This window comes from Rhizobium sp. Pop5, from assembly GCF_024721175.1.
GTDB lineage: Bacteria > Pseudomonadota > Alphaproteobacteria > Rhizobiales > Rhizobiaceae > Rhizobium.
In genome coordinates this window covers 792,713-903,683 of the sequence record NZ_CP099399.1, presented here as the reverse complement: position 1 = coordinate 903,683, position 110,971 = coordinate 792,713, and the positions used below count along the sequence as shown (strand labels likewise).

Sequence of the window (110,971 nt, the reverse complement as noted above, 5' to 3'; positions counted from 1 at the left end):
ACGGAACTCGCGGGGCTGCAGCAGGATCTCCTTGCCGGCGCGGCGCACCTCGTGGGAAAGCCGGTCGAGTTCGAGATCGCCGACGCGGTAGACGACGTCCTGATCCGGCGTGCCCTTGCGGCGGCCGAGCACCTCGACACGCGCCAGCAATTCGCTGAACGCATACGGTTTCGGCAGGTAGTCGTCGCCGCCGGCGCGAAGACCGGTGACGCGGTCGTCAACCTGTCCCAAGGCGGAGAGGATGAGGACCGGCGTATGGATGGCCTTCCGGCGCAGCTCGCTGATGACGGAGAGCCCATCGCGTCGCGGCAGCATGCGGTCGATGACGATGACGTCGTAGGTATTTTCGGATCCCATGAACAAGCCGGCCTCGCCATCGCTGGCGTGATCGGCAACGATGCCTGCCTCGCGAAAGGCCTTCGTGAGGTAGACTGCTGCTTCGAGATCATCTTCGATGATGAGAATCTTCATGCGGCCGACATTACCCGCCGGCTGTGTTTCGGCAAGGCTCAAAGCGTGTTCCTGCGGGGCGGCGCTCATCACGATCATCCTTGAAAGGTCAGAAGAATCGAGCCGCGCGGAGTTTCCTCCGCACGGCTGCTGTTTTCTTAAGGATCAGCCCTGGCCGTTGATCGGAAGCGCTACGAAACGGCTTCCTTCGCTGGACTGGATCTGGAAGAGGGCGCGGGTGCGGCCGTCCTTCTTGGCCTGGTTCAGCACCTTGACGACATCAGCGGCGGTGGAGACCTGCTGATTGTTGACTGAGGTGATCTTTTCGCCTTCCTTGATGCCCTTGTCGGCAGCGTCTGAGTCAGGGTCGATACCGGTGATCGCCAGACCCTTGCCATCGTCAGAGGGACCAACTGTCAGGCCGAGATCGGCGAGAGCCTTCTCGGAAGCCGGCGCCTCCGGCTGCTGCGGCTGGTTGTTGTCGTCGGCGGACGCCTCCTTCTGGTCGGCCGGCAACGTGCCGAGTTCGACGGTGAGAGACTGCGCCTTGCCGGCGCGCCAGACCGAAAGCTCGGCCTTGCTGCCAGGCTGCATTGCGCCGATGCGACGGCTGAGGTCACGCGCATCCTTGATCGTCTCACCATTGAGAGCAGTGACGACGTCGCCTGCCTTCATGCCCGCCTTGTCACCCGGCGATCCGGCCTGCGGGGCGACGACGAGTGCGCCGCTCGGCTCGGAAAGGCCGATGGATTCGGCGATATCCTTGGTGACAGGCTGGATCTGGACACCCAGCCAGCCGCGCGACACCTGGCCGTCCTTCATCAGGTCGGCGACGACATCCTTGGCGGTCGAGGCCGGAATGGCGAAGGCGATACCGACGCTGCCTCCGGATGGTGAGAAGATCGCAGTGTTGATGCCGACGACTTCGCCGCTGAGGTTGAAGGTCGGGCCGCCGGAGTTGCCGCGGTTCACAGCGGCGTCCACCTGAAGGTAGTCATCATAAGGGCCGGAGCCGATGTCGCGGCCACGGGCCGAGACGATACCCGCCGTCACCGTGCCGCCGAGGCCGAAGGGGTTGCCGACGGCAACGACCCAGTCGCCGACGCGGACATTGTTGTCGTCGGCCCAGTTGACGTAGGTGAACTTCTTGCCCTTGCCATCGACCTTCAGAACGGCGAGGTCGGTGCGCGGATCCTTGCCAATCAGCTTGGCATCGAGTTCGGTGCCGTCATTCATGACCGCGACGAAGGCCTGGCCATCGGAAACGACATGGTTGTTGGTGACGATATAGCCGTCCTCGGAGATGAAGAAGCCGGACCCTTGAGCAACCGGGCGGAGGCGACCCTTGCCGCCCGGGCCGTTCGGACCGCCATTCGGGCCATTCTGGCCGAAGCGGCGCGGATGGCTCTGCTGGTCATTCGGGTCCTGGCCGAACTGCTTGAAGAAGCGCTTCAGCGGATGATCGTCGGGAAGATCGTCGAAGCCGCGGCCGTCGAGGGAAAAGCCGTCATTGTCGGCGACGGGATTGACGCGGTTTTCGACGCGGACGGAAACGACGGCCGGCGATACGGCGTCGACGACATTGGCGAAGCTCGGAACGGCAGGCGCCTGAACCTTGACGGCTTCAGCATAAGACCGGGTGATTTCGAGCGGAACGCCGGTTGCGAGCACAGCGGCTGCGATACCGGCGACGGTAGAAGCCTTGAGCACAGTGGCGAAGGACGGACGTCCGTTGAAATTCTTGAGCATTGGAGCACCTTCTCTTGTTCTTAGATCTTCAGACCGGCGACGCCGGATCAGTCGATGAATAGAGATATAGGATGCCCCACCTTACTGCGAACTGTCCGGCCAATGAAAAGTTCGTAATGTTTGCTTCCGGGTCCGTCACAACGGACGACCGCGGCTTCGGGCCTCACTTGTCGAGAAGCTCGCTCAGTCGCGCCTGCTCGTCCGTTGTCAGCTTGCTGCCCGTCGGCTTGCCGGTCCTCCTGCGCGCAAAGGCGATCAGAGAAAGCCCGCCGGTAAGCACCAGTAGAACCGGCGCGCCCCAGAGCAGCAGCGTCTTCGTGCTGAACCGCGGCTTCAGCAGCACGAACTCGCCGTAGCGCGAAACGATATAGTTCAGCACTGCCTCGTCGCTGTCGCCGTCGGTGATGCGCTCGCGCACCAAAAGGCGCAGATCCTTGGCGAGATCGGCATTGGAATCGTCGATCGACTGGTTCTGGCAGACCATGCAGCGCAATTCTGCCGAAAGGGTGCGCGCTCTTGCTTCCAATGCCGGATCGGCCAGCACTTCGTCGGGATTGACGGCGAAGGCGGGTGCGGCCACCAGCAGCAAAGCCAACGTGAGGAGGAGACGCCGCATCATTCCGCCGGCTCCATCGCAGGCGCTGCCGGTTTTGCTTTCCTGCGCGGGGCGCCGACCCTTAGCCGCCGGTCGGAGAGTGAGACGAGGCCGCCGAAAGCCATGATCAGCGCTCCGCCCCAGATGCAGAGGATGAAAGGCTTCCACCAGATGCGCACGACGATGCCGCCGTCCTTGGTGGCGTCGCCGAGCGAGACGTAGAGCTGGCTGAGCCCGAAGGTCAGGATGCCTGCCTCCGTCGTCGGCATCTGGCGGGCGGTGTAGAGGCGTTTGGCCGACCAGGTGTCGGCGACCGCGACGCCTGCGCGCCGGACGGTGAAGTGGCCGCGATCCTCTGTATAGTTCGGCCCTCTGCCCGGCTGGATGCCGTCGAAATTCAGGCTGTAGCCACCGGCGTCCGTCGTCTCGCCGGGTTTCATTTCGATGACGTGCTCGGTCTGAAAGGTCGTGACAGCGACGATGCCGAGCACGGTGACACCGAGGCCGGCATGGGCGAGCGCCGTTCCGAAGGCAGAGCGCGGCAGGCCGCTAAGCCGGCGCCAGGCAACACCGCCTGCAACCTTGCCGATGCCGGCGCGGTACCAGAGATCGGCGGCCGCACCAAGGATCAGAAACAGCCCTGCCGCAAGCCCGAGCACCGAAAGCACCGGCCCGCCATGTTCGATATAGAAGAAGATCACCGCCGCTGCGAAGGCCAGCCCCGCCACCACGTAGAGGCGCTGCAATGCGCCGAGCAGATCGCCGCGCTTCCAGGCGAGCAGCGGCCCGAAGGGCACGATGAAGATGAGCGGTGCCATCAGCAGGCCGAAGGTCATGTTGAAGAAGGGCGGCCCGACGGAGATCTTGTCGCCGGTGATCGTTTCCAGCAACAGCGGATAGAGTGTGCCCGTCAGCACCGTGCCGCAGGCGACCGTCAGGATCAGATTGTTGACAACAAGCGCGCCCTCGCGCGAGATCGGCGCGAACAACCCGCCGGCCGAAAGCCGCGGTGCGCGGAAGGCAAACAGGGACAGCGCGCCGCCGATGAAGATCAGCAGGATGCAGAGGATGAAAATGCCGCGGCTCGGATCGCTGGCAAAGGCATGGACCGAAGTCAGCACGCCGGAGCGCACCAGGAACGTGCCCATCAGCGACAGCGAGAAAGTGAGGATGGCCAGCAGCACCGTCCAGATCTTCAGCGCCTCACGCTTTTCCATGACGAGGGCCGAATGCAGAAGCGCGGTGCCGGCGAGCCACGGCATGAAGGAGGCGTTTTCCACCGGGTCCCAGAACCACCAGCCGCCCCAACCAAGTTCGTAATAGGCCCAGTAGGAGCCCATGGCGATGCCAAGCGTCAGGAAGGTCCAGGCAGCGAGCGTCCAGGGCCGCACCCAGCGCGCCCACGCGGCGTCAATCCGCCCTTCCATGAGGGCGGCGACGGCAAAGGAGAAACAAATGGAGAAACCGACATAGCCGAGATAGAGCAGTGGCGGGTGGATCGCCAGACCGACATCCTGCAGCACCGGATTGAGATCGCGGCCCTCGGCGGGTGCCGGGTCGAGCCGGAGGAAGGGATTGGAAGTCAGCAGGATGAAGAGCGTGAAGGCGACCGAAATCCAGGCCTGCACGGCCAGCACGTTGGCCTTCAGCGTTTCCGGCAGATTGCGCCCGAAGAGTGCGACCAGCGCGCTGAACAGCGTCAGGATCAACAGCCAGAGCATCATCGATCCCTCGTGATTGCCCCAGACGCCGGAATATTTGTAGATCAGCGGCACCAGCGAATGCGAATTCTCCCAGACGTTCTCCACCGAGAAGTCCGAAACGACATGGGCATAGGTCAAAACGCCGAAGGAGAAGGCGACAAGCGCAAACATCGCAAGCGAGCCGACGGTGGCCACATCCATCATCGCCCGATCGAGCCGGCGGGCGCCGATCACCGGCACGACCGAAAGGATGAGCGCCGTTGCCAGCGCCAGCACCAGCGCGTAATGGCCGATCTCGATGATCATGGCGTCGCCTTCGCTTCCTGCGCTTTGCCTTCTGCCCCTTGGCCCTCCTTCCACAGCCCCTGCTGCTTCAGCCTGTCGGCCACATCCTTCGGCATGTAGGTCTCATCATGCTTGGCAAGCACGGTGTCGGCGATGAAGATATTCGTCCCGGCGGCGAACATGCCCTCCGTGACGACGCCTTGACCCTCGCGGAAGAGATCAGGGAGGATGCCCGTATATTTGACCTTCACGGCATTGGTGCTGCCGTCGGTGACGGCAAATTCCACGGTCGAGCCGGTACCGCGCACGACGCTGCCCTCACCCACCAGCCCGCCGAGCCGGATGCGCGTTTCCGGCGCCACCGGCGTCTTTGCGAGATCCGCCGGCATGTAGAAATAGGCGACCGACTGGCTGAAGGCGAACATGACCAGCAGCACGGCCGCGATGATGAAGCTCACACCGCCCCCGATCACAGCAAGGCGCTTTTGCTTGCGGGTCATTCGGTCTGTCCCTCCGTGGCTATGTTGAGCTCCTTGGCGAGCGCCAGAAGCTGCTTGCCCTGTTCGCCGGCAGGCGGAAAGGCCGCGAGCCCACGCTTTAGGGCATCGGTGGCGCGATCCTTGTCGTTCAATACCGCATAAGAGCGGATAAGCCGCATCCAACCCTCGAAATTATTCGGATCCTGGCTGAGCTTGGCATCAAGGCTTTCGACCATTCCGCGGATCATCTGCTGCCGGTCGCCGGCGCTCATGTTCTCAGCCGCCGCCACATCTTGCTGCGTGGGGTTGCCGGGAGCAGCCTGCCCTGCACCGGGAGTGACAGGATTGGCGCCTGCCGGCGCGCCGCCATTCATGGCGATGTGTTCGTTGACAAGCGGCAGCCAGGGCGCATCGGCCGGCGATTGTTTCGCCAGCGCCTCGAAGGCCTGGCGCGCGTCGTCGGGCCGTCCCGCCTGCTCCATGCCAAGGGCGATGTAGAAGCGGGCACGGGGATTGTCCGGTTCCAGCTTCAGCGACTGTTCGAGCACCTGACGCGTCTCTTCCGTCACCACGCCATCGGAGAGCGCCATCAGCGTCTCGGCAAGGCCGTCGAGGCGGATCGGGCTCGGGCCGAGAAGGCGGATCGCATTGCGGTAGGCGGTCTGCGCGTCGTTCACCCGCATCGTGCGGATATAGATCGGCGCCAGCACATCCCAACCCCTGCCGTCATCGGGATTCTGCGCCAAATGTCGTTCCGCCTTGGCGATCAGCACGGCAACATCGTTGCCGGGGTTTTCCAGCCGCGCTTCCAGCGGTTGCGAGGGCAGGTCCGGCCGGCCCGTCGTCAAATAGAGACAGAGCCCAAGAACCGGCAGAAGCAAAAGGACAAAAGCCTCGGTGAAACGGTGATGTCGTGCCGCCTTCGGCGCCCCCCCCGGCTCATCGGCGGAGACGGCAATCAGCCGCCGGCCGATTTCAGCCCTGGCATAATCAGCCTCCTCCGGCGTGATAAGGCCGCCATTGAGATCCCGGTCGAGTTCGCGCAGTTGATCGCGATAGACGGCAGCCTCGCCTGCGCGGCTATTCTCCGCCGCCTTCGCTCCGCGCAGAAGGGGGTAGAGCAGGACAGCGGCGACGACTGCCGTCAGAACGGCAACGAGAATCCAGAACAGCATACCGGCCCAAATACTTGAAGCGCGACGTCATTCCAACTGCCAAAGCCGGAATGACGAAGATTTGAGGCTATTGGCCGCAATTGAGAGCCGAAACCACCCAGATATCAACCCAGTTTAGCCAAGCGGCGACCAGCTGCCGTCTTCGTTGCGGCAGGCGGCGCCACGCACCACGGTATCCTTGCCGTCGACGGTCAGAGTATGGGTATATTGGCGGCAATTCTGCGAGCCGACCTGATAGGGTGCTGCCGCAACAACCTTGCCGCTGATGTCCTTGCCGGTCCAGAGCATCGGTTGACCGACGGCGGCTCCCTCCAGAGCCCGATATTCCGCCTCGAGCGCTCTCTGCTTGTCGCTGTCGCTTAGCGTCACACCACTCCGGCCGACGAGGCCGCCCTGCAGCGCGGTGATGAAAGCGGCCGATGCGGAGGGCTTGCTGGAAAAAAGGCCGCGTGAACCGGCGCCTTTCGTCGTCACGCAGCCGGACAGCGCGACGGCGACGAGAAGGGCAGAAACGATCATGCCTTGCGAGCGTAAAATCATTGCGTCGAACCACGATCAGGGGTCAAATTCAGCCGATCGAAGTGCAGCGTCCCCGTGTCAGCATTAAGGCAAAGCATGCTATACATTTGCCACTATCTTTGTGACATCAAGTAGTTGCTCATGCAACATCCTTTGTGACGCCGGGCAGGATAAGCTTTGCCTTCAGCCCGCCCCACTCGCCGCGGGAAAGCTCGAGCCGACCTTGGTATTCGTTTGATATCTCGGTGACGATCGAAAGACCGAGGCCGGTTCCGGGCTTGCTTTCGTCGAGCCGGCGGCCGCGCTTCAGCGCCTCGCGGATCTGGTCAGGCTCCAGGCCCGGCCCGTCATCCTCGACGGCGAGTTCCACCCAGTGGCGGCGCGCGCTCGCTTCGGCCCCCTTCACATCCTCGCCGGCTTCGACGGCCGAAAGCCGCACCTTGCTCTTGGCAAAGCGCGCCGCATTTTCCAGGAGGTTGCCGACGGTCTCCTCGAGATCCTGCTGCTCCATCGCGACCGCGAGATGCGGCGGCGAAACCACGAGGTCGAATTCCGTATCGACGTTCAGCCGGCGCATGACACGCACCAGCCGCTCCAGCGCTGGTTCGGCGTCGGTGCGGGCCAGCACGGATTCGCGCTGCGCGGCGATGCGCGCCCGGTTCAGATAGGACTGCACCTGTCCCTGCATCGATTCCGCCTGGCTGCGCACCAGCTCACCATGGGATTTTTCCAGCACCCGCGCCTCGTTCAGGAGAACGGCGATCGGCGTCTTCAGCGAATGGGCAAGATTGCCGACCTGCATGCGCGCCCGCTCGACGATGCGGCGGTTGCTGTCGATCAGCGCGTTCACCTCGTTTGCAAGCGGCAGGATCTCGCGCGGGAAATCGCCCTTCAGCTGTTCACTCTCGCCGGCGCGGATGCGCTCCAGCGCGGCACGCGCCTTGTCAAGCGGCTTCAGGCCGTAGAGAATCGCCAGCGCGTTGACGATCAGGCTGCCGACGCCGAAGCCGGCGAGCGCCAGATAGAGGCTGTGGGAAAAGGTGCGCACGTCGTCTTCGACCACGTCGACATTGCCGGTGACGCGGAAGCGCGCCGCGCGCCCGTCGGTATCGAGCACCACTTCGGTTTCGGCCACCTGCACGCGGTTCCCGGAGGCGTCCGTCACCTGGTAGTAGCGCTCGTAATTCTTATCGAAAGGCGCCTCGACGACGGAGGGAACCGGAATGAGCGCCGAGCCGAGCGAGGGCGATACCAGAGGGGCGGTCGTATAGGTGCCGAGCGGCTCCACCACCCAGTACCAACCCGTCTTCGGCTGGGCAAACCGCAGGTCTCCGAGCTGCGGGCTGCCGCTCAAAGCCCCCTGGTCACCGATCGTTACCGAATTGATGACGTTATAGAGCTGCGCCCGCAACAGATCCTGGAAGCCGCGTTCGGCGCTCTTGCGGTAGAGCGTGGAAATCAGCAGGCCGATCACGACAAGCGCCACCGTCGACCACACCGTGGTCAGCAACAACACACGTGCGGTGAGCGACTTAATTCGCATGCTTCGGCGCTTGTATGCGGTAGCCGAGACCGCGCACCGTTTCGATCAGGTCGACGCCCATTTTCTTGCGCAGGCGGCCGACGAAGACCTCGATTGTATTGGAGTCGCGGTCGAAATCCTGGTCGTACATATGCTCGACCAATTCCGTGCGCGACACGACCTCGCCCATGTGATGCATGAGATAGGCAAGCAGGCGATATTCATGCGAAGTCAACTTCAGCGCGGTGCCGTTGACCGTCGCCTTCGAGGATTTGGTATCGAGACGCACCGGCCCGCATATGATCTCGGATGAAGCATGCCCCGCCGCGCGGCGGATCAGCGCCCGAATGCGCGCCAGCACTTCCTCGACATGGAAGGGCTTGGTGACGTAATCGTCGGCGCCCGCGTCGATGCCGGCGACCTTGTCGCTCCAGCGGTCGCGCGCCGTCAGAATCAGTACCGGCACGCCGCGGCCGGCGCCGCGCCATTTTTCGAGCACGGTGACGCCGTCCATCTCCGGCAGGCCGATATCCAGAATGATCGCGTCATAGGGTTCGGTGTCGCCGAGGAAATGACCTTCCTCGCCGTCGAACGCCTGGTCGACGACATAGCCGGCCTCCTTCAGCGTGTCGGCCAGCTGCCGGTTCAAATTAACGTCGTCTTCGACTACGAGGATGCGCATCGGTCCGCCTTCGTCCGCTTCAAATCGATCATGTCCTGAATAAGCCGATTCCGCTTACATCGGAACCTTTACCGTCACCTTGCGTGGACGCTGGCCATTGCCCGACACGAGAACCGTGATGATGCAGCTATCACCCACCGGTTGCACTGACAAGAGCTGGCCGCCCGTCTGCTCGACGACCTGGGCTGCGGCGGCGCTGCAATCGCCCGTCACGCGAACGACGAGAGTGCCCGCGGCGTCCGGTGAGGGCGCCGATGCCACCAGTCCGGCGGCCAATACTGCGACGCTCAGAGGAAAGGCCATGTCTTACGCTTTCAAGGTAATTCCAACTTGGCCCGAATATGTACTCACGCGACCTGAATGGCAAATGAATGCGCTGTAACACAGGGTGTTTAGAACCGTTCTCGACTGCCTTCGGAGGACCGATTTCCACCATGGGAAATCGCTCCAGCGGCAAGCATTCGTGGGGAAAATACGGGCTTAGCGAACTTGCCCCCGTCCCTAAAGACGAGAGCCCGACGAATGTCACCATGGCTGCCGCTCCCGAATCGTCCCGCCGTGTCAATGCTCCCGACACGCCTGCCATGGGCGACAGCCCCGAAATCGTGTCCATGTTTCATGTCCATCTTTGCTGCCTGCCAAGGAAAAACGTCGGCGGTCGAGTACCGTATCTTTCACCGCCTGATTGAAACTGTTACGCTCCGGCCGCTCCCACATTTCAAACCGTTCCAGCATCGATGCCAAAATCCTTCCGCTTCCGCTCGGCGCAGACGGTCATCGTCCTCGCCATCACCCAACTCATCGGCTGGGGCACGACATTCGACATGCTCGGCGTCATGGGCCGTGTCGTGGCGCCTGATCTCGGCCTGGCGAACGAGGTGGTGTTTGCCGGCCTGACGATCATGATGATGGTCAGCGCCATTGCCGGTCCCTTGACTGGCCGCTGGCTTGGCCGCTATGGCGCCGCCCGCGTACTCGCCGCCGCATCGCTGATCTTCTCTTCTGGCCTACTTCTGCTCGCTGCCGCAAACGGCATCGTGCTCTATGGAGCCGCCTGGATCGTTATCGGCGTCGGCGGCGCGCTTGGCCTTTCGGCGCCGGCCTATACCGCTGTCGTCGAGCGCGAAGGAGAGAACGGCAAACGCGTTATCGCGATCCTGATGCTGTTCACCGGGCTTTCGAGCACGATCTTCTGGCCGATCCTCAGCCTGCTCAATGAAGCGGTCGGCTGGCGTCTCACCTTCGTCGTCTGCGCGGGCCTGCAAATATTCGTCTGCCTGCCGCTGCATCTTTTTGCCCTGCCAAAGCCGATTGCAACCCATGCTGAAGGCGGCGCGGCGGAAATCGCCCCCGTGCCGCTATCGAGGGCGGCGCAGCGCAAGGCCTTCTTGCTGGTTGCAGCCGTGACGACGATATCGACTTTTGTCAGCTTTGGCATTGCCCCATCGATGCTCGAACTCTTCCGCCAGTCCGGCGCTTCGCCGGCCTTCGCGCTGCAGCTCGGCTCGGCGCGCGGCATCCTTGGTATCTCGGCGCGCTTCCTCGACATGCTGCTCGGTCGGCGGGGCAATCCCATCCTCAGCGCGGCCATGGGTATCGGCCTGATGGTCACCAGCTTTCTGATGATGCTGGTCGCCAGCCCGTCGACGCCGCTGCTCATCGGCTTCATCCTGCTCTATGGCTTCGGCTCCGGCGTCATGGCCGTCGCCCGCGCATTGCTGCCGCTGGCGCTGTTTTCGCCGCGCGAATTCGGCCTGCAATCGGCCCGGCTGTCGCTGCCGCAAAATCTTGCCAACGCCGTCGCCCCCGTTATCTTCACCGCCATCCTCGACCGGGCCGGCACCGGCCCGGCGCTCTTTGTCTGCGCCGCTCTCGCGGCATTGACGATGATCCTCGTGCTGATGTTAATGGGGTTGGTGCGCGGCGCTCGCGCGTCGGAGCCGAGCCCGGTCGTTTCGTGATGCACGGCACCGTCCGCGGATAGGATTTTTGCTTCCACTCACGCAGACGCCGCGCCCGAGTTCTCCGTGAGCGGGCAGCCCGCTTTAGCGAATCTTTCGAACCGCTTATCGCCGCTCTTTCGAGAATTGAGTCCGAAGGCTGAGAAGTTGATTCAATTTCGCAGCGCCTGATTCCGGAGAGCCGGCCATGCGTTTGAAGTTCCAGTGAAACATCAACCTGATGATTGCTGCCGCCGAATTCAGAGCGGCCGCGTTACCGCCGCATGGCTATCATAATCGGCGGCGATCCGCTTTTCCCTGAGCGGCCGCACACGCTCGATCGAGAGCTGGTAATCGGGATGCGCCTTGTAGGCGGCAAGGGCTGCTTCATCGTCGAATTCGCCATAGACCACGAGATCAATCTCGGTGCCCAACTGATCGGTCTTCACGTTGGTACCGATCTCCAGCAGCCGCGCATGCGGAATGCCGGTCAGGATTGATAGCCCTGCCCTCACCTCCTCCAGATGTTGCTCCTGCACGGTGAAGAAGACGATATGGCGGATCACGCGGGAGCTCCTGTCAGAATTCTAGGCAAGCCGCGCGATAACACGCGAACCCCAGGCCTTCAACCGGGCGATCACGCCATGCGCCGCCTCGGGACGTATCGCCGCATGGAAGATCTTCGCATAGTTTGCGAGCTTCTCCGCCCGGTCGGTGCCGTTGACGATGCGGCGCGCGTTCACCCAGTCCTCGGTCGTCGCATTCAGGTGATCTTGAAGCTTGTGGCCGGTGAAGCTGCCCTGCAGCATGCCCTCGATGAGGATGGTTACCGCCACGTCCATTTCCATCGCCCGGTCGGGACCGGCAACGAGGTCGATACCGGTTAGCGCGCTCATCGCCTCATAATTCCGCTTGTGGGTGAGCTGCACCAGGCCGCGCCCCAGCCAGCTGCGACCGTCCTCGTCCGGCCGCCAATAAGGCGTCCTCACCCAGGAGAGCCGGCCCGCGGCAAAGGCCGCCTCCAGGATCTCGACCGCGCGTACATCGCTTTCCGCTAGCGTCTCACGAACCGGCTGCATCGTATAGGCGGTCTCGTGGTAGGCGGTCGCGAAGATATAGGCGAGCCACCTCGGGTCGGCATGCGCAAACCGCTCTTCCCAGGCATCGAGAATTGCGGTGATACCCACTACCTGAGGATGAGTCAGATTTCCCTTGAAGAGTTCATCCCGCACCACATCGAAAAAGAATACCCGGTCCATGTGGACAACCATTCCGCGCCTCTCACAAATATCATGGTTAAAGCCGCCTTAATCGATTAAAATCTATTTAATCGTTTAAAGTGTTTAAGCCACTGATTTACACGCCTTTTGTCTTGTGCAATGCATCTTCTTGCCCTGAAGCCTTAACCCCGAAAGAGGAGACTTCCGATGCAGATGCCCGCCAACACGCAGACCACCATTCCCCAGCACGTCGTCGACCAGATGGAAAACGAGTGGCGCCAGATTCGCCTTGAACGGGAAAATCCGCGCCCGACCCAGCAGCCTCAGCAACAACGCTGAGAGATATATCCAAAGCGGCGGCGATGTAAGGGCAGTCCTTGATCAAGCCGCCTGTCACTCTCCTTCGCGGTTCGCCGCCTCTCCCACTCGAGCGTCGCCCAGCGCGACCAGTGTCCCGGCCAGCCGATCGCGGCCGGGCGAATTTCCGGCTGATCAGCCGGAGGCGCCAATCGCCGGCAACCCTCATTGCATCGCAGCCTCAAGCCGTTTCGCCAGGGCTTTCAGCGACCGGATGAAAAGTCGCTTGTCATCAAGTGCGCGCGACAGCACCAGCGCACCTTGAATGCCGGCCACGGCCTCCTCGGCGAATAGCTGCGCCTCCTCCCGAGGACAGCCAGCCCGCATCAGCGCAGAGCGCAACGCATCGATCCAGCGGAGGAAATAGTCGCCGATCGCGGCGGAAAACCGCGCGCGGGTCTCGTCAAGCGCGAAGGCGCCGACGAGGCAGATGCGGCCGCCGGAACGGAAGTACTCGTCCACGTTCACCCACATCGCGGCAATCGCCTCACGGGCATCACCCTTTCTCAGCGGCTGATAGATCGCATGCTCGAACCACGCATCGACATCGGCGAGCACGGCCGCCGCCATCTCTTCCTTGCCGCCGGGAAAGAAGTGATAGAGGCTGCCCTTGCCCATGCCGGTGCGTTCGGTGATGCGGCTGAGCGATGTGCCTTCATAGCCGAATTCGCGGAACACTTCGGCAAGCAGCGGCACGATGTCGGCGCGTTCGTAGACGGTCTTCACCCGTAGACTTTCCTGGCTTCAGAGGCCGAGTTCGCTCAGGCCGGGGTGGCCGTCCGGTCGCCGGCCAAGCGGCCAATGATACTTGCGTTCCGATTCCCGGATCGGCAGATCGTTGATCGAGGCGAAACGGCGCTGCATCAAGCCGGCGGCGTCGAATTCCCAATTCTCATTGCCGTAGGAGCGGAACCAATTGCCGCTGTCGTCGTGCCACTCATAGGCGAAGCGCACGGCGATGCGATTATCGGTGAAGGCCCAGACTTCCTTGATCAGCCGGTAATCCAATTCCTTCGCCCATTTGCGGGTAAGGAAGGTAACGATCTCGGCGCGGCCGGTGATGAATTCGGCGCGATTCCGCCAGCGGCTGTCCGGCGTATAGACGAGCGAAACGCGCTCTGGATCGCGGCTGTTCCAGCCGTCCTCGGCAAGGCGGACTTTCTGGGTGGCTGTTTCGAGGGTGAAGGGGGGGACGAGGCTGGACATCGGGTCTCCTGTACTAGTTCTCAGAGGTTGTACCGATCGGTACAATGATTGGCAAGCCGGCTCGAGACGGTATCTCATTTCAAGGGTTAAAACCCAAGCTCCAACGCAAGGGCAAAGCATCCGGTCGAAATACGATGTGTTCGGGCGTGAAACGCCACAGCCGTCCAGCCCGTTGAAAGGTTGCAAGCTCGGGCAGATCCAGCAGCACTTCGACCTTTCCGGTCATCTGCAGTAGGTCGCCGGTTTCAAAATCGACAAAGACCAGCCCGGCCTTCGGATTGGCCAGGAAATTGCCGAGCGTGTTGAAGAAGCGATTGCCGGGAAAATCCGGAACGGTCAGCACGCCATCGGGGCCGACATGCACGAAGCCCGCGGCGCCGCCTCGATGGGACACGTCCACCTGCCGCTCGCCATTGTCGCGATCGACATAGGACGCGACAAAAAACGTATCGGCGCCTTCGATCATCCACCGGGCCCGGTCGTCGAGCTGGCCGGAATGAAGCGGCGCAATCGTGGTCAAAGTACCGGGATCGCGGACAAAGGCGGAAGAGCGAGGCTGGATATATTGCGGGCAGTTGCCGAAGCTCTGGCCGACGCTGACCGAAAAACCTTCGGTACCCGTCCTGTGAACCGCTCCGTTCAGCCGGTTGCGCCGCCGGGTCTCCAACTGAATGCCGAGCATCGCGATAGCGTCGCCATCCTCCATGCCGGCGTCGGCGGGATCGGCCGGGTCGCGCGCTAGGCTGACGTCAAGGGCCTCCGGCTCCGGCGAGGCCAGGAAACCCGGATGCCCGGCCCGCACTGTCGCCCAGACGTCGCCCTTGGCATCCACCGCGCCGAGCACGACGAAAGGCAGCATTGGAAAGAAGGTACGGTGTTGCTCCGGCATGGCCTTGCGGACGAAATTCCGCCCCGGTCCGTCCATGCGCTCGACAACGCCGATACTGCGCTGCATAGCGAGTTCACCCTCATGCCAGGGTGACGGCACGTCCTGTTTTGTCTGTTCCGACATCACGGTCCTCCTTGCGGGATCATTTTGGCAAACCGGGGCGGCGATCCCGCCCCGAAGGCTTTAAGCGACAAGGCCGATCTTGGTCTTGCGAAAGCCGACGAAATCCGGCAGCGCCTCGATGCGCGCAAGCCAGGCGCGAACGTTTGGATAGGCCGAGATATCGACGTTGCCCTCCGGCGCATTGGCGATGTAGCTGTAGAGAGCGATATCGGCGATCACGGGATTATCGCCGAGCAGGAAGCCGCGACCGTCGAGTTCCGCCTCGATCAGCTTCAGAATGCGGTGCGCCCGAGCGATGACTTCGTCGGCGCGGAAATCGGCGCCGAAGATGGTAACCAGGCGCGCGGCGCCAGGCCCGTAGGCGATCTCGCCTGATGCAACCGAGAGCCATTTCTGTATCCGCGCGGCGGCCACCGCCTCTTCCGGAAGCCAGTCGGTACGGCCGTATTTGCGGGCGAGATAGACGAGGATAGCCGAGGAATCGGCAACGACCGTGCCATTGTCATCAAGCACCGGCACCTGGCCAAAGGGATTGAGCTTCAGAAATTCCGGCGTCTTGTGGGCGCCCGCCGCCATGTCGACCTCGACCAGCTCGTAGGGGATGCCAAGCAACGACAGGAACAGGTGAGCCCGGTGGGCATGGCCGGAAAGCGGGTGATGGTAGAGCTTCATGACAGGTTCCTCTGGTCTTCTGATCGATGAGATACGGTTGGCGATGGCGCTTCGAACCATCTGTGGGCGAATTTACTGCCTTCCACTTGAGCGCAGTAGAATGCTAATCTTGGAGGCATGCTACCAATTTATGGAAGGATAAAATGGACCGCCTCGACGCCATGACCGTGCTTCTAGCCGTCGTCGAACAGGGCAGCCTGTCGGCCGCCTCGCGGCATCTGCGCTCTCCGCTCGCAACCATCAGCCGCAAGGTTTCGGAACTGGAAGCACACCTCAACGCCCAACTGCTGCAAAGGACCAACCGGAAGGTCGCGCTGACGGAGGCCGGCCGGTCCTATGTGGAGGCGGCGCGGGAAATTCTCGATCGGGTGGAAGAGGCGGAACGGACGGCCGCCGGCGAATATAGCGCGCCGAAGGGCGAGCTGACGATGACCGCGCCGATCGTCTTCGGGCGATTGCATGTCCTGCCTGTCGTGGTGGATTTCCTGAAAGCCTATCCCGATATCAATCTGCGGCTGGTGCTCGGCGACCGGCTGTCGAATCTCGTCGAGGATCACATCGACGTGGCGCTGCGGATCGGCAATCTGCCGGACAGTAACCTGATTGCCACCAGGCTCGGCGCGATCCGCCGCACGGCCTACGCCAGCCCGGATTATCTCAGCCGGCACGCAGCACCCGGGCATCCCAGCGATCTCACCGCGCATGACTGCATCACCTTCGACAGCATGGCCTCGACGGTGAGTTGGACATTCACCGAGGGAAACCGCGATCTCACTGTACCGATCCGCCCACGGCTTGCGGTCACGACCGCCGAGGCCGCGGTGGACGCGACTGTCGCCGGCCTCGGCATCACCCGCATCCTCTCCTACCAGGCCGCAGGCGCCGAGACGGCCGGCCTACTGGTGCCGCTGCTCCAGGATTTCGAGCCCCCGCCGGCACCGGTGCATCTCGTCTATCCCACGCAGGGGCTGATACCGCTGAAACTGCGGGCGCTCATCGATTTCGCGACGCCGCGCCTGCGCGCGACGCTGAAATAGGCGTCAGGCAAGCTTGCCCTCTTCCGCTTTGTAGAAATACTGGCTGGCGACCAGCCAGCCCTTCAGCGGCCGCAGCGGCGGAATGCAGGTCGCGAGCATGAAGGGGCCGGTGACGAGGAGTTGCACCCAGATAGGCGCGGAGAACGCCACTTCCAGCCAGACACCGAGCAACACGCTCGGTATGCAGGCGAAGCAGATGACGAAGAAAGCCGGACCGTCGGCCGGATCGGCAAAGGAATAATCGAGGCCGCAAGCCTCGCATTCGGGCCGCAATGTCAGGAAGCCCTTGAACATGTGCCCCTGGCCGCAACGCGGGCAGCGCCCTCTGATGCCGGTCTGCATCGGAGGAAGCGGAGGATATTCAGTGTCCATAACGATCTCGCTTTCGTGCGTGAGACATTGATGCAATCAATGTCCATTAATGTATGCATTCAATATAACTAAACCATCAGCAAATTACCAATCAATTTGTCAGAATGACGCAGATCATCCGTCGACCGGCGACAAGCCGATCGCAGCTCTCAAGCGCAATTAAGCCGAGACAGGCCAGAAGGCGGCGCTGCGGTCGATCCGATCTTCGCCCGGCATTCGACCGCAGCGGCAAGCAGACCGGCTATCTGTCAGAAGAATGAAGCCGCCATCTCCGGCGGGCCTTCGAGCGCATGGGCCATGAATTCCAATGCGCCCTGCAGTTTCTCCCTGGTGACCGGGCCGCCGAGGCAGACCCGCACCGCCTCGGGCGCGGAGCCCTCGACGGTGAAGGCATCGCTTGCCAGTACGCCGATGCCGGAGGAATGCATATGACTGGCGAAGGTGGAGCGGGTCCAGCCGCTCAGCAGCGGCAGCCAGATGTTGAAGCTGATCGGATCGGCGCGGTAGCTGCCGGCAGACAGGACGGCCGCCACCATCTGCTGGCGGGCGGCGGCTTCAGTGCGGATGAAATGAAGCATCGCATCGGCCGTGCCGTCCTCGATCCAGCGGGTGAGGAGCGCCATGTTCAACGGCGAGGCCATGACATTGTTGGCGCGCATGGCGCTGACGAAGGGCCAGACGGCCTTGGTATCCGGCGCCACGACATAAGCAAGGCGCAGGCCCGCGCCAATGCATTTCGCCAGTCCGCCGATATGCCAGGTCAGATCGGGCGCTGTTGCCGCAAGCGGCGACGGGCCCTGCAGCGGAATGAAGCCGTAGGCGTCATCCTCGACGATCGGCACCTGATATTTGCGGGCAACGGCCGAGATTTCCTCGCGGCGCGTGGCGGGAATCGTCAGCGTCGTCGGGTTCTGCAGGGTCGGATTGAGATAGAGCGCCTTCGGTTTCAGCCTTTCGCAGGCGCTGGCGAAGGCATCGGGCAGGATACCGTCGCCATCCATCGGCAGGCCGGCAAGATTGAGCCGCAGCTGGGCGGCGATCGAGCGCATGCCGGGATAAGTGACAATCTCCGAAAGGACGGTCTCGCCCGGTTTTGCGAGCAGGCCGAAGATTGCCAGCAGCGCCGGATGAGCGCCAGGCGTGACGAATATCCGTTCCTGCGCCGGCTTGAGCCCGCGCCGGCCGAGCCAGACGGCGGCGGCTTCCTTGTCCATGCCGGAACCGCCGAAACCCTGATAACGCAGAAGCGGGACAAGGTTTGCCGCCACCGCCGCCATGCCCTCGCGCATGCGGGCAATCAGGTCCGGATCGTCAGGCTCCGGCGGCATGTTCATCGAGAGATCGACGACGGATGCGCGCCGGGAATCGGGCGCCAAGTCGAGCGTGAAGCCTTGACGCTCGCTACCCGCACCGCCGGTGACGAAAGTGCCGCGGCCGACATGCGAATCCACGAGTCCGCGTTTTTGCGCCTCCACATAGCCTCTGGCCACGGTGGTGAAATCGACATTTAGCCGCTTAGCGAGTTCGCGTTGCGGCGGCAGCCTGTCCCCGGCAGCAAGATGCCCGCTTCGCAGATCCATTTCGATCAAATCGGCAATCGCCATGTAACGGGGACTGCTGCTGCGACTGAGATCGGGGTGCCAGTCCTTCATTTTGTGATCCGTGCTGGTCCGTTTCCTGATAGGATTGACTGTATATTGTTGCACACTGCTCCTGTCATCAAAAATATAATACCGTGATGCGTCATGGAAATTCCGCTCGGCAAACCTTGCCTCCGCCCATCCATCTTCTTACCTATTCAAGTTGGGACGTACCGGCTTTCAGCCTTCGTGCCGGCGTCCATGGGATGAAAGCATGAATATTGATCCGATCTTACGGTCAGTCGTGGCCGTGCGCTCCTCAATTCCGGAAGATGCCTTCACAGCGGCGACGCTGGGCACCATCCGGGAGGGCAGTGGCGTGGTCATTCGCGACAATGGACTGGTGCTGACCATCGGCTATCTCATCACCGAAGCTGAAGAAGTCTGGCTGACGACCCAGGACGGCCGCGTGGTTCCTGCCCATCCCCTCGCCTATGATCAGGAAAGCGGCTTCGGCCTGGTACAGGCGCTCGGCGTCCTCGATGCGCCGGCAGTGGCTTTCGGCGACGCCACCGGGGCCAAGCCCGGTGATCCCGTGGTGCTTGCCGATGGGATCGGCGAATTCGTCGAGGCGAACATCGTCGCGAGGCAGGAGTTCGCGGGCTACTGGGAGTATTTGCTAGACGAGGCGATTTTCACCGCACCGGCCCACCCATCCTGGGGTGGCGCGGCCTTGATCGGCTCCGACGGCAAACTTCTCGGTATCGGTTCGCTTCGCCTGCAGATGAGCCAGGGCAGCGAGACCGCCGATATCAACATGGTGGTGCCGATCGACCTGCTCACGCCGATTCTGGATGACTTGCTGAACCGCGGGCAAGTCAATAGGCCGCCACGACCCTGGCTCGGCGCATTCTCCGCCGAGAGCAACGGCGGCGTGGTGGTCATGAGTGTGGCCGAAGGCGGCCCCGCCGCCCAGGCCGGCCTGCGCCAAGGCGATATCATCTCGGAAATCCGGGACGAAGAGATCGATGGCCTGGCCGATTTTTATCGCAAGGTGTGGAGCAGCGGCCCCGCCGGCGCCGAGATTCCGATGCGGATTCTGAGAAACGGCCGGGAAGCATGGCTGCGCATCAAATCCGCCGACCGCAACAGCTTTCTGAGAAAGCCGCAATTGCAGTAGGGTCCTGCTCAAAGATTTTCCGACGGGAAGGAGTTTGCCGTCCGCGTTCGATCGTGTCTCGATCGGCGCAAAAGATCTCGAAAGAGCCCGCCGCTTCGACGACAAATCGCTGCATACGGTGGCTGGAATTTACCTTAGGCCGCTGCTCTCGATATCGATGCGCTGCACCCGGAAGCTTGGAGAGCCTCGCTGGCGACGTCGATGAACAGACGGCGGAACCAGCGCGCACGCACATCTGCCTGGTCCACCCGGCGATAGAGCATCGTGATGGGATCTGCCGGCAAAGAAAGCGGCGGCGCGCAGATCGTCAGCCCATGCAATTGCGCCATGCAATGGCCGATCGATTCCGGAACGACGGCAATGGCGGGCATTGCCCTCAGCGCCGTCGGCAGAGCCGAGAAGCGCGGTACGGTCGCGACCACCCGGCGGCTACGGCCGGAATGGCCGAGCGCAATGTCGATGCTGGTCGCGGTATTGCCTTCGAACGAGACGGTGAGATGCGCGACATTGGCGAATTCCTCAAGGCTGAGCGGCGCCTTCAGCCCGAGTTGAGCGCTGTCGTAAATGCAGATCGAGGCCTGGTCGAACAGCGGCGCGCGAATGTGCCATGAGGCCGGCTCCTCGTGCACGGAGACGCTGAAATCGAAGATGCCCTCATCCAGCCGGCGGGCGGCATCGCGCTTTTCCGCCGCGATGCCAATAAGCCGGGCACCGGGCGAAAGCTGGAGAAGACGGGCCGCAAGCAGCCCGAAGAAGGCCGATTCCAGATTGTCGCACATGCCGATGCGAAACTCGCCCTGCCAGGTCGCCGGATCAAATTCGTCCTGTGGGCGGATGGCGCGCTCGATGCCCGACAGTGCATCCTCGATCGCCGGCGCGATGGAAAGGGCGCGCGGCGTCGGCTGCAGGCCGCGACCGACGCGCACGAACAATTCATCGTCCAGCGCCTCGCGCAGGCGCCGCAGAGCGGCCGACAGACCGGGCTGGCCGAGCAGCAGGCGTTCGGCGGCACGGCTGACGTTACGCTCCTGCATCAGCACCGAAAAGGCGAGCAGGAGGTTGAGGTCGATCTTCCGAAGAGTGGCATCATTCATCATCGCCAGTAATACCTGACATGGCTACTATCAATTTGCAATAGGAAAGGAAGCTGTACATTTTCTCGTTCCCTGCCGCCCGGCAACCTCCCCCGATGAGGCGGCAGTCAAAAAGGAACGATTTCGATGACTCTTTCCAAATCGCCAAATGGCGTATGGCTGGCATTGCTGCTGCTCCGCGCCGCAAATTTTCTCGACGCCATGGACGTCTCCACCATCGGCGTGGCGCTCCCCGCCATCCAGGCCGAACTCGGCATGAAGGCGACGTCGCTGCAATGGGCGGTCAGCGCCTATGTGCTCGGCTATGGCGGCTTCCTGCTGCTCGGCGGCCGTGTCGCCGACGTCTTCGGCCACCGCCGCGTCTTTCTCTGGTCGCTGGCGGTCTTTGCGGCGGCCAGCATCGCCGGCGGCTTCGTCGACAGCGGGCCGACGCTGATCGCCGCCCGATTGATCAAGGGCATTGCCGCGGCTTTCACGGCGCCTGCCGCCCTTGCGCTGTTGCTCTCCGTCTTCGGCGAGGGAACGGCGCGGGCGAAGGCGCTCGGGGTCTTCTCCTCCACCGGCGCGGCCGGCTTCGTGCTGGGCATGGTGCTCGGCGGCGCGGCGACGATCTTCAGCTGGCGGGCGACGCTTGTCATGGGCGCGCCTGTCGCCATCCTGACGCTCATTCTTGCGCCGCTGGTGCTGCCCGCCGACGCGAAAAGGACCGGGCCGCGACCGGCCTTCGACTGGGCCGGAGCATTGACGATCACGCCGGGCCTGCTGCTCTTCGTCTTCGGCATCACCAATGCTGCGGCGACCGGCTGGCAAGCCTTTCCAACCTGGGCTTCGCTGCTGGCATCGCTGGTGCTGATCCTGCTCTTCCTCGTGGTCGAAGCACGCCATGCCGATCCGATGGTGCCGCTCGGCATGTTCCGCCGGGCCAAGCTCCGGCACGCCAACGCGCTCGCCGCGCTCTTCCAGGGCGCCTATGTCGGCTTCCAGTTCCTGGCGACGCTCTACTACCAGAACGTCATCGGCTGGTCAGCCTTTGCGACCGGCTTCTGCTTTGCCCTTGGCGGCGTCTTCGTGATGTTCCTGGCGCCACGTTTTGCGGCGATCGCCCAGAATCGCGGCACGACCGGCCTGATGGCGGCGGGTGTCGGCCTGCAGGCGGCCAGCTATATCTTCTGGGTGGCCGCATTCGGCCATGTCGATCCGATCCTGCTCGTCGTTTTCTCGCAAATCCCGCTCGGCCTCGGCTACGCCATGACCTACCCCTCGGTGCAGGTCGCGGCCCTTTCGGATGTCGAGGACGACAAATCGGGGCTCGCCTCCGGACTGCTCTTCGCCGCCTTCCAGATCGGTGGCGGCATCGTGCTCGCGGCCGCCTCGGCGGTCTTCGCCGCTGCACCGAATTTCGGCTGGAATCCCTATGTCGCCGGCATCACCTTCGTTGCGCTGCTGGCGGTCGCAATCACCCTGCTTGCAGCCGCCGGGCCTCGGACATCGACCGCGCGGCCGGCGGCCTATCAGGCGGCAGAATGACCCTCACGGCCCGCACCCTGACCGGTGCGGGCTCCTCCTCATTCGGAGCGATATCTGCAGCAAGAATCCCGTTGCTTTGCCTCGGCGAAAGGCGCATGGTCGCACCCGCGGCAGCCATCGCGCGGGCGCTGCCGACTGAGGGTTTTCATGCCCCCGCCTCGACGAAAGGAGGACCGATGTCTTCCGCTTCCGAAAAGCCGTTTCTGACTTCATCCGATCTCGACATGCTTCAGGGCGTGCTCGACGATGCCGGCTACAACGCTCGAATCCCGACAGGCGACGAAATGGGATTGAACGCGGCGGCCATGCTGCTGATCAAGCTCTACCAGGAGGGCGTGACATCGCCGGTCATGCTCTCGAAGGCGCTCGAATACCATTTCGGCAAGCCGAAGACTGTGCCAAAACCGATCACCCCCGTCTGCAACCGGTATGCGATACAGGGATTGCCGCGCAAAGGCGCGCCGCCTGCCGATAAAGCCTACCGCATATCCCGGTTGGATATGTGACTCTAGGAGATCAAGCACCACTCCGCGTTTATCACCAGCGTCAATGTGGCTGAGCCGTCGGGGTGCCGAAATGTGGCTTTCTTGCGGCAAGGCCTTAGTGACAACTCAGTCGTGTGCCACTAGAATGGCGTTGATTGACCGATGCGAATTTGCAAATGGCCGGCTTTCCGGCACGGGTCTTCCCGTGTCCCCCCGTGTCACGTAGCGCCTCTCGGTCACCGTCTCCATTGCCTTCGGTCGCGACCGACAAGCAAGGTGAGAGCAGCGCAGATTGCAGCGTTCGATTTCGTCTGAACAGGAGGCCGACCCATGGCAAAGGGACAATTGAGAAGCAATCGCGAGACCCGGAAGCCGAAGAAGGACAAGCTGCCGGCGAAGCCTGCAAGCACGTTCGCCGGCCAGATGAAGACGGCGACGCAAACCGCTCCGCATGGCAGCAGCGCGCCCAAGAAGTAGCGGCCGGCCTCAGCGGTAGCCGGTCACATCCGCCGGTCTGCCCGGCTCCTGCACTTCCACCAGGTAGCGCCAGCAATCTGGTCGCGAACCGTCGATATCGTCAAAGCCGTATATCTTTGCCATTCCGCCGCTCGATAGCGACTTACCGTTCCAACGAGCGCGGTCGGGATCGGCGGCGATCGCCGCGACGGCACGCCCGACGAAGCGCGGGGTTTCGGAAATGGCGAAATGCGGCTGTATCTTTGTCGCGTCACGCCAGTTTTCTTCTCGCACGCCATAGGCCTCCAGCATCATTTCGGAGCGCAGCCAGCCGGGTGTGATCGAAACGGCGGTGGCCCCATGCTTTGCCAAATCCTGGGCATGTGCCCAAGCCATGCGGGTGACGCCTGTCTTGACGAGGTCGTAGAAGGGCGAAAGCCGGTAATGCGTGGCATTGTATTCGGCCGTGCCGTCGGTCACCTCCACCAACAACCCGCCGGGCCGCTCGATCATCAGCGGCAGGGCGTAGTGGGCGGTGATCAGATGAGTCTCGATACCGAGCTGCAACATGTGCAGGCCCTTGTCGAGTGAATGCTCCCAGACGGCCTTATCCCATTCGAAGAGCTTCTCGCAGCCCCAGATGTCATTGACGAGGATATCGAGCCGACCGGCCTCGCTGCGAATACGGGCGACCAGCCCCTCGACCTCCTGCTTGACGAGATGATCAACCCGCACGGCAATGCCCCTGCCGCCGGCAGCGGTTACCAGCTCGGCCGTCTCCTCGATCGTCTCCGGCCGGGCATATTCGGATTGCTGCGCCCGCGTCGTGCGCCCCGTCACGTAGACGGTAGCGCCGGCCGCGCCGAGTTCCACCGCGATACCGCGGCCTGCGCCACGCGTTGCGCCTGCCACTAAAGCCACCTTCTCCCGCAAGTCCGCTGTCATCTTTCCGTCCTCCTCGCTAGAACGCTTTATGCTGTAACGGGGTCTTGTATATAAACGAATGATCGTTTACATTCGAGGCAAATGCAAGAGGGATTTCATGCCGCGCCGCCGCACCCTTTCCGATGAGCAGCTTCTCGCCATGGTTCTGGCGCTAATCCAAGCCGAAGGGCCGGATGCGGCAACCTTTGCGGCAGTGGCGAAGGCAAGCGGTCTTTCCGGCTCGACGCTGGTGCAGCGCTTTACCACGAAGGCGGCGATGCTGCGCGCAGCACTGCTTTACGCCTGGGACAGGCTGGACGCGGAGACGGCGCGGCTTGCCGAGACGGCGCCGAAAACGCCGGAGGGCGCAGTCGCGCTGCTCGTCGGCCTGTCTCAGGACTACGGTGAGGATGCCGCCGCCTATGGCGAGGGATTGCTGGTACTTCGCGAGGACTTCCGCGATCCGGTGTTGCGTGCCCGGGGTGCGGCCTGGGGAGCGGCGCTGACCGCAGCGATCACGCAACGTTTCGGATCGGCGGTGGCGCCGGAGACCATCGCCCGGCTGATGCTGGCGCAATGGCAGGGTTCGCTCACCTGGTGGGGTTTTGGCGCAGACGGGCCGGTAGCGAATTATGTGGAAACCGAGCTGCGACGTTTCCTGGCAGCCGTGCAATCGTGAGCCCGCTTATTCTTCCTTCTCCTCACCCACGGTCAGCGGCCAATCGACGACGTAATCTTCGAGATCGTCGATATCGATCTCATTTTCGTTGATCGTGCGGCCTCGGGCCGAAATGCCCGCGGCGTGGACGGTTTCGGGATCGCCGGAGATGAGCGGATGCCACCAATAGAGGTCGCGGCCCTCGCTGACCAGCCGGTAGCCGCAGGTCGGCGGCAACCAGGCGATGTCGGGCACGTTCTCCTTCGTCAGCTGGACGCAGTCCGGCACGAAGTCCCAGCGGTTCTCATAGCTGGAGCAGCGACAGCTCTCGCCGTCGAGCAGCTTGCAGCAGACCGAGGTGAAATAGATATCGCCGCTGTCCCATTCCTCGATCTTGTTGAGACAACAGAGGCCGCAGCCGTCGCAGAGGCTTTCCCATTCGGCGGTGGTCATTTCGGCAAGCGTCTTGCTCTTCCAGAAGGGCAGATCGTGCATCGTTCGTTTCTTGCAACAGCGGCCCGCAAATTCACGTGACCGCCCTTGTATCTCTCTTGTTATCAGCCGCAAAATCAATCAATTCTTCAGCATGCGCCTGCTACCGGAGAACTCTCTCCTGGTATCGGAGAGCTTTTCGGCCCTTGCGGGCCTCGCGCTTTCGTCGCTTTCCGGCGGCCGGACATGAGCGAAGCGCGACCAGGCGGGAATACAGGACGTGCAGGATCCGGACAACCCAGAAAACGGGCCAGAAAAAGAGACGAATGACGCGGGCAAGCGGCCGGCGAAGAGCCGCCACATTCTGCTGCGCATCGATTCGTGGATCGATTCGACCGTCTGGAACGCCGGCTTCCGCGCTGCCGAGATCTGGGAAGACACCACCATCTTCTTCCGCCGCTTCCGCGTTCGCGGCTGGAAGCGCATGGTTTTCGAACTGGCGGGCGAAGGGCTGACGCTCGGCGCCGCAGGCATGGTGCTGATGCTGGCACTCGCCCAGCCGGCTTTCGAAGCCACCAAGGAAGACTGGCGCAACCGCGGCGACTTCGCCGTCACCTTCCTCGACCGCTACGGCAACGTCATCGGCCATCGCGGCGTCATCCACCAGAATTCCGTACCGATCGACGAGCTGCCGGATTCGCTGATCAAATCGGTCATCGCCACCGAGGACCGGCGTTTCTTCGACCATTTCGGCATCGACGCCATCGGCCTGTTCCGCGCCATGGTCACCAATGCCCAGGCCGGCGAAGTCGTGCAGGGCGGCTCGACGCTGACGCAGCAGCTCGCCAAGAACCTCTTCCTTTCAAACGAGCGCTCGATAGATCGCAAGATCACCGAGGCTTTCCTGGCACTGTGGCTGGAGGCGAACCTTTCCAAGAAGGAAATCCTCTCCACCTATCTCGACCGCGCCTATATGGGCGGCGGTACCTTTGGTGCTGCCGCGGCCGCGCAATTCTATTTCGGCAAGAACATCACCGACGTGAACCTTGCCGAATCCGCCATGCTTGCCGGCCTGTTCAAGGCGCCTGCGAAATATGCGCCGCATGTCAACCTGCCGGCCGCACGCGCGCGCGCCAATGAGGTACTCACCAATCTCGTACAGAGCGGGCTGATGACTGAAGGCCAGGTGATCGCCGCCAGGCGCAATCCCGCGACCGTCGTCGACCGCAACGAAGTGGAATCGCCGGATTTCTTCCTCGATTGGGCTTTCGACGAAGTACAGCGGCTTTCTCCGCGCTTCCACCAGCATTCTTTGATCGTGCGCACGACGATCGACATGGGCATCCAGAAAGCGGCGGAGGATTCGATCGAGACGTCGCTACGCGAATATGGCGAGGCCTATCACGCGAAACAGGGCGCCATGGTGATGATCGAAAATGGCGGCGCGGTGCGCGCCATGGTCGGCGGACGGGATTATGGCGAGAGCCAGTTCAACCGCGCCACCAAGGCGCTGCGCCAGCCGGGCTCCTCCTTCAAGGTCTATACCTATTCGGTGGCAATGGAGAGCGGAATGACGCCGCAGACGACCATCGTCGACGCGCCGATCTCCTGGGGGAACTGGAGCCCGCATAATTACGCCAATCACTATGCCGGCCGCATAACGCTCGAGACCGCGATCGCCCAGTCGATCAATACCGTTCCCGTACGGCTCGCGAAGGAGAAGCTCGGCATCCAGCCGATCCGGGCGATGGCGAAGAACCTCGGCGTCGAAACGCCGATCCGCGATGACGTTACCATTCCGATCGGCACGTCCGAGGTGACGGTGCTCGATCAGGCGACCGCCTATGCCACCTTCCCGGCCGGCGGCTTCCAGTCGCGCCGCCACGGCATCACCCAGATCCTCGATTACGGCGGCGACGTGCTCTACGATTTCGATCACGACGAGCCGGCGCCGAAGCGCGTGCTGTCCGAACAGGCCGACGCCTATATGAACCAGATGCTGTCGCGCGTTCCCTATGTCGGTACTGCGCGCAAGGCGGCACTCGACAACGGCATCTTGACTGCCGGCAAGACAGGCACGACCCAGGCCTATCGCGACGCCTGGTTCGTCGGCTTCACCGGCAATTACACCTGCGCCGTCTGGTTCGGCAACGACGACTACACCTCGACCAACAACATGACCGGCGGTTCGCTGCCGGCGATGACCTTCAAGCGCGCTATGGACTACGCCCATCAAGGCGTCACGCTGCGCGCCATCCCCGGCATCGAAAATCCCCTGTCCTCCGAGAAGGATCTCGCCAAGACCGCCGCCGCCAAGCCGCAGGACGGGTTGCCGCAGCTCATCCGGCCGCGCATGCTCTCGGTTCAATCGACCGACATCCTCAAGGCTCTCGGCGAGAAGCTGAAGAGCGCCGCCCCGCTTGCGCCGCAGAAGGTCGCGAGCGCCGAATAGCCTGCGTGTGCCTGTTGCCAGCATTCACGCGCGGGCGGTGACCGTGGATAGATCGGCGCCTATCTCCCGGCGTGGCATTCCACCCTGCCAGAATCAGTGGTAACCCTTTCTCCCGATGTGGTTACCAAGGTATTGACGTGTTTCGATTTCCCCTTTTCATCCTGGTCACCTTGATCGTCGCTTTCGGCGGCGGGATCATGATCACCCTCTACGCACTGGATGCGACACAGGGTTTTGGGGCGATCAAGCTCGGCGCCTGGGAAGCCTTTCCGGCATTGCAGACCGTCGATGCCGACCCTTATGCCAAGTCGCATCGCGCGCGCGCCGGCAAGTTGCTTTACGGCAGCGCCGAGGGACTGACCTTCACGGCGAGCGTCGATGACGAAGGCGCGCGGCTGAATGCGGACTGCCGCTACCGCATCAGCGGGCAGACGCCCCCCGCCCGCCTCTGGACCCTGTTCACCGCCGACAATGGCGGCAATCCGGCGGCAATGAAACCGGGGCTTCCCTCGGCCCTGAACTCGTGGACGGTGCTGCGCCAGCCCGACAGCAGCTTCTCGATCGAAATATCGGCCGGCGCGCAGCCGGGCAATTGGCTGGCGCTGCCGCGGGCCGGCACGTTCCGGCTGGTGTTGACGCTGTTCGATACGCCGACGGCCGGCAGTTCCGGCGTGATCGATCTCGCCATGCCGAAGCTCACCAAGACCGGATGCGGCAATGCTTAGAATATTCTTCGCCGTCCTCACCGGTCTTTTCGGCGCAGCGCTGCTGCATCTGGTCATCATTCTTTCGCTGCCCCATTTCACCGGCAAGGACGCGGCGACCCGCATAGAGGCAGAAGGCGACCTCAGCAATTTCTACCTGCTAGGTGACCAATATGACGATGCCGGCCTTGCCAACGGTGACCCGTTCGTGCGCACCGCCGTCTGTTCTTTCGATGTCGAGGATGCGCCGGTGCATTTCACGGCTAGGGGTAATGTACCCTTCTGGTCGATCGCGATCTACGACAGTGCCTCCAATGAGGTCTTCAGCATGAACGACCGGACATCGGTCGGCGGCGCGCTCGACGTACTGGCGGGCGGTCCGATCCAGCTGACAGACTTGCGCAAGAATCTGCCGCAGGAACTGCAGCAGACGATCCTGGTGGAAATGGCACGACCGGATGGCTATGCCGTGCTGCGGACGCTGGCGCCGCAGGCGAGTTTCGATGAAGCCGCACGGAACTTTCTCTCCGAAGCTGGCTGCGAACAATTCGCCACGCGCTAGGGTTGAACCGAATTACTTTTTATTGACGCGCGGCGCAGGCGCCGGGCGATGTTTCGGGTTCTCGGCCAGCCGCTCATAACGAACGCCGGTGAACCATAGGATCTTGCCTTCGCGAGGCTCTTTATCCGGGCGACGCGGCGTCCGTGGCTGCCGATCTGCCAATGCGACTATTATTGCCATTCTCGTCTCCATGCACTGCCCGAGACGGATGAACTTGCGATGGATTTCACCCTGCCCGCCAATCTGCGAGCCGGCGCGTCCTGCGATGCCGAATGAACCGGACCGAGGGCATCCGCGCCTTTCCCACGGCACCTGATCGAAATACCGTGATGCGGAGTTTCAACGATCCAAACACCCAAATCGCGTCGTTCCTATCCGAATTGAGACACATAACAGTTAACAGTTTACTAATGTTCGCTTGGTGCCAAACATAGTTCACCTTGTTCGTCTGTAACGCCTGGACAGTTGTTTTGGTTTCACGGCGCCCGCGCAAAAACGCTTCATGAATCGATGGCGTAAAATTAGAATAGATTCATACAGTTGGCGATAATGAGCTCGGTTTAGCCGCGTCGTGAGCGACAGTGTTGCAAATATACGCCACGAAATATTCGTATTTTCCCCTGCGTCGATCAAACATTTCCAGACATGGTTCCAACGGAGATTTTAGACACCCTTGCCGCAATTGCAGGGGACAGGCGATGTCTGTGCGGTGAACCATCGTCTCGGCCTGGGAGCAGGCGGGGCCGTCGCCACGCGCTGGATGCCGGCCAGCGCAGAAGGGCGCATCGACGCCAAAAGCGTGGAGGCCAAGTCTGCCGCATCTCCGGCACTCGAGCTTATCACGCCCCGGTCGTGACAATTGCCAAAGTAATGCAGCCGCTGCGCGACCTGCGGAACGCCTGGCTTTTGCATGCTAACACCGCCGATGCGCAATCGCCGCAACGACCTTTCAAAACAAGCGAATTTACATTTCCGGCTAATCATGCTGCAGCACGCGATGCGTGTGTACTTCTGTTGCATTTTAATAAAATCTTCAGCATGCATTAACCGTACCGGTGTAGGATTCGTTCATAACCGTATGGTCTGACATGCGTTCCGCCAGCGCATATTGGCCCGTGGTTCCCCTTGTTCTGCGTTTTCAGGGTGTGCTTGTGCGTGACCGGTTTAGAGACCTTGAAGGCCCCTTGGCCGTCAGGAAAAAGGACGTGGTGTTGATGGCGACTGTCAGCAGCTTCGAGAATCTGTCTCATCCGACACGATCCGAGCTGCGCCAGTTTGCCGAGCTTTTCATGCCCTTGTTCCAGGCCTCCTCCGACGAGGCCAGGCGCCAGGCGGTCGCCGCCCTGTCCCAATGCGAGCACATGCCCGCGGCCGTGGCGCTGTTCATCGGCAGCCAGTCGATCGAGATCGCGGCACCTTTCATTACCGCTTCACAGGCAATCAGTGACGATACGCTGATCACCATCGCCCGCACACAGGGCAAGGATCATGTGAAGGCGATTGTCAGCCGCGATTCGCTCTCGCCGAAGGTTATCGATGCCTTGGTGGCGTTGCGCCAGGCCGGCCCCAGGTCCGCCGCCCCGGTGGCTCCCATCACCGAAACGCCGGCGGTGCCGCTTTCGCCGATGCCGAGCGAAGCGAACGAGGCAGATGCGTTGGAGGAGCAGCGCGTTGCCAATGAAGCGGCATTGCGCGAACGCATCCTCGACCTTGCCGGTCACCTCGGCCGCAACGACGAGGACAGGCTCGGCCTGCGCACGCTCACCGACATTCAGGAAGCGCTGCTGGTACGCTTTGCCCGCTCCCGCGAAGCGACGCATTTCGCAACCGCGCTTGCCGACGCCCTTTCCGCCAGCCGCTGGCTTGCAGAGCGCATCATGCTCGACCTTTCCGGCCAGCAGCTCGCCACAACGCTGACAAGCCTCGGCATGGGCTTTCTCGATTCCGTCTTCGTGCTTGAAAAGCTCTATCCGCACCTTGCCGAACAACAGCACAATGTCACACGCGGCTGGATGGTGCTCGATGCTCTTGACCCGGAAGAGTGCCACGAACGTGTCGAAGCCTGGCGACGCGCCGATCGCTACACCTACAAGCCCGAAGTGCCAGATGCGCCCGCGCTTCCGGAAACGGCCAACTATCGCTTCATCCGCCAGGCGCCGCCGCAACGCGACATGCGCGTCATGGGGCGGCGGTCTCGCTGAGTTTAACGGCCATCAGCCATCCCGCGCGAGCGGGATGATGTCGCCCAATTCCTCCGCCTCGAGTTCGACGATCCAGAGATCGGGATCGAATCTCCGCTCGCGCTCCAGCATCGCGCGCACCGATTCCGGCTCGGCCCGCGACAGGCGGATCTCGAACAAGCGCTCGGCGGCTTCATTCTCGCCGAAGGCGGTCTGCGGCGCCGGCGCGTAGAGCGTTTCCAAGCCGTCGCGGAAGTGCTGGCGGATGAAGATCGCACCCGCCTCCTCCGCGCCCTTCTTCTCGACAGCAGCAAAATCGCCGCTGGCAAAGACGCGGCGCAGGAGAGCGGAAATGAAGATGTCGGCACGCAATCTCATCGGCGCGATATAGACCGGCACGTGGACGGCGGCAATCCATGCCGGCGCCGGACGGTCGCTAAGCGTTAGATCGCGCCGATTTCCCTGAGCTTCTTCAGCACCGCCTCGTTCGGCTCGCCGTTTTCGGGCAGGTTGTAGTGCTTCTGAAAATGTCGGATGGCCGCGCGCGTCTGCTCACCGGCGACGCCGTCGACGCCAACATTGGCATAGGCCATGTTGGAAAGACCTTTCTGGATCTTCAGCACCAGATCGACATTGGCGATTTCGCTCGATAGAACCTGTTTTGCCGGTGATGGAGCCGTTTTGATCGTCTTTTCGGCGCTGCGGATCGCGGCTGCGACCGGATCTTCTGTCGAGGCCTTCGAACTTACGTCCTCATGCGGCTTTTCAGCGGGTATCGTCGAAGGACCGGCAGCATCGGTTTTCAGCGCGGCCAGCACCTCCGGCGTCGCATCTCCGCTCTGAGCCATGCCGACCGTCTCCTCGAAGAAGAGGATGGCCGCACTGGTGCGGGGGCCGATCATGCCATCGGGGGTCCCGTTGTAGAGGCCGCGGCGCACCAGCTGCTGCTGGATGTCCATAACGAGCTGGCTCGGCTGCTGACTGGGCGCGGCGGGAGCCGGTGTCGCATTGGTAGCGGCCGCGTCCTCCGGCCGTTCGATCCGGAAGGTGGTGACGTCGCCCCGCGGTTCCTCGACCGGGCGACGGGCGCCGAGCACATTCGGAGATTGCGGGTCGCGGGTACGGAAAATCGGGTGCGGATGCGAGCCCGGCTGATACCAGAGCGCATTGGCTGCGACGAAGGAGAAGATGACCACGAAGGCGATCGTGCCGCCGGCGACGGACGGATTGCGGCCGATGACACCGCCGAGCACCGACGCGCCCTGCAGGCCAAGGCCACCCAAAGCAGCAGCACCTGTTATCAACAGGCCGGGCTGCTGCCGACCCTTTTTTCCCTTAGGCGATTTTCGCTTGCGCGCGGCCATCGAAAAGCCCCTCTTCCAGTTCTACCCCGGTATTGACCGCGCCCTTCAGCCGCGGAGGAAACTCGACAGTCGCGGCATGGCCGGCATCTTCGGCGCGCTTGGCGCCCGAGCCGTCCACCGCGATTTCGATGGTGATGATCGTGCCTTCGCCGGGCTGGCTGGCGATAGCAAAGTTTCCGCCATGCAGCGCTACCAGTCCCTTGACCAGCGACAGGCCGAGGCCGGTGCCTTCGAACCGGCGGGTATAATCGTTCTGGATCTGCACGAAAGGCTGGCCAAGCAATGCCAGCTTGTCGGCCGGAATGCCGATGCCGGTATCGCTGACCGTCAGCTTCAGAATGCCGTCGCGCGCCGCCGCATCGACGGAGACGACGCCTCCGGCCTCGGTGAACTTCACGGCGTTGCCGACGAGATTGATGAGGATCTGCTGGATGGCGCGCTGATCGGCAATGATTTCGCCGAGGCCGCGCTGGATACGGCTCGTCAGGGTAACGCCCTTGGTCTTGGCCTGCAATGCCAGCATCGATTCGCAGGATTTGACGGAGCTTGCAATATCGAAAGGTTCGAGGATCAGCTCGTAGCGACCCGCCTCGATCTTGCTCATGTCGAGCATGGTGTTGACGACGGACAAGAGATGCGCGCCGGATTCGCGGACCAGGCCGACATATTCGCGCTGACGGTCGTTTTCGAATTTGCCGAAATATTCGCCGATGAGAATATCGGAGAATCCGAGAATGGCGTTCAGAGGTGTGCGCAGCTCATGGCTGACGGCCGCAAGGAAGCGTGATTTGGCATCGTTTGCCGATTCGGCATCGGCCGCGCGATTCTGGGCTTCGTCACGCAGCTGCTGCTCGACGGAGACATCGCGCAGCTGGGCGATGACGGCAGCCAGCTCGCCGTCTGCATCGCGTCGCGCGGTCATATCCATCCTCAGATAGGCGAACTGACGTTGATCGCGCGAAACCGAGGGTCGGTCGAGGCGCAGATCGACGCTCGCAGCATCCTCGCCGCGGCGCAGGAGATCGAGCGCCCGCAGGAAAAGGATGCGGTCGGAGACATGCACCTGCTCGAGGAAGCCCCTGCCCTTGGGATCACGCATCCAGGCCAGGAAATCGCGCCGGTCGCGGCCACCGACAGTCACCACACTGCCGTGCTGATCGATGAAGAAGACGAGGCCTGGGGTGGCGGTAAGGAAGAAGTCCTCAGCCGACTGCGTGGCGATGCCGGCGGGCGAGCCCTGACGGGCGAGCGCGATGCTGCCGACGGCGGAAAAAAGAAAGGCGGCGCAAACTATGGCAACACCGGCCGGCAAGGCGACGGCGGGGCTGGTGACCGCGGAAAGCCCGATCGGAGCGGCAACGAGAGCGGCCGACGACATCAGGACGAGGCGGCGCAGGATCGCGAGCTCGCGCTGACGCACGGCTTCGCCGCCCCCCGTCCGGGAAAGCCAGCTTGTCGCTGCCCGGTCTACGAGGGCCGTCGCCCAGCCGCCAATGTCACTCAATACACGCACGCAATACCCGCCAAAAAGGCTGTCTATCGATCCGGACAATAGGCCTCCGCGACTTAAAGAAAGGATAAGGCAAAAGCGCTCTTCACAGCCTGAAAGGGCCGAAATTCCCGTTTTGAGGCATATGGAAGCCTCTTTACCTTTTGTGGTTAATGGCAGGTAAGCGATGGATTTTCCTCATATTTCAGTATGTCGTTAACTCCTGTGGCAAGGCGAGCTTCCAAAAGCCCTGCAATTGCAAGGAGGTGCTGCCCAGATGCTTAACGGCAATGGCTCGCATTCGAATTAAATGCGGCTCAAATACGCTTCGCTAAAATTTGAACTAAATTTGCCGCAAATGCGCGTGAGTTTCGAAAAGCGGCATTCGCAACTTGGCGGTAGGGTGAAATCACACCGGACAACCGGCCTGATTCGGCGACAAGACCGGGCGGGAAACAGGATGGGCAACGACAATGTGGTTTCTGATTAAAGGATCCTTCTGGTTTGGCCTTGTGCTCGTGCTTCTTTCCGTCTTCAGCACGGAGAGTTCCGACAAGACCTCCAACGGCCCGCAATTGCAGCTTTCCGATGCGTTTACCGCGGCAAGCGGCGCCTACGACTATTTGACCGGCATGTGCTCGGAAAAGCCCGAGGTCTGCGCCAAGGGCGCGGAGACCTTCACGGCGCTCGGCTACCGGGCTCGTGAAGGCGCCCGTGTCGCCTATGAGCTCCTTGATAGCCAATTCAAGGACGAAGCGCCGGCGACAGCGAAACTTGCCGCCCCGCAGACGCCGGTAGCGCTCAACATGCCCCTCCTTGCTGCGCCTTCGATCCAGGAGAAGGTGCGCGAGGCAAAGGCCGCGCTGAATCAGCCGATGCCTTACCGCCCGCCGGTCGAGGGTGACGCCACAGCCGAGACGGTGGTAACAGGCGCAATTCCGCTGCCGACGCCGAAGCCGGCGATCTGACGAAATTTTTCGCGGGCACTCCGTCCGCAGCACCTTTGGTTTTCTAGCTTGCATCGGTGGTCCGCATGACGCGGAGATGCCCCATGCCTGACGTGCCTGCCCTGTTTAATTCAGCATGTTGCTGCGCCGTGAGGATGCCCACCCCTCACGGCTTTTTTTATCCAGCTCCGGGCAAAACCACCTGGTGCTTTGCCTGGGAAAACCGCTTCACACTTTTCCTGGAATTGCTTTAGCGGTTCAAATCCGCTGGTCTTTCACCTATATGCACTTCTAGAGCTGTTCCTGACGCATTCCGGATGCAAAGCCGGTGCGCACTTTCGCTGGAATTGCTTTAATGGTGAAAGGCTTTTCCATGGCATCCCTCGACCAGATCATCGACGACTTCACCTTTCTGGACGATTGGGAAGACCGCTACCGCTATGTCATCGAGCTCGGCAAGGCGCTGCCCGAACTGCCGGACGAGAAGCGCACCTCCGAGAACAAGGTGATGGGATGCGCTAGCCAGGTATGGCTGGTGACGCATACGGCAGGCGATCCCGACAATCCCGTCATGAGTTTCGAGGGTGATTCGGACGCCCATATCGTGCGCGGCCTGGTCGCCATCGTACTTGCTACCTATTCAGGCAAGACCGCATCCGAGATCGCCGGCCTCGACGCCTTCGAGATATTCTCGAAGATCGGCCTGGTGGAGAATTTGTCGTCGCAGCGCTCGAATGGACTGCGGTCGATGGTAAACAGGATACGGGAAGAGGCAAGGGTCCGCGCCGCGGCTTGAACGTAATTGGAGTTGATCGGCGTTGAGAAACGCCCTGCAAGCCGATCGATTCGAAAGCGACTGCCTTGGCAGGCGAGTATATTAACATTTGCTCATAGTACAGGAATACATCCGACACCTCTTGCGCCAAGCATAAGGCCGGACGTCTCCAATATCTCCTCCTGCGTCCGGCGCTGCTCCGCAGAGCACGAAATACTGGAGAGATTTTTCCCTCGTCCTGAATGAATACAAAAAAGCCGGGCGTAGGACCCGGCTTTTGTCGTTGGTTGCTTTCGTAAAAGCTCAGCCGCGGCCGCGCTTGCGGCGCTGGCCCAGACCCATTTCCTTTGCCAGGCGCGAACGCGCTTCGGCATAAGCGGGCGCTACCATCGGGTAATCGGTCGGCAGGTCCCACTTCTCGCGGTACTCTTCCGGCGAAAGGCTGTGATGCGTCATCAGGTGACGCTTGAGGGACTTGAAGTTGCCGCCGCATTCCAAACACGTGATCTGCTCGTCCTGTACCGACTTGCGGACAGAAACTGCAGGCTTCTGCTTTTCGACGATCGCCGCAGCGGGCTGCGGTACGGACGTGTTGCTCAGTGCCGAATGCACGTCGGAAATCAGATTGGCCAGGTCGCTGACCGGTACAACGTGGTTGCTGACATAGGCCGCGACGATGTCGGCCGTCAGTTCCACAAGCAGCTCCGGCCCATTGCCGGTCGCTATATCCGTCATATTCTTTCTCCTGTTAGCATGCTCAAACGGCCCCTGACTGACGCGTCAAAGACCCTCCTCGTAGAAGCGAACAGCAAAAGTACAGGAAGCGACCTTCTGTTCCGAAAAACCGAAATCCACCCCTAGATTCCGAAGACCGAGACCTGTTCTTATACTGCGCTGACCGAAAACCACTACGTCATGCCCCAGGCGATGGCCCCAGTTAGACATTAAAAATCAAAACTGAGGGACTTGGAAGCAGTACGATTGTAACTCACAATCAGAACTCTACTTACATTTTCAAATACCATCGTTTGGCCAAAAGGCCAATTATTATTTGTCGTTTTTCTTGAGAAAAAATAGCTAACGAAGAATTGAGGGGGCTGCTATCAAGCTTTACTCACAGCTTCCTGTGCATAAGTTTTGCATAAATCTGGTAAAGTCGCTGAACAGCATATCCGTCAGCGCTTGCGCATGTCGTCGCGTACCGAGATACCGCCGAGGTCATATCCCGAACGATGGGCTGCTCTCGCAAGCAGATGGGCAGATACCGGCGCGGTCAGCAGAAAGAAGATGAAGCCGGCAAGAGCGCGGGCAAGAATCATCGGATCTTCGGAATAAAGGCCGGCGGCAAAGAGCAGCAAGCCCGAGCCGACAGTGCCCGCCTTCGAGGCCGAATGCATGCGGGTATAGAGATCCGGCAGCCTGACGAGGCCGATCGCCGCCGAAAGCGCGAAGAACGCACCGGCGATCAGCAGCAGAGCCGTGACGGCAGCGACAATATAATCCATCATCGCCTCCTCCCTGTCCGGCGTCTTTTGGCGCTACCCTTCGCTGCGGTAGAAGGCGGGGGGTTGATGTCGGCGCGCGACAGCACGAAGCGCGCGAAGGCGACGGTCGCCAGGAAGCCGACGAGGCCGAGCGAGATGGCGATATCGATATAGAGCGAAAAGCCGGTCTTGATGGCGATAACGGCGATGTAACCGATCGCTATGCCGGTCAGCATATCCAGCGCCAGGATACGATCCGGCAATGTCGGGCCGGCAATGACCCGCCAGACGGTCAGAAGCAGCGCCAGGCCAAGGATGACGAGGGCGACCGAGGATGCGGCCGCGATGATGGCGGCGGGCGTGATCACCGGAAGGCCTCCATGATCTTGCGTTCGAAACCGTTGGCGATATTCCGCCTGGTCGCCTCGGGATCGGAACAATCGAGCGCGTGCACATAGAGCGTGCGGCGATCAATGGAGACGTCGACGGAAAGTGTGCCTGGCGTCAGGGTGATGAGGTTTGCAAGCAGCGTGATCTCGAAATCGCTCGTTACCGTCAGGGGGAAGGCAAAGATACCGGGCTTCAGCTTCATATCGGGCGAGAGAACCGTGAGCGTGACCTTCCAGGCCGACAGCGACAATTCCTTCAGGAACAGCGCGGCCAGCGAGAGCACCGGCCAAATGCGACGCGGATAGGACTTGTCGCCGAAGGGTGTGCGGACGATGAAGAGCGCCAGGACCGCGAGCAGAAGACCGAAGACAAGATTGAGCAGCGAAACGCTGCCGGTGACGGCGACCCAGCCGATGGCGAGCAGCAGTAGGCTGAAGAGAAAGACGGTCACCGCGTGTCTCCTTTCGGAAAAACCGAATGAAGATAGGCTTGGCGATCGACAAGACCGGCCGCTGCCGATTGCGACAATCGCAGCAGTTGTTCCGGCAGAATGCCGAAGCCGATGACCAGCACTGTCAGCGCGGCGAGCGGCAGACCGGTGCGCCAGCACGTCCTCGATGGGGCGAGCACGGTCGGCGCAGGGCGCCAATAGGCGAGCAGGAAGAGGCGTCCGAAGGCGATCGTCGTCAGAAAACCCCCAGCAAGGATCGAGGCTGCCAGCCACCAGGCGCCGATATCGAGCGAGGCCTTGACGAGAATGACTTTCGGCCAGAAGCCGGAAAAGGGCGGCAGGCCGCAGGCGGCAAGGAAGAGCACGAAGGAGATCGCGGTGAAACCGCCGCTTTGCCTATAGAGCCCGCCGAGCGCCGAGAGCGAAAAGCCGCCGCCGCGCCGGGCGATCTCGCCGGCGGCAAGATAGAGTGCCGTCATCAGCACCATGGAATGGACCGCATAGAGGACCGCGCCGCTGATCCCGCCAGGGCCGCCGAGGGCGACGCCGGCAAGCATGTTGCCGATGCCCGCGATGACGACATAGCCGAACAGCTTGCGGATATCGTTTTCGGCAAGCGCGCCGAGGGCGCCGACCAGAATGGTCGCGGCCGCAGCGAGCGCGATCACGAAGCTCAAATTCTCGCGCTCCACCGGCAGCAGCATGACGATCACCCGGATCAGCGCGTAGATGCCGACCTTGGTGAGCAGGCCGGCAAAGAGCGCCGAGACGACGATGCGCGGCGTATGATAGGAGGCAGGCAGCCAGAAATTGACCGGAAACGCCGCCGCCTTCATGCCGAAGGCGAGCAGGAAGAGGCTTGCAAGCGTCATCAGCGGCGCCTCGCCGCGCAGATCCCCAGCCTTTGAAGCGATATCGGCCATGTTGAGCGTGCCGAAGGTGGCATAGAGGATGCCGACCCCGGCCAGGAACAAGGTCGTGGCGATGAGATTGAGTACGGCATATTTCAGCGCCCCGTCGATCTGCTCGCGTTCGGAGCCAAGGATGATCAGCCCGAAGGAGGAGATCAACAGCACCTCGAACCAGACGTAGAGATTGAAGATATCGCCGGTCAGAAAGGCGCCGGTGACGCCTGCCATCAAAAGCATGAGCAGCGGGAAGAAACCGTATCGCCGGCCGCTTTCACCCATGTCGGCCAGCGCATAGACGCCACCGGCAAGAGCCGCAAGCGCCGCGGTGAACGCCATCAGCGCACCGAAGAGATCGACAGTGAAGGCGATGCCGAAGGGCGGCAGCCACCGCCCCATGACCATGGTGAGCGGTCCCTCGGCAGCGACCTTGGCCAGCAGCGCCGCATCCATCAGTGCCAAGAGCCCAAGACCCGATATGGCAAGCCAGCCCTGCAGCCGCGGATAGGCGCGCACCATCAGCAGGATGGCGCCGAGCGTGATGCAATGGGCAACCGGCAGGATAGCGAGCCAATGACCGATCGCAACCGGGGCGGCGACCAAAGCGGCGGAGAGATCGACGGGGGCGGTGGGGGCGGCCATCAGATGGCGCCTCGATTGTCGCGAGAGAGGGCTTGCCTTGGGGTGAACATCCGCACCGACATCCGCCTCAATACCCCAATGGCGGCAGCGGCCGCTCCTCTGGCTCGGCGGCATGCATTTCGCTGGTGTCGTCAGTGCCGAGGTCCTGATAGGCGCGGTAGGTCAGCACCAGCAGGAAGGCGAGGAAAGAAAAGGAGATGACGATTGCTGTCAGGATGAGCGCCTGCGGCAGCGGGTTGGCCGTACCCGAGGGCAAGGCGTCGAGACCCGCCGGGATGATCGGCGGCACTTCGCGGGTCAGCCGGCCTGATGTAAAGAGCAGCAGGTTGACGGCGTTACCGAGGATGGCGACGCCGAGCATGATGCGGATCGAGAATTTCGACAACATCAGATAGATGGCGGCGGCAAAGAACAGGCCGACAAGGATCGCCAGAAGAGGCTCCATCATTCCACCTCTTTTTCTTCGAGCGCCAGCGCGATCGAGGTGATGGCGCCGAGCACGACCAGATAGACGCCGATATCGAAGAGCAGGACGCTCGACAGCGGCACCTCCGCCCCGAAAAGTTTCGGATAGATCCAGAGCCCGGTCATGAAGGGAACGGCAAAGAAGATGGAGAGCAGACCCGCAATCGTCGAAAGCAGCAAGCCGGCGCCGGCAATCGATAGCGGATGGAAGAACAGCGAACGGCGAACGGCGGAAACGCCGCGAGCGATGCCGTAGACCGCCAATCCAGAGGCTGCGATCAGCCCGCCTATGAAGCCGCCGCCCGGCTCGTTATGGCCGCGCAGCAGCACGAAGAAGGAAAAAAGCAGCATCAGCGCGGTGAGAAACGGAGCAACGGTGCGAAAGATGAGGGTGTTCACGCGATCAGCCCTCCGCCTCGATTGCGTCAGGGTCATTGGCGGCAAGTTTGCGCTCCGTGCCAGCGCGGATGCGGATGAGCGCCAGAATGGCAAGGCCGGCGACCGCGACGACGGCGATTTCGCCGAGTGTATCGGTGCCGCGAAAGTCGACGATGATGACATTGACCACATTGGCGCCGTGGGCGATCGATTTGGAATAGGTGTTGAAGAAGGCCGTCAGCGCGTCGTTGAACGGCGTCTGCGTCGCCCGCATCAGCAAAAGCGTAAAACCGAGGCCGCAGCCAAGCGCGAGCGCTGCGTGGAAGATCCTGCGGGCGGGCGGGCGCCGGTCTGCGGCGACAAGGCGAAGCCTGGTCATGACGAGGGCGAGGATGACCACCGAAAGGGTTTCGACCATGAACTGGGTGAAGGAGAGATCCGGTGCGCCGAACAGCAGGAAGATGATGGAGACGGCAAAACCCTGGATGCCGAGCGAGACGATCGCCGTCAGCCTGTCGCGGGCGACGAGCACGCCGGCAAGACCGACGGCGGCAATCAGGAACACCACCCATTCATGGAGCCTGACATCGGCCGGCCAAACGGGAAGGCGCGGCAACTCACCGTAGACGACGGGCGGAACGAGCAGGATAGCCGCGACGCAGACGAAGGTGCAGATGACGTAGATCTCGAGCCGCCCCGGCTGGATCAACCGCGTGATGCGGCCGGCGAGGCGGACGAGACCCGATACGGCAAGGTCGAAACCGTGATCCGGTCCCCGCCCCGCCGAGCGCAAAAGGACTGCCATCAGCAAGCGGGCGCGAGCGAGCTGCCAGTAGATGCCGATGCCGGACAGCACGGTCAGAACGGAGAGCGCCAGCGGCAGCCCGAGATGCGGCGCGAGCGAGATGTCGATGTCGACCGGGCTCTGGCGGATGGCGGCTGATATCGGCGAGGACAGGGCTGCGTGGGTGAAGCTCGAAAAGACAGCCGCGAACAGGCCGAGAACCGCGAGGATGGCCGGGCCGAGCCAGAGCAGGAGGGGCGCTTCGTGCGGATGTTTCGGCGTCTCCACCGGCCGGCCGAGGAAGGGGTTCAGCGCCACGGCGAAGGCGACGGCGAACATCAGCGCATTGCCGAAGATGGCGATCAACGTGAAGGTGAGCGCGCGGATATCACTGCCGGCAAGCGCCCTATAGATCTCCTCCTTGGCGAGAAAACCGAAGAGGGGCGGCAGGCCTGCCATGGAAAATGCCGCTGCAAGCGCGATGATTGCCGTTAGCGGCATCGCCCGCATCAGGCCGCCGAGCCTGGTGATATCGCGCGTGCCGGTCTCATGGTCGATGATGCCGGCGACCATGAAGAGCGCGCCCTTGAAGAGGCAATGCGCCACCAGATAGAGCGCCGCCGCCTCCACCGCATATTCCGAGCCGAAGCCGACCAGCAGGACGAGCAGACCGAGCGAGGAGACAGTGGTATAGGCGAGCTTGAGCTTGAGGTCCGTCTGGCCGATGGCGAGTGCCGCGCCGACCACCAGCGTCAGCCCGCCGAAGAAGGGCAGAAGAATTTCCCAGGCGGGTGTGGCGCCCATCACCGGATTAAGCCGCATCAGCAGATAGACGCCTGCTTTCACCATGGTGGCCGAGTGCAGGTAGACCGAAACCGGTGTCGGGGCCTCCATGGCGTTCGGCAGCCAGAAATGAAAGGGAAATTGCGCCGATTTGGTGAAGGCGCCGCCGAGAACCAGAATAAGAGCGGCGAAATAGAGCGGGTTTTCGCGCACGGCATCGCCGGATCCGATGAGCAGCGACATCTGCGTGACGCCTGACATGTTCCAGAGGAGCAGCAGGCCGGCCAACAGGAACAGCCCTCCCCCGCCAGTGACGACCAGCGCCTGCAGGGCGGCGCGGCGAGCCGCCTCACGCTCGTGATCGAAGCCGATCAGCAGGAAGGAGGTGATCGATGTCAGTTCCCAGAAGATGAAGAACATCAGGAAACTGTCGGAAACGACGATCCCCAGCATCGCTCCCATGAAGAGGAAGATGAAGGAGAAGAAGCGGCCCTGATCTTTGTGACCTTTCAGGTACGCGCCAGCATAAAGCACGATCAGCGTGCCGATGCCGGTGATCAGAAGCGCGAAAGCCAGCGACAGGCCGTCGATGAACCAGGAGAAGGAGAGATTGTAGCTCGGCACCCATACATAACCGCCGGCGACGACCTCGCCGCGCGCGATAAGAGGAACGAAACGGACGAAATGCAGAAAAGCGAGCAAAGGAGCAATCGCCAGGAGCCAGGCACCGTTTGCACCAAAGACCCGGATAGTGAAAGGAGCGGCGAGAGCGCCGGCGAGCGGCAGACACAAGGCCAGAAATGTCAGAGCCGTGACATCGGCCATGTCTCCTCCTCTACCGGCAACAGACGAAGGCCGGCGGAGCCAGCTCATCTCCTGACTTAGGCGAAATGATAAAGGGTCTCAAGCAATTTCGATCACAGGGGAAGCTGCCTGCGGCACCTAGAGCGTATCAAGCCATCGACCGGGAAAGACGTGTCAGCAGCCGGGCGAGGCAGCCGTGCAGGATGAAAAGCAAAAGCGTCAGCGGCCAGACAAGGCAGGCGAAGAGTCCGACGAGACGATAGAGCGTCACGCCGTCATGGTTGGCCCAGCCTTCCAACATCGTGACCGTCATGGCGACCAAGGCCACCAGGCCGTAAAGCAGGAAGATTGCAGCTTCAAACAACAGTCACTCTCCAATGCACGTGAGATTAACCCTAACGGAAAATTCCTAACGGATGTAAAAGCAACCGTCTTCCCGATTGCGGCAGGCCGCGAATCTCACGACGTTGCGCCGCAGACTTGATGAAATTAGGACCACGCACCACATTTCTCGCGAAACGGAACCGCCCCTCGGCAAAAGGAGCACGTCATGTCCGAAACTGCAACCACCGCCAAGATCCACAAGACCGATGCCGAATGGAAAGAGCAGCTCACTCCCGAGCAATATCGCATCACGCGCCAGCACGGCACCGAGCGCGCCTTCACCGGTCCCTACTGGGATTCCTTCGAGACAGGGCTTTACCGGTGCGTCGGCTGCAATGCGCCGCTTTTCCGCTCCGACACGAAATTCGACGCCGGCTGCGGCTGGCCGAGTTATTTTGAAGCGGTATCACCAGATGCGGTGACCGAGCATCGCGACACCACCTACGGCATGGTGCGCACCGAAATCCGCTGCGGCACCTGCGACGCCCATCTCGGCCACGTCTTTCCCGACGGCCCGCCGCCGACCGGCCTGCGCTATTGCATCAACGGCCATGCCATGGTGTTCGAACCCGGGAAGTAAGCACGGAGCCCCTGCGACCGGCAAACGGCTCATCCGATGCGATGAGCCGCCGACTTTCTGCCGTCGTCCGCACCATCGCCGAGCAAGCGATCCCGCCTGCAGGAAAAAGCCGATGACGCGCGATATTTTGAGCACCGACCGGCTGAGCTTGCGGGAAATTACGCCTGCCGACCTGCCATTCCTTCAATGCATTTTCGGTGATGAGCAATGCATGCGCTATTACCCCGCCACAAAGACATTGGATGAAACCGAAAGCTGGTTTCGCAGGCTCGCCTTCGACAGCTATGCCAATTGTGGTTTCGGCTCTGGGCCGTGGTTGACCGAAAGAGCGGCGCCCTGCTGGGCGATTGCGGAATCACGCTCCAGGAAACATCCGCCGGCCTGGAACCTGAGATCGGCTACCACCTTTGGCGCGATCATTGGGGCAAGGGTTATGCCGTCGAGGCGGCCACCGCCTGCCGGAACCACGCGCTTAGTGCCCTTGGCCTTTCGCGCATCGTCTCGATCGTCAGGCCCGACAACGTCCCTTCCCGGCGGGTGGCCGAGCGGGTGCATCAACGGCGGGAAACATTCTTCAAATCAGCACGTCTCGACGGCGGCAGGATGGAATTCTACCTCTACATCACGGACAGGACACAGAGCTGATCCCGTTGCGAGGCGACGCCTTTGCAATCACTCGTGCTCGGCGGGACAGGGCCATGTCGCGGGTGTAGAGAGGCCGGCCGGCAGCTTTGTCGAGGCGTTGCCGCAGGCAAGGTCGATCTGCGCCTGCTCGAGCCCGGCTGCGGCCGAGAGGTCAAGGCCCTCGATGCGGGTCAGGAACATGAAGGCGCGGTCGAACATCACCGGGCCTTCGAAGGTTGCTCCGGAGAGATCGGCACGGGAGAGATTGGCGAAAGAGAATTTCGCTCCCGTGAGCACCGCCTTGTCGAAATCGGCGCGGCCGAGCTCCGCCTTTTCGAAGGTGGCGCCGGAAAGCCGCGCACCTGCAAAGTTGGCGCGCTGCAACTCAGCTCCGGCAAAGGAAGCGCCTTCGGCGGCGATATTGGCGAAGCTCGAACGATAGGCCTCGATTTTGGCGAAGTTGGCGCCTTCGGCGTGGGCGCCTTCGAGCGAGGCGCGCACCAGCGTCGCCTTCTCGAGATTGGCGGACTTGACGTTGGCACCGCTCAGATCGGTCAACGAGAAATCGGTGCTGAAGAGATTGGCGCCTTCGAGATCGCTGCCCTGCAACATCAGGTTCTTCTTGGTGCATTCCTGCCAGTCGAGCTTCGGCGAAGCCGTGCTGCCGCACTCGGCAGCCCGCGTGGAGATCGGGGCAAAGGCAAGAAGAACGAAGGCAAAGAGGCCGAGCGGCGATCTGTGCATTGCCATTGAACTGTTCACCTCCATGACGCTTTCAGGCCAGCTCCCGCGAAGCAGGCCGTCACTCATTTTTACACAGCTCAGACTACAATAAAAAGATGGCGAACGCGGTGGCAATGGATTTGCCGGGAAGGCTGATTCAATCCGCCTTGCCAGGTAGGCGAAGTTCCATGCAGGTAAGATCAAGCCAGCGGCCGAACTTGGTGCCGACCTCGGAAAATCTGCCGGCGATGCGGAAACCGAGCTTTTCGTGCAGCCTGATCGAAGCTGCGTTTTCCGCCTCGATACCGGCGATCATGACATGGATATTGCCGGCCGCGGCCCGCGCGATCAGTTCATGCATCAGGCGCTCGCCGATGCCGGCGCCGCGGCAGTCCTTGTCGACATAGACGGAATGCTCGACCGTGTGGCGGTAGCCGTCGAAGGCACGCCAGTCGCCGTAGGAGGCATAACCTGCGACCTTGCCCGATATCTCGGCAACGATAACCGGAAAGCCTCGAGCCTTGCGCGCCCTGAACCACTCCAGCCGATTTTCGAGGTCGACCAACGTATCGTTCCAGATCGCCGTCGTGTGCTCGACGGCGTGATTGTAGATATCGCGGATGGCGGAAAGATCTGCCTCGGTGGCATCGCGGAGGAGAACGGGGTCTGTCATGATTGCCTGGTCCGAATGTCTGCTTCGCATCGTGTTTTGCGCGTCGGGAAAGACGTGCGGCGCTGTAGGGCGGCATACGCTTCGCCTCGGGAGATGTAAACGGCGGATGCGAAAGACAGACGGCTGAGGAATGGTTCTGGTTCAGAGACCCGGTGTAGACAGGCTGAAGCAGGTGAGAACCGCCGAATAATGAACGGCCGCGGCCGTGACGACGAAGCCGTGCCAGATGGCGTTCTGGAAACGCAGCTTCTCCCAGATGTGGAAGATGACGCCCAGCGAATAGATCACGCCGCCGATGATGATCAGCAACATCGAGGCGAAAGGAATGCGCGAAGCGACGGGCTCGGCGACCAGGACTCCGCTCCAGCCCATGGCGAGATAGAGCAGGATGGCAAAACGGTCATATCGCCCGGGAAAGACGCATTTCAGGATGATGCCGGCGGCGGCGAACAGCCAGATCGCCACCAGCATGAACAAGAGCAGCGGCTCATCGGCGCCGCGTTCGAGAAATGGCGTATAGGTGGCGGCGATCAGGATGAAAATCGCCGAATGATCGAAACGGCGCAGATACCATTTCGTGCGCGAGACCGGCCAGGCATTGTAGGAAAAGGAAATGGCAAGCGTCAGAACCAGCCCGACGCTATAGATCCAGGCGGCGGCAAGCTCGCCGTAGGAACTCCAGACCGTGGCATAGAAAATCAGCACGGTCGCTCCAACCAGCGCCAGCACGAGCCCGACGCCGTGGACAATACCGTCGGCGATCAGTTCGTATCTGTCATAAGCCCAGCGAATGCCGTTGAACTCGGCCATGCACGCCCGCCCGTTTCATAACCCGACTGAGATCGTCTCATCGAACGGGCGGGGGCGCAACTGCGACGAACCGCGCAGCGGTAAATCTTCGTGACAGGCCGCAAGCGCCCGCCGCCCTTCAACGGAAGGTCAAACCTTCTGCCGGTCGACCAGCACCGAGCATTTGGCGTGACGCACGACCCGGTCGGCGGTGGCGCCGATGAAGTAGTTGGAAAAATCCGGAACATGCGAGGCGACGATAATCAGGTCGGCGCCGTGGCTTTCTGCGGTCGAAATGATCGCTTTGGCGGGCGGGCCGTGGCGGATCTCGACGGTTGCGGTAATACCGGTTGCGGCGATCAGCGTTTGCAGCTTGTCGCGGCTATCCTTCATCGCGTCCTCGACCATATTGGCGGGCAGTTCGATCGCGACATAGGTCGGCACGTCCTCGATGACGTTGAGCGCTATGATCTCGCCGCCGTCGTCGAGCAGGGTCGCGGCCTTGCGGAGGATCATTTCTCCCTTTTCGATACCGCCGAGCGCGATCGCTACGATAATCTTCCTGTACATGTTGCCCTCCATGACGAATACATAAGCCTCTCCTAAAGAAGATATGGGCGCATTGACCGCGATCAAGTGGACGCAAGAGATCGTCAACGCCTGCTCAACGCTTCATCCTCAAAAACGGATCTTCTGTGAACAATCGGAATCCGCCATATAGGGATCAAGTACGGCACCCGAGAGACAGAGGCGAATGAACCGGCGAAACTTCCTCGGGCTTGCCACCAGCGGCATGTTTGCCGCCACCGCCGGTGCGCCTTCCCTTTCATGGGCCAATTCAGAGCCAGGAGAACAATCCATGACGACCGAAACTTCCTATGCGCTGACACGGCCCGCCCATATCGACCAGTCGCATCTCGTCGTGACTGACCTCGGCCGCGTTTCCGGCTTCTATCAATCGATGCTCGGCTTGACGGTCATCGAGAAGACGGCAAGCGGCGAAGTGCTCGGCGTCGGCGGCGTGCCGCTCTTGACGCTGACGACCACGAGAGATGCCCGCATCGCGCCGCGCAATGCCGCCGGCCTTTTTCACACCGCCTTCCTGATGCCCAACCGCGCCGAGCTCGCCCGCTGGCTGCGGCATGCAGCCCATAATAATGTCGTGCTCGACGGCGCTTCGGACCATCTCGTCAGCGAGGCGATCTATCTTTCCGACCCCGAAGGCAACGGCATCGAGATCTATGCCGACCGGCCGCATGAGGAGTGGAAATTCCGCCAGGACGGCACAGTGGAGATGGCGACGCTGCGCCTCGACCTTCAGGCACTCTACAACAGCGCCCCCGATGAACGCTGGGGCGGCATGGCGGACGGGACAGCGATCGGCCACCTGCATCTGCAGGTCGGCGACATCCCGCAGGCCGACGCCTTTTATCGCGACGTCCTCGGCCTGACGCTGATGGCGAGCCGTCCCGGCGCGAGCTTCTTTGCGACCGGTGGCTACCATCACCATCTCGCCGCCAATATCTGGAACAGCCGTGGCGCCGGTGCGCGCGCCGACAACATGACCGGGCTTTCGGACTACAAGATCCGCTTCAACGACAAGGCGACGCTGGATGCCGCGGTCTCCAAGCTCGATCAGTTGGAGATCAAGAGCGAGAAGCGCGACGGCGGCGTGTTCCTACGCGATCCCTGGGGCATCGGCCTGACGCTTTCGGCCTGATCGCGAAGGCTCTATCGAATTTTCTCGGTGCCGGACGGGGTGGAGACCTGTGTCGGTCCGCCGCCATTCCCGCTCGGAGATGGCGAACGGTCCGTCGCTTCCGGCGGCCGAGACGCGCCTGATGCAGGATTGTCGTCGGAGGTGCCAGGCCCGGATGGTTGGGAATTGATCGGGTCCGGCTTCTTCGAGGCCGTCGCCGCCGGTCGGCGGCTTCAGCTTCGCCTCGTCGGCATAAGGTGGATCGGTTGTGTAAGGCTTGGCGGCCTTTGCCTCATCGGCATCTGCAATCGTCGGGCTAACTCCTTTTGAGGCCGAACCTCAGGCTGGGAGCTTGTTTCGGCGCAGAAGTCGAATTCCACGCAGTGGCCGATGGCGACAACAGGACTTCCGCGAGACGCCCGCGGAACCGGAACCGCATCAGAGCGTTTCCGTGACGAAGCAATGGGGCTTCGGGGACCTTACCGCATGGGCATCGCCAACGGCATCCGCAAACAGGCAAAGAAAATCGCGATCGGCGAGCGTCATACCAGCGCCTGGGCCCAATCTCTGAAGGAAACGGCGGAAGAGTTGCCGCCCCCGCCGCTGCACCGGCTGGAAAAGGACGGGCTGGATGTCAGCATGGCCTGGGCGATCATCGGCATCTTCGCCATACTCGGCCTTGCCGCCGTCTATCTGATGTCGCTGATCCTCATCCCGGTCACACTGGCCGTCGTCGTCGGCATGATCCTCGGCATGGCAGCGGAAAAGCTCAGCAAGATGGGCGTGCCGCGGCTTGCCAATGCGTTCATGCTGTCGAGCGGCGTTGCCTTGGTCATCTTCCTGCTGATCAATTCGCTCGCCGACCCGCTGATGACGCTTGCCAACGAGGGGCCGGCTTTTGCCGAGCGAACGATCAACCGCATCATGCCTTATCTCGAGCGCATCGAATGGCTGCATATCACCCCGGCGACATTCGAAAGCGGGCCGATGTCGATCGGCGCGCTGCTCGAAAACACCGGCAACGTGCTGCATATCGTCACGACCAGCCTGACACCGGCGGTGGTGCAGGGGATGATCTTCTTTGCGGCGCTGCTGCTCTTTCTCGCCAGCCGCGTCAACCTGCGCAAGACTATTATCATGACCTTCCGCACCCGCACCCAGCGCCTGGCGGCCATCCGCGTGATCAACGCGGTCGAACAGGTCCTCGGCTTCTATTTCGCCACAGCCTCGCTGATCTATGTCGGGCTCGGCGTCGTCATGACGGTCATCGCCTATACGGGCGGGCTGGCGGCGCCGGTGCTCTGGGGCTTCTTCGCCTTCCTGTCGAGCTTCATCCCCTATCTCGGCATCACGCTGATGACGCTTGCTATCGCCATCGCCGGCACCCTCACCCATGACGGTCTGCTCGTCGGGTTGATGCCGGCCGCGGCCTTCTTCACCGTGCATCTCCTCATGGAAAACCTGATATTCCCGGCGGTGATGGGACGACGGCTCGAAATCAATCCCTTTGTCGTATTTCTCGCCATCCTATTCTGGACATGGATGTGGGGTGCGGTCGGAGCGATGCTGGCGCTGCCGCTATCGCTGATCGTCATCACGATCATCGAGGAATTGCTGATCGAGGAAAAACCGCAACCGCAATTGCCGAAGTGAACGGAACGGGAGGCGTGGATGGCATCCGATCTCGATCTCGGTGAATCCGATCACGACCAGATGGTGAGCGGTCGTTCTCTCTGGGGGAAAGGCGGTATACGGCCCGCGTGGCGACCGATCCAGCAGAGCTTTTCAACCGACATCGCCGTCATCGGCGGCGGCATCACCGGCGCGTTGGTCGCAGACCATCTGACGGCGCGCGGCTTTTCCGTGGCCGTCATCGACAGGGAGCAGCTGGGCCTCGGGAGCACGGCCGCAAGCACGGCGATGCTGCAATGGGAAATCGACAGCACGCTGACCGAGCTCGAGTCCTATTACGGCTTCGAGCGTGCCGCCGGCATCTACCGCCGCAGCGCTGCCTCGGTCGCCGGCCTTTCCAAGCTGATCGCCGCAAACGGGATTGCCTGCGGCTTCCGGCCGCGAAACACGCTCTATCTCGCCGCCAACCAGGAAGGCGCACGCGACCTTCTGGAGGAGCGCCAGCTTCGTCGCCGCGCCGGCCTGCCAGGCGTCTATCTCGAACATCCCGATCTCTTCACGCAATTCGAACTCGACCGGGACGGCGCGATCCTCTCCCCCGGCTCGGCGGAGGCCGATCCTCTGCTCCTGACCTGGGCGTTGATCGAGACGGCCGTCCGACGCGGTGCGCAACTGGTGAGCGCTTCCGTCGCGGCACTTCACGCCGAAGGCGAGCGCGTGACGGCGGAGACGGACGGTGGCCATGTCATCGAGGCACGGCATGCAGTGCTTGCGACCGGCTATTCAATGCCGGGCATCGACATGCCGAAGCTCCACCGCATCAGTTCAAGCTGGGCGCTCGCCACAGTGTCTCAGGACCCGGCAATGTTCTGGCGTGACAGGACGCTGATCTGGGAGAGCAGCCATCCCTATCTCTACATGCGCACGACACCTGACAATCGCATCGTCATCGGCGGCGAGGACGACGGGACGAGCGATGCGGAGACGCGAGACCGGAAACTGCCGGCGAAGAGCGTGGCGCTCCAGGAAAAGATGAAACGGCTGTGGCCGAAGGCTGATGCGCGCGTTGAACACGCCTGGGGCGGCACTTTCGGCGAGACCGCCGACGGCCTGCCGTTGATCGGTCCGCTGCGGGAGATGCCACACGTGTTCGCAGCCTATGGCTACGGCGGCAACGGCATCACCTTTTCCTATCTCGCCGCGCAGATGATCGGCGCGATGATTTCCGGAATCCATCGCGACTGGTTCGAGGATTTCGCGCTCGACCGCGACGGTCCGGGCATGTCGCGCTTTGGAGAGGATGGGGTACGGGCCGAGAATGAGCTGCGATGAGGCTTCCGATTGGCCGTCGTGCCGCGGAGTCTCGAATCACTCCGTCGTCTTGTCATCGCCCATATCTTCGACGTCCTCAAGCCGGACGAATTGCGTACCCTTCACCTTGAGATCGACCAACGCTTTAGCCACGCCCTCACCTGCCGCGTGCGTGGGCTGATTGATGTGGGAGATGATGACGTCGCCATCCCTAGCCGAGGCAATGCGTTTTTCGGTGATCGCTGCGCCCAGCAGCGAACCGCCGTCGCCGTTCACGGAATAGCCAGCAATGCGATAGCCCATGGCGCGGATTTGGCCGATGGCGGAAAGGTCATATTTGGCGGTCGAGCCGCGGAACCAGTGCGGCGCCGGAATGCCGGCTGCGGCCATGGCTGCAGCGCCTCCTTCGACTTCCTGCCTGACGGCCTGCGGCGAGCCGGCGGACGCGATGCCGTAGATCAGCGTCGGCGTATCGACAGCCGGAATATGATTTTCGCCGTGGTTTTCAAGTTCGAAGAGATCGGGATTCTGCAGGAACACGGCAATGGCGGCAGGGTTGCGCCTCAACCAGCGGGCGGTGACGAAGATCGTGGCCGGGATGCGCTCACGCACGAGGGTGGAAAGGATGCGATCGTCTGCCTGGCCCATGCAGGCGTCGAAGGTGAGCGCGATGCGCGCATGGCCGGCGACACTGGAACGGGCGATGTGCAGATGCGGCTCAACAAGTTTCGGCGCCGGCGCCTTTGGGGCCGGACCAACAACGACCGGGGCGACAGCGGCCGGTAGCGCTGACGGAATTTCGGCCGCCAATGCAGTTGATATGGAGCCCAGAAGGACCGCCGAAGCGAGCAGGATGCTGTTCATGTCGCGGATTTCTACGATTCGATCCGTTATTTCTACCGGCTATTTCTACCCGGCGCCATGTGGCCTGATGTCACCACGCCCGGGATAGGCGGCGACGGCGTCAATCATAGAGATAGTATTTATCCCACTTCTCGCGCGGCACCTTTTCACCGATCTTGTAGTCGAGTTCGCGCACGTTGATATGCTGCGGGCCGGTGATGCAATTATAGGAGAGGTGGTACCAGTCGCCCTTGCTGCGAAAGACGGCGCCGGGCGCCTGCAGCGAATTGTCGCCGGGGATCGGATCCTTGAAGGTATAGGCGATGACCTTGTCGGGCTTGAAGCCGGTGCTGTCGCTGTTGATCCGGCTCATCGCCTCGGTATCGCAGCTCTGTTCCAGACGGGTCGAAGGATCGAGCTTTTCGAGCTGCTTCTTGATGGCGGGATCGACGGCAAAGGCGGGGGCGGCAAGGCCGGCCAGCGACACAAACAGGATCAGACGTTTCGGCATTGCGGACAAAATCCCTTACTGTTCTGCAATTCTCACCCTACCGCCGGCAGCTTGCCGGAGGCTTGGCACGTGTAAATTCGCTGAGATAGCGGACTTTCTTAAACAATGTGGTGACATCAAGGCAATGCGGGTGGAGTGTCCTCCTTGTCTGTGGAAGGTCGTCTGTCCCCTTGCCGCTTGATCCGGCGCCGGAGCACCTCTATCTCTTGCCAACCGACATTCCCACGGAGCCATTCCTTGTCCGCTTTCAAGAGCCTGCCGACCCCGCCTGCCGCACCGAAGAAACCCGCCTCCGATACGCGCCACGGCATCACGCGCACGGACGATTATGCCTGGCTGCGCGCCGACAATTGGCAAGCGATGTTCAAAGATCCGTCGATCCTCGATCCCGACATCCGCCGGCATCTCGAAGCCGAAAACGCCTATATGAACGCGGCGATGGAAGATACCAAGCCGCTTCAAAAGGCGCTGTTTGCCGAAATGCGCGGCCGCATCAAGGAGGACGACAGTTCGGTGCCGATGAAAGACGGCGCCTATGCCTACGGCACATTCTACGTGACCGGCGGCGAGCAACCGCGCTATTTTCGCATCACCCGCGATGGCGACGTCGCCGACGAGACCATCCGCACCGTACTGCTCGACGGCGACAAGGAAGCTGCCGGCAAGGCCTATTTCCGTCTCGCCGGTCTCGACCATACGAGCGACCATAGCCGCGGCATCTGGGGCTATGACGACAAGGGCTCGGAATTCTTCACGCTGAAGGTGCGCGACCTCTCCACGGGCGAAGACCTTGCCGACCGGATCGAAAATACCGGCGGCGGCGGCGTCTGGGCGCCCGACGGCAAGAGCTTCTTCTATTCGGCGCTGGACGAAAATCATCGGCCTTCGAAGGTGTTCCACCACATTCTCGGCCAGCCGCAGTCGGAAGACCGGCTGGTCTACGAGGAAGAGGATGCCGGCTTCTTCATGGGCGTCGGTGGCTCGCTGCTCGACGACTTCATCTATATCGACATCCACGACCACGAGACGAGCGAATACCGGCTGCTGTCGACGAAGGACCTCTTCGCCGAACCAAAGCTGGTGGCGGCGCGCGAGGAAGGCATCGAATATTCGCTGACCGAGGGCGGCGACGTCTTCTACATCCTCACCAATGACGGCGGCGCCAAGGATTTCAAGATCATGGAAACGCCGGTTGATAGGCCGGGCAAGGAAAACTGGCGCGAAGTCGTGCCGCACAAGCCGGGCACGCTTGTTATCAGCCATATGGCCTATGCCCGCCATCTTCTCTGGTTGGAGCGCAAGGACGGACTGCCGCAGATCATGATCCGCGACCGGAAGACCGGCGAGGAGCATGCGATCGCCTTTGCTGAGGAAGCCTATTCGCTCGGGCTCTCGGGAGCGGCCGAATACGACACGGATGTCATCCGCTTCTCCTACTCCTCGATGACGACGCCATCGCAGCTCTACGACTACAATATGGTGACGCGCGAGCGCACGCTGCTCAAGACGCAGGAGGTGCCGTCGGGCCACAATCCGGACGACTACGTCACCCGCCGCGTCTTCGCTCCCGCCTGGGATGGCGAGAAAGTGCCGGTCACCCTGCTCTACCGTAGGGATACCGCGCTCGACGGCAGTGCGCCCTGCCTGCTCTACGGTTATGGGGCTTACGGCATCACCATCCCGGCCGGCTTCAACACCAATTGTCTCTCGCTCGCCGACCGCGGCTTCGTCTATGCCATCGCCCATATCCGCGGTGGCAAGGACAAGGGTTTCTCTTGGTACGAAGACGGCAAGATGGAGAAGAAGACCAATACCTTCAAGGACTTCATTTCCGCCGCTGACTATCTGAATCAGGAGAAGTTCACGTCTTACGCGAAGATCATCGCCGAAGGCGGATCGGCCGGCGGCATGCTGATGGGCGCGGTTGCCAACATGGCACCGGAGAAGTTCGCCGGCCTCATCGCCGCCGTTCCCTTCGTCGACGTGCTCAACACCATGCTGGACGATACGCTGCCGCTCACCCCGCCGGAATGGCCGGAATGGGGCAACCCGATCGAAAGCAAGGACGAATACGAGCAGATCGCCTCCTACTCGCCCTACGACAATGTCGAAGCAAAGCCCTACCCGCCAATCCTGGCGCTCGGCGGCTTGACGGATCCGCGCGTGACCTACTGGGAGCCGGCCAAATGGGTCGCCAAACTGCGCGACAAGACGACGGGCAGTGCGCCGATCCTGCTCAAGACGAACATGGACGCCGGCCACGGCGGCGCCTCGGGCCGCTTCCAGCGGCTGGAGGAAATTGCATTTGAGTACGCATTTGCGATCAAGGTCGCCGGGAAAATGTGAACGCCGGCGGGCATGGCGTGACGTGAGATAGCCCTCTCTGGCCTGCTGGCCGGAGAGGCTGGCCGCGGAAGGAGAAAGAAATGCCCGTCTATATCGCTCTGCTTCGCGCCGTAAATGTCGGCGGCACCGGCTCGCTGCCGATGGCCGAACTGAAAGCGATCTGCGAAGACATCGGCTTTTCCGACGTGAAGACATATATCCAGAGCGGCAATGTGCTTTTCCGCTCTCACGAATCCGAAAAGGCGGTGGAGGAAAAGCTCGACGAAGCCCTCGGTAAGAAAATGAGCAAGCGGCCGGGCGTGATGGTGCGCAGCCGGAAGGAACTTGAGGGCATTGCCGCCGATGCACCCTTTCCGGAGGCAAAGCCGAATTTTCTGCTCGTCTATTTCCTGCCGGAGAAGGCGCCAGATGACGCCCTGGAAAAGATGGTTGCGCCTGACGGAGAAGAGGCAAAGCTCGCAGCGCGAGAAATCTATGTGCATTATCCCAATGGTTCCGGCCGCTCGAAGCTGAAGTTGCCGGCGCTGAAGCCGGGAACCTCGCGCAACCTCAATACAGTGCGCAAACTCACGGAAATGGCGGCTGAAATGGAGGACAAGGCCTGAAGGCAGCGTCAGCCTCCGGCGGCGCCTTTCTTGCCCGTGGCCTTATAGCCGCTGATCTCCTCGCCGGCGGTCGGCGAGAAGCGCAGGTTCCAGAAAGTGGCCGTGATCGAGATCATCGTGACGACGATGAACGCGGCGGAGAAATCGCCGAGATCAGGTGTTTCGACACCTGACAAGGCCATCGAGCCGTGCAAGGCCAGCGCGCCTATGCAGATGCCGAGCGACAGCATCAGCTGCTGGAAGGTGGTGTAAAAGCTCGTCGCTGAACTCATCCGCTCTTTGCTGATCTCATCATAGGCGATGGTGTTGTAGGCCGTGAACTGGAACGACAGGAAGAAGGCGCTGAGCACCAGGACGATAAAGATCAGCGGCATCGGCCAGTCCGGCCGGAAGGCGGCGCACAGGCCGTAACCGATCGTGCCGAGGACGCCGTTGAGGACGAGGCTTCGGCGGAAACCGAGCCGACTGAAGACGAACTTCGCCGTCGGCTTCATGGCGAGAGCGCCAAACGCCGTCGCAATGACGATCTGGCCTGCGGCGGCGGCAGACAGGCCGAAACCGATCTGAAAGAGCAACGGCAGCAGGAAGGGCTGTGCGCCCTGGGTGATGCGCGTCAGCGAACCGGCAACGACCGATGTGCCGAAGCTCGGCACCTTCATCAGCGAGAAATCCATGATCGGCGACGGGTGCTTGCGGGCATGGCCGAGATAGGCGATGCCGCAGATGAGGCCGAGAGCAATCAGGAAGATCGAGAACGCACCCTCGCCTTCATGGCTCGACATTTCGAAGCCGAAGAGCAGCGAGCCGAGCGAGATCCCTGACAGGATGAAGCCGATCGTATCGAACGGGCCGCTCGCCTTGCCCTTCACCTCGTCGATGTAGATCGACACGAAGATCATGCCGATGATGCCGATCGGTACATTGATATAGAAGATCCAGCGCCAGTCGAGATAGGTCACGATGAAGCCACCGAGCGGCGGGCCGATGATGGGACCGATCAGCGCCGGCACGAGCAGCCAGGACATGGCGCTGACCATATCCTTGCGGTCGACGCTGCGCATCAGCACCAGGCGTCCAACCGGCATCATCATCGCGCCGCCCATGCCCTGCAGCAGCCGTGCCAGCACCAGGAACGGCAGCGTCGGTGCAAGAGCACAGAGAATGGAGCCGATGACAAAAACCGCGATGGCCGCGCGGAAGACGGTGCGCGACCCGAAGCTGTCGGCCATCCGGCCGCTGGCGGGAATGAAGATCGCAAGGCTCAGGAGATAGGAGGTCAGTGCGATCGACATGGCAGGCGCGCTGACGGCGAAATCGCGCGCCATGGTGGGCAGCGCGGTCGCAAGCACTGTCGCGTCGACGTTTTCCATCAGCATCGCACTCGCGACAATCATCGCGATCACCCGGAAATTGGGCGCGGCGCGCCGAACCATCGGCGCCTGGTAAATTTGATCCGACATCTTTCGGAATCACTCGCGGTGGCGCGGCGGAGCACACGAGGCAGCAGGGCCGCGGGGATGACATGGCGCAAGGCCAAGGGGAGACGATTTGCTATACGCCCGGGATTACGGCGGCGCTATGTCCTTTATGGCAAGGCAGCTTTGACGAGAGGTAAAAGCGGATCACGATTCCTTGCATCGCCGCGATCGTCGTGAGGCTTTCGGGGTGAAAGCCCTCCCGCCGGATCGAAGCGGCTTGCGCCGCAGGCAACCCGGCCCTACCTATGATGAATGACCTCCGCTCTTGAGAAAAACCTGCCCGCTGCGGCCTTCCCGTTCGACAACAGCTATGTCGGTTTGCCCGAGCGATTCTTTGCGCCGCAGACGCCGACTCAGGTGGCGGAACCCTGGCTGATCAAGCTCAACGAGCCGCTAGCGGAAGAACTCGGGCTCGACGTGGAAGTTTTGCGCCGCGACGGCGCAGCGATCTTTTCCGGCAATCTCGTTCCGGAAGGGGCCGCGCCGCTAGCCATGGCTTATGCGGGACACCAGTTCGGCGGCTTCTCGCCTGTGCTCGGCGACGGGCGGGCGATCCTGCTTGGCGAATTGGTCGGCCGCAACGGAAAGCGCTACGATATCCAGTTGAAGGGTGCCGGACAGACGCCATTTTCACGCCGAGGCGACGGGCGGGCGGCACTGGGGCCGGTGCTCAGGGAATATATCATCAGCGAAGCGATGTATGCGCTTGGGATTCCTGCCACGCGGGCGCTGGCGGCCGTGACGACGGGGGAGCCGGTCTATCGCGAGGAGGTGCTTCCGGGCGCGGTCTTCACCCGCGTTGCGGCAAGCCATATCAGGGTCGGCACCTTCCAGTTCTTCGCGGCACGGGGCGATGACGAAGGCGTGCGGGCGCTGGCCGATTATGTGATCGACCGGCATTATCCCGCGCTGAAAGAAGCTGAGAACCCTTATCTCGCGCTCTTCGATGCGATCTGTGAACGCCAGGCGGCGCTGATTGCCCGCTGGCTGCATGTCGGCTTCATCCATGGCGTGATGAATACTGACAATATGACCGTCTCGGGCGAGACGATCGATTTCGGTCCCTGCGCCTTCATGGACAGCTATAATCCGGGGACCGTCTTCTCCTCCATCGACCACCACGGGCGTTATGCCTATGCCAATCAGCCCGCCATCGGACAATGGAACCTCGCAAGGCTGGGTGAAACGCTGCTGCCGCTGATCGATGCGGAGCCGGACAGCGCCGTCGAAAAGGCCAACGTCGTGATTCGGGCCTATGGCGAACGGTTTCAGGCGCATTGGCTGACGGGCATGCGCGCAAAGATCGGGCTTGCCGGCGAAGAGGACGGCGATCTCGAGCTGGTGCAGGCGCTGCTGACGCTCATGCAGGCGCAAGGTGCAGATTTCACGCTGGCCTTCCGTCGGCTGTCGGACCTCGCCGGCGATGACGCCGTGGAGCCGGCCTTTGCGGCGAGCTTCAACGAGCCGGATGCCTGCCGCGATTGGCTGGCGCGGTGGCGCGAGAGACTGTCACGTGATTCGCAAACGGCTGCCGGGCGCGCCATTGCCATGCGCAGCGTCAATCCGGCCTTCATCCCCCGCAATCATCGGGTCGAACAGGCCATCGAGGCAGCGGTCGAGAATGGCGACTTCTCGCTGTTCGAGGCACTGCTCACGGTGCTCGCCAAACCCTACGAGAACCAGCCGGGATTTGCCGCCTATATGGAGCCGCCGAAGCCGAGCGAGCGAGTGCTGCAGACCTTCTGCGGAACGTGACGGCTGCTTCGGCCCTTTTCGATACCCACAGCGATCCACCTCCGGCCCAATGCCAGCTCGGCACATCCGCAGCATCACACCGTCCTGCGGCAAATGTGGCCGTTGAAAGGCATCTCCTTCGCGCTATCTGGCTGATCGGCAGGACTTTTCTGCCGATCCTCCACCCCGGCTCACTTCAGCGGGAGACAGCCTTATGGCGATCGTCATCACCTCCATCTTTTTCATCATCATCGGGCTGACCCTCGGGGGCGGTGGGCTCTGGCTTGTGACACTCGGCGGCAGCGTCTTCTATCTGTTCGCCGGGCTGATGTTCCTCATCACCGCCGGACTGCTCCTGATGCGCAAGGCGGTCGCGCTGTGGGTCTATGCGGTGCTTGTCGTCGCAGCCCTCGCCTGGGCGATCTGGGAGGTGGGTTTCGACTGGTGGCAGCTCGGTCCACGAGGCGGCATGATCATCCTGCTCGGGCTCTGGCTGCTGACGCCATGGATCCGCCATCCGCTCGGTCTGCGCAGCCCCACGGGCATCACCTATGGCGCCAATCCCTGGCCGCTTGCCGTGCCCGTCATCCTCGCCATCCTCGTCGCCCTCTATTCGATGACGACAGACCCGCACGATCTTGCCGGCGAGCTGCCGGCCGATGCGGTTGCGGCCACCCCCGCCTTCGGCGGCAGCGTGCCGGATGGCGAATGGCATCAATATGGCCGCACGCCCTTCGGGCAGCGTTATTCGCCCCTCGACCAGATCAACGTCCAGAATGTCGCCACCCTCAAGGAAGCCTGGCGGTACCAGACCGGCGACGTCAAGCGGCCGGAGGATATCAGCGAGACGACCTATCAGGTGACGCCGCTTAAGGTGAAGGACACGCTCTATCTCTGCACGCCGCATAACTGGGCAATCGCGCTCGACGCCAAGACCGGCAAAGAGAAATGGAAATATGACGCGAATTCCGGCATGAACCCCGACCGGCAGCATCAAACCTGCCGCGGCGTCACCTATTATGCCGATCCTGCAATCGCGGCCGGTCGGCCCTGTGCCGAACGTGTCTACCTGCCGACCTCCGACGCCCGGCTGATCGCGCTCGATGCGACCGATGGGAAAATCTGCACCAGCTTTGCCGATCAGGGCGTGCTGCATCTTGAAGCCGGCATGCGCTACAATCCGGCCGGCTATTATTATTCCACCTCGCCGCCGGTCGCGGTGGCAGGCAAGATCATCATCGGCGGGGCCGTGAACGACAATTATTCGACACAGGAGCAGTCCGGCGTCATCCGCGCTTTCGACATCAATACCGGTGCACTGGTCTGGAACTGGGATTCCGGCAATCCCGACGTGACGACGCCGATCGCCGACGGACAGACCTATACCACCAACTCGCCGAACAGTTGGTCGGTCTTCACAGTCGACGAAGGCCTCGGCATGGTCTACATCCCGCTCGGCAACCAGGTGCCCGACCAACTCGGCATCAACCGCAGCGACAATGTCGAGAAGTTCTCCTCGTCGATCGTGGCGCTTGACATCGCCACCGGCCAGCTGCGCTGGGTACGCCAGACGGTGCATCACGATCTCTGGGATATGGACGTTCCGGCTCAGCCGTCGCTCATCGACCTGACGAAGCAGGACGGCGCCGTGGTTCCCGCCCTCGTCGGGCCGACCAAGCAAGGCGATCTCTATGTGCTCGACCGGCGCACCGGCGAGCCGATCATTCCGGTCAAGGAAATCCCCGCACCCGGCGGCGCTGTTACCGGCGATCATACCTCTCCGACGCAGCCAATCTCGGATCTGACCTTCTCGCCCGAGCCGCTCAGAGAAAAGGACATGTGGGGCGTGTCGCTGTTCGACCAACTCGCCTGCCGCATCGACTTCCACCGTTACTATTACGAGGGCCGCTACACGCCCCCTTCGCTCAAGGGGACGATCGTCTATCCCGGCAATTTCGGCACCTTCAACTGGGGCTCGGTCGCGGTTGATCCGGAGCGGCAGATCATGTTCGGCATGCCGACCTACCTCTCCTTCACCTCACGCCTGGTGCCGGCCGCCGATATTCCACCGCGAGGCCAGGACGAGAAGGGCAGCGAACAGGGGCTCAACCGCAATGACGGCGCACCCTACGGTGTCTTCATGGGACCCTTCCTCGGGCTGCTCAAGATCCCCTGCCAGGCGCCGCCCTGGGGCTATGTCGCGGGCGTCGATCTGCGCACCGGCAAGATCGCCTATATGCACAAGAACGGCACGGTGCGCGACATGACGCCATTGCCCCTGCCCTTCAAGGTGGGGGTGCCCGGCATCGGCGGGCCGATGCTGACCAAAGGCGGCGTCGCCTTCCTCGGTGCGGCAGTCGACAACTACCTGCGCGCCTATGACGTGACGAATGGCCGACAGCTTTGGGAGGCGCGGCTTCCCGCCGGCGGCCAGGCGACGCCGATGACCTATACGACCGATGACAATAAGCAGTATGTCGTCATGGTCGCCGGCGGCCACGGCTCGGTCGGCACGAAGCCCGGCGATTACGTGATCGCCTATACACTGCCTTGATACTGAGACTTCCTCCCCAGGAAGAAGATCTGGCGCAAGCTCTAGGCAGGATTGCAGCACCATTTACGACGTCGGTGGTCTTTTCGATGAGTCGGCTTCAAACCATTTCCACGATCATGCGGCCGACTTCAGCGAAGACCGGATTGAGCTCCTTCGCTGACGCCGTCGCCTCGGCGATATAGACGGCTGCGACGATGGGGCTGCGATCCGGGGGCCAGATTACTGCAATATCGCCAAGAGAGCCGTTCGGGCCGGTACCGGTCTTATCGCCGACCTTCCAATCCTCGGGCAGGCCGGCCCTCAGCCGTTCCTTGCCGGTCGTACTGGCGACGAGCCAGGCGATCAGCCGGTCACAGGAGGTTTCGGCCAGGATCGAGCCGAGCGTCAGATTGCCGAGCGTATCGAGCATCGCCTCCGGTGTCGTCGTATCGCGCGGATCATCCTTCCTGCCCTCGTTCAGCGTCGGTTCTGTGCGGTCGAGGCGTGTGGTTCCGTCACCGATCGAGCGCAGCCAGTCGGTCAGTGCGGGAGGCCCACCGAAGCTTTCAAGCAGCAGATTGCCGGCGGTATTGTCGCTGACCGTCACCGCTGCCTCACAAAGCTCGGCGATCGTCATACCATCAGTGCCCGCGTGTTTTTCGCTGAGCGGCGAATAGTCGACGAGCTTTTCCTTGCCGTATGTCACCCGGCGGTCGAGGCTCTCCTGCCCCTTGTCGACACGGGCAAGCACGAAGCCCGCGGCCAGCGCCTTGAAGGTGCTGCACATCGGAAAAGCTTCGCTGCCGCGATAGGAGAAGGAGATGCTCGTCTGGGTGTCGAGCACCGAGACGCCGAGGCGGCCGCCGGTGCGTTTTTCGAGCGCGGCAAGACGGCGCTGAATGTCGTCGTCTCCCTCTTCGTCATTCTGCTGCGCCTTTTCCTGGGCATGGGCGGGAAGTGTCAGTGCGGGCAGGCAAAGTGCCGAACCTATGAGCAGGCGGCGGGTCAAACTGAGATGCATGAAATCCTCCGGCAGGTGTGGAGGATAGGGCTAAAGCGCGATTGCGGCGGCATCTCGTCCGCCCGGACCTTTGTCATTCCCACGCACGGATGCGGGAAGAGCTTGCTGGCGAGGCGCTTGACGCTGAAAGCTGATACCTAACGCGATCGGCCGTTGACAAATGCCGCGTTTCCGACGATGTAATGAGCCATGATCGAAAACGCGCACCAGAGCCGCTCGTATTTTTGGCTGTACCTGTAAAGGGCGGCCGGACAAGATCATATTGTCAACAAGCCGCCGTCAGGCGGCTTTGTTGTATCGGCAGCGTCCTGACGGCAGAATATCAAAGGACGCGAAGACCATGACCGAAATCGAAGACAGCGAAATTTCATTGATGCGCCCGTCGGTGGTGACGATCCGCGCCGCCAAGCCGCGTGATCTGCCCGAGCTCAACGAGATGATCGCCCTGCTTGCCGCCCATCATGGCGATCCTGCGGTCACGACGCCGGAGCAATTGGAGCGCGATCTGTTCGGCCCGCTGCCCTGGATCACCGCGCTCGTCGCCGAAACCAGCGAAGGGTTGATCGGCTACGCCATTCTCGTGCCGCTCTACAGGGCGCAGGAAGGCAAGCGCGGCATGGACCTGCACCATCTCTTCGTGCGCGACGGCCATCGGGGTCACGGCACCGGTCAGCTGCTCGTCGACCGGGCGCGCGAAACCGCCCGCAACGCCGGCTGCGGCTACCTCTCCGTCAGCGCCGCGACCGGAAACGTGCTGGCCCACCGCTTCTACGAACAGCTGGATTTCACCCCGCGCCCGGTCACCGGGATGCGCTACATGCAGTCGATCGCTTGATCGTGACAGGCTTTAGCGGCCCGGCACGGCCTTCAGATAGGCGGCGATCGCCTCACGGTCGGAGGCCGGCAGACGGGCGATATTCTTCTGCACATCGACCATCGAGCCGCCGACAGAATCGAAATCGGGCGTGAAACCGGTTTCGAGGTAGCTCGCGATATCGCCCTCGCTCCAGCCGCCGATGCTCTTGGAGGCCGGGGTAATGTCGGGTATGCGGCCCTTGCCTTCCGGATTGGGGGCGCCGGCAAGCCACTGATCTGCCTGGAAGCCGCCGAGCGCATCGCGCGGCGTATGACATTCGCCGCAATGGCCGGGGCCTTCGACGAGATATTGCCCGCGCTTCACCTTGTCGTCGCTCTTTGCCAACGCCACGCGCGGCTGATCGTTGAAATAGAGGAACTTCCAGCCGCCGAGCGCGAGCCGGATGTTAAAGGGGAACGGCAGTTCGTGCGGCGGCGCGACGTTTGTGCTCTTCGGCAAGGTTTTCAGGAAAGCGAAGAGATCGTTGACGTCCTTGTCGCTCATGCGGGAATAGGAGGCGTAGGGAAAGGACGGATAGAGATGCTGCCCACCGGGGCCGACGCCGCGCTTCATCGCATTGCCGAACTCGGCGAGCGTCCAGGCGCCGATGCCCGCCTTCTCATCCGGTGAGATGTTCGGCACGTAGAAGGTGCCGAAGGGGCTCTTCAGCGCAAGGCCGCCCGACAGCGTCAGCTTGGCGTCACCTTCGGAACCCGGCGCGACATGGCAACTGACGCAGCCGCCCGCCCAGAAAACCATCTCGCCATTTGCCGTATCAGGCGCGCCGAGGTTGGCCCAATGGCTCTCCGGCAGCGGATCGGGGGCGGTGACGAGATAGAAGGCGCCACCGCCGAGGACGGCGACGCCGATCAGACAGAGCAGTAACCGGATGAACCTGCGGACCATGCTCCGCCTCCCCTTTTGCCGAGATTTTCCTGCGCGGAACGATTTTGCGACCAGCCCGCACGAGCGGAGAATAAGGTGATCCGCGCCAGCAGCAAGACCGGCGCGGATCGGGGATGTTTCGCCTGCACAATTCCATACGCAAAACCGCTGCACACTTTTGCTGGAATTGCTTTCAGATCAAAACGACCTATCCCTCATTTGCTGAGGCGATAGGCCTTATGACAGCCGCCGCAATTGGCGCCGAGCGCGTTGATCGTGGCGCCGACGGCCGCGGCGTCGGCTGGAAGCTGGGCGAGCGCAGTTTCAGCATCGCTGGCAAGCTTGGCGGCGCGCGCCTTGAAGTCGTCCATGTTTTCCCAGATCTTTGGGCTCGCGCCTTCGTCGTTCGTCTCTGTGCCCGCCTTGAACTGATCGGGGAAAACCTTGGCCGTTGCCGCAATTGTCGTCAGCGCCGTCTTCACGGCCTCGGCGTCATAGGGTTTGGTGCCCTTGGCGATGGCTGCCAGCGCACCGGCCGAACCGCCGACCTGCTTCATCAGCGCAACGCGCAAATCATGAGTGCCGTCGGCGGCGGTCACCGAGCCGAAGGCCATGCCGGCCATCGCCACGGCGGCAGCTACTGCTTTCCAATTCATATTCCCTCTCCATTTTTCCTCGGCCAAGGCGGCCGCTGGCCAATCTGCACCGGGAGCATGACAAAATCCATGCGTCCAGGCGGTCACGTTTTGCCGGATCACCATAAAAACAATGTGATTCGCAGCTGAAAGAAGCTTCAAATATTCGTGGCAGTGTAAAATTCAAACGGGACAATGTGCTGCGAAACTGTTGCCGATCGGCCGGTATCTAGAGATTCCGCCATGGCGTGCACCAGGGTCTCTCCCAGCAGCTTTGCCGGATGAGACAGAACAACCTTGATCAGCCCCTCGGCAAGCCCGGCTCTCGTTTCGTTCGTGAGCTCGTGTGCTATGACCACCAGGCGTTTGGCCGCCGGCCCACCATCCTCCCGCAGGGCTCGCATCACACCCGTGATGCCGCCGCCGGCAACATAGAGTCCGACCCAATTCGGCTCGGTCTGCAGAAGGCGGCGCGTCGCCTCATAGGCAATTTCGGGCTCTTCAAGGGTGGCAACGGTCTCCAGCATCTGAAAGCCTGGTGCACTCTCCCGGAAATACGACCGAAAGCCCATCTCGTTCAGATCCTGAGCGAGGTATCGGTGACTTCCGACGAAGACAGAAACCTTGCCGCCGTTGCCATTCAGCCCAGCTATGAACCAAGCGGCCGTGCGGCCCTTTTTGACGCAATCGTTGCCGACATAGGCTGCACGGGAGGCTGTGGAAATATCGGAAATCATGGTCACAACCGGAATGTTTTCCGCCGCCAGACCATCGACGGCGTGGTTCACCTGCGGGTGGTCGGAGGTGATCATTCCGATGACATCGGCTTCGCGACTGAGAGCGTAGATCGCCTCGGCGGCCTTGTCGGGCGCAAGGTCATCCATGAATCTGACGATCGCTCTTCCATGAGCGTCGGGAAATGCGTCTGTCGCAGCAACGAGAATGTCGCTCCACATTTGATAAAGCTTGCGGTGAGATTGCTTGAGGAGAAAACCGAATTTGATCACCGGCTTGTCGTGCTCAAGTCGCCGAGCGATGGCGGTCACCCCATGAAAACCGATCTGGCGGGCGGCGTTGAGAACCCGCTCCGCCGTCTGGGGACGCACGGGATCGCGACCGTTCAGCACGCGATCGACCGTTGAAATGCTCACATTCGCGGCCTTTGCCAAGTCAGGGATCGTTGGGCGAGACATACCAGACCTCTCATACTGTGACGGTATCTATGAGAGGTTTTGGGAGAAAAATCTACCAGTTCGTTGACAGTTTGCGGAATTTTCGCGATTTCATCTTCCGGTAAAAGCCAGTTTGGTAGGAGGGCTTGGGAGAGCTCTTTCATCTGGAGGAAATACTCTCATGTCTGCGACCTTGCAAAAGGTGGCGCCGCTTTCGGGCGGCGAAGGCCATCGCACGCCTGTAGATACCGAAGCCGGCTTCGTTCTTGAAATGCGCTCAATCACGAAAGCCTTCCCTGGCGTTCTCGCGCTCGATGGCATGAGCCTGAAGGTTCGTGCCGGCACGGTCCATGTCCTCGTCGGGGAGAATGGCGCGGGCAAGTCGACGCTCATGAAGATCCTGAGCGGTCTCTACGCGATCGACGGCGGAGAAATCCTTTTCAGAGGCGAGAAGCTCGACCACCAGAACGCCGCAGCCGCGCTGGATCGAGGGATCTCGATGATCCATCAGGAACTCAGCCCGGTGCTCGACATGACGATCGCCGAAAACATCTTTCTCGGCCGCGAACCCAGTTTTGGCCCGACGGGTGTTTTGTCCCGGCTCGTCGATTTCGATCGCATGAACTCGGACACGCAGGCGCTCCTCGATCGTCTGGGCCTGACATACAGCCCCCAATCCAAGATGCGCGATCTGTCCATTGCGGCGATGCAACTAATCGAGATCGTCAAGGCGATTTCGCGCGAGGCCTCTCTCGTGATCATGGACGAACCGACGTCGGCGATCAGCGACACGGAAGTTGCGATGCTCTTCAGACAGATCGCTGACCTGAAGGCAGCAGGGGTGGCGATCATCTACATCACCCATAAGATGGACGAGATCTTCCAGATCGCCGACGACATCACGGTGATGCGCGACGGCCAGTTCGTCGCTGCCGCCCCGGCGAGCGAATACGAGCCGGCAAAGCTGATCTCTCAGATGGTCGGCCGCACGATCTCCAGCATCTTTCCGAAAGAGGAGGTGCCGATCGGCGAGATCGTCCTTTCCGTCGAGAACCTCTCTCGTGACGGCATTTTCGAAAATGTCAGCTTCGAGGTGCGTGCCGGCGAAATCATCGGCCTTTCCGGGCTGATCGGCGCCGGGCGGACGGAGGTCGCCCGGGTAATCTTCGGCTTGGACGCCGCGGACGCTGGCGTCATCCGCCTGAACGGAAAACCGCTAAAGCTCACATCGCCGAAGGATGCCATCGCCAACGGCATCGCGATGGTCTCGGAGGATCGCAAGGCGGAAGGTTTGGTGCTTTGCCGGTCCGTCGGCGAGAACATCTCGCTCGCGAACCTCAAGAAATTCGCGTCCGGCCTTTTCATCAGCGAGCGGCAGGAAGAGACAGCCGCCCAGCGCATGATCAAGATGCTCCAGATCAAGACGCCCGACACGGCAATGATCGTGGAGAACCTCAGCGGCGGCAATCAACAGAAAATCGTCCTGGCCAAATGGCTATTGGGTGATCTGAAACTGCTCATTCTCGACGAACCCACACGCGGCATCGACGTCGGGTCGAAATCCGAAATTCACAGACTGATGACCGAGTTCGCTCGTCAGGGGCTCGCAATCGTCATGATCTCATCCGAGCTGCCCGAAATCCTCGGCATGAGTGATCGCGTGGTGGTGATGAGCGAAGGCCGGGTCACCGGCGAGCTAACAAGAGACGAGGCCACTCAGGAAAACATCATGCGCCTCGCCACGGGAGGACACTGATGAGCATGGAACGCGCAGACGCGACTGTGAAACGAGAAGGCCAGGTCATTTCAGGCTCTGGGAAGATGAATTTCCCTCAGATCTACCGCAAGTACGGCACAATCATGATCTTCGTCGGCATCTGCATCCTTGCCTCGATCTTGAGTCCGACATTTCTGACGGAGGCCAACCTGACCAACGTCCTGCGTCAGGTCGTCGTGGTGAGCCTTCTCGCGTGCGGCGTTACCTTCATCATCATTCTGGGGCACATCGACGTGTCGCTGGGATCGGTCCTGGCGCTCTGCGGCGTCTTGGCGGCCAGCGTGATGGCCATGACCGGAAGCGTCATTCTGGCGGTCGCCGCGGGCGTTGCCGTCGGGATCGTCACCGGCATCATCAACGGCTTCGTCATCACCTTCTTCCGCATCCCGTCATTCATCATGACTTTGGCCATGACGACGGTCGCGCGCGGCGCGGTCCTGCTTTACACGGGCGGTTCGCCGGTGACGGGACTGGGCGACTTCAAAGTGATCGGCCAGGGCTCGCTCGGCCCGGTGCCGATTTCCGTGATCGTTCTCGCGGTCGTTGTCGTCGTCTCCTGGATTCTTCTCAACAAGACCAAGTTCGGCCGATACGTCTATGCGGTCGGCGGCAATGAGCGTGCCGCTCGCGCTTCCGGCATCAATCCTGACAGCATTGTTGTAAAGGCTTTCATCTTCAACGGCATCCTGTGCGCCGTCGCAGGCATCGTCCTGATGTCTCGCATCAATTCCGGGCAGCCGGCCGGCGGCGTCGGCTACGAGTTCGATGCCATCACCGCCGTGGTCGTCGGCGGCACCAGCCTGATGGGCGGCACCGGAACGATCACCGGCACAATCATCGGATCGATGATCATCGGCGTCATCAACAACATGCTCAATCTCATGAATGTCAGCTCGTACTGGCAGCAGATCATCAAGGGTCTGATCATCGCGATCGCCGTGATCCTCGATGTCTGGACCAAGTCTGCCCGCAGCAAGAAGAAGGCATGACCAAAGTTCCTCGGTCGGCCGGCGCCTGCATGGGAACCACCTCTTTGTCGGCGGGGATTTCCCGCATTCGGAATGAACCTAAAACTCTATGGGAGGACCCTATGAAAGCCATTTCCAAACTCGCTCTCGCGTGCGCCATATCCCTTGCCGCCATCTCCACCGGCGCCGCATTCGCCGCCGACAAGTTCGTCGTCGGTTACGCCAACATGGCGGATACGGACGTCTTCGTCATGGCGCGCAAAAACGCCTTCATCGAAGCGTCGAAATCCGATCCGGCCGTCGAAGTGAACTTCTCAGACGCCAACAACGACGTCAGCAAGCAGCTCGATCAGATCGACAACTTCATCGCGCAGAAAGTCAGCGCGATCGTCGTCGTGCCGGTCGACTACCAGGGTATCGTACCGGGCGTCGAGAAGGCGAACCAGGCCGGCATTCCCGTCATCGCTCTCGGCATCCAATCGGCAGGCGGCAAGTACACGTTCGTCGGCTCGAAGAACATCGATGCCGGCCGCCTTCAGGGCGAGTACATGAAAGAACACCTGCCGAAGGACGCCAAGATCCTCTACCTCGAAGGCACGCCGGGGCTCTCGCACACGCAGGAGCGCAAGAAGGGCTTCGAGGATGCGCTCGGCCGTTCCGACGTGACTACTCTCGCCAGCCTCTCGGCCAATTACGACCGCGCAGAAGGCATGAAGGTTACGGAAGACTGGATCCAGAGCTTTCCGAAATTCGACGCGATCGTCGCAGCCAACGACCAGATGGCGTTGGGGGCGCTGGAAGCACTCCAGGGCGCCGACCGTCTCAAGGGCGTGATGATCTCCGGTGTCGATGGCACCGCCGATGCTCTGGACGCGATCAAGGCAGGCACCATGTCGCAGACCATCTTCCAAGACGCCGCGGGCCAGGCGAAGGCCGCTTTCGAGGTTGTGGAAGGCCTGAAAAAGGGCGAGGCCGCTCCGGCCGAAAAGCTGGTGCCGTTCGCCTCGATCACCAAGGACAATGTTGGCCAGTACGCAAAGAAGTAAGCCCTCCCAAGGGCGCGTGCCGGGATGGGGCTTCCGGCACGCGTTTCCCACCCGGGTGCGACACTTGCAAGCCGCTGGCTTTCTAACGACAGGAAATATCGAAATGACAATAAGGGTCGCCGTCATCGGGGCGGGACTGATGGGAGGCGACCATGCGAGAATCGTCGCCGAAGATCTGCCGGGCGCGCGCCTTCAGGTCGTCTGCGACGTGGATGCCGCCCGCGCCCGCCAAGTGGCGGACGCCCACAGCGCTTATGATGTCGATTCCGATCCCGACCGGATCGCCGCTCGGGCGGATGTCGATGCAGTGATCATCGCAAGCCCCGATTTCACACACGCGCACCTGTCGCTCTCCTGCATAAGAGCCGGCAAACGAGCTCTCTGCGAAAAGCCGCTGTCGCAGTCCTCGCAAGAATGCCTGGAGATCATGCAGGCGGAAGAAGCTGCAAGCTCGAAATTCATCATGCTCGGCTTCATGCGCCGCTTCGACCAGTCCTATGTCGAAATGAAGCGGGCTCTGGCGCATGGCGCAATTGGCCGCCCCCTGATGATGCACAACTTTCATCGCAATGTCGCGACGCCCGCATCGGACTTCACAGGAGCGATGGCGATCACGAATTCCGCCCCGCACGAGTTCGATGTCGTCCGGCACGTCCTCGACACTGAATATGTCTCGATCTCCGCTTTCCAGCCGAAGCGGTCCGACGCGCTGGTCGCACCGGTCTATATGGTGCTCGAAACCGCGGATGATCAACTCGTCAATATCGAAATCAACAATAACGCAGCCTACGGATACGACGTCCGCGCGGAACTGGTGGGCGAGAAGGCCACCATCGCCATGAACGCTGTCAACTACACTCGCGTCGACCGGGAACTCGGACAGAGCACAAGCTACGAGGCGGATTGGCGCGGCCGCTACGCCGAAGCCTATCGCCGCCAGAACCGCGCCTTCGTTCGGTTCGTCGAGACCGGAGTCTTCCCGCACATCGCGTCGAGCAGTTGGGATGGATACTGTGCCGCGAAAGTCGCCGAAGCCGGCGTCAGAGCCTTGAACGACGGCCGCAAGATCCCCGTCGAAATGATTGCTAAACCGGAGTTTTACGCATGAAGCTTGGATTCGTATCAGACAGCCTCGGCGGCCTGCCCTTCGAGGCGATGCTGGATCACGCTCAAAGATTGGGCGTCTCCGGCGTCGAGGTCAACACCTGCGGCTGGTCGACGGCGCCGCATTTCGATCTGTCGACGATCCTGCGGGACAAGAGTGCGCAGAAATCATTCCTCGGAGCTTTCGCCGACCGGGAACTGGAAGTGATAAGCCTGAACGCCAACGGAAATCCCCTGCATCCAACCGATCTTTCCCAGGGACAAGGTCTGGAGGATACGATCCGCGCAGCCGGCGCTCTGGGAATCAAGACGGTCTGCGCGATGTCGGGACTTCCAGCCGGGAATGCCACCGATACGATGCCGAACTGGGTGGTCTCCTCGTGGCCGCCGGAGACGCAGGCGATTCTTCGCTACCAGTGGGAGGAAAAACTCCTCCCGTACTGGACCAAGATCGTGGCGCTCGCCAGGGATCACGGTGTGGAACGCATCGCTCTGGAACTGCACGGCAACCAGTGCGTCTACAATGTACCTTCGCTGCTGAAACTGCGCGAAGCCGTCGGCCCGGTCGTCGGAGCGAATCTGGATCCATCTCATCTCTTCTGGATGGGCGCCGATCCGCTTGTCGCCGCGGAAGCGCTCGGCGTCGCCGTATACCACGTTCATGCCAAGGATACCTTCCTCAACGCTCCGAAGCAGGCCGTCACAAGCCTTCTGGAGAACGGCAGCCTGATGGATATACCGGCGCGCAGCTGGTCCTACATCACGCTGGGATTTGGCCATGGGGAAGAATGGTGGCGGCAGTTCTGCTACAGGCTGAAGATGGCCGGTTACGACAGCTGGCTCTCGATCGAGCACGAGGACGTGCTTTTGAACAGTCTCGAAGGGCTGGAGAAGTCCGTGGCTCTGTTGCAGGGCGTGATGCCGGTCGCAGCGGGCGATTTCAAGCCGCAGGCGATCTAGTCGGGCACGAAACGCGACCGATTTGGCTTCACGCAATTCATGTGGTTGCCGCCTCTGCGCCTCGGCCAAGATTGCCTGGAGGGGCATTTTTGAAAGTAATCGCATGCTACGGGATCGCGACTCTCCTCCTCCCTCGACGCTGCAGGAACTGAAGTGCCTGATCGCCAGCCGGCAGCTCGTATTTCCCATCGGCGTCGAACGCGTGGCAAGGGAGATCCTAGAAAGGCCGGAAATGATGGCCTTTGAAAGCGCTGCCGCGGTTGCTCGCCGATGCCGCGTTTCTCAAACAACGGTCCATCGACTTGTACGCCACATTGGATTCCAAACATTCGGCGAGTTTCGCGCGATGATAAGGGACCATCTCCGCAGCGCGGCGGCCAGTCGCCACTGATGATGCACCGTCTTCCGCCGCCGCGTCGTCGCCGAGACAGGAGAACTTCAAGGCTCACGCGCCTTTCCACCCTTCCCAGAGACTGAAGGCCGAAACCGCAATCAGCAGCATTCCGGCGAAGCGGCCGACGAAGGCGGTGGCGTCGGGATTTGCGATCAGCAGGTCGCGGCTGCGGCCGGCCGTCATCGCCAGCGTGCCGTAGACGGCGAGCTGCGTGACGACGGTCATGGCGCCCATGATCAGGCCCTGCCTCCAGAACGGGCCATATTCCGGCCTCAGGAACTGTGGATAGACGGCAAACATGAAAATATAGGCCTTCGGGTTGATGAGACAGGTGACGGCGCCCTGGCGGAAGGCGCGCCAGCTGGAGTGCGCCGTTCCCGGCCCGACGGCTTCGACGGTGATCGAGCTGCGGACCAGCGAAACACCGATCCAGATCATGTAGGCGACGCCGGCAAAGAGCAGCAGATTGAAGAGCTGCGGCAGCATGGTGACGAGCACGCCGACGCCGGCCGCACCATAGGCCGAATGCACAGCGCCGCCGGCCATGATGCCGCTGGTCGCCGCCAGCCCGCGCTTGACGCCGCCGGTCAGCGAATTGGCGAGCACGAAGAGCATGTCCATGCCCGGAACGATGATGATGCCGAAGAGAAGGGTGAAGAAGAGCCAGAGGTTTTGGTGATAGTCCATGTCAGTTGTCCGCTCCTTGTTTTTCGGAATTCTTGAAAGACTGTGATTGATTTCAATTCGATAGGCGGCTCTATAGCGAAACCCAACTGACAGTGTATTGTCAGGAGCGTTGGAAGCGGAGGCAGGAAAATGCGCAAGGCTTCGCGGCTTTTCGAGATCATTCAGATCCTCAGGCTGGCAAGAAAACCGATGACGGCGGCTGTCATGGCCGAGACGCTTGAAGTGACCGTGCGCTCGATCTATCGCGATATCGCCGCACTTCAGGCGATGCGGGTGCCGATCGAAGGCGGACGCGGCATCGGCTATATCATGCGGCCGGGCTTTGACCTGCCGCCGCTGATGTTCTCGATCGAGGAGATGGAGGCGATCGTGCTGTCGCTGGCGATGCTCGAACGGACTGCGGACGCGGAGCTGAAGCAGGCCGCCCGCCGGGTCAACCAGAAGATCGCAGGCGCGGTGCCGGCGCCGCTGCGCCAGGCGATGGACAACAAGGCGCTTTATGCCTGGGGCACCATCGCGCAGCCGCCTGCTGGATTCGACCTTGCGATCGTGCGCCGCGCGATCCGCGACGAACGCAAACTCCTGCTCGGCTACCGCGACGAGCTCGGCCGGGAGAGCGAGCGCACGATCCGGCCGATCGCGCTGATCTATTATTCGCAGACCGCCAATATCGTCGCCTGGTGCGAGCTGCGCGAAGCGATCCGCAATTTCCGCAGCGACCGCGTTGAACGCTGCGCGACAGCTGAGGATTTCTTCAAAGGCGACGGCGACAGGCTGCGGGAAATCTGGACCAGCGGCTGGACCGAGACCGTGTCCGCCTGACGCTCGCCGCTGCGTGGTCTAATAAGGCAGCGTGCGGCTCTCCTCCCGGCCGAAGCCGCGGATTTCGATGCGGTCGGCATGGACCTCGACGATCGCGAAGGCATTTTCTTTCTCTGTGTCGACCACGCCCTTGAAATTGACGAAATGGCAGGCGCCGGCCACACCATAATTGCCGACATGGTCGTGACCGTTGAGATAGGCGACGACGTTTTCGTGCGAGGCGAGCAGCGCGACGATGCGCTCGCTGTCCCACATGCCGTGCTCGCCGGGCGGATGCACCGGATAGTGATTCATGACGATCACCTTCTCGCCGACCGCGGCAGCGCTGGCAATCTCGTTGCCGAGCCAGGCGAACTGCTCGTCGCTCAGCGCGGCATTCCACGAATGGGCATTCCTGGCGCCCTTGGCCTGCAGCTCGGCCAGCATCTCCGCTGCAAGCGCGCGATGAGGATGGCCTTCCGGCGGCGCGAAGGTGCTGACCTCATTGCCGTCGAGCACAATGAAGCGCCAGCCGTGGCGGGAGAAGCTGTAATAGGGCGACGGCATGCCGAGGCGCGTCGCGATTTCGGACAGATGTCCCGAGGACACCGCGAAATCGTGATTGCCGAGCAGGAAGAGCGCCTCGTGCCGCAGCTTCTCGTAGACCGGCAGGATATCGTCGAAGCTTGCGAAGCTGCGGTCGATGACATCGCCGAGCGTCATGACGAAGCTCAGCTCCCAGCCGTTGAAGACCTCGATCGCCTCAGCGACTTTGGCGAGGCTGTTGGCATAATAGCGGTCCATGGCCGCATGCGGCGCGATTGCCGCATATTGCGGGTCGGCGATGATACCGAAGCGGAACAGGGGAACAGCAGAGGAAGACATGGAGCGTGATTAGGAGTGGCCGATGACAGGGCTGTGACGGCATGGTGAGAAAACAGAACACCCGGCGTTTGAGGCGCCGGGTGTGGAATTTTCAGGTGGATGCCGCTTACTTCGTGGCTTCTTCGTAGCGTTCCAGAACGTAGTCCCAGTTGATCAGGCTATCGACGAAGGCTTCGAGATATTTCGGGCGGGCGTTGCGATAGTCGATGTAATAGGAGTGTTCCCAGACGTCGACGCCGAGGATCGGGGTGGCGCCGTGAACGAGCGGGTTTTCGCCGTTCGGGGTCTTGGAGATTTCGAGCTTGCCGTTCTTGACGGAAACCCAGGCCCAGCCGGAGCCGAACTGGGTGGCGCCGGCATTGGCGAAATCGGCCTTGAACTTGTCGTAGCCGCCGAGGTCGGAGGTGAAGGCCGCCTCGAGCTTGCCCGGCAGCTTGTTGCCGCCGCCGCCCTTCTTCATCCACTTCCAGAAATGGATGTGGTTGTAGTGCTGGGCGGCGTTGTTGAAGAGGCCGGCATTGGTGCCGAAGGACTTCTTCACGACGTCTTCGAGCGAGAGATCCGAAAGGCCGGCTTCGGCGGCGAGCTTGTTGCCGTTGTCGACATAGGCCTTGTGGTGCTTGTCGTGGTGAAACTCCAGCGTTTCCTTCGACATGAAGGGAGCAAGCGCTTCGTAATCATAGGGAAGTTCAGGCAATTCGAAAGCCATGTCAGATCTCCTCTTGGCAATAGATTGCGTCATCGGCAGGTGAGGCGGAACATAGGAGGGGAAGCACGGAGAGGCAACCGGCGAATTATCAAAAAACGACCGGCTGGAGGAAAATTTGCCTCAGTTTCAGGGCTGTAATCGCGCCTTCAAATCATCGAGAATGCGTGGCCCGAAAACCGCTTCGCCGGCGACGCCCAACAAGAGAGAACCGATATGAACAGGAATATAATCCGGCTTCTGACCACAGCCACGCTTCTTTCCCTCGCAGGTGCGGCGCACGCCTCCTCGGACATGGCCTGGCAGCAGTTCGCTGCCGATGTGGAAGCCAAATGCAGGAAGGCAGCGGTCACGATCGAACAGCCTGTCGTCACCGTCGATCCCTTCGGCACCTCCCATTACGGGCTGGCGCTGCTGACCGGCAAGCCGAAGGGCGCCAAAGGCTTGGTCACGCAGATCTGCGTCTATGACAAGCAGAAGAAAATCGTCGAAATCGGCAGCGAGTTGGACGGTAAAAAGCTTGGGCTCACGCCGGTCAAATAGGATGCAACAGTGCCGCTCAGCGTTTTGCACCTAGACCGTGAGGAACCCGAGGCCGCCCTCAGGAGTTTAAGTGCTGGACTTTAAAGCGGTTCAGCATTTCAAGAAGGCAGAACCGCTCTAATTTATTTGGTTTACGCAATTCCGAACGCAAAAACCGTTATGCACTTTTGCCGGAATTGCCTTGGGGAGGCGCCGGCATGCCAGAGCTTCGCAACAGGGCGGAAGATCAGCAGAAAATCTATCAGCGCTGGGCGCCGGTCTATGACCGCTTTTATCGCGGCATCCTGCGCGATGGCCATCGCAAGCTTGCCGCGCTCGCGGCCGCCGCCGGCACGGATATATTGGAGATCGGCGTCGGTACGGGCCTGACGCTCGGGCACTACCCGCGCCGCTGCCGGGTAACCGGTATCGATATTTCCGAACACATGATCGCGCGTGCCCGCGAAAAGGCGAGACGCGAAAGCCTGCAACATGTGCAGGCGCTTGAGGTTATGGACGCGCATGCGCTCGCTTTTGCCGATCGCTCGTTCGATGTGGTTTGCCTGCCCTTCGTCATCACTCTCATCCCCGATCCCGAGCGGGCACTGGACGAATGCGCCAGGGTGCTGCGGCCGGGCGGCGAGATCATCCTCGCCAGCAAGCTCGGCGACGGCGCCGGTCTGCAGGGCGCGATCGAGACGGCGGTGGCGCCGCTGGTGCGTCACATCGGCTGGTCATCCGCCTTCCGTCTTCGTCGCATCGTCGCCTGGGCCGAGCGCCGCGGCGATTTTGCGGCCGCCGAGATCCTGCCGGTCTTTCCGAACGGCTTCTTCAAGATCGTCCGGCTGAAACAGCGCGGGTTTGCCGCCTGAGACGGAGGATCTTCCTTCCGCGTCGCCTCTATCGTTCGCCCGAGGGACCGCATGACATCGGATATCTTCTTCTTCATCGCCGTAGGCTTCTGCGCCCAAATCGTCGATGGCGCGCTCGGCATGGCTTTCGGCGTGCTGTCGACGACTAGTCTTCTCGCTTTCGGCGTGCCGGCGGCCAATGCCAGCGCCATGACGCATGTGACTGAGATGTTCACGACGGCCGCGTCCGGCCTCTCGCATGCCTATCATCGCAACGTCGACTGGCGCCTGGTGGTGCGGCTTGCGCCCGCCGGCATGATCGGCGGCGCGGTCGGCGCCTATCTGCTCGTCAATATCGATGGCAAGACCATCGAGCCGTTTGTGTCGGCCTATCTGATCGCGATCGGGCTGCTGATCCTCTACAAGGCCTTCCGGCCGCCAGCGCAGCGCGAGGTGCGCGACTGGGCCGTGCCGCCCGTCGGGCTCTGCGGCGGCCTGCTCGATGCGATCGGCGGCGGCGGATGGGGGCCGATCGTCACCAGCACGCTCATCGGCCGCGGTCACGACCTCAAGCGGGTGATCGGCTCGACCAACTTTACCGAATTCGCGGTGACGCTAACGATTTCAATAACCTTCGTCGCAACCCTCGGCTGGTCGGAGCTCAATTCGGCGATCGGCCTCATCATCGGCGGCGTCATCGCCGCCCCCTTCGGCGCGATCCTCGTCAAACGCCTGCCGGTGCGGCCGCTGATGTTGGCGGTCTCGATGATCATCATTGCAACGTCGGCGATACGGATTTTTTAAAGCAGCCTCGTCAGGGATTACAAATTCCGGCCGAAATAGACCTCCACGGATGCGATCTTGTCATCGCGGAAGCGAAAACTTTCAATATTGCGGAAACTGGTGCCATCCAGCTTTTCGGCACGGGCCGCCTCGTCTCCGTCGATCGCCAGGAATTCGATGTAAAAGCCGCGGAAGACCGGCTCTTTCGGCCAGCAGCGCTCAAAATAAACCGCCCGATCGATGTGATCGTCACGCGGACTGGAGAATGTGAAATCCTCCGTCAGCATGGCGCCGACGACATCCTTACGGTCATCGAGATAGGCGGCATAGAGGTCACGGACTGTCTGCTCGCGCGTTGTGCGCATGTCGCTCATGGGAATGTCCTCCTTCTGACCGATTGCATAATGCAATCTGTTTTAGCACTTTCGACCGAGATGGTCCAGATTGACGATAGCGGACGCACCGTCTTGAAGGACGGTCCGAACGGCGGTTATATGGGTGCGTGCCCGCCCTGGAACGACGAGCGCGTGTACCGCTGCGGTTCCCATGCGCCTGACGTAGAAAGCTCGATCTCAGGACAATTTCACCCGCGCCGATCCGCTCGTCGCGGCGAAGGGGCACATTGTTTCATCAGGCGCGGCGGAGCTGCGTTCCACGATCGATGCCGAGGCATGAGATGACAGATACGCAATGGGACGCGGCCAGCGCCAAACCGGGCTCAATCTTCTGGAAGCGCAATCTCGCCATTTCGCTGATCGGCTCCTTCACCACGATCGTGGCGATGACGTTGCTGCTTCCCTTCTTGCCGCTCTATGTCGAGGAACTCGGCGTCAGTGACCATGCGGCGATCGTGCAATGGTCGGGCATCGCTTATGGCGCCACCTTCTTCGCCGCTGCGCTCGTCGCGCCGCTCTGGGGTCGGCTCGGCGACATTTACGGCCGTAAGCTGATGCTGGTGCGTGCGAGCCTCGGCATGACGCTGTCAATCTCGCTGATGGGCATGGCCGGCAATGTCTGGCAGCTGGTGGCGTTGCGCCTCTTCGTCGGGCTTGCCGGCGGCTATGCCTCGGGCTCGATGGTGCTGGTGGCGACGCAGACGCCGAAAGACCGTTCGGCCTGGGCACTCGGCGTTCTCTCCTCCGGCATCATGGCCGGCAACCTCGTCGGGCCGCTTATCGGCGGAGCGCTGCCGCCCATCATCGGCATCCGCGGTACGTTTCTCGCCGCCGGCGGCATGATCTTCCTCGCCTTCCTCGCCACGGCCTTCCTGATCAAGGAGGAGAAATCGCCGGCCCGCAAGCAGGCGGCGAAGGCGAACGGTGGATGGAAATCCATTGCCGACAAGCGGCCTGTCATCGCCATGCTGGCAACCGGCATGCTTCTGATGTTCGCCAATATGTCGATCGAGCCGATCATCACCGTCTATGTCGCGCAGATCGTGTCCGTCGAGAATGAGGTGACGATGATCTCCGGCCTCGTGATGTCGGCGGCCGCCCTCGGCAGCATTCTTTCGGCCTCGCGGCTCGGCAGGCTTGCCGACCGGATCGGCCACTGGCCAGTCATAGCGGGCGCACTCGCCGTCGCCGGGCTGCTGTTGCTCCCGCAGGCCTTCGTCACCAGTTCCTGGCAGCTGATCATCCTGCGTTTCCTGATGGGCGCGGCACTCGGCGGACTTCTGCCCTGCATCGCCGCCGTCATCCGCCACAGCGTGCCCGACAGCGCGGCCGGAAGCATTCTCGGGCTGTCGGTCTCCTCGCAATATGTCGGCCAGGTGGCCGGCCCCATCCTCGGCGGCTTCATCGGCGGACATGTCGGCATGCGGGCCGTGTTCCTCGGAACCTCTCTGCTGCTGCTGGCCGGTGCGGCCTATGCCTGGACGGTGCGGCCGAGGGATGCGGAGAGATCGGGCTCGACCTGAAGGTTGCTAGAGGCGGCTGGCGCTGCCGCAGATCAGCTCGACGCCCGAACGGGCGATCGCTTCCAGTACCTCGCGGCTGTCGCCGGCGCGGGCGCGGACGGCGAGCGAATGCATGACGGCGGAGGCAAGCCTTGCAAGCATTTGCGGATCGGCGCCCTCGGGAAGCTCGCCTCTTTCCACAGCAAGGCGCATGCGCTTTTCGATCTCGCCGTCGAAATCGCTGAGGCTGCGGCCGAGCACTTCGCGGACGCGCTCATGCTGGATTGCCTCGGCCGTGGCCGTGCCGATCAGAAAACAGCCGCGGGCGGCGGTTTCGCCGTGCAAATAGATTTCCAACGCCCCGGCATAGACGCGGGCGATATTGTCGCGAAGCTGTAGTGACGGATCGAGTGCCTCGGTCAGCACGTCCATGCCATCTTGGCGATACCCTTCCAGCGTATCGAGATAGAGATCTTCCTTGTCGCCGAAGGCGCCGTAGAGGCTGGGGCGGTTGAGGTTGGTCGCCGCGCTCAGATTGTCGAGCGAGGCGGCGGCAAACCCTTTGTCCCAAAAGACATCCCGCGCCTTGCCGAGTGCAGCTTTGGCGTCGAAGGCCCTCGGGCGGCCGCGCTTCTTCTCATCCTTCATATTTTGTACCGTTTCGCATTAAATTCTTGACGAGAGTCATTTTATGCGAAACAGTACAAATGTTCAAACGCTATTGCGATCGACATCGACCGCCTTACCAGACAGGGGAATCCACGATGAAACTCTATATGCACGCTGCGGCCTGCTCGCTTTCGCCGCACATCATCTGCCGGGAACTCGGGCTTGATATCGAGCTCATCCAGGTCGACCGGCAAACCCACAGGACGAGCAAAGGCGAGGATTACCTCGCCATCAACGGCAACGGCTATGTCCCGGCGCTGATGCTCGACGACGGCAAGGTACTGACCGAGGGGCCGGCAATCGTGCAGTTCCTCGCCGACAGCGTTCCTCATGGGGGAGCCATGCTGCCTGCGGTCGGCGATCTGCGCCGCAACGAGATCCAATCCTATCTCAATTTCATCACCGCCGAACTGCACAAGCCGATGGTGCTGCTCTTCAACCCGATCTATGCCGCCGTGCACGAGGAGATACGCACGCTGATATCGAAACGGCTCGCGTGGCTGAACGGTCGTCTGGCCGGACCCTATCTCACCGGCGATGCCTTCACGGTGGCGGACGCCTACCTCTTCGTCTGCCTGAATTGGTCGCCCTGGACCGACATCGATCTCAAACAATGGCCGGCGCTCCACGGCTTCATGGCCCGCGTGGCGGCACGTCCGAAGGTGCGCGAGGCATTGCAGGCGGAAGACCTCCAGGCCTTCGATGCCGATGGCGTCTATTTCGCCCCGCAGGCCTATCTCGCCTCGGCCGGACGGACGGGCGAACCGGTGCGACCGTAACACCGACGATCGTCAGAGCGCGCTGACGGCCACCGGCAGGGCGCGTTTGTGCGCGGTCGCCCGATAGGCTGCCAATATCCGGCGGCGGGAGATCTCGCCGACCGGCTTGCCTTCGAGGAAATCGTCGATCTCGTCATAGGTCACGCCGTAGGCCTCCTCGTCGGGACGCAGAGGGCGCTGATCCTCGAGATCGGCGGTCGGCACCTTGAAGACCAGCTCTTCAGGCGCGCCAAGCCTTTTTGCCAGCAGCCGGACGCGGCGCTTGTTGAGGCCGGCGAGCGGCAGGATATCGGCTGCGCCATCGCCGAACTTGGTGAAGAAACCCATCACCGCCTCGGCCGCATGATCGGTGCCGATGACGAGGCTGCCGAGCGCGCCTGCAAGCGCAAACTGGGCGATCATGCGCTGGCGGGCCTTGATGTTGCCGAGGATGAAATCCCGGCGCCCGGCATCGGCAAAGGCAAGACCGCCGGTCTGGGCGGCGGCAAGCATCGCATCCGCCGCCGTCTTGATATTGACCACCATCGAGCGGTCGGCGCCGATCGTTTCCAGCGCCCGGTTCGCATCAGCCTCATCCGCCTGAACACCATAGGGAAGGCGCATGGCGATGAATTCGGCGGCATGGCCGTTATCACGCAGTTCGCGCACGGCCTTCTGGGCAAGCAGGGCCGCGGTCAGCGAATCGACGCCGCCGCTGATGCCGAGCACGTAACCGCGCATCCCCGAGGCGACGAGATAATCCTTGAGGAAGGCGGTGCGGCGTTCGATCTCGTGTTCGGGATCGATCTCGACGGCAACGCCCAGTTCACGGATGATCTCGCCTTGTTCGTCGGACAGTATCGTCATTGGCATCTTCCTCGCCGCTGTGAATTTTCGGGTACCGCGGTGAGAGCATAGCGGAAGGCAAGGCCGTTTCGAACAGTGGCCCTGCACTTGATCAGGGCGCGGCACCACCTCCCTACCGCACGATCGTGAAGAGCTCCACCGGATCCGTAAAACCTTTCAGGGCGTGCGGGCCGACCGATATGACGTCCCCTGCCCCGGCCTCCTCGCGGAACGGCTTCGACATCAGCAAGGCCTCGCCCAACTCGCTGCAAGCGCTCTGGATGCGACTGACCAGATTGACGTCGCCGCCGATCAAGGTGAAGTCGAGCCGGCGGCCGGAACCGACATTGCCGTAGCTGACCTCGCCATAATGTAGGGCGATGCCGGCCTTCACCCCGATGCCGTCATATTGGAACCGGTCGATCTCATCGAGGATGGCGCGGGCGGATGCAAGAGCGGCGCCGCAGGAGTGGTCCGCATCATAGCCCGGGAAGAAGGCGAGCACGGCGTCGCCCATGAATTTCAGCACCTCACCGCCTTCGCGGGTGATGGCCGGTACGATCCTGTCGAAATAGGCGTTCAGCAGCCCAAGCACGGTGCTGCCGGGCAGCCGGTTCGACAGTTCGGTAAAGCCGCGCAGATCGCAAAGCAGTAGCGCTGCCTCCATCGATTCGATTTCGCCCCGGCGGATGCGACCGGCCAGGATGCGGCTTGCCGTCAGCGGACCAATATAGATGTCGAGCAGGCTGAGCTCGGCCTGGCGCAAAGTGCGCAGTTCGCTGGTGTTGCGCAGCGCCGGCAGGATGCGTTCGATCACCTGGCGCTCCGAGGCGGTGAAGCCTGCCGGCCGCCTGGTGCCGAAGACGGCGACGCCGACGGGACCGTCGATATTGCAGAGCGGCGCCATGATAAGCTGCATAAGGCCCCGATCGGCGAAGACATCGATATGCTGCCAGCGGCCGTGCATGCTTTCGCCAGGGCCGACGACCAGTTGTTCGCGGCTTTCCATGACCTTGCGCAGCGGCGTATTGGCGATGGCGAGCCGCGCGCCATGTTCACGATCGTGGATCTCGACGGGCTCGCCCGGCGCCCAGGCGATCGTGCGGCCGATAAACTCGGGATGCAGTGTCATCAGATGCAGGGTGAGCCGGTCGACCGGGAGGCCCAGCGCCTGAAGCTTGCGGCCGAGGCCAGAGACGAGGCCGGCTTCGTCGAGCGAATGGCATTCGTCGCCGGAAAGCCATTCGATGATGGAGAGCAACGCGCCGGTGCTCGCGGCACTGGTCTTGATCTGCCTTTCGGCATCGGGAGCATAGATCGCTGATATCATGGCTTCTCCTCCTTGAGGGAGACGGCGTGCTAGTGAGCGCCACCGCCGGAAAGTTGCCCAGGTTTCTTCAGAAGCAGGGTTGCCATCAGGGCGATGATGAGGGCGACGCCCAGCAAAAAGAACGTATCGCTGAAGGCCATGATATTGGCCTGCTTACGGACTTTCAGCGCGATGGCGACGACAGCCTTGTGGCTGGCGAGCGCCTGGTCGCTGACGCCGTGGCTCATGAAGTAGGCCGTCAGCCTGGCGATGCGATCGCGGGTGGCCTCCTCGAAGACGGAGACGGACTTCGTCAGAATGTTCGAATGGAACTGCTCGCGCTTCGACAGGAAGGTCTGCAGCGAAGCGATGCCGACCGCGCCTCCAAGATTGCGCATCATGTTGAAAAGGGCGGACGCCGAACCGGCATTCTCCTGCTCGATGCCTGCCGTGGCGATCGCAGACAGGGGCGTGAAGACGAGTGCCTGACCGATGGCACGCACGATGTTCGGCCAGAAGAGCTGGTCGCTCGCATAGTCGCCGGTCATGTGCACGTTCATGAAGTTCGACGCGGCGAAAAGCGCAAAGCCGGCGATGATCAGCAGGCGCACGTCGAAACGCTTCATCAGGCGAGGCACCAGCGGGATCAGCAGCAGTTGCGGGATGCCGGTCCATGCGAGAACCATGCCGATCTGCTCGGAATTATAGCCCTGGATGCGGGTGAGATAGATCGGCAGCACGAAGACCGAGCCGTAGAGCGCAATGCCGAGCAGGAAATTCGCGACGATACCGAAGCCGAAATTGCGCCGCACCAGCAGCCGCAGGTTCAGAAGCGGATGGGCCGTCTTCAGCTCGATGATCAGAAACAGCGTCAGCGAAACGGCGGCGATGACGGACAACCGGACGATGAAGTCGGACCCGAACCAGTCTTCCTTGTTGCCCTCTTCCAGCACGGTCTGCAGAGCTGCCAGGCCGATCGCCATGGTGATGATGCCAGGCCAGTCGCCCTTGGCGAGCAGTTTCAGGTTCATCGGCGCACGGTCGAGCGAGGCCCAGAGCATGCCGACCATCAATGCGCCGGGCACGAGGTTGACGTAGAAGATATATTCCCAGCCCCAATTCTCGGTGAGATAGCCGCCGATCGTCGGGCCGATGGCCGGGGCGAAGGTGGCCGAAAGGGCAAAGAGAGCAAGGCCGATCGGCTGCTTGGGTTTGGGCAGAAGCGTGATGATGATGGTGAAGGCCATCGGGATCAGCACGCCGCCGGAAAAGCCCTGAATGGCGCGCAGAATGATCATCTGCTGGAGGTTCGCCGCAAAAGCGCAGGCGACGGAGAAGATCAGGAAGAGGATGGCATTGGCCAGCAGGTAGGTGCGGACCGAGAAGACACGCGCCAGCCAGCCGCTCAAGGGAATGACGACGATCTCAGCGATCAGATAGGAGGTCGAGATCCATCCGCCGTCATCCGTGCCGGCCCCGATCGCGCCCTGGATATCGGCCAGCGAGGCATTGACGATCTGGATGTTGAGGACGGCCATGAAGGCGCCGAGCGTGGAGCCGACGACGGCCGACCACATGCGCAGCGGGCTGATGGCGGCAGGCTTGGCAGGCGCTGCTGCCGCAGCGCGCGAGGGCGAATTGCTGTTTGCGGCGATCTGAAGAGTGGCCATGACCTATCTCCTTCCGGCTCTGCGGAAACTTTCTCATGACGGGGTTCGGGCGCTGGAACGATCGGGGGATCGTTCGGGAAAGAGGGGCAGGATCATCCAGCGTGGCTGGATAATCCCTCTTCGGCTGTCCTGGAGGCCTGAACAGCCTTGGTATCGATCTTGGGCTCGACCGACATGCCCGAGCGCAGGAGGCCGCTCAGAACCTCGTCATCGATGACGATCTTGACCGGAATGCGCTGGACGATCTTGGTGAAGTTGCCGGTGGCATTATCTGGCGGAAGCAGCGAGAATTCCAGGCCACTTGCCGGCGAGACACTGTCGACATGGCCCTTGATCGCCTTGTCAGGAAAACTGTCGACCTTGATCTCTACCGGCTGACCGGGGCGGACGTAGGTCAGCTGCGTTTCCTTGAAATTGGCAACGACGTAGACCGCATGCAGCGGCACGACAGCCATAAGCTGCGTGCCCGACGTGACGTACTGGCCGACGCGGATCGAACGGGCGCCGACCGTGCCGTCGACCGCGGCCACAATATCGGTATAGGAGAGATTGAGCTCTGCCTGGTGAGCAGCGGAGGCAGCGCGGTCACGCTGGGCAACGGTCTGCTCGCGCTGGGTCTGAAGAACCGGTACCTTGTTCTCCGCTGCGACAAGAGCGGCCCGATCGCGCGCGACGGCCGCAGTTGCCTGGTCACGGGCCGACTGGCTCTGTTCGGCACGGGACTGTGTGCCCGCGCCGTTGGTGATGAGGCGAGCCGAGCGCGCGGCGTCGGAGACAGCAAAGTCCAGCGACGCCTGCGAGGCATCGATCGTCGCCTTGGCCTGCGCGATGACCGACTGCTGCAGGGCGATCTGGGCGTCGATATTGCCGATGGCGGCCTCTGCCGCCTTCAGATCGGCCCTCGCCTGCGCAAGCGCTGCCTGGAAATCGCGGTCATCGATACGGGCGAGAACCTGCCCGGCCTTGACCGCGTCGTTGTCGTTGACGAGCACTTCCTTGATATAGCCGGCGACCTTCGGGGCAACGGTGGTGTAATCGGCCTTCACATAGGCATCATCGGTGGATTCGATGAAGCGGCCGACCGTCCAGTAACGGTAGCCGAAATCACCTGCGAAGGCGACACCGGCAAGCAGGACAGCTGCAAGGACGGTGCGCTTGATGATCCGGCGGCCGGTCCTTTTGGGTGCTTTCGCGAGCTGTGCTTCGACCATAGGCGCTTCGTTAACAGGGGCTTCGGCGACGGGCGCCGCATCCGGCTGCCTGACATTGTCGAAAACTTCCTTGCGGGGCAACTCAACCATCGTTCTCTTCCTTCGTCCTCCGCCTCGGTTCGACGAGGCCGTATTCGATGGATAGGAAAATGCGCCCTGCCATTCATTTTGATAATCTGCTTATATCGGGAAGGATCATCAACCCTGAGCGGATAATCCGAGGGCAATATGGATCGACTGACAAGCCTCACAGTCTTTGGCCGCGTGGTGGAATGCGGCGGTTTTTCCGCCGCTGCGCGCCGGCTCAACATGTCCGTCACCATGGTCGGCAATCATGTGCAATCGCTGGAGGACCGGCTCGGCGTGCGGCTGCTGAACCGCACGACACGCAAGGTCAGCCTCACCGAAACCGGCAAATATTACTATGAACGCTCGTCGCAGATCCTTGCCGAACTCGAAGAGGCGGACAGGACGGCCGGGGCACTCAGCACCACGCCGCGCGGCACGTTGAAGATCTATGCCAGCGGGGCCCTCGTGCGTTTCCTGCTGCCCGTCGTCGGCGAATATATGGAGCTTTATCCGTCGATCTCACTCGATTTCAGCGTCGGTGAGCGCATGGTCGACATGATCGAGGATGGCTATGATCTGGTGATCCGCACCGTGCCGCCGCCGGATTCGTCGCTCGTCGTGCGCAAACTGACGCCCTGGCGCCATATGCTCGTCTGCTCACCGGCCTATCGCGACAGCCATCTCATCCCGAAGGCGCCGGCCGAGATCGCCGATCACAACTGCCTGCAATATGCCTATTACCCCTACGGCGATGAATGGCGCTTTGAGGATGGCGAAGGCAGGCAGGAGAGTGTCAAGATCACCGGCAATATCGTCTCCAACAATGCCGAAATGCTGCGCGCTCTGACGCAGAGCGGACGCGGCCTGTTCCTGGCGCCGAGCTTTGTGGTGTTCGACGACATCGCCGAAGGGCGGCTGGTGAAGATCATGCCGGACTACAGGCCGGTGGAGTTCAGCATCAACGCGGTCTACCCCAACCGCAGCCACCTGCCGACGAAGGTGAGGCTGTTCATCGATCTGCTGGTAGAGCGATTTGCCGAGCATCGGAAGTGGATGACGTGAGGGGGACCGCCCGGCCCTACGCTTGCGCTCCGGGCGTTCGTCGCTGCAATCGATTCACTGGACCGATTGCTTCGGCTGCGCCGAACCGCTCCTCACCCTCACTCTTCACTCTCGCTCCGCCCATAGGCCCAATCCATGTAGAGCTCCAGTGCCTTGCGGGTGACCGGGCCCTCCTGGAAATCGCGGCCGTCGAGGCGGGTGACGCCGACGACTTTGGAATAGTTGCCGGTGGTGAAGATCTCATCGGCTTGCATGAAATCCTCGACGGAAAGCGTTGCTTCCGCGACATCGAAACCGGCCTTACGTAGCAAGCCGATGACGCGGGCGCGGGTGATGCCGGCAAGGAAGGTGCGGTTGGCGGCCGGCGTCATCACCACACCGTCACGCACCAGGAAGACGTTCGAGGAGGCGGTCTCGACGACATTGCCGTTCAAATCACGCACCAGCGCATTGTCGAAACCGCGGCTGCGGGCCTCGGCGATCATCCGTCCGCTGTTCGGATAGAGCGAGCCGGTCTTCGCCTCGGTCATCGCGGTTTCCGGCGACGGGCGGCGATAGGGCGAGACGGTGAGGCTGGTGCCGCCATGGCTGCCCATCGGCGCCTCGAACAGGCAGAGCGCAAAGCGGGTCGATTCCGCATCGACGGCGACGACGCTGCCGGGCGAACCATGCTCGCCCCAATACATCGGCTTGATATAGATCGCCGTCGCGCCGTCGAATTTCTCAACGCCCTCCCAAGCGAGTGCTGCGATCTCCTCGGCAGTCTTCACTGGCTTCAGGCCCATGGCAAGCGCCGAGCGATTGATCCGCTGGCAGTGGAGGTCGAGATCGGGTGCTACGCCATCGAACCAGCGGGCGCCGTCAAAGACCGACGAGCCGAGCCACATGGCATGCGAGGTCGGCCCGATCAGCGGCGGATTGCCCGGAAGCCATTCTCCATCGACGTGGGTCCAGGTGGTTGAGCGCGGTGATGTGTTGACGGCCATTTTGCCCTCCCTTCGAAGCCGGAAGAGCAAAAACCCCGGCGGCAAGCCGGGTCAAGGACAAATCCAGGCCTAAAATGCGGAAGCAAGAAAATGCCGGAGGACAGGGCCAGGCCGCAATATTCGTGCGCGGCAGCAAGCGGTGAAGCGATGGGTTCATCAGCAAAAGTGATAGAATGAAATATTGGAACCGCTGTCTGCCGCATGTCATCATGCGCGGACTCTCGGATAGGCAGCAAGGGAAGACGCCGATGAAAGCCATGTTCTACGAAGCCTTTGAAACGGCTCCCGAGATTCGCACCCTGCCCGATCCGACGCCAACCGAAGACGGTGTCGTCATATCGGTCGGCGCAAGTGGGCTCTGCCGAAGCGACTGGCACGGCTGGATGGGGCACGACCCCGATATCCGGCTGCCGCACGTGCCGGGACACGAGCTTGCCGGGCGGATCGTCGCCACCGGCCGCGGCGTGATGCGTTTCAAGGTCGGCGACCGGGTGACCGTGCCCTTCGTTTCCGGCTGCGGCCATTGCGAGACGTGCCATTCCGGCAACCAGCAGGTCTGCCCGAACCAGTTCCAGCCGGGCTTTACCCATTGGGGCTCCTTCGCCGAATATGTGGCGATCGATTATGCCGACACCAATCTGGTGCACCTGCCCGATACGATCGACGATGCGACAGCGGCAAGCCTCGGCTGCCGCTTCGCCACCTCGTTTCGCGCCGTCGCCGATCAGGCGCGCACAAGGCCGGGCGAATGGATCGCCGTGCACGGCTGCGGCGGTGTCGGCCTGTCGGCGATCATGATCGCAACGGCGCTCGGCGCCAATGCGATCGGCATCGACATTTCGGAGGAGAAGCTCGCCTTCGCGCGGAGTTGCGGCGCAGTGGCGACGGTCAATGCCTCCGGCGTCGCAGACGTCGCGGAAGCTGTGCGCGAAATCACCAAGGGCGGCGCGCATGTCTCGATCGACGCGCTCGGCCATCCCGTCACCTGCTTCAACTCGATCAAGAACCTTCGCCGGCGCGGGCGGCACGTGCAGGTGGGATTGATGCTCGGCGAACAGGCCACTCCTCAGATTCCAATGGCGCAAGTGATCGGCCACGAACTCGAGATCTACGGCAGCCATGGCATGCAGGCCTGGCGCTACGACGCCATGCTCTCGATGCTCTCAGCCGGCAAGATCGCGCCGCAGAAGCTGATCGGACGGCGCATCAGCCTCGAGGAGGCCGTGCCGGCGCTGATGGCGCTCGACAAGGCCGAGGGGACCGGCATCAGCGTCATCACGCAGTTCTAGTCGCAGGCGCGGTGGCTCGCGCCGGGGCGCCTGCCTATGGGCCAAGTTCAGGCGCGCTGTGCCAGCTGCTGCGCTGCGCCATCGATCATCATCTGCAGCCCGGCTTCGAAGAAGCCTTCGTGGCCGTGGCTGCGATAATGCGCGAGCGCCCGGTGCGTCAGCGGGAAATCGGCTGCGGCCGCATCGAGTTTGTCCTGCTCCGGCGGCGGCTCGGCCTGCTCCGCGATAACACAGCCGACCGTATAGCGTTCGACTGCAATCAGCAGTTCCATTGCGAATTCGGCTTCCATGCCGGCGTCGACGAGGATTGCGACATGGGCTTCGATATTGGCGAGGCCCTGCGGATCGGTTTCCGTGCCGGCATGCACCCGGCCGCCGTCGCGATAGCTCAACAGCGTCCGGCGGAAACTGCGAGCGTTGTCTAGCATGAATTCCCGCCAGCCATCCGCCGAGGCCGGCCAATTATGGGTGTGGCCGCGCGCCATGATCTCCTCGGCCATGGCTTCGATCAGCGCCCGCTTGCTCTTGAAGTGCCAATAAAGCGCCGGCTGACGCACGTTGAGGCGCTCGGCAAGCATCCGCGTCGAAAGCGCGTCGATACCCACCTCGTTCAGAAGTTTCAACGCTTCGTCGAGGATTTGCGCTCGGTCCACTTTCATCGTTTTCGAATTCCCTGTTGCCATCTCAATTTATCAACGATAAGGAACTTATCAGTGATAAATTTTGTGATGATCCCATGAAAAAAGCACTTACCGTCGTCTATGCCACCGTCATCCTGGATGCAGCCGGCATTGGGCTGACCCTGCCGATCTTTCCGCGACTGCTGGAGGACGTCGGTCATACCGACGATCTCGGATGGCGGTTCGGCGCTTTCCTGGCGCTCTATGCGCTGATGCAGTTCATCTTCTCGCCGGTGCTCGGAGCGCTTTCGGATCGGTTCGGCCGCAAACCGGTGCTGATGCTGTCGCTTGCCGGTGCGGCCGTCGATTACGTGTTCATGGCTGCCGCTCCATCGCTCTGGCTGTTGTTCATCGGCCGGGCGATTGCCGGCGTCACCGGCGCGAGCAACGCGGTGGCCGCTGCCTGCGTCACCGACATGACCGATGATGCGGAGCGCACGCGCCGCTTCGGCCAACTCAGCGCCTGCTTCGGCATCGGCTTCATCGCCGGGCCGGCAATCGGAGGCGTGCTTGGCGAGTTTTCCGTGCGGCTTCCCTTCATCGCCGCTGCCGTCCTCAACGCAGCCAACCTGCTCATGGCGCTGCTGCTCCTGCCGGAAACGCGCAACAGCGGCGCTACGACCGAGAAACAGGAGTTTTCACCACTTGCGCACTTTCGCTGGCTCATGGGCTATCGCCTGCTGCTGCCGCTTGCCGGCGCTTATTTCATCCTCGCACTTGTCGGTGAGGTCGGCGGCACGATCTGGGTTCTCTACGGACAGGACAAATTCTCCTGGCCGCCGATGATGGTCGGCATCTCGCTCGCCGCCTTCGGCTTCTTCCATGCGGTCATCCAGGCCTTCATCGCCGGGCCGATCAGCGAGCGATGGGGCGAGCATCGAACCCTGCTGATCGGCATCATCGCCGACAGCGCTGCCTATATCATCATCGCATTGGTGACGGAGGGGTGGATGGCGTTCCTGCTGATGCCGCTCTTCTGCCTCGGCGGGATCGGCGTCCCCGCCCTGCAGTCACTGGTGACAGCACGTGTCGATGGCGATCATCAGGGACGGGCGCAGGGGCTGCTCGCGAGCATGGCGAGCCTTGCCTCGATCATCGGCCCGCTCGCGATCAGCACGGTCTATTTCGCATCACGCGATTTTTTCCCTGGGCTTGTCTGGGTGCTGGGCGCGGCCTTCTACGCGCTCTGCCTGCCGGTCGCCTTCACGCGCCGGCGGAGGAGTGTCCCAGCCTGATCCTGTAGCGGCGAGACATCATCCCGCCGCCGATCCGAACGTTACTGTGCGACGCCGATCGAGGCCAGGTATTCGGCGGAAGCCGGGATCTTCGACTTGTCCTTGATCTCGATGATGAGGCGCGGATTGCTTTCGAGCCTGCCAAGGGCCGCAAAAACGGCGTGCCAGTGGATCGAACCTTCGCCGAGACTCCAATGGCGGTCGGCATATCCGTCGGCATCCTGAAGATGGACATGCTGCAAACGGTTGCCGGCCGCCTTGACGTAATAATCGACCGGCGGAGCGCCGGTATAACCGTGGGCATAGTGAGCGTGGCCGGTATCGACCGAGACGGCAACAGCAGGCGAATTAAAGCTCTCGGCAAGCGCCACACGGATATGCGGATCCTTGTCCTCAATATTCTCGATGACCATGGTGCAGCCGATATCCTCGGCGCGCCTAACGGCTTCGCGGAGCGTCAGATGCGTGCGTTCGACCAACTCTTCGCGAGCGCCGTCATTGTTGTCGAGATTGTTATAGGACCAGGAGGTGTAGGGGCTGTGGATGACCATATGCGTCGCGCCAATGGCGGCGCAGACATCGAGGCCCTGCAGCAGGCGCCTGACGACGACCGTGCGGATATCGGGATCTTGCGAGGCGATGGTGAAACCCCAGAACGGGCCGTGAATGCCGAGCCGGCCGCCGTGACCGTCGAGAAGCCGCCTGGCGCGGGCAGCAAGCGGCGCCCAATCGCCGTTCAGGATGTCGGCATCGACGAAGCTCTGCAATTCGAGATCGCGGGACTTTTCGAAAAGCCAGTCGCGGTGAAGCTCGACTTCATCGAGCGTCATGGCGGCGCCGACGACGGGAAGAGAAGACATGGATATGCTCCATCTATGTGAATGCCGGGACGGCATGGGAGAACGGGCAAGGACAGCCGCCGCGTTCTATGCGCCCCTTCTATGTCGACGGTATTACAGGCCGGCAGCTCTTCGAGACCTACTGCCCTGGGGCATTTCTACGCACCCGGCGCTGTATTGGCGGACTTGCGAAAACAGTTAGCCGCACCGATATCAGCCCCGACGGCCTCTTGGGCCTTTATCCCGTGCCGGAGGCATTTGCCGACGGTGCCCTGACAAAGGGTGGTTGCCAAAGGCGGCGCAAAGGCCTAACGGCTCCGCCCGCAAGAAAGGGCCTGTAAGAAAAGCCCGCAAGAAGAAGAAAGAGACATGATGTCCAACTCATTTGTGAAAATGCATGGCGGCGAAGAGGCGAAGCGCTTTTTCGTGCTCGGCGACCGGGTCGAGCGACGGCTCCGGATCAGCGGAACCTGGCTGAATATTTTCGACGTCACCGTACCATCGGGCAGCCGTACGCCGAAACATGCGCATGCGAGCCCTGAGGTGTTCCGCATTCTCGAGGGAAGCCTGACGATCTGGCGCCTGACCGACAACGGTCCCGAAGAGATCGAGGCCAGCGCCGGCGACATCGTCACTATCCCGCCTTTCATGGTGCATGGTTATGCCAACCGCGGCACCTCGCCCGCAGTCTTTTCCGCGGTCGTCGATCTAGAAATGGCCGAGTTCATCGAAGCGGAAGGCGCAACCGAGCCACCCAAGACCAGCCCTTCGACTGAGACCATCGCCCGGATGACGGCAGCGGCCAACGCCTATGGGATCACCATCCTCGCGGCATGACGGTCTAATGAACCGAGACGTCGGGGGCCGGACGGGTTCCGACGTCCTGTACATAGCGCTCCCGCCACTGGTTGGGCGTCACCCCTTCCCAATCGCGGAAAGCGCGATAGAAGGAGGTTGTATCCTGGTAGCCGAGCAGGCACGCCACCTCGTCAATCCCGGCTGAGGAATCCGAGAGCAACTGCCTTCCCAATTCCTGACGCGCCTCGACGAGCAACTCGCGGAAGGTCGAGCCCTCATCTGTGATCCGGCGTTGCAGCGTGCGCTCGCTCATGCCCAGGTCGAAAGCCACGTCGGACAGTTCCGGCCGGCCGCTCGCCAGGCTTCTCTTCAGAACGATCTTGACCTGCTCCCGGATCGAATTGCGCGCCCGGATTTCGCCAAGCGCTGAGGCAAGGGCGGGCGTGAGAAGTTCGAGCAGTTCCGGATTGTGCCCGGGAAAGGGCCGATCGAGGTCAGCGGATTTGAGGATCAGCGCGTTGCGGGATTGCCCATATAGGATGGGGCATCCGAAATAGGACCGATGCGCTTCGCTCTGCGGATCGGCGCGCTGGAATTCGACGCGAACCGGCGTCAGCCGCTGTCCCGTACCGCGTCGGCCGAGTTCGACCAGCGTGGCAAAGTCGACATCCACAGCGATTGCCGGCTCAGGTTCGGCAGCGTAAAGCCACTCGACCTTGATCGCGCATTCCCCGCCCTGCTCGGAAAAGTGCAGTTGCTCGGGGGTACAAAGCCGTTTGAACCGGGCTAGCCGGGACAGGCCGTCACGATAGTCGCGGGCATGGAAGGCCGCGAGGCTCGAGGGCGGGTGCACGGCAGTTTCCGCCGATTCAACCAGTTTGATCCCGAGGCCCGGATCCGCCGTCAGCTCTTCCAGCGCCCGCCACAGGGCAAAGAACTGCGCCGTGCTCACCAGACCCTGGCCATTCAGATGCAGTGTTGCCGGCAGGCGCGCCTGGCGCAGCAGTGCTGCGGGAGGCACACCGACATCTGCGACCGCAAGCCAGAAAGCTCGTGGTATCTTGCACCTGTCTGCCGGCGCTCCACTCATGGCTGCCTCCCCTATCGCATCTGGCTCATGATCACGCGGTCGAAGATATGGTCCCCGAACCATTTGCGGATCATGATCATCGGCTTGGCATATTTGCCGGCGACGTAGCGCGTGCGCGGCCTCTTCGCCTTGACCGCCTTGGAAACGATATTGGCGATGACGCCGGGATCGGTGCCGCTGCCCTTGCCATAAGCAGCACGCGTCGACCTGGCGACCGCCTGAGTCACCTTGGCATAGGGACCCCTCCCCGAACGCTTGAGCAGCCCGTCGGCAACGACATCGCCAAATCCCGTCTCGATCAGGCCCGGTTCAACGATCACGACCCGGATACCGAACGGAGCAACCTCCAGCCGCAGGCAATCCGACCAGCCTTCAAGCGCATGTTTGGTGGCGTGGTACCAAGCGCCGAGCAGCGTGTAAATCTTGCCGCCCATGGAGGTGATGTTGACGATCGTGCCAGCACCTTTCTCCCGCATCGCCGGAAGCAGAAGCTGCGTCAGCCGCGCAAGGCCGAACATGTTCACCTCGAACTGATAGCGGGCTTCGTCGATATCGATCTCCTCGACCGGGCCGTAGAGCCCGAAACCGGCATTGTTGACGAGCACGTCGACAGCGCCGACTTGCGCGAGAATGGTTTCGACCGCGGCTTTGATCTCCTCTTCCTTCGATATGTCCATCCGCAAGGGCGTGGCGCCCAGCCGGGCAAGCTCTTCCATCTTCTCGACCTGGCGTGCGGCGACGTAGACCCTGTAGCCATCGGCGAGCAGGCGCTTGGCGATCGCCTTGCCCATTCCCGAGGATGCGCCCGTGACGAGCGCGGTTTTCTTGTCAATCATGTCGACCTCTCCTTGTTATGAGATGATCTTAAGGCCGGTTCGGCGCTCGATCACTGACGAGGGATGCCAATGCACTTGCATAATACGCCAATATGCCCTCATCCCTTCATGGGGCAACACTTGCCGCCTGGGGGCCATGCATGTCTATCGTTGCATAAACGCAATAAAGTCGTCCAAGATCTTCAACCAGAACGCGGCGCTGCGGCCGTTGTCGAAACTGTCACATCAAGACGCTATAAGGATTTTCGCCCGGTGCCTCTTGCGCCGGAAGCGTTTCACCGCCAAAATTGCGCCATGCCCGACAGCGACCCATCCAGTACCAGTTCCGCCCGTTCGAGCCGGGATCTCCCGGCTGAAGATTCGGGCGGCCACTGTAGACGGCGTGACGATGTCCGCCTCGCTTCGCGCCTGTTGCGGCTCGCGCAGAAAAGGCCGGTCCTCAGGGCTTTGCCGATAACGGGCCTGGCATTGCCGGCTCTCTCTTATCTACGGCATATGACTTCCACTTCAGAGGAGCGGTCCTTCATGGCGACGACCGCGCCTCGCCGCTTCGCCTGATGCATGCGGCATTACAACCTCAACGAATAGGGTTCCTGTGTTTCTGGAAATTGGAATTGTGGCGCTTCTCACCATCCTGAATGGTGTGCTCGCCATGTCGGAGCTGGCCGTTGTGTCTTCTCGGACAGCTCGCCTAAAGGTTCTCTCCGACAATGGAAGCAAGGGTGCAGCGCAAGCGATCAAGCTTGCCGAAAACCCCGGCCGTTTTCTCTCCACGGTGCAGATCGGCATCACGCTGGTCGGCGTCCTCTCCGGCGCTTTCTCAGGGGCCACGCTTGGGGGCCGCCTGACCGGATGGCTGGAAGCTCAGGGGATGTCATCGACGGCCGCTGACGCTATCGGCGTCGGTTCGGTCGTCGTGGCAATCACATATCTCTCCTTGATCGTCGGCGAACTTGTTCCCAAGCAGATCGCACTGAGAGAACCCGAAGCGGTTGCGGCAAGGGTCGCGCCGGCTATGGCGGTCCTTTCGAAAATTGCGCTGCCACTCGTATGGCTTCTGAACGCCTCCGGAAATCTTGTTCTGAAACTCCTGGGCCAGACGGGAAAAGGTGGCGACAACGTCTCCGACGAAGAGATCAAAACCGTTCTCGCCGAGGCGCAATCGGCTGGCGTGATCGAAAGCGAAGAGTCCGCGATGATATCAGGCGTCATGCGGCTGGCGGATCGCACCGCCCGAGCGCTCATGACGCCCCGGCGAGACGTCGAAATTATCGATATCGACGACAGTCTTGATGAAATTCGAACTCAACTGCACCGGACGAAACGGTCTCGACTGCCCGTTCGCAAAGGCAGCTCGGACGAGGTGATCGGCATCCTTCCGGTCAAAGACTTCTACGACTCGATGTCCGAACGCGGCAGTGCCGACATCAAGGCGCTGACGCAAGACGTGCCGGTGGTTTCAGATCTTTCAACCGCCATCAATGTGATTGAAGCGATCCGGAAATCGCCAGTCCACATGGTGCTGGTTTTCGACGAGTACGGTCATTTCGAAGGGATTGTTTCGTCGGGCGACATTTTGGAAGCGATCATGGGGGCTCTCCAGGAGGGACCTGTCGACGAGCAGGCCATCGCTCGTCGAGACGACGGTTCGTACCTGGTCTCCGGCTGGACGCCGATTGACGAATTCGCCGAGTTCCTCAATCTCAAGCTCGATGACGATCTGGAATATCAGACCGTGGCCGGCCTGGTGCTGGAAGAGTTGAAACATCTGCCGGAATTGGGTGAGAGCTTCACGAGAGATGGATGGCGCTTCGAAGTCATCGACCTCGACGGGAGGCGCGTCGACAAAATACTTGTGTCTGCTGATTGAAAGTCGGCGGGCGCCTTCGTTTCCAGCGACGTGGCCTACAAGGCGACGGCCGCAACATCGACAAGATCGCATCCGCCACATGAAAGATGTGGCTTGACCGCAGGAGTGACCGCCATGGCATGGTCCGCAAGCCAGTATGTGAAATTCGAGGATGAGCGCACAAGACCGGCGCGCGATCTTCTGGCCCAAGTGCCGCTGCAAAGTCTTCGCCACGCTGTTGACCTCGGCTGCGGGCCGGGCAATTCGACCGAGCTCATCATCGACCGCTACGGGGCCGACGGCGTCTGCGGCCTCGACAGCGACAAGAACATGCTGGAGGCGGCGCGTAAGCGGCTTCCCGGCACGGCTTTCATCGAGGGAGATCTTGCCAGCTGGCATCCGACGGAACCGGCCGACCTGCTCTTTGCCAATGCCGTTTTCCAATGGCTGCCCGATCATCTCGACATTTTCGGCCGGCTGATGGACGGGCTTTCGCCGGGCGGCGTGCTCGCCGTACAGATGCCCGACAATCTCGGCGAACCCTCGCATCTGGCGATGGAGGAGACCGCTCATGCCGGTCCGTGGAAGGCTGCCTTCGAGGCGAAAAGCGTGCGCCGCAAGGCGCTGCCGGCGCCATCCGCCTATTACGACAGGCTGATCGCCAAATCCTCGCGCGTCGATATCTGGCACACCATTTACAATCACCCGATGGCGGATGCGGCTGATATCGTCGAATGGGTGAAGGGAACCGGGCTGATGCCCTATCTCGCCCATGCCGGTGAGGAGCATCGCGAGGCGTTTCTGGCGGATTATCTCGAACGTGTGGAAAGGGCCTATCCCAAGCTCTCGGACGGGCGGGTGCTGCTCAGATTTCCGAGGATTTTCATGGTCGCGGTAAAGGGATAAAGCCGCCCCGGACGGTGTCAAACGTCTGTTATCCCTCGCCGGCATGGTGCTTGCGGCAAAACCGGCACTGATTATAGTCGGGCGGAAAATCAAGGGAGACGACACACATGGACGCTGCCCCCACTCCTCCGGTCACTCTCGTCATCTTCGGCGCCACGGGCGACCTGACGCGCCGCCTGCTGGTGCCGGCGATCATCAACCTCACGCGTGAGCGCCTCGTTGGCGCAGATCTCCACATTCTCGGCATCGGCATCGAGCCGGGTGACGACGAGTTCCTGCGCGGGCGGCTCGACGAGTTCCTGAGCCATCTGCATGGCGAAGAAGAGATGGTGAAGGACGAAGCCTGGAAAAGCCTGCGCCGGCGGATTTCCTACACATCGGGAGATTTCACCAAGGACGATATTTTCATCGAGATCGGCAAGCGGCTGGAACCGAATGCCAATGCGGCTTTCTATCTCGCGGTGCCGCCATCCTTCTTCGGCACGATCGTCGAGAAGCTTGCCGCCCATGGGCTGACCGATGAAAGCGGCGGCGCCTTCCGCCGCGTCGCCATCGAGAAGCCGTTCGGTACCGATCTCGCCTCGGCACAGGCTCTTAACGCCCAGATTCTCGCCCAGGTCGAAGAGAGCCAAGTCTACCGGCTCGATCATTTCCTCGGCAAGGAGACGGTGCAGAACCTGATGACGGCGCGTTTCGCCAATATGATCATCGAGTCGTTGTGGAACAACCGCTACATCGATCATGTCCAGATTACCGCCGCCGAGATCGTCGATGTCGGCAGCCGCGGCAAATTCTACGATGCAACAGGCGCCCTGCGCGACATGGTGCCTAACCACCTCTTCCAGCTGCTGGCCATGATCGCCATGGAGCCGCCTAACAGCTTCGACGCCGAAGCGATCCGTAACGAGAAGAGCAAAGTGCTGAAGGCGCTGCGCATCTATACGCCCGAGGAAGCCAAAACACATGGCGTACGCGGCGCTTACGCCGCAGGCCCGCTCAACGACGTCGACCTTCCGGCCTATCGCGACAGCAAGGACATTTCACCGGACAGCAGGACCGAAACCTTCGTCGCGCTGAAGCTCTATGCCGATACGTGGCGCTGGGCCGGCGTTCCCTTCTATCTCAGGACCGGCAAAGCGCTGACGGCACGCGATACCGAGATCGTCATCACCTTCCAGCCGGTGCCCTTTGCGCAGTTTCGCGAGACCGAAGTCAATCGCCGCCTGCCGCCGAACCGGCTGGTCATCCAGGTGCAGCCGGACGAGGGCATGAGCATGGAAATCTCCATCAAATCGCCGGGACTTTCGGTCGATACCGTGCCGGTGGCGCTCGATTTCCGCTATGCCGACAAGTTCGATATCAGCAAGACGACCGGTTATGAATCGCTGCTCTACGATCTCTTCATCGGCGACCAGACGCTGTTCCAGCGCGCCGACGGCATCGAGGCCGGCTGGGCGGCAGTGCAGCCCTTCCTCGATATCTGGGCAAAGGACCCGAGCACGCCCGAAGCTTACGCGCCGGGCAGCATGGGACCGACGTGCGCCGCCGAACTCATCGAGCGCGACGGGCGGCAGTGGCATGAACTCGGCGTTGTGTTGCATGAGGCTGCGAAGAACGGCAAATAACGCCCTCCCCCAACACTATCGGTTTCGGTCACGACATGCGGCGCTGACGGAGGCGCCGCTATTGCCGCCTTCTGTGGCAACAGCCCCGCGGACTTTACGCGGCGGGCAGCGCGCCCAGTCGACCGGACGGCTCGCCGGTCCATTATCGACGCTGCCGGTTTCTATCGAGTCGAGCGGGATTGTCAGCCCGCTTTGCGGTTCGTCCCCCGGCGCGGTGCCGAGCGGCGGTGAGCCGTCGATACGGCCGCTGGCATCCATGCCCATGTTGGACTGAGCGAGGACCGGGGCTGAGAGGCTGAGGAGAGCGATCGACGTTGCTGCAATAAACCTGCGCATGATGCTGTTCCTTCCGGTTTCAACGATGCGATGATAACAGCAATTCGATCTTCCTTGTTCCCCTTCAGCGGGACGGACGATCAAAGTTTGGCGATTGGCATATAGGCCTTGCGAACCGCACGTTTCCAGCTCAGCCACGCCAGCGCGACAGTACGTTTTCGAGGCCGGTCGGGTAGAGTTCGATGCCGGCGTCGCGCAGCATGTCGCGGCCGAACCAACGCGCGGTCGCCGTTGTCTCGTCGAGCTCGGAATAGCGGATTTCGCCACGTTCGTAGAGCGCTGTATCGGCCAGTTCGATATCGGCGGCGAAGATGAATTCGTGGCCGATGGCGCCATGATGCTCGAAGATATTTTCAAGAAGGTGCCAGGAGCCGACGATGCGGATCTCCGTCCCCAGTTCCTCCCTGATTTCGCGGTGAAGCGCCTCCTCGCGGCTCTCGCCAAATTCGATCGAGCCGCCGAGCGGGCGAACGCCCTTTATACGGCCGCTGTCATCCTCCACTTCCGCGGCGAGCAGCCGGTCCTCCCTCCACGCAAGACCGATCACTTTCACCCTGATCTGCTGCGGCGGACGCCAAACGGCCATGCGGCTCTCCTTCTCCGGATAGTGGCTATTCGATCGGCATGGTGTGCAAGGACAGGCGACGAGAAGAGCACTCGTGCGCGCATGCAGACCTGCAAAATAGAAAGAGCCTCGCAGCGGATGCCGCGAGGCTCTTTCGTACCATCATCGCTCAGACGAACTGGCTGAGTCCCGGTACGGAGCCCACGACCTCGTCGACGACTTCGTCACCGGCATATTGCTTGGCAATCGCAATGGTCTCCTTGGCAAGCGAGGTGATCTCGCCCATGCCGAGACCTTCGCCCATCAGTTGCTGGCCGAGCCCCATGATGCCGCCGCCGCCGAGCGAGCTCATCAGCCCGCCGAGCAGGCCACCGCCGCTGGCGCCCGCGCCATTGAACTGGGCGACGAGATCGGCGCCGCCGGGGATCGCCTCGATCATCCGGGCGACCGGTCCGTCAGCGGCCTCGCGCTGAAGGAAGCCGAGCATCATGCCGAGCGCCTTTTCGGCGAGCTCAGGAGAGATACCCACGCGATCGGCGATCTGGGTCACAATTTCATTCATCGTCAGCCTCCTATTTTTTGACGTTAACGTCAACGTTAATGGAAATTCGGCCGCAACTCAAGCGGCCATCTCCGGCCGGCACATTGTCCGGTTTCGCTTTCAATGCAACCAGTTGTTCGTATCCGCCTCCCTGCTTATAACAGGGAAACGATGGTTCGATGAAGGCGGGAAAAACCATGCCTTCGACACAAATGGCAGCAGGCCCGAAGGGAGACATTCCGATGCTTGAGGACGGTAAGATTTTCATCGGCGCAAGCCGCAATCCCGATGACAGCATCAATAAGCCGGAATATCTCGACCTGAAATTCGGCAACCGTCACGGCCTCGTTACCGGCGCCACCGGCACCGGCAAGACGGTGACCCTGCAGGTACTGGCCGAAGGTTTTTCGCGCGCCGGCGTCCCGGTTTTCGCAGCCGACATCAAGGGCGATCTTTCCGGCATCGCCGCCAAGGGCGAGCCAAAAGACTTCCTGACCAAGCGCGCCGAACAGATCGGCTTCACCGACTACGAATTCGACCAGTTTCCCGTCATCTTCTGGGATCTGTTCGGCGACAAGGGCCACCGGGTACGCACCACCGTCGCCGAAATGGGACCACTGCTGCTTGCGCGCCTGATGGACGCCTCCGAGCCACAGGAAGGCGTCATCAACATCGCCTTCAAGATTGCCGATCAGGCCGGGTTGCCGCTGCTCGACCTCAAGGATTTCACATCGCTGCTGAACTATATGGGCGAGAACGCCACCGAACTTTCCAGCCAGTTCGGGCTGATCTCCAAGGCTTCGGTCGGCTCGATCCAGCGGGCGATGCTCGTTCTCGAACAGCAGGGCGCCGAGCATTTCTTCGGCGAGCCGGCGCTGAAGATCTCCGACATCATGCGCACGAGCAATAACGGCTACGGCCAGATCTCGGTACTTGCCGCCGACAAGCTGATGATGAACCCGCGCCTCTACGCCACGTTCCTGCTCTGGCTGCTCTCGGAACTCTTCGAGGAATTGCCCGAAGTGGGCGACCCTGATAAGCCGAAGCTCGTTTTCTTCTTCGACGAAGCACATCTGCTCTTCAACGATGCGCCGAAGGTACTGACCGAACGCGTCGAGCAGGTGGTGCGGCTGATCCGCTCCAAGGGTGTCGGTGTCTATTTCGTCACGCAGAACCCGCTCGACGTGCCGGAAACGGTGCTCGCTCAGCTCGGCAACCGTGCTCAGCATGCCTTGCGCGCCTATTCGCCGCGTGAACAGAAGGCGGTGAAGACGGCCGCCGATACTTTCCGCCCGAACCCGGCCTTCGATTGCGCCACCGTCATCACCAATCTCGGCACCGGCGAAGCGCTAGTTTCGACGCTGGAAGCCAAGGGTGCCCCCTCAATCGTCGAACGCACTCTGATCCGACCGCCGTCCGGCCGCGTCGGCCCCCTGACGGATGCCGAGCGCCAACAGGTCATGGACAAGAGCCCGGTCCTCGGCGTCTATGACGACGACGTCGATCGCGAATCCGCCTTCGAAATCCTGGCAGCGCGGGCGAAGAAGGCGGCGGATGCCGATGCCGCCAAGCGGGCCGAGGAAGACGCCGGACAGCAGCAGGGCAGCACGACCTCAGGCTGGAGCCTGCCGGGCTTCGGCGGCGGCAATGACGACAATCAGGGCCGCGGCCAGCGCGGCCGGGCTTCCGGCTACCAACGCGAAACGGTGGTCGAAGCGGCGATGAAGAGCGTGGCGCGCACGGTGGCAACACAGGTCGGCCGGGCGCTGGTGCGCGGAATATTGGGAAGCTTGAAGCGGTAACCCGATATACCGTGCGCTCATCCGATCCTTCGGGCCACCATCTTCCGTCGGAGCTTGGCACTTGGCTGAAGGAGAAGACGAATGAGCACTGAATGGAAGGCGTTACGCGCCGTACATGCGCTCGCTTGGCGGCGCAGTCGAGCTTGTCTTGAAAACGCCTGACGGAAAGGCGAGGCACGTTGATTTTGATCCGGAAATTTACGTGAAGCAGACCATATAACTGCGAAGCTGCGGCGGGCGGCCTGATCGCCCGCGACGCTCGATTCGCCGCTTTGCCTTGAACCTTCAGCCTTTCTTCCCTAAATTCCCTGCCATCGACCGTTTCAACAGGATGTGTGCCGCAATGGATTTCAACCCGATCGCAACGCCAATTCGCCTTGCCAACGGGGAAATCCATATCCATGCCTGCATCCATTACCCTCTCCCAGATTTCGTGGGCCGCACCTGACGGACGGCCGCTTTTTTCCGATCTCGATCTGAGTTTCGGGACCGAACGCACCGGTCTTGTCGGGCGCAACGGCGTCGGCAAGACGACGTTGCTCAAGCTCGTCTCCGGTGAAATCCAACCGCAGTCGGGGACGGTATCCGTCAGCGGCAGCCTCGGCCTTTTGCGCCAGAGTGTTCAGGTGGCGCCTCACGAGACGGTGGCCGATCTCTTCGGTGTGGCCGGCGCGCTCGCCGTTCTCCGTCGTGCCGAAACCGGCGAGGCAACGGCTGACGAACTTGCAGCCGCGGACTGGATGCTGGAGGCGCGGATCGCCGCAGCGCTCAATCGCACCGGGCTCGACGTGGAGCCGGAAACGCCGCTTGCCGCACTCTCCGGTGGGCAGCGCACGCGCGCAGGGTTTGCCGCACTCATCTTCCGCGAGCCGGATTTTCTGCTGCTCGACGAACCCACAAACAACCTCGACCGCGATGGCCGCAAGGCCGTGATCGCGCTGATATCAGACTGGCGGGCGGGTGCGATCATCGTCAGCCATGATCGGGAATTGCTGGAAAGCGTCGATGCGATCGTGGAACTGACATCGCTCGGCGTCAAGCGCTACGGCGGCCACTGGAGTCACTACCGCGAGCACAAGGCTCTCGAGCTCGCGGCAGCACGGCAGGATCTCGCCGATGCCGAAAAGCGCGTCGCCGAAGTTGCGAGGAAGGCGCAGGCGACGGTGGAGCGTCAGGCACACAGGGACAGTGCCGGGAGGAAAATGGCCGCCAAGGGCGGCATCCCGCGCATCATGCTCGGGGGAATGAAGGAACGGAGCGAAACGACGGGCGGCGGCAATGCCCGCCTCGCCGAACGCCGGCGAGCCGACGCACTCGAAGCGGCAACGGCAGCGCGCGAAAAGATCGAGATCCTCCAGCCGCTGTCGGTAAGCTTGCCGCCGACCGGATTGCCCACCAGCAAGATCGTGCTGAAGATGGACAGCGTGACATCGGGTTATCGCCCCGGCAATCCCGTCATCCGCGATCTCTCCTTCGACGTGACGGGACCGGAGCGCATCGCCGTCACCGGCCGAAACGGCTCCGGCAAGACGACATTGCTTTCGCTTGTCACTGGCGAACTGATGCCCTGGGCCGGCAAGGTCGGCGTCATGACCGCTTTTGCCATGCTCGACCAGAAGGTTAGCCTTCTTGATCCGTTGACTTCGATCCGCGACAATTTTCGCCGGATCAACCCGCAAGCCGACGAAAATACCTGCCGGGCCGCCCTTGCCCGCTTCATGTTCAGGGCCGATGCTGCGCTGCAGGCAGTCTCGACGCTCAGCGGCGGGCAATTGCTGCGCGCCGGCCTCGCCTGCGTTCTCGGTTCCGTGCCGCCGCCGCTCTTGATCCTCGACGAGCCGACCAATCATCTCGATATCGACTCGATATCAGCGGTCGAGGCCGGGCTGTGCGCCTATGACGGCGCGCTGCTCGTCGTCAGCCACGACAAGGCGTTCCTCGAAAACATCGGAATAACAAGGCGCCTGGAGCTGCCTGCCGCCGGCCCGGCCGGATAATTCCGGCTCATGCCGGTTGCGCACTTCGAACGCGGCGGCGGCGAAGGGCGACGACCAGCGCCGTCGCGCAGATCAGCAGTTCCAGACCGAAAGTCCAGTGCAGCATGAAGCTTACGACCCAGTTGCTGTAGGTCGCCGGCACCGTCGTCAGCTCGAATCGAGACCAATCGAATGGTGCGAGCCACAGCATCGGCGCGGCGATTGTATCCATGACCATGTGGAGCATGACAGCTGAGAAAAGGATGGCTGCTGTGGGAATCCAGCGCGGCGCCAGCCGTCCGACAGAAGGCAGAACCACAGCGGCGAGAGCAAGCCAGAACAGCGGCCAATGGGAGATATAGTCGTGATGGTGGATCTTGCCGCCGGTCAAGAGGAAATAGATCATGTCGAAATCCGGAAGCACGCTGCCGACCAATGCGGCAGTCATGACGCGAGGCGCGGCGGATCGCTGTTGCATGGCGCTCCCCAGAATGTAGCCTGCAGGCAAATGTGCAATGAGCATGCGTCTGATCCTCGCGGTCGGCCCCGGAGAATCCTCTATGCACGGTTTATGGCTGGATATCGGCGTAGATCAGGCTCTCTTGCCTCTTTATGCGGGCAATGTTATTTCAATCCCGCAACTTTTGAGAAAGGAGGATCACGCCATGCAGTATTATTTCCGGTTTAATCGCCAGCGTGGTCCCGTCAACGCCCTGCAAATGCGTTTGCAGGGCTGACCAGAGACCGTTTCTCGACATCTCTTCCTGGTCTGCCCTTCGTGGCCAATGCGGCGCCGTACGAATACAGCGCGCATTCCTTTCATTTTCCAGGCCCGATGCGCGCAATCCCGTGACGGCTGAAAGCCCCGGATCGCGCGACACCTGGACAAGACCAGAGAACGACCATGACCCTCATCAACATCCGCAATCTCGGCGTGACGCTGGGCAATCCTTTGTTTTCCAAGCTCAATCTCGTCGTCAATTCCGGCGACCGGATCGGCCTCATCGCCGCCAACGGGCGGGGAAAATCGACGCTGCTAGCCTGCATCACCGGCGCCCTGGAGCCGACCGAGGGCGAGATCACCAAAGCGCGCGGGCTGACTGTCGGCCATGTCACCCAGAATGTGCCGCCCGCGCTTTTCGACACCCCGTTCTACGATGCCGTGCTGCAGGCGCTGCCGGCCGATCAGGCCGACAGCGAGAGTTGGCGCGTCGACGTGGTTCTGGAATCGCTCGAGGTGCCTGAAGCGATGCGTCACCGGCCGCTCAAGCATCTGAGCGGCGGATGGCAGCGGCTGGCGCTGCTTGCCCGCACCTGGGTCCGCGAACCCGACGTGCTGCTGCTCGACGAACCGACCAACCATCTCGACCTGGAAAAAATTGCGCGGCTGGAGGACTGGCTGAACGCGCTGCCGCGCGACGTGCCGGTCATCCTCTCCAGCCATGACCGCGCCTTTCTCGATGCAACGACCAACCGGACGCTGTTCCTGCGGCCGGAACAATCGCCGATCTTCACCCTCCCTTATACCAGGGCTCGCGCAGCTCTCGACGAGGCCGACGCCTCAGAAGCGCGACGCTACGAGCGCGACATGAAGACGGCGGAGCAATTGCGCAAGCAGGCTGCCAAGCTCAACAATATCGGCATCAATTCCGGCAGCGATCTGCTGGTCGTCAAGACGAAACAGCTCAAGCAGCGGGCGGAGAGGCTGGAGGATGCGGCAAAACCCGCCCATCTCGAGCGTTCCGCCGGCGCCATCCGGCTCTCCAACCGCGGCACGCATGCCAAGGTGCTGATGACGCTGGAAGATGCGGCGGTGACGACGCCTGATGGAACGCTTCTCTTCCGGACCGGCCGGCAGTTTATCTGCCAGGGGGACCGCATCGTGCTGCTCGGGCTCAACGGCGCCGGCAAATCGCGGCTGGTTTCAATGCTGAAGCAGGCGATCGAGAGACAGGAGGCCGGACAAGACGGCATCAAGGCGACGCCTTCGCTCGTTCTCGGCTATGGCGACCAGGCGCTCGCTGATCTTGCCGAAAAGGACACGCCGATCGGCACGATCATCCGCCGCTTCGATGTCGGCGACCAGCGGGCACGCGCCTTGCTCGCCGGGGCCGGCATGACGATCGAGATGCAGGCAAAATCGATCGCCCAGCTTTCCGGCGGGCAGAAGGCGCGGCTCGGCATGCTGGTGCTGAGACTTGCGGAACCGAATTTCTATCTTCTTGATGAGCCCACTAACCATCTCGACATTGAAGGGCAGGAAGCGCTGGAGAAGGAGTTGATGGCCCACGAGGCGAGCTGCCTGCTGGTATCGCACGACCGCAGTTTCGTGCGGGCGGTTGGAAACCGGTTTTGGCTGATCGAGAAGAAGCGGCTGGTGGAGGTCGAGAGCCCGGAGGGGTTCTTTGCCTCAGTTGCGGGGTGATGGATGGGGTGACTGTGTTGGCGGAGTGCCGTGTAGCCCCGCCAACAATATGCTCAAACCCCTTACCGCTTCGGCGCCACCAGGCAGAAGAAGGCGCCCTGCGGGTCGGTGGCCTGGATGATCCAGCTGCCGCCGGGGACCTCCATCGGGCCATTGACGACCTTGCCGCCGCCTGATGTGACGCGCTCTATCGCCGCATCGATGGCCGGTACGTTGAAGTAATAGCACCAGAAAGTCATCGGCACGTCCGCCGGTTTGGTCATCATGCCGCCGATTTGCCTCCCGCCGTGCGAGAAGAGATAGTAGACGCCCATCGGACCCATGTCGAAATCGCTGTCCCGTTTCCAGCCGAACAGCTTGGTATAGAAAGCCAGCGCCTCCTCGCCATTGCCGGCGTAGAGTTCGTGCCAGCCGATGTTGCCGGGCGCGTCGGGGGCCAGTTCCGGCCAGGTCTTGTCCATCGGCGCCGGCGTCATGATGCAGAGCACGGCGCCATGCGGATCGGCGACGACGGCAAAGCGGCCGATGGTCGGAATGTCTTCCGGCGGACGGCGAATCGAACCGCCGTTGGCGGCAAAGTCCTTTGCCGACTGGTCAACATCATCAACGTCGACATACCCCGTCCAGTTCGGCGGGATGCCCTTCCCTTCGAGTTCGCCCGGGAATTCCATCAGGCCGGCGACGCCGATGCCGTTCGCCTCGAAGATCGTATAGGTGGGCATGCCTTCCACCGTCATGTCGGAAGTCGTCCAGCCGACGACCGAGCTGTAGAATTTCGCGGCGGCAGCTGTGTCGGGGGTCATCAGTTCGCACCAAATGAATTTTCCATGCGTCTCAGACATCAAACTCTCCTTTTTTCGCGCCCGTTTTCCGATGTCCGGGTCGCCACGATTGTCAGACCTTGCGAGTGTAACGCGCTTCCATGAACTGCTTCCATGAACCATCAGGCTGTTTGGCGCTGGAGGTGAACGTGCGGTGATCGGCGTCGATGAAGGTGATCCGCTCGCGGTAGTCGGCAATTCCTTCGCCATTGACGTCAGGACCGGTCGTGTAGAGATCCAGCATGTTGCCCGATGCATCGACCTCGCCTTCATAGACCCACAAATAGTCCATCATGCTGCCGATCCAGCTGCCGACGTACTTGCCTTTCGAGGCGTTGTAGCCGAGCGTCAGGATGGTGGTGGCTTCCTCGCCGCCAGGCATGCGGCCGACACCTTCGGCGACGAACCAGATGCCATGCAGCGAGCGAACCGTCTCCGTCCAATCCTCGTCGCCCGTCATGTCGGGCGCGGTGACGGTCCATGTTCCCACCAGTCTTTCCAGGAAAAAATGCTCCTTCAGCACTTGGGCGGTCTTCATCGTCCTCTCCTCCGTTGAGCGATGGCGGCGTAGAGCATTTCCTGCTGGAACGGCCTCATCTCAGTGACAGCAGGATGGCGCCTTCGGGGCCTCCTCATATTCGTCATGGCGGCGCACGAAATTCATCGTGCTGTCCTCGTTGCGGCCCTTCGGGGCGCGGTCCAGGATCATCAGCGTGCCGATCAGTTCTTCCGGCCCGCGGGCATAACTCGAATAGGTATGGAAGACCTCGCCCTTCTCATTGCGATAGAAGGCGCTCAGGCCCGGCAGTTCGTCATGAGCGTTTGCCGGCTCCATGGGAGTGAAATTGTAAAAGACCTTGTCTTTGGCAAGGTCCTCCGGGCTGAAAGAAACATGGTAATCGAAATTGAAGCCGCTCCCGAAGGAAGAGACCCATGGAAATTTCCACCCCATGCGCTCTTTGTAGGCGGCGATCTTGTCGAGCGGCGCGCGCGAAACGGCGACCCAGGTAACGTCGTGGTGGTTCAGATGTGGAAGGGCGCCATCGACATGATCCGACAGGAAGGAGCATCCGGTGCAGCCGGCATCCCAATTGGGACCGAGCATGAAGTGATAGATCAGCAACTGGCTGCGGCCATCGAAAAGATCGGCGAGAGACTTCGTTCCCTCGGGCGTTTCGAATACGTAGTCCTTCTCGACCTTCACCCAGGGCAGCGCCAGCCGGTCGGCATTGACGCTGTCGCGCAGTCTCGTCGCCTCCTTTTCCCTCGCCAATAGGATGCGGCGGGCCTTAAGCCATTCCTCACGGGAAACAACCTCATTCTGCATGAGCTGCGCCCTCCTCCGGCGCGTGCCGGTGAAGCCGGCATCTCTCCTTCTCCTTGACTAAATACATTGATATCAATAGAAATGGAGCATGTCAAACTCGGTTGAGATTCCTCTTTCTACAACGCTGATGGCGCGCGACACCTGCCTCTGCCTGCATGTGCAGCGGGCGGCCCGCGCGCTTGGCCGGCTGTTCGACGATGCGCTGAGGCCGGTCGGACTGACCAACGGGCAGTTTTCCCTGATGATGTCGCTGAACCGGCCGGAACCGCCGCCGATGGGCCCCGTCGCGGCCCTGCTCGCCATGGATCAGACGACCCTCACGGCCGCTCTGAAGCCGCTACAGCGCAGAGGCTGGATAGCTGTAACCGAGAATCCGAAGGACAGGCGCGGCCGACTGCTGAGCCTCACCGCCGAAGGCAAGGCGGTGCTGGTGAGAGCGCTGCCGATCTGGGAAAGCACGCATGCGGCGGTCGACGGCAAATTGCCCGACGGCGGCCCCGCGCGGCTGCGACAGGATCTACAAGCGGTGTCATCGATGACGACCGAGGCGGCGAAACCGGCGCGTTCGGCGCGCCGGTCCCGTGACGGCGGAGAAACAGCCTCCACCCCATGAAGATCGCAGCGGCCGATAGCGCCGCCGCGTTTCGAAACTGATCAGGCGACCGTGACCGGAACTTCGGTGGAGGTGCGCATGGCGTGGCTGTAGGGGCAGACGATGTGGGCTGCGGCTGCGAGCTTTTCGGCCGTTTCGCGATCCAGACCCGGAATGTTGACCGTCAGTGCCACTTCGATGCCGAAGCCGCCACCATCTTCGCGCGGGCCGATTCCGACCTTGGCAGAAACCGTCGTGTCTTCGGGAATCTTGACCTTCTGCTGACCCGCGACAAATTTCAAAGCACCGAGGAAGCAGGCGGAATAGCCGGCAGCGAACAGCTGTTCGGGATTGGTGCCGGTTGCACCATCGCCGCCGAGTTCTTTCGGAACGGTGAGCGTCACGTCCAGAACGCCGTTTTCGGAGACGGCGCGGCCTGCGCGGCCGCCGGTGGCAGAGGCTTTGGTCGTATAGAGAATAGGCATGACAATCTCCTTTGATTGACCCTTCGATCGGGTTGGATTTTTAGTATCGCACAATTAAATTGTACGCAAGTGAATTTTGCAAATTGCATTTGGAGTTCGAAAAGAGGACAATCGGCACCTCAGGGATGATGGATATGAAAGCGCAGACGACAAAGACGATGGAGATACCGCAGGAAGAAAAGCGGCTGGAAAAGCAGCTGTGCTTTGCGGTCTATGCGACGGCGCATGCCTTCACCCGCGCCTACAAGCCAATCCTGGAAAGGGTCGGCCTTACCTATCCGCAATATCTGGTGATGCTGGTGCTGTGGGAACGCAGCGAGTTGCCGGTGAAAACGATCGGCGAACAGTTGGATCTTGATTCCGGCACGCTGTCGCCGCTCTTGAAGCGGCTGGAACAGAGCGGGCTCATCAAACGCCTGCGCGACCTGCGCGACGAACGGCAGGTGATCGTATCGCTGACACCGAAAGGTCAGGCGATGAAGGGGGAAATCGACACGATCATGACGGCGATTGGCGACGCCGTAGGTTGCACGCTCGAGGAAATGGCCGAAATGCGCGATATGCTGCATCGACTGCGGGGCAATCTCGGGCGGGCGGTCATGGCGGGCGGTTGAGCCCATCCCTCCACTCGGCGCGCCTCGAGATCAGCGCTGAGGCGCCGGGGACTTGGCCGGCGATCGGCGCTTCTTTGCAGGCGCTGCTTCGGGTCCGGCCTCGGCCGCCTGCTGCAGGCGCAGGGCTCTCAGCTTCTCCGTCTTCTTATCGCGCGCCGAGGCCTCAGCCTCGATGATGGCGCGCGCCGTGTGATCGGTGGCCTCCGCCTTGTCGCGAGGCGAAAGCTTGGCCGGGTTGAAGAATTCTCCCTTGGTGGCGGTCATGTGCCCCTCTCTGAGGTGATGGCGTTCTCAAGCCGTAATTCCACCGCTGGAACCTTGGCGCCATGGTTGACGCCACGATTCCACGGCGGGGTTAGCGGGCCCGCAGAACCTTCTTCGGCGCCGGCAGCAGACCTTCGCGCTGCAGCTTCTTGCGGGCGAGCTTGCGTTGGCGGCGAATAGCCTCGGCCTTTTCACGGGCACGCTTTTC

116 protein-coding genes and 2 pseudogenes (2 of these 118 cut by a window edge) are annotated in these 110,971 nt (G+C 61.9%); 49 read left to right on the top strand and 69 right to left on the bottom strand.

Translation table 11 applies throughout. The annotated features are described in order from the left end of the window. From NE852_RS06595 to NE852_RS06550, 10 genes are all read right to left on the bottom strand, one after another. Positions 1-549 carry the 5' portion of a response regulator transcription factor gene (locus tag NE852_RS06595; protein ID WP_374992001.1) on the bottom strand. 207 nt of this gene lie to the left of the window's left edge, so 549 of the gene's 756 nt are visible here — the first part of the coding sequence; it begins with the start codon at positions 547-549; its stop codon lies off the left edge, out of view. 66 nt (positions 550-615) lie between these two features. After that, on the bottom strand, positions 616-2,199 hold the full coding sequence (locus NE852_RS06590; protein ID WP_008522749.1) for a Do family serine endopeptidase: 1,584 nt from the start codon (positions 2,197-2,199) through the stop codon (positions 616-618). A 163-nt stretch (positions 2,200-2,362) separates the two neighbouring features. Beyond that, positions 2,363-2,818, bottom strand: coding sequence for a cytochrome c-type biogenesis protein (locus NE852_RS06585; protein WP_008522750.1), 456 nt, complete (start codon positions 2,816-2,818; stop codon positions 2,363-2,365). Beyond that, positions 2,815-4,803 (bottom strand): heme lyase CcmF/NrfE family subunit, encoded by a 1,989-nt coding sequence (locus tag NE852_RS06580; RefSeq protein ID WP_008522751.1) that lies wholly within the window; start codon positions 4,801-4,803, stop codon positions 2,815-2,817. Before NE852_RS06580 ends, NE852_RS06585 begins: the two co-directional genes overlap by 4 nt. Further along, the gene (ccmE, locus tag NE852_RS06575) at positions 4,800-5,282 is read right to left on the bottom strand and encodes a cytochrome c maturation protein CcmE (protein ID WP_258156323.1); all 483 of its coding nucleotides are present in this window, start codon (positions 5,280-5,282) and stop codon (positions 4,800-4,802) included. The genes NE852_RS06580 and ccmE overlap by 4 nt, the downstream gene beginning before the upstream one ends. Further along, complete coding sequence (ccmI, locus tag NE852_RS06570; protein ID WP_258156322.1) at positions 5,279-6,436, bottom strand: c-type cytochrome biogenesis protein CcmI; 1,158 nt, start codon at positions 6,434-6,436, stop codon at positions 5,279-5,281. The genes ccmE and ccmI overlap by 4 nt, the downstream gene beginning before the upstream one ends. Positions 6,437-6,550: 114 nt before the next feature. After that, positions 6,551-6,976, bottom strand: coding sequence for a hypothetical protein (locus NE852_RS06565; RefSeq protein ID WP_008528800.1), 426 nt, complete (start codon positions 6,974-6,976; stop codon positions 6,551-6,553). 118 nt (positions 6,977-7,094) lie between these two features. Further along, on the bottom strand, positions 7,095-8,498 hold the full coding sequence (locus NE852_RS06560) for a HAMP domain-containing sensor histidine kinase (RefSeq protein WP_008528801.1): 1,404 nt from the start codon (positions 8,496-8,498) through the stop codon (positions 7,095-7,097). Next, the gene (locus NE852_RS06555; RefSeq protein ID WP_008528802.1) at positions 8,488-9,159 is read right to left on the bottom strand and encodes a response regulator transcription factor; all 672 of its coding nucleotides are present in this window, start codon (positions 9,157-9,159) and stop codon (positions 8,488-8,490) included. Before NE852_RS06555 ends, NE852_RS06560 begins: the two co-directional genes overlap by 11 nt. A gap of 54 nt (positions 9,160-9,213) precedes the next feature. After that, positions 9,214-9,462, bottom strand: a complete 249-nt coding sequence (locus NE852_RS06550; RefSeq protein ID WP_008528803.1) for a hypothetical protein — start codon at positions 9,460-9,462, stop codon at positions 9,214-9,216. A gap of 434 nt (positions 9,463-9,896) precedes the next feature. Between NE852_RS06550 and NE852_RS06545 the strand changes: the two genes are divergently transcribed. Beyond that, a complete protein-coding gene (locus tag NE852_RS06545; protein ID WP_008528804.1) occupies positions 9,897-11,120 on the top strand; it encodes an MFS transporter in 1,224 nt (407 codons plus the stop codon). A gap of 239 nt (positions 11,121-11,359) precedes the next feature. Here NE852_RS06545 and NE852_RS06540 read toward each other — a convergent pair whose 3' ends face one another. Next, a complete protein-coding gene (locus NE852_RS06540; RefSeq protein ID WP_008528807.1) occupies positions 11,360-11,665 on the bottom strand; it encodes a Dabb family protein in 306 nt (101 codons plus the stop codon). A 21-nt stretch (positions 11,666-11,686) separates the two neighbouring features. Then, entirely contained in the window at positions 11,687-12,370 is a 684-nt protein-coding gene (locus NE852_RS06535; RefSeq protein WP_037172102.1) for a chitinase, read from the bottom strand. 156 nt (positions 12,371-12,526) lie between these two features. Here NE852_RS06535 and NE852_RS06530 point away from each other — a divergent pair, with 156 nt between their 5' ends. Further along, complete coding sequence (locus tag NE852_RS06530) at positions 12,527-12,658, top strand: hypothetical protein (RefSeq protein WP_008528810.1); 132 nt, start codon at positions 12,527-12,529, stop codon at positions 12,656-12,658. 183 nt (positions 12,659-12,841) lie between these two features. Here the strand turns inward: NE852_RS06530 and NE852_RS06525 are convergent, their stop codons facing one another. From NE852_RS06525 to NE852_RS06510, 4 genes are all read right to left on the bottom strand, one after another. Beyond that, positions 12,842-13,402, bottom strand: coding sequence for a TetR/AcrR family transcriptional regulator (locus NE852_RS06525; RefSeq protein ID WP_008528811.1), 561 nt, complete (start codon positions 13,400-13,402; stop codon positions 12,842-12,844). Positions 13,403-13,420: 18 nt separating this feature from the next. Further along, entirely contained in the window at positions 13,421-13,882 is a 462-nt protein-coding gene (locus NE852_RS06520; RefSeq protein ID WP_008528812.1) for a nuclear transport factor 2 family protein, read from the bottom strand. Between the two features lie 79 nt (positions 13,883-13,961). Beyond that, entirely contained in the window at positions 13,962-14,894 is a 933-nt protein-coding gene (locus tag NE852_RS06515) for a pyridoxamine 5'-phosphate oxidase family protein (RefSeq protein ID WP_258156321.1), read from the bottom strand. Between the two features lie 60 nt (positions 14,895-14,954). After that, a complete protein-coding gene (locus NE852_RS06510; RefSeq protein WP_008528814.1) occupies positions 14,955-15,566 on the bottom strand; it encodes a glutathione S-transferase family protein in 612 nt (203 codons plus the stop codon). A gap of 143 nt (positions 15,567-15,709) precedes the next feature. Here NE852_RS06510 and NE852_RS06505 point away from each other — a divergent pair, with 143 nt between their 5' ends. Further along, positions 15,710-16,603: a LysR family transcriptional regulator gene (locus tag NE852_RS06505; RefSeq protein WP_008528815.1), complete on the top strand. Its 894-nt coding sequence runs from the start codon at positions 15,710-15,712 to the stop codon at positions 16,601-16,603. Positions 16,604-16,606: 3 nt separating this feature from the next. Here NE852_RS06505 and NE852_RS06500 read toward each other — a convergent pair whose 3' ends face one another. Together NE852_RS06500 and NE852_RS06495 are read right to left on the bottom strand one after the other, a co-directional pair. Next, positions 16,607-16,975 carry a DUF983 domain-containing protein gene (locus tag NE852_RS06500; RefSeq protein WP_008528817.1) on the bottom strand — a complete coding sequence of 123 codons (369 nt, stop codon included), beginning with the start codon at positions 16,973-16,975 and terminating at the stop codon, positions 16,607-16,609. Between the two features lie 248 nt (positions 16,976-17,223). Then, a complete protein-coding gene (locus tag NE852_RS06495) occupies positions 17,224-18,627 on the bottom strand; it encodes a PLP-dependent aminotransferase family protein (protein WP_258156320.1) in 1,404 nt (467 codons plus the stop codon). 202 nt (positions 18,628-18,829) lie between these two features. On the opposite strand from NE852_RS06495, the gene NE852_RS06490 reads away from it, so the two are divergent. Further along, positions 18,830-19,735, top strand: a complete 906-nt coding sequence (locus NE852_RS06490; RefSeq protein WP_008528821.1) for a S1C family serine protease — start codon at positions 18,830-18,832, stop codon at positions 19,733-19,735. Between the two features lie 134 nt (positions 19,736-19,869). On the opposite strand, the gene NE852_RS06485 is transcribed toward NE852_RS06490, so the two are convergent. Further along, on the bottom strand, positions 19,870-20,832 hold the full coding sequence (locus NE852_RS06485) for a LysR family transcriptional regulator (RefSeq protein ID WP_037172110.1): 963 nt from the start codon (positions 20,830-20,832) through the stop codon (positions 19,870-19,872). 123 nt (positions 20,833-20,955) lie between these two features. On the opposite strand from NE852_RS06485, the gene NE852_RS06480 reads away from it, so the two are divergent. The 3 genes from NE852_RS06480 to NE852_RS06470 all read left to right on the top strand — a co-directional run bounded on the left by NE852_RS06480 (position 20,956) and on the right by NE852_RS06470 (position 23,318). Continuing rightward, positions 20,956-22,356 (top strand): MFS transporter, encoded by a 1,401-nt coding sequence (locus tag NE852_RS06480; RefSeq protein WP_258156317.1) that lies wholly within the window; start codon positions 20,956-20,958, stop codon positions 22,354-22,356. Between the two features lie 95 nt (positions 22,357-22,451). Next, on the top strand, positions 22,452-22,862 hold the full coding sequence (locus tag NE852_RS06475) for a hypothetical protein (protein WP_205621952.1): 411 nt from the start codon (positions 22,452-22,454) through the stop codon (positions 22,860-22,862). Between the two features lie 309 nt (positions 22,863-23,171). Next, on the top strand, positions 23,172-23,318 hold the full coding sequence (locus tag NE852_RS06470; RefSeq protein ID WP_008528827.1) for a hypothetical protein: 147 nt from the start codon (positions 23,172-23,174) through the stop codon (positions 23,316-23,318). 9 nt (positions 23,319-23,327) lie between these two features. Here NE852_RS06470 and NE852_RS06465 read toward each other — a convergent pair whose 3' ends face one another. Continuing rightward, the gene (locus tag NE852_RS06465) at positions 23,328-24,242 is read right to left on the bottom strand and encodes an SDR family oxidoreductase (RefSeq protein WP_008528828.1); all 915 of its coding nucleotides are present in this window, start codon (positions 24,240-24,242) and stop codon (positions 23,328-23,330) included. Between the two features lie 97 nt (positions 24,243-24,339). Here NE852_RS06465 and NE852_RS06460 point away from each other — a divergent pair, with 97 nt between their 5' ends. After that, positions 24,340-24,900, top strand: a complete 561-nt coding sequence (locus NE852_RS06460; protein WP_037172114.1) for a TetR family transcriptional regulator — start codon at positions 24,340-24,342, stop codon at positions 24,898-24,900. A 6-nt stretch (positions 24,901-24,906) separates the two neighbouring features. On the opposite strand, the gene NE852_RS06455 is transcribed toward NE852_RS06460, so the two are convergent. Continuing rightward, positions 24,907-25,374: a YcgN family cysteine cluster protein gene (locus NE852_RS06455; RefSeq protein ID WP_008528830.1), complete on the bottom strand. Its 468-nt coding sequence runs from the start codon at positions 25,372-25,374 to the stop codon at positions 24,907-24,909. A 217-nt stretch (positions 25,375-25,591) separates the two neighbouring features. Between NE852_RS06455 and NE852_RS06450 the strand changes: the two genes are divergently transcribed. The 4 genes from NE852_RS06450 (at position 25,592) to NE852_RS06435 (ending at position 31,230) form a co-directional block, all read left to right on the top strand. Then, complete coding sequence (locus tag NE852_RS06450) at positions 25,592-27,763, top strand: transglycosylase domain-containing protein (RefSeq protein ID WP_008528831.1); 2,172 nt, start codon at positions 25,592-25,594, stop codon at positions 27,761-27,763. A 137-nt stretch (positions 27,764-27,900) separates the two neighbouring features. Further along, the gene (locus NE852_RS06445) at positions 27,901-28,488 is read left to right on the top strand and encodes a DUF1214 domain-containing protein (protein WP_008528833.1); all 588 of its coding nucleotides are present in this window, start codon (positions 27,901-27,903) and stop codon (positions 28,486-28,488) included. Beyond that, complete coding sequence (locus NE852_RS06440; protein WP_008528834.1) at positions 28,481-29,029, top strand: membrane protein; 549 nt, start codon at positions 28,481-28,483, stop codon at positions 29,027-29,029. Before NE852_RS06445 ends, NE852_RS06440 begins: the two co-directional genes overlap by 8 nt. 1,151 nt (positions 29,030-30,180) lie before the next feature. Further along, positions 30,181-31,230 (top strand): DUF2336 domain-containing protein, encoded by a 1,050-nt coding sequence (locus tag NE852_RS06435; RefSeq protein ID WP_037172118.1) that lies wholly within the window; start codon positions 30,181-30,183, stop codon positions 31,228-31,230. Positions 31,231-31,242: 12 nt separating this feature from the next. On the opposite strand, the gene NE852_RS06430 is transcribed toward NE852_RS06435, so the two are convergent. The 3 genes from NE852_RS06430 to NE852_RS06420 all read right to left on the bottom strand — a co-directional run bounded on the left by NE852_RS06430 (position 31,243) and on the right by NE852_RS06420 (position 34,125). Continuing rightward, positions 31,243-31,587: a DUF1491 family protein gene (locus NE852_RS06430; RefSeq protein WP_008528839.1), complete on the bottom strand. Its 345-nt coding sequence runs from the start codon at positions 31,585-31,587 to the stop codon at positions 31,243-31,245. A gap of 65 nt (positions 31,588-31,652) precedes the next feature. After that, entirely contained in the window at positions 31,653-32,573 is a 921-nt protein-coding gene (locus NE852_RS06425; protein WP_008528840.1) for a peptidoglycan-binding domain-containing protein, read from the bottom strand. Beyond that, positions 32,545-34,125 (bottom strand): HAMP domain-containing sensor histidine kinase, encoded by a 1,581-nt coding sequence (locus tag NE852_RS06420; RefSeq protein WP_258156316.1) that lies wholly within the window; start codon positions 34,123-34,125, stop codon positions 32,545-32,547. Before NE852_RS06420 ends, NE852_RS06425 begins: the two co-directional genes overlap by 29 nt. 410 nt (positions 34,126-34,535) lie before the next feature. Between NE852_RS06420 and NE852_RS06415 the strand changes: the two genes are divergently transcribed. Next, the gene (locus tag NE852_RS06415) at positions 34,536-35,030 is read left to right on the top strand and encodes a DUF5330 domain-containing protein (protein ID WP_008528843.1); all 495 of its coding nucleotides are present in this window, start codon (positions 34,536-34,538) and stop codon (positions 35,028-35,030) included. A gap of 352 nt (positions 35,031-35,382) precedes the next feature. Beyond that, the gene (locus NE852_RS06410; RefSeq protein WP_008528844.1) at positions 35,383-35,805 is read left to right on the top strand and encodes a SufE family protein; all 423 of its coding nucleotides are present in this window, start codon (positions 35,383-35,385) and stop codon (positions 35,803-35,805) included. Between the two features lie 282 nt (positions 35,806-36,087). Here NE852_RS06410 and NE852_RS06405 read toward each other — a convergent pair whose 3' ends face one another. The 9 genes from NE852_RS06405 to NE852_RS06365 form a co-directional block, all read right to left on the bottom strand. Further along, on the bottom strand, positions 36,088-36,519 hold the full coding sequence (locus tag NE852_RS06405) for a MucR family transcriptional regulator (RefSeq protein ID WP_008528845.1): 432 nt from the start codon (positions 36,517-36,519) through the stop codon (positions 36,088-36,090). A gap of 440 nt (positions 36,520-36,959) precedes the next feature. Further along, the gene (gene mnhG, locus NE852_RS06400; RefSeq protein ID WP_037172125.1) at positions 36,960-37,292 is read right to left on the bottom strand and encodes a monovalent cation/H(+) antiporter subunit G; all 333 of its coding nucleotides are present in this window, start codon (positions 37,290-37,292) and stop codon (positions 36,960-36,962) included. Beyond that, complete coding sequence (locus NE852_RS06395; protein WP_008528850.1) at positions 37,289-37,636, bottom strand: cation:proton antiporter; 348 nt, start codon at positions 37,634-37,636, stop codon at positions 37,289-37,291. Before NE852_RS06395 ends, mnhG begins: the two co-directional genes overlap by 4 nt. Further along, positions 37,633-38,109: a Na+/H+ antiporter subunit E gene (locus tag NE852_RS06390; protein WP_008528851.1), complete on the bottom strand. Its 477-nt coding sequence runs from the start codon at positions 38,107-38,109 to the stop codon at positions 37,633-37,635. The genes NE852_RS06395 and NE852_RS06390 overlap by 4 nt, the downstream gene beginning before the upstream one ends. Further along, a complete protein-coding gene (locus NE852_RS06385; RefSeq protein WP_008528852.1) occupies positions 38,106-39,659 on the bottom strand; it encodes a Na+/H+ antiporter subunit D in 1,554 nt (517 codons plus the stop codon). Before NE852_RS06385 ends, NE852_RS06390 begins: the two co-directional genes overlap by 4 nt. Positions 39,660-39,726: 67 nt before the next feature. Beyond that, a complete protein-coding gene (locus NE852_RS06380; RefSeq protein ID WP_008528853.1) occupies positions 39,727-40,104 on the bottom strand; it encodes a Na+/H+ antiporter subunit C in 378 nt (125 codons plus the stop codon). Beyond that, positions 40,104-40,523 carry a Na(+)/H(+) antiporter subunit B gene (locus NE852_RS06375; RefSeq protein ID WP_008528854.1) on the bottom strand — a complete coding sequence of 140 codons (420 nt, stop codon included), beginning with the start codon at positions 40,521-40,523 and terminating at the stop codon, positions 40,104-40,106. Before NE852_RS06375 ends, NE852_RS06380 begins: the two co-directional genes overlap by 1 nt. 4 nt (positions 40,524-40,527) lie before the next feature. After that, on the bottom strand, positions 40,528-42,894 hold the full coding sequence (locus tag NE852_RS06370) for a putative monovalent cation/H+ antiporter subunit A (RefSeq protein WP_258156315.1): 2,367 nt from the start codon (positions 42,892-42,894) through the stop codon (positions 40,528-40,530). A gap of 127 nt (positions 42,895-43,021) precedes the next feature. Continuing rightward, positions 43,022-43,237, bottom strand: a complete 216-nt coding sequence (locus NE852_RS06365; protein ID WP_008528857.1) for a hypothetical protein — start codon at positions 43,235-43,237, stop codon at positions 43,022-43,024. A 186-nt stretch (positions 43,238-43,423) separates the two neighbouring features. Between NE852_RS06365 and msrB the strand changes: the two genes are divergently transcribed. Together msrB and NE852_RS06355 are read left to right on the top strand one after the other, a co-directional pair. Then, positions 43,424-43,837 carry a peptide-methionine (R)-S-oxide reductase MsrB gene (msrB, locus tag NE852_RS06360; protein WP_008528859.1) on the top strand — a complete coding sequence of 138 codons (414 nt, stop codon included), beginning with the start codon at positions 43,424-43,426 and terminating at the stop codon, positions 43,835-43,837. A 112-nt stretch (positions 43,838-43,949) separates the two neighbouring features. Continuing rightward, positions 43,950-44,482: pseudogene (locus NE852_RS06355) on the top strand (GNAT family N-acetyltransferase). Positions 44,483-44,509: 27 nt separating this feature from the next. On the opposite strand, the gene NE852_RS06350 reads toward NE852_RS06355, so the two are convergent. The 4 genes from NE852_RS06350 to NE852_RS06335 form a co-directional block, all read right to left on the bottom strand. Beyond that, positions 44,510-45,211: a pentapeptide repeat-containing protein gene (locus NE852_RS06350; protein ID WP_008528861.1), complete on the bottom strand. Its 702-nt coding sequence runs from the start codon at positions 45,209-45,211 to the stop codon at positions 44,510-44,512. 130 nt (positions 45,212-45,341) lie between these two features. Next, positions 45,342-45,857 (bottom strand): GNAT family N-acetyltransferase, encoded by a 516-nt coding sequence (locus tag NE852_RS06345; RefSeq protein WP_008528862.1) that lies wholly within the window; start codon positions 45,855-45,857, stop codon positions 45,342-45,344. 141 nt (positions 45,858-45,998) lie between these two features. After that, positions 45,999-46,667 carry a hemolysin III family protein gene (locus NE852_RS06340; RefSeq protein WP_008528863.1) on the bottom strand — a complete coding sequence of 223 codons (669 nt, stop codon included), beginning with the start codon at positions 46,665-46,667 and terminating at the stop codon, positions 45,999-46,001. A gap of 129 nt (positions 46,668-46,796) precedes the next feature. After that, on the bottom strand, positions 46,797-47,216 hold the full coding sequence (locus NE852_RS06335) for a universal stress protein (RefSeq protein ID WP_008528864.1): 420 nt from the start codon (positions 47,214-47,216) through the stop codon (positions 46,797-46,799). A 184-nt stretch (positions 47,217-47,400) separates the two neighbouring features. Between NE852_RS06335 and NE852_RS06330 the strand changes: the two genes are divergently transcribed. Beyond that, on the top strand, positions 47,401-48,366 hold the full coding sequence (locus NE852_RS06330) for a VOC family protein (RefSeq protein ID WP_258156314.1): 966 nt from the start codon (positions 47,401-47,403) through the stop codon (positions 48,364-48,366). Positions 48,367-48,377: 11 nt separating this feature from the next. Here the strand turns inward: NE852_RS06330 and NE852_RS06325 are convergent. Beyond that, positions 48,378-48,654: pseudogene (locus NE852_RS06325) on the bottom strand (hypothetical protein). Positions 48,655-48,831: 177 nt separating this feature from the next. Here NE852_RS06325 and NE852_RS06320 point away from each other — a divergent pair. Beyond that, complete coding sequence (locus tag NE852_RS06320; protein WP_008528871.1) at positions 48,832-49,998, top strand: AI-2E family transporter; 1,167 nt, start codon at positions 48,832-48,834, stop codon at positions 49,996-49,998. An 18-nt stretch (positions 49,999-50,016) separates the two neighbouring features. Beyond that, positions 50,017-51,309: an FAD-binding oxidoreductase gene (locus tag NE852_RS06315; protein WP_258156313.1), complete on the top strand. Its 1,293-nt coding sequence runs from the start codon at positions 50,017-50,019 to the stop codon at positions 51,307-51,309. A gap of 36 nt (positions 51,310-51,345) precedes the next feature. Here the strand turns inward: NE852_RS06315 and NE852_RS06310 are convergent, their stop codons facing one another. Beyond that, a complete protein-coding gene (locus NE852_RS06310; RefSeq protein WP_258156312.1) occupies positions 51,346-52,152 on the bottom strand; it encodes a polysaccharide deacetylase family protein in 807 nt (268 codons plus the stop codon). A gap of 100 nt (positions 52,153-52,252) precedes the next feature. Further along, positions 52,253-52,642: a DUF930 domain-containing protein gene (locus NE852_RS06305; RefSeq protein WP_008528878.1), complete on the bottom strand. Its 390-nt coding sequence runs from the start codon at positions 52,640-52,642 to the stop codon at positions 52,253-52,255. 237 nt (positions 52,643-52,879) lie between these two features. On the opposite strand from NE852_RS06305, the gene NE852_RS06300 reads away from it, so the two are divergent. Both NE852_RS06300 and NE852_RS06295 read left to right on the top strand, forming a co-directional pair. Then, entirely contained in the window at positions 52,880-54,988 is a 2,109-nt protein-coding gene (locus tag NE852_RS06300; protein WP_258156310.1) for a S9 family peptidase, read from the top strand. Between the two features lie 80 nt (positions 54,989-55,068). Continuing rightward, entirely contained in the window at positions 55,069-55,593 is a 525-nt protein-coding gene (locus tag NE852_RS06295) for a DUF1697 domain-containing protein (protein WP_008528887.1), read from the top strand. A gap of 8 nt (positions 55,594-55,601) precedes the next feature. Here NE852_RS06295 and NE852_RS06290 read toward each other — a convergent pair whose 3' ends face one another. Next, positions 55,602-57,053, bottom strand: a complete 1,452-nt coding sequence (locus NE852_RS06290) for an MFS transporter (RefSeq protein ID WP_008528889.1) — start codon at positions 57,051-57,053, stop codon at positions 55,602-55,604. 270 nt (positions 57,054-57,323) lie between these two features. On the opposite strand from NE852_RS06290, the gene NE852_RS06285 reads away from it, so the two are divergent. Further along, positions 57,324-58,826 carry a YdiU family protein gene (locus NE852_RS06285; protein ID WP_008528890.1) on the top strand — a complete coding sequence of 501 codons (1,503 nt, stop codon included), beginning with the start codon at positions 57,324-57,326 and terminating at the stop codon, positions 58,824-58,826. Positions 58,827-59,019: 193 nt separating this feature from the next. Continuing rightward, complete coding sequence (locus NE852_RS06280) at positions 59,020-61,359, top strand: glucose/quinate/shikimate family membrane-bound PQQ-dependent dehydrogenase (protein ID WP_258156309.1); 2,340 nt, start codon at positions 59,020-59,022, stop codon at positions 61,357-61,359. Between the two features lie 97 nt (positions 61,360-61,456). Here the strand turns inward: NE852_RS06280 and bla are convergent, their stop codons facing one another. Next, positions 61,457-62,359, bottom strand: a complete 903-nt coding sequence (gene bla, locus NE852_RS06275) for a class A beta-lactamase (protein ID WP_008528900.1) — start codon at positions 62,357-62,359, stop codon at positions 61,457-61,459. Positions 62,360-62,699: 340 nt separating this feature from the next. Between bla and NE852_RS06270 the strand changes: the two genes are divergently transcribed. Next, positions 62,700-63,194 carry a GNAT family N-acetyltransferase gene (locus NE852_RS06270; protein WP_008528906.1) on the top strand — a complete coding sequence of 165 codons (495 nt, stop codon included), beginning with the start codon at positions 62,700-62,702 and terminating at the stop codon, positions 63,192-63,194. A gap of 12 nt (positions 63,195-63,206) precedes the next feature. Here NE852_RS06270 and NE852_RS06265 read toward each other — a convergent pair whose 3' ends face one another. From NE852_RS06265 to NE852_RS06255, 3 genes are all read right to left on the bottom strand, one after another. Next, positions 63,207-64,121, bottom strand: coding sequence for a cytochrome c (locus tag NE852_RS06265; protein WP_008528908.1), 915 nt, complete (start codon positions 64,119-64,121; stop codon positions 63,207-63,209). A 194-nt stretch (positions 64,122-64,315) separates the two neighbouring features. After that, the gene (locus NE852_RS06260) at positions 64,316-64,756 is read right to left on the bottom strand and encodes a cytochrome c (protein ID WP_258156308.1); all 441 of its coding nucleotides are present in this window, start codon (positions 64,754-64,756) and stop codon (positions 64,316-64,318) included. Between the two features lie 137 nt (positions 64,757-64,893). Further along, positions 64,894-65,928 carry a LacI family DNA-binding transcriptional regulator gene (locus NE852_RS06255; RefSeq protein ID WP_008528913.1) on the bottom strand — a complete coding sequence of 345 codons (1,035 nt, stop codon included), beginning with the start codon at positions 65,926-65,928 and terminating at the stop codon, positions 64,894-64,896. A 160-nt stretch (positions 65,929-66,088) separates the two neighbouring features. Between NE852_RS06255 and NE852_RS06250 the strand changes: the two genes are divergently transcribed. The 6 genes from NE852_RS06250 (at position 66,089) to NE852_RS06225 (ending at position 72,153) form a co-directional block, all read left to right on the top strand. Then, entirely contained in the window at positions 66,089-67,663 is a 1,575-nt protein-coding gene (locus NE852_RS06250) for a sugar ABC transporter ATP-binding protein (RefSeq protein WP_008528916.1), read from the top strand. Continuing rightward, positions 67,663-68,673: an ABC transporter permease gene (locus tag NE852_RS06245; RefSeq protein WP_008528917.1), complete on the top strand. Its 1,011-nt coding sequence runs from the start codon at positions 67,663-67,665 to the stop codon at positions 68,671-68,673. Before NE852_RS06250 ends, NE852_RS06245 begins: the two co-directional genes overlap by 1 nt. A gap of 101 nt (positions 68,674-68,774) precedes the next feature. Further along, positions 68,775-69,698, top strand: a complete 924-nt coding sequence (locus tag NE852_RS06240) for a sugar ABC transporter substrate-binding protein (protein WP_008528919.1) — start codon at positions 68,775-68,777, stop codon at positions 69,696-69,698. Between the two features lie 103 nt (positions 69,699-69,801). Beyond that, entirely contained in the window at positions 69,802-70,806 is a 1,005-nt protein-coding gene (locus NE852_RS06235; RefSeq protein ID WP_008528920.1) for a Gfo/Idh/MocA family oxidoreductase, read from the top strand. Continuing rightward, complete coding sequence (locus tag NE852_RS06230) at positions 70,803-71,762, top strand: sugar phosphate isomerase/epimerase (RefSeq protein ID WP_008528921.1); 960 nt, start codon at positions 70,803-70,805, stop codon at positions 71,760-71,762. The genes NE852_RS06235 and NE852_RS06230 overlap by 4 nt, the downstream gene beginning before the upstream one ends. Before the next feature lie 103 nt (positions 71,763-71,865). Further along, complete coding sequence (locus tag NE852_RS06225) at positions 71,866-72,153, top strand: MurR/RpiR family transcriptional regulator (RefSeq protein WP_008528922.1); 288 nt, start codon at positions 71,866-71,868, stop codon at positions 72,151-72,153. 54 nt (positions 72,154-72,207) lie between these two features. Here NE852_RS06225 and NE852_RS06220 read toward each other — a convergent pair whose 3' ends face one another. Continuing rightward, on the bottom strand, positions 72,208-72,843 hold the full coding sequence (locus NE852_RS06220) for a LysE family translocator (protein ID WP_008528923.1): 636 nt from the start codon (positions 72,841-72,843) through the stop codon (positions 72,208-72,210). Positions 72,844-72,972: 129 nt separating this feature from the next. Between NE852_RS06220 and NE852_RS06215 the strand changes: the two genes are divergently transcribed. Beyond that, positions 72,973-73,665 carry a YafY family protein gene (locus tag NE852_RS06215; protein WP_008528924.1) on the top strand — a complete coding sequence of 231 codons (693 nt, stop codon included), beginning with the start codon at positions 72,973-72,975 and terminating at the stop codon, positions 73,663-73,665. A gap of 18 nt (positions 73,666-73,683) precedes the next feature. Here NE852_RS06215 and NE852_RS06210 read toward each other — a convergent pair whose 3' ends face one another. Continuing rightward, positions 73,684-74,529 (bottom strand): metallophosphoesterase, encoded by an 846-nt coding sequence (locus tag NE852_RS06210; protein ID WP_008528926.1) that lies wholly within the window; start codon positions 74,527-74,529, stop codon positions 73,684-73,686. Between the two features lie 106 nt (positions 74,530-74,635). Beyond that, complete coding sequence (locus NE852_RS06205) at positions 74,636-75,238, bottom strand: superoxide dismutase (RefSeq protein WP_008528928.1); 603 nt, start codon at positions 75,236-75,238, stop codon at positions 74,636-74,638. Between the two features lie 213 nt (positions 75,239-75,451). On the opposite strand from NE852_RS06205, the gene NE852_RS06200 reads away from it, so the two are divergent. The 3 genes from NE852_RS06200 to NE852_RS06190 all read left to right on the top strand — a co-directional run bounded on the left by NE852_RS06200 (position 75,452) and on the right by NE852_RS06190 (position 77,412). Next, positions 75,452-75,778 (top strand): hypothetical protein, encoded by a 327-nt coding sequence (locus NE852_RS06200; RefSeq protein WP_008528929.1) that lies wholly within the window; start codon positions 75,452-75,454, stop codon positions 75,776-75,778. Between the two features lie 197 nt (positions 75,779-75,975). Continuing rightward, positions 75,976-76,629 (top strand): class I SAM-dependent methyltransferase, encoded by a 654-nt coding sequence (locus tag NE852_RS06195; RefSeq protein ID WP_008528930.1) that lies wholly within the window; start codon positions 75,976-75,978, stop codon positions 76,627-76,629. A gap of 51 nt (positions 76,630-76,680) precedes the next feature. After that, on the top strand, positions 76,681-77,412 hold the full coding sequence (locus tag NE852_RS06190) for a sulfite exporter TauE/SafE family protein (RefSeq protein ID WP_258156307.1): 732 nt from the start codon (positions 76,681-76,683) through the stop codon (positions 77,410-77,412). A 17-nt stretch (positions 77,413-77,429) separates the two neighbouring features. On the opposite strand, the gene NE852_RS06185 is transcribed toward NE852_RS06190, so the two are convergent. Continuing rightward, positions 77,430-77,765, bottom strand: coding sequence for a nuclear transport factor 2 family protein (locus NE852_RS06185; protein WP_008528939.1), 336 nt, complete (start codon positions 77,763-77,765; stop codon positions 77,430-77,432). A gap of 302 nt (positions 77,766-78,067) precedes the next feature. Between NE852_RS06185 and NE852_RS06180 the strand changes: the two genes are divergently transcribed. Beyond that, on the top strand, positions 78,068-79,309 hold the full coding sequence (locus NE852_RS06180) for an MFS transporter (RefSeq protein WP_258156306.1): 1,242 nt from the start codon (positions 78,068-78,070) through the stop codon (positions 79,307-79,309). A gap of 6 nt (positions 79,310-79,315) precedes the next feature. On the opposite strand, the gene NE852_RS06175 is transcribed toward NE852_RS06180, so the two are convergent. Continuing rightward, the gene (locus NE852_RS06175; RefSeq protein ID WP_008528941.1) at positions 79,316-79,936 is read right to left on the bottom strand and encodes a TetR/AcrR family transcriptional regulator; all 621 of its coding nucleotides are present in this window, start codon (positions 79,934-79,936) and stop codon (positions 79,316-79,318) included. Positions 79,937-80,052: 116 nt separating this feature from the next. On the opposite strand from NE852_RS06175, the gene gstA reads away from it, so the two are divergent. Next, the gene (gene gstA / locus NE852_RS06170; protein ID WP_008528942.1) at positions 80,053-80,736 is read left to right on the top strand and encodes a glutathione transferase GstA; all 684 of its coding nucleotides are present in this window, start codon (positions 80,053-80,055) and stop codon (positions 80,734-80,736) included. Positions 80,737-80,748: 12 nt separating this feature from the next. Here the strand turns inward: gstA and nadE are convergent, their stop codons facing one another. The 4 genes from nadE to NE852_RS06150 all read right to left on the bottom strand — a co-directional run bounded on the left by nadE (position 80,749) and on the right by NE852_RS06150 (position 85,841). Beyond that, positions 80,749-81,582 (bottom strand): ammonia-dependent NAD(+) synthetase, encoded by an 834-nt coding sequence (gene nadE, locus NE852_RS06165; RefSeq protein WP_008528943.1) that lies wholly within the window; start codon positions 81,580-81,582, stop codon positions 80,749-80,751. A 112-nt stretch (positions 81,583-81,694) separates the two neighbouring features. After that, positions 81,695-82,891, bottom strand: coding sequence for an adenylate/guanylate cyclase domain-containing protein (locus NE852_RS06160; RefSeq protein WP_258156305.1), 1,197 nt, complete (start codon positions 82,889-82,891; stop codon positions 81,695-81,697). 29 nt (positions 82,892-82,920) lie between these two features. Beyond that, on the bottom strand, positions 82,921-84,540 hold the full coding sequence (locus NE852_RS06155; RefSeq protein WP_008528945.1) for an MDR family MFS transporter: 1,620 nt from the start codon (positions 84,538-84,540) through the stop codon (positions 82,921-82,923). Positions 84,541-84,632: 92 nt separating this feature from the next. Then, positions 84,633-85,841, bottom strand: coding sequence for an HlyD family secretion protein (locus NE852_RS06150; protein ID WP_008528946.1), 1,209 nt, complete (start codon positions 85,839-85,841; stop codon positions 84,633-84,635). 138 nt (positions 85,842-85,979) lie between these two features. Here NE852_RS06150 and NE852_RS06145 point away from each other — a divergent pair, with 138 nt between their 5' ends. Then, positions 85,980-86,882, top strand: coding sequence for a LysR family transcriptional regulator (locus tag NE852_RS06145; RefSeq protein ID WP_008528948.1), 903 nt, complete (start codon positions 85,980-85,982; stop codon positions 86,880-86,882). A gap of 98 nt (positions 86,883-86,980) precedes the next feature. Here the strand turns inward: NE852_RS06145 and NE852_RS06140 are convergent, their stop codons facing one another. Then, the gene (locus tag NE852_RS06140; protein WP_008528949.1) at positions 86,981-87,868 is read right to left on the bottom strand and encodes a branched-chain amino acid aminotransferase; all 888 of its coding nucleotides are present in this window, start codon (positions 87,866-87,868) and stop codon (positions 86,981-86,983) included. A gap of 248 nt (positions 87,869-88,116) precedes the next feature. Here NE852_RS06140 and NE852_RS06135 point away from each other — a divergent pair, with 248 nt between their 5' ends. Continuing rightward, positions 88,117-89,157, top strand: a complete 1,041-nt coding sequence (locus NE852_RS06135; RefSeq protein ID WP_008528950.1) for a zinc-dependent alcohol dehydrogenase family protein — start codon at positions 88,117-88,119, stop codon at positions 89,155-89,157. A 47-nt stretch (positions 89,158-89,204) separates the two neighbouring features. Here NE852_RS06135 and tetR read toward each other — a convergent pair whose 3' ends face one another. Next, entirely contained in the window at positions 89,205-89,816 is a 612-nt protein-coding gene (gene tetR, locus NE852_RS06130; RefSeq protein WP_258156304.1) for a tetracycline resistance transcriptional repressor TetR, read from the bottom strand. Positions 89,817-89,893: 77 nt separating this feature from the next. Here tetR and tet point away from each other — a divergent pair, with 77 nt between their 5' ends. Continuing rightward, positions 89,894-91,072 (top strand): Tet(A)/Tet(B)/Tet(C) family tetracycline efflux MFS transporter, encoded by a 1,179-nt coding sequence (tet, locus tag NE852_RS06125; RefSeq protein WP_008528957.1) that lies wholly within the window; start codon positions 89,894-89,896, stop codon positions 91,070-91,072. Between the two features lie 41 nt (positions 91,073-91,113). Here the strand turns inward: tet and NE852_RS06120 are convergent, their stop codons facing one another. Then, a complete protein-coding gene (locus tag NE852_RS06120; RefSeq protein WP_008528958.1) occupies positions 91,114-91,932 on the bottom strand; it encodes a sugar phosphate isomerase/epimerase in 819 nt (272 codons plus the stop codon). Between the two features lie 348 nt (positions 91,933-92,280). Here NE852_RS06120 and NE852_RS06115 point away from each other — a divergent pair, with 348 nt between their 5' ends. After that, complete coding sequence (locus NE852_RS06115; protein ID WP_008528959.1) at positions 92,281-92,748, top strand: cupin domain-containing protein; 468 nt, start codon at positions 92,281-92,283, stop codon at positions 92,746-92,748. Between the two features lie 4 nt (positions 92,749-92,752). Here NE852_RS06115 and NE852_RS06110 read toward each other — a convergent pair whose 3' ends face one another. Next, a complete protein-coding gene (locus tag NE852_RS06110; protein WP_008528960.1) occupies positions 92,753-93,799 on the bottom strand; it encodes an AraC family transcriptional regulator in 1,047 nt (348 codons plus the stop codon). A gap of 11 nt (positions 93,800-93,810) precedes the next feature. After that, positions 93,811-94,635 carry an oxidoreductase gene (locus NE852_RS06105; RefSeq protein ID WP_258156303.1) on the bottom strand — a complete coding sequence of 275 codons (825 nt, stop codon included), beginning with the start codon at positions 94,633-94,635 and terminating at the stop codon, positions 93,811-93,813. Positions 94,636-95,230: 595 nt separating this feature from the next. On the opposite strand from NE852_RS06105, the gene NE852_RS06100 reads away from it, so the two are divergent. From NE852_RS06100 to zwf, 3 genes are all read left to right on the top strand, one after another. Further along, the gene (locus NE852_RS06100; RefSeq protein WP_258156301.1) at positions 95,231-96,505 is read left to right on the top strand and encodes a hemolysin family protein; all 1,275 of its coding nucleotides are present in this window, start codon (positions 95,231-95,233) and stop codon (positions 96,503-96,505) included. A gap of 114 nt (positions 96,506-96,619) precedes the next feature. Beyond that, on the top strand, positions 96,620-97,390 hold the full coding sequence (tam, locus tag NE852_RS06095; RefSeq protein ID WP_008536806.1) for a trans-aconitate 2-methyltransferase: 771 nt from the start codon (positions 96,620-96,622) through the stop codon (positions 97,388-97,390). 107 nt (positions 97,391-97,497) lie between these two features. Beyond that, complete coding sequence (gene zwf, locus NE852_RS06090; RefSeq protein ID WP_258156300.1) at positions 97,498-99,015, top strand: glucose-6-phosphate dehydrogenase; 1,518 nt, start codon at positions 97,498-97,500, stop codon at positions 99,013-99,015. Between the two features lie 15 nt (positions 99,016-99,030). Here zwf and NE852_RS06085 read toward each other — a convergent pair whose 3' ends face one another. The 3 genes from NE852_RS06085 to NE852_RS06075 form a co-directional block, all read right to left on the bottom strand. After that, positions 99,031-99,351 carry a hypothetical protein gene (locus tag NE852_RS06085; protein ID WP_258156299.1) on the bottom strand — a complete coding sequence of 107 codons (321 nt, stop codon included), beginning with the start codon at positions 99,349-99,351 and terminating at the stop codon, positions 99,031-99,033. A gap of 130 nt (positions 99,352-99,481) precedes the next feature. Further along, entirely contained in the window at positions 99,482-99,937 is a 456-nt protein-coding gene (locus tag NE852_RS06080) for an NUDIX hydrolase (RefSeq protein ID WP_008528978.1), read from the bottom strand. A gap of 148 nt (positions 99,938-100,085) precedes the next feature. Then, positions 100,086-100,478 carry a hypothetical protein gene (locus NE852_RS06075; protein WP_008528979.1) on the bottom strand — a complete coding sequence of 131 codons (393 nt, stop codon included), beginning with the start codon at positions 100,476-100,478 and terminating at the stop codon, positions 100,086-100,088. Between the two features lie 221 nt (positions 100,479-100,699). Here NE852_RS06075 and NE852_RS06070 point away from each other — a divergent pair, with 221 nt between their 5' ends. Together NE852_RS06070 and NE852_RS06065 are read left to right on the top strand one after the other, a co-directional pair. After that, the gene (locus NE852_RS06070; RefSeq protein ID WP_258156655.1) at positions 100,700-102,259 is read left to right on the top strand and encodes a helicase HerA-like C-terminal domain-containing protein; all 1,560 of its coding nucleotides are present in this window, start codon (positions 100,700-100,702) and stop codon (positions 102,257-102,259) included. 401 nt (positions 102,260-102,660) lie between these two features. Continuing rightward, positions 102,661-104,256, top strand: coding sequence for an ABC-F family ATP-binding cassette domain-containing protein (locus tag NE852_RS06065; RefSeq protein WP_258156298.1), 1,596 nt, complete (start codon positions 102,661-102,663; stop codon positions 104,254-104,256). A gap of 7 nt (positions 104,257-104,263) precedes the next feature. Here NE852_RS06065 and NE852_RS06060 read toward each other — a convergent pair whose 3' ends face one another. Then, positions 104,264-104,758: a metal-dependent hydrolase gene (locus tag NE852_RS06060; protein WP_008528993.1), complete on the bottom strand. Its 495-nt coding sequence runs from the start codon at positions 104,756-104,758 to the stop codon at positions 104,264-104,266. On the opposite strand from NE852_RS06060, the gene NE852_RS06055 reads away from it, so the two are divergent. Together NE852_RS06055 and NE852_RS06050 are read left to right on the top strand one after the other, a co-directional pair. Further along, positions 104,751-104,972: a hypothetical protein gene (locus NE852_RS06055; RefSeq protein ID WP_008528994.1), complete on the top strand. Its 222-nt coding sequence runs from the start codon at positions 104,751-104,753 to the stop codon at positions 104,970-104,972. The genes NE852_RS06060 and NE852_RS06055 overlap by 8 nt on opposite strands. Positions 104,973-105,139: 167 nt before the next feature. Further along, positions 105,140-106,660 carry an ABC-F family ATP-binding cassette domain-containing protein gene (locus NE852_RS06050; RefSeq protein WP_008528995.1) on the top strand — a complete coding sequence of 507 codons (1,521 nt, stop codon included), beginning with the start codon at positions 105,140-105,142 and terminating at the stop codon, positions 106,658-106,660. Between the two features lie 62 nt (positions 106,661-106,722). On the opposite strand, the gene NE852_RS06045 is transcribed toward NE852_RS06050, so the two are convergent. The 3 genes from NE852_RS06045 to NE852_RS06035 are packed head-to-tail and all read right to left on the bottom strand — an operon-like array spanning position 106,723 to position 108,808. Continuing rightward, positions 106,723-107,502: a VOC family protein gene (locus NE852_RS06045; protein WP_008528997.1), complete on the bottom strand. Its 780-nt coding sequence runs from the start codon at positions 107,500-107,502 to the stop codon at positions 106,723-106,725. Positions 107,503-107,554: 52 nt separating this feature from the next. Beyond that, the gene (locus tag NE852_RS06040) at positions 107,555-108,019 is read right to left on the bottom strand and encodes a DUF1579 domain-containing protein (RefSeq protein ID WP_008528998.1); all 465 of its coding nucleotides are present in this window, start codon (positions 108,017-108,019) and stop codon (positions 107,555-107,557) included. 60 nt (positions 108,020-108,079) lie between these two features. Continuing rightward, positions 108,080-108,808, bottom strand: coding sequence for a thioredoxin family protein (locus NE852_RS06035; RefSeq protein ID WP_008528999.1), 729 nt, complete (start codon positions 108,806-108,808; stop codon positions 108,080-108,082). An 88-nt stretch (positions 108,809-108,896) separates the two neighbouring features. Between NE852_RS06035 and NE852_RS06030 the strand changes: the two genes are divergently transcribed. Further along, complete coding sequence (locus NE852_RS06030) at positions 108,897-109,421, top strand: MarR family winged helix-turn-helix transcriptional regulator (protein WP_258156297.1); 525 nt, start codon at positions 108,897-108,899, stop codon at positions 109,419-109,421. 41 nt (positions 109,422-109,462) lie between these two features. Here the strand turns inward: NE852_RS06030 and NE852_RS06025 are convergent, their stop codons facing one another. After that, positions 109,463-109,885, bottom strand: a complete 423-nt coding sequence (locus NE852_RS06025) for an organic hydroperoxide resistance protein (protein ID WP_003546481.1) — start codon at positions 109,883-109,885, stop codon at positions 109,463-109,465. A gap of 125 nt (positions 109,886-110,010) precedes the next feature. On the opposite strand from NE852_RS06025, the gene NE852_RS06020 reads away from it, so the two are divergent. After that, the gene (locus tag NE852_RS06020; protein WP_008529010.1) at positions 110,011-110,499 is read left to right on the top strand and encodes a MarR family winged helix-turn-helix transcriptional regulator; all 489 of its coding nucleotides are present in this window, start codon (positions 110,011-110,013) and stop codon (positions 110,497-110,499) included. Between the two features lie 30 nt (positions 110,500-110,529). Here the strand turns inward: NE852_RS06020 and NE852_RS06015 are convergent, their stop codons facing one another. After that, positions 110,530-110,763, bottom strand: coding sequence for a hypothetical protein (locus NE852_RS06015; RefSeq protein ID WP_008529012.1), 234 nt, complete (start codon positions 110,761-110,763; stop codon positions 110,530-110,532). A gap of 91 nt (positions 110,764-110,854) precedes the next feature. After that, positions 110,855-110,971, bottom strand: the 3' portion of a protein-coding gene (gene rpsU, locus NE852_RS06010) for a 30S ribosomal protein S21 (protein ID WP_003569533.1). 120 nt of this gene lie beyond the right edge of the window; 117 of the gene's 237 nt are visible here — the last part of the coding sequence; its start codon lies off the right edge, out of view; it ends in the stop codon at positions 110,855-110,857.

Excerpts from the sequence above, each read along its gene's own strand:
- NE852_RS06545 (WP_008528804.1), top strand. The coding sequence starts at position 9,897 with ATGCCAAAATCCTTCCGCTTCCGCTCGGCGCAGACGGTCATCGTCCTC.
- NE852_RS06135 (WP_008528950.1), top strand. The coding sequence starts at position 88,117 with ATGAAAGCCATGTTCTACGAAGCCTTTGAAACGGCTCCCGAGATTCGC.
- NE852_RS06265 (WP_008528908.1), bottom strand. The coding sequence starts at position 64,121 with ATGGTCCGCAGGTTCATCCGGTTACTGCTCTGTCTGATCGGCGTCGCC.
- NE852_RS06260 (WP_258156308.1), bottom strand. The coding sequence starts at position 64,756 with ATGAATTGGAAAGCAGTAGCTGCCGCCGTGGCGATGGCCGGCATGGCC.
- NE852_RS06225 (WP_008528922.1), top strand. The coding sequence starts at position 71,866 with ATGCTACGGGATCGCGACTCTCCTCCTCCCTCGACGCTGCAGGAACTG.
- NE852_RS06235 (WP_008528920.1), top strand. The coding sequence starts at position 69,802 with ATGACAATAAGGGTCGCCGTCATCGGGGCGGGACTGATGGGAGGCGAC.
- NE852_RS06220 (WP_008528923.1), bottom strand. The coding sequence starts at position 72,843 with ATGGACTATCACCAAAACCTCTGGCTCTTCTTCACCCTTCTCTTCGGC.
- NE852_RS06065 (WP_258156298.1), top strand. The coding sequence starts at position 102,661 with ATGCCTGCATCCATTACCCTCTCCCAGATTTCGTGGGCCGCACCTGAC.
- NE852_RS06555 (WP_008528802.1), bottom strand. The coding sequence starts at position 9,159 with ATGCGCATCCTCGTAGTCGAAGACGACGTTAATTTGAACCGGCAGCTG.
- NE852_RS06430 (WP_008528839.1), bottom strand. The coding sequence starts at position 31,587 with ATGAGATTGCGTGCCGACATCTTCATTTCCGCTCTCCTGCGCCGCGTC.
- NE852_RS06240 (WP_008528919.1), top strand. The coding sequence starts at position 68,775 with ATGAAAGCCATTTCCAAACTCGCTCTCGCGTGCGCCATATCCCTTGCC.
- NE852_RS06315 (WP_258156313.1), top strand. The coding sequence starts at position 50,017 with ATGGCATCCGATCTCGATCTCGGTGAATCCGATCACGACCAGATGGTG.
- NE852_RS06175 (WP_008528941.1), bottom strand. The coding sequence starts at position 79,936 with ATGAAGGATGAGAAGAAGCGCGGCCGCCCGAGGGCCTTCGACGCCAAA.
- NE852_RS06285 (WP_008528890.1), top strand. The coding sequence starts at position 57,324 with ATGACCTCCGCTCTTGAGAAAAACCTGCCCGCTGCGGCCTTCCCGTTC.
- NE852_RS06190 (WP_258156307.1), top strand. The coding sequence starts at position 76,681 with ATGACATCGGATATCTTCTTCTTCATCGCCGTAGGCTTCTGCGCCCAA.
- bla (WP_008528900.1), bottom strand. The coding sequence starts at position 62,359 with ATGCATCTCAGTTTGACCCGCCGCCTGCTCATAGGTTCGGCACTTTGC.
- NE852_RS06590 (WP_008522749.1), bottom strand. The coding sequence starts at position 2,199 with ATGCTCAAGAATTTCAACGGACGTCCGTCCTTCGCCACTGTGCTCAAG.
- NE852_RS06085 (WP_258156299.1), bottom strand. The coding sequence starts at position 99,351 with ATGCGCAGGTTTATTGCAGCAACGTCGATCGCTCTCCTCAGCCTCTCA.
- NE852_RS06215 (WP_008528924.1), top strand. The coding sequence starts at position 72,973 with ATGCGCAAGGCTTCGCGGCTTTTCGAGATCATTCAGATCCTCAGGCTG.
- NE852_RS06460 (WP_037172114.1), top strand. The coding sequence starts at position 24,340 with ATGCCGCGCCGCCGCACCCTTTCCGATGAGCAGCTTCTCGCCATGGTT.
- NE852_RS06505 (WP_008528815.1), top strand. The coding sequence starts at position 15,710 with ATGGACCGCCTCGACGCCATGACCGTGCTTCTAGCCGTCGTCGAACAG.
- NE852_RS06120 (WP_008528958.1), bottom strand. The coding sequence starts at position 91,932 with ATGTCTTCTCTTCCCGTCGTCGGCGCCGCCATGACGCTCGATGAAGTC.
- NE852_RS06380 (WP_008528853.1), bottom strand. The coding sequence starts at position 40,104 with ATGGAGCCTCTTCTGGCGATCCTTGTCGGCCTGTTCTTTGCCGCCGCC.
- NE852_RS06310 (WP_258156312.1), bottom strand. The coding sequence starts at position 52,152 with ATGAACAGCATCCTGCTCGCTTCGGCGGTCCTTCTGGGCTCCATATCA.
- NE852_RS06320 (WP_008528871.1), top strand. The coding sequence starts at position 48,832 with ATGGGCATCGCCAACGGCATCCGCAAACAGGCAAAGAAAATCGCGATC.
- NE852_RS06080 (WP_008528978.1), bottom strand. The coding sequence starts at position 99,937 with ATGGCCGTTTGGCGTCCGCCGCAGCAGATCAGGGTGAAAGTGATCGGT.
- NE852_RS06485 (WP_037172110.1), bottom strand. The coding sequence starts at position 20,832 with ATGATGAATGATGCCACTCTTCGGAAGATCGACCTCAACCTCCTGCTC.
- NE852_RS06140 (WP_008528949.1), bottom strand. The coding sequence starts at position 87,868 with ATGGCCGTCAACACATCACCGCGCTCAACCACCTGGACCCACGTCGAT.
- NE852_RS06305 (WP_008528878.1), bottom strand. The coding sequence starts at position 52,642 with ATGCCGAAACGTCTGATCCTGTTTGTGTCGCTGGCCGGCCTTGCCGCC.
- zwf (WP_258156300.1), top strand. The coding sequence starts at position 97,498 with ATGGACGCTGCCCCCACTCCTCCGGTCACTCTCGTCATCTTCGGCGCC.
- NE852_RS06530 (WP_008528810.1), top strand. The coding sequence starts at position 12,527 with ATGCAGATGCCCGCCAACACGCAGACCACCATTCCCCAGCACGTCGTC.
- NE852_RS06070 (WP_258156655.1), top strand. The coding sequence starts at position 100,700 with ATGCTTGAGGACGGTAAGATTTTCATCGGCGCAAGCCGCAATCCCGAT.
- tam (WP_008536806.1), top strand. The coding sequence starts at position 96,620 with ATGGCATGGTCCGCAAGCCAGTATGTGAAATTCGAGGATGAGCGCACA.
- NE852_RS06565 (WP_008528800.1), bottom strand. The coding sequence starts at position 6,976 with ATGATTTTACGCTCGCAAGGCATGATCGTTTCTGCCCTTCTCGTCGCC.
- NE852_RS06330 (WP_258156314.1), top strand. The coding sequence starts at position 47,401 with ATGAACCGGCGAAACTTCCTCGGGCTTGCCACCAGCGGCATGTTTGCC.
- NE852_RS06345 (WP_008528862.1), bottom strand. The coding sequence starts at position 45,857 with ATGACAGACCCCGTTCTCCTCCGCGATGCCACCGAGGCAGATCTTTCC.
- NE852_RS06290 (WP_008528889.1), bottom strand. The coding sequence starts at position 57,053 with ATGTCGGATCAAATTTACCAGGCGCCGATGGTTCGGCGCGCCGCGCCC.
- NE852_RS06340 (WP_008528863.1), bottom strand. The coding sequence starts at position 46,667 with ATGGCCGAGTTCAACGGCATTCGCTGGGCTTATGACAGATACGAACTG.
- NE852_RS06520 (WP_008528812.1), bottom strand. The coding sequence starts at position 13,882 with ATGTCCAGCCTCGTCCCCCCCTTCACCCTCGAAACAGCCACCCAGAAA.
- NE852_RS06035 (WP_008528999.1), bottom strand. The coding sequence starts at position 108,808 with ATGCAGAATGAGGTTGTTTCCCGTGAGGAATGGCTTAAGGCCCGCCGC.
- msrB (WP_008528859.1), top strand. The coding sequence starts at position 43,424 with ATGTCCGAAACTGCAACCACCGCCAAGATCCACAAGACCGATGCCGAA.
- NE852_RS06185 (WP_008528939.1), bottom strand. The coding sequence starts at position 77,765 with ATGAGCGACATGCGCACAACGCGCGAGCAGACAGTCCGTGACCTCTAT.
- tet (WP_008528957.1), top strand. The coding sequence starts at position 89,894 with ATGAAAAAAGCACTTACCGTCGTCTATGCCACCGTCATCCTGGATGCA.
- NE852_RS06535 (WP_037172102.1), bottom strand. The coding sequence starts at position 12,370 with ATGGTTGTCCACATGGACCGGGTATTCTTTTTCGATGTGGTGCGGGAT.
- NE852_RS06015 (WP_008529012.1), bottom strand. The coding sequence starts at position 110,763 with ATGACCGCCACCAAGGGAGAATTCTTCAACCCGGCCAAGCTTTCGCCT.
- NE852_RS06200 (WP_008528929.1), top strand. The coding sequence starts at position 75,452 with ATGAACAGGAATATAATCCGGCTTCTGACCACAGCCACGCTTCTTTCC.
- NE852_RS06105 (WP_258156303.1), bottom strand. The coding sequence starts at position 94,635 with ATGATTGACAAGAAAACCGCGCTCGTCACGGGCGCATCCTCGGGAATG.
- NE852_RS06270 (WP_008528906.1), top strand. The coding sequence starts at position 62,700 with ATGACCGAAATCGAAGACAGCGAAATTTCATTGATGCGCCCGTCGGTG.
- NE852_RS06370 (WP_258156315.1), bottom strand. The coding sequence starts at position 42,894 with ATGGCCGATGTCACGGCTCTGACATTTCTGGCCTTGTGTCTGCCGCTC.
- NE852_RS06255 (WP_008528913.1), bottom strand. The coding sequence starts at position 65,928 with ATGTCTCGCCCAACGATCCCTGACTTGGCAAAGGCCGCGAATGTGAGC.
- NE852_RS06350 (WP_008528861.1), bottom strand. The coding sequence starts at position 45,211 with ATGGCAATGCACAGATCGCCGCTCGGCCTCTTTGCCTTCGTTCTTCTT.
- ccmE (WP_258156323.1), bottom strand. The coding sequence starts at position 5,282 with ATGACCCGCAAGCAAAAGCGCCTTGCTGTGATCGGGGGCGGTGTGAGC.
- NE852_RS06470 (WP_008528827.1), top strand. The coding sequence starts at position 23,172 with ATGGCAAAGGGACAATTGAGAAGCAATCGCGAGACCCGGAAGCCGAAG.
- NE852_RS06580 (WP_008522751.1), bottom strand. The coding sequence starts at position 4,803 with ATGATCATCGAGATCGGCCATTACGCGCTGGTGCTGGCGCTGGCAACG.
- NE852_RS06465 (WP_008528828.1), bottom strand. The coding sequence starts at position 24,242 with ATGACAGCGGACTTGCGGGAGAAGGTGGCTTTAGTGGCAGGCGCAACG.
- nadE (WP_008528943.1), bottom strand. The coding sequence starts at position 81,582 with ATGACGATACTGTCCGACGAACAAGGCGAGATCATCCGTGAACTGGGC.
- NE852_RS06335 (WP_008528864.1), bottom strand. The coding sequence starts at position 47,216 with ATGTACAGGAAGATTATCGTAGCGATCGCGCTCGGCGGTATCGAAAAG.
- NE852_RS06150 (WP_008528946.1), bottom strand. The coding sequence starts at position 85,841 with ATGGTTGAGTTGCCCCGCAAGGAAGTTTTCGACAATGTCAGGCAGCCG.
- NE852_RS06510 (WP_008528814.1), bottom strand. The coding sequence starts at position 15,566 with ATGAAGCTCTACCATCACCCGCTTTCCGGCCATGCCCACCGGGCTCAC.
- ccmI (WP_258156322.1), bottom strand. The coding sequence starts at position 6,436 with ATGCTGTTCTGGATTCTCGTTGCCGTTCTGACGGCAGTCGTCGCCGCT.
- NE852_RS06500 (WP_008528817.1), bottom strand. The coding sequence starts at position 16,975 with ATGGACACTGAATATCCTCCGCTTCCTCCGATGCAGACCGGCATCAGA.
- tetR (WP_258156304.1), bottom strand. The coding sequence starts at position 89,816 with ATGAAAGTGGACCGAGCGCAAATCCTCGACGAAGCGTTGAAACTTCTG.
- NE852_RS06415 (WP_008528843.1), top strand. The coding sequence starts at position 34,536 with ATGTGGTTTCTGATTAAAGGATCCTTCTGGTTTGGCCTTGTGCTCGTG.
- NE852_RS06195 (WP_008528930.1), top strand. The coding sequence starts at position 75,976 with ATGCCAGAGCTTCGCAACAGGGCGGAAGATCAGCAGAAAATCTATCAG.
- gstA (WP_008528942.1), top strand. The coding sequence starts at position 80,053 with ATGAAACTCTATATGCACGCTGCGGCCTGCTCGCTTTCGCCGCACATC.
- NE852_RS06550 (WP_008528803.1), bottom strand. The coding sequence starts at position 9,462 with ATGGCCTTTCCTCTGAGCGTCGCAGTATTGGCCGCCGGACTGGTGGCA.
- NE852_RS06250 (WP_008528916.1), top strand. The coding sequence starts at position 66,089 with ATGTCTGCGACCTTGCAAAAGGTGGCGCCGCTTTCGGGCGGCGAAGGC.
- NE852_RS06495 (WP_258156320.1), bottom strand. The coding sequence starts at position 18,627 with ATGAAGGACTGGCACCCCGATCTCAGTCGCAGCAGCAGTCCCCGTTAC.
- NE852_RS06490 (WP_008528821.1), top strand. The coding sequence starts at position 18,830 with ATGAATATTGATCCGATCTTACGGTCAGTCGTGGCCGTGCGCTCCTCA.
- NE852_RS06115 (WP_008528959.1), top strand. The coding sequence starts at position 92,281 with ATGATGTCCAACTCATTTGTGAAAATGCATGGCGGCGAAGAGGCGAAG.
- NE852_RS06145 (WP_008528948.1), top strand. The coding sequence starts at position 85,980 with ATGGATCGACTGACAAGCCTCACAGTCTTTGGCCGCGTGGTGGAATGC.
- NE852_RS06180 (WP_258156306.1), top strand. The coding sequence starts at position 78,068 with ATGACAGATACGCAATGGGACGCGGCCAGCGCCAAACCGGGCTCAATC.
- NE852_RS06205 (WP_008528928.1), bottom strand. The coding sequence starts at position 75,238 with ATGGCTTTCGAATTGCCTGAACTTCCCTATGATTACGAAGCGCTTGCT.
- NE852_RS06110 (WP_008528960.1), bottom strand. The coding sequence starts at position 93,799 with ATGAGTGGAGCGCCGGCAGACAGGTGCAAGATACCACGAGCTTTCTGG.
- NE852_RS06425 (WP_008528840.1), bottom strand. The coding sequence starts at position 32,573 with ATGGCCGCGCGCAAGCGAAAATCGCCTAAGGGAAAAAAGGGTCGGCAG.
- NE852_RS06295 (WP_008528887.1), top strand. The coding sequence starts at position 55,069 with ATGCCCGTCTATATCGCTCTGCTTCGCGCCGTAAATGTCGGCGGCACC.
- NE852_RS06410 (WP_008528844.1), top strand. The coding sequence starts at position 35,383 with ATGGCATCCCTCGACCAGATCATCGACGACTTCACCTTTCTGGACGAT.
- NE852_RS06585 (WP_008522750.1), bottom strand. The coding sequence starts at position 2,818 with ATGATGCGGCGTCTCCTCCTCACGTTGGCTTTGCTGCTGGTGGCCGCA.
- NE852_RS06155 (WP_008528945.1), bottom strand. The coding sequence starts at position 84,540 with ATGGCCACTCTTCAGATCGCCGCAAACAGCAATTCGCCCTCGCGCGCT.
- NE852_RS06060 (WP_008528993.1), bottom strand. The coding sequence starts at position 104,758 with ATGCTCATTGCACATTTGCCTGCAGGCTACATTCTGGGGAGCGCCATG.
- NE852_RS06245 (WP_008528917.1), top strand. The coding sequence starts at position 67,663 with ATGAGCATGGAACGCGCAGACGCGACTGTGAAACGAGAAGGCCAGGTC.
- NE852_RS06280 (WP_258156309.1), top strand. The coding sequence starts at position 59,020 with ATGGCGATCGTCATCACCTCCATCTTTTTCATCATCATCGGGCTGACC.
- NE852_RS06480 (WP_258156317.1), top strand. The coding sequence starts at position 20,956 with ATGACTCTTTCCAAATCGCCAAATGGCGTATGGCTGGCATTGCTGCTG.
- NE852_RS06560 (WP_008528801.1), bottom strand. The coding sequence starts at position 8,498 with ATGCGAATTAAGTCGCTCACCGCACGTGTGTTGTTGCTGACCACGGTG.
- NE852_RS06075 (WP_008528979.1), bottom strand. The coding sequence starts at position 100,478 with ATGAATGAAATTGTGACCCAGATCGCCGATCGCGTGGGTATCTCTCCT.
- NE852_RS06160 (WP_258156305.1), bottom strand. The coding sequence starts at position 82,891 with ATGATATCAGCGATCTATGCTCCCGATGCCGAAAGGCAGATCAAGACC.
- NE852_RS06040 (WP_008528998.1), bottom strand. The coding sequence starts at position 108,019 with ATGAAGACCGCCCAAGTGCTGAAGGAGCATTTTTTCCTGGAAAGACTG.
- NE852_RS06210 (WP_008528926.1), bottom strand. The coding sequence starts at position 74,529 with ATGTCTTCCTCTGCTGTTCCCCTGTTCCGCTTCGGTATCATCGCCGAC.
- NE852_RS06455 (WP_008528830.1), bottom strand. The coding sequence starts at position 25,374 with ATGCACGATCTGCCCTTCTGGAAGAGCAAGACGCTTGCCGAAATGACC.
- NE852_RS06055 (WP_008528994.1), top strand. The coding sequence starts at position 104,751 with ATGAGCATGCGTCTGATCCTCGCGGTCGGCCCCGGAGAATCCTCTATG.
- NE852_RS06475 (WP_205621952.1), top strand. The coding sequence starts at position 22,452 with ATGGTCGCACCCGCGGCAGCCATCGCGCGGGCGCTGCCGACTGAGGGT.
- NE852_RS06515 (WP_258156321.1), bottom strand. The coding sequence starts at position 14,894 with ATGTCGGAACAGACAAAACAGGACGTGCCGTCACCCTGGCATGAGGGT.
- NE852_RS06230 (WP_008528921.1), top strand. The coding sequence starts at position 70,803 with ATGAAGCTTGGATTCGTATCAGACAGCCTCGGCGGCCTGCCCTTCGAG.
- NE852_RS06050 (WP_008528995.1), top strand. The coding sequence starts at position 105,140 with ATGACCCTCATCAACATCCGCAATCTCGGCGTGACGCTGGGCAATCCT.
- NE852_RS06385 (WP_008528852.1), bottom strand. The coding sequence starts at position 39,659 with ATGGCCGCCCCCACCGCCCCCGTCGATCTCTCCGCCGCTTTGGTCGCC.
- NE852_RS06030 (WP_258156297.1), top strand. The coding sequence starts at position 108,897 with ATGTCAAACTCGGTTGAGATTCCTCTTTCTACAACGCTGATGGCGCGC.
- NE852_RS06440 (WP_008528834.1), top strand. The coding sequence starts at position 28,481 with ATGCTTAGAATATTCTTCGCCGTCCTCACCGGTCTTTTCGGCGCAGCG.
- NE852_RS06025 (WP_003546481.1), bottom strand. The coding sequence starts at position 109,885 with ATGCCTATTCTCTATACGACCAAAGCCTCTGCCACCGGCGGCCGCGCA.
- NE852_RS06020 (WP_008529010.1), top strand. The coding sequence starts at position 110,011 with ATGATGGATATGAAAGCGCAGACGACAAAGACGATGGAGATACCGCAG.
- NE852_RS06405 (WP_008528845.1), bottom strand. The coding sequence starts at position 36,519 with ATGACGGATATAGCGACCGGCAATGGGCCGGAGCTGCTTGTGGAACTG.
- NE852_RS06045 (WP_008528997.1), bottom strand. The coding sequence starts at position 107,502 with ATGTCTGAGACGCATGGAAAATTCATTTGGTGCGAACTGATGACCCCC.
- mnhG (WP_037172125.1), bottom strand. The coding sequence starts at position 37,292 with ATGATGGATTATATTGTCGCTGCCGTCACGGCTCTGCTGCTGATCGCC.